Source organism: Streptomyces sp. KM273126, assembly GCF_004337435.2.
Lineage (GTDB): Bacteria > Actinomycetota > Actinomycetes > Streptomycetales > Streptomycetaceae > Streptomyces > Streptomyces acidicola.
In genome coordinates this window covers 5,282,580-5,397,922 of the sequence record NZ_SJXB02000001.1, presented here as the reverse complement: position 1 = coordinate 5,397,922, position 115,343 = coordinate 5,282,580, and the positions used below count along the sequence as shown (strand labels likewise).

The 115,343-nt window shown below is 70.6% G+C and carries 94 protein-coding genes, 1 tRNA gene and 3 pseudogenes (2 of these 98 cut by a window edge); 44 read left to right on the top strand and 54 right to left on the bottom strand.

All coding sequences use genetic code 11. The features are described from left to right. Together E0500_RS23050 and E0500_RS23045 are read left to right on the top strand one after the other, a co-directional pair. On the top strand, nucleotides 1-892 hold the 3' portion of the coding sequence (locus E0500_RS23050; RefSeq protein WP_220140580.1) for a cytochrome P450. 200 nt of this gene lie to the left of the window's left edge; the window shows 892 of its 1,092 coding nt (coding positions 201-1,092); its start codon lies off the left edge, out of view; it ends in the stop codon at nucleotides 890-892. Nucleotides 893-1,114: 222 nt separating this feature from the next. Next, a complete protein-coding gene (locus E0500_RS23045; protein ID WP_309505123.1) occupies nucleotides 1,115-1,783 on the top strand; it encodes an SDR family oxidoreductase in 669 nt (222 codons plus the stop codon). 25 nt (nucleotides 1,784-1,808) lie between these two features. Here E0500_RS23045 and E0500_RS23040 read toward each other — a convergent pair whose 3' ends face one another. Beyond that, nucleotides 1,809-2,438: a TetR/AcrR family transcriptional regulator gene (locus tag E0500_RS23040; RefSeq protein WP_131568015.1), complete on the bottom strand. Its 630-nt coding sequence runs from the start codon at nucleotides 2,436-2,438 to the stop codon at nucleotides 1,809-1,811. Nucleotides 2,439-2,596: 158 nt separating this feature from the next. Here E0500_RS23040 and E0500_RS45470 point away from each other — a divergent pair. Both E0500_RS45470 and E0500_RS23030 read left to right on the top strand, forming a co-directional pair. After that, nucleotides 2,597-3,450 (top strand): annotated as a pseudogene (locus tag E0500_RS45470) (cytochrome P450). 41 nt (nucleotides 3,451-3,491) lie between these two features. After that, nucleotides 3,492-3,686 (top strand): ferredoxin, encoded by a 195-nt coding sequence (locus E0500_RS23030; protein ID WP_131568013.1) that lies wholly within the window; start codon nucleotides 3,492-3,494, stop codon nucleotides 3,684-3,686. A 338-nt stretch (nucleotides 3,687-4,024) separates the two neighbouring features. On the opposite strand, the gene E0500_RS23025 is transcribed toward E0500_RS23030, so the two are convergent. From E0500_RS23025 to E0500_RS23015, 3 genes are all read right to left on the bottom strand, one after another. Next, on the bottom strand, nucleotides 4,025-4,348 hold the full coding sequence (locus tag E0500_RS23025; RefSeq protein ID WP_131568011.1) for a MoaF-related domain-containing protein: 324 nt from the start codon (nucleotides 4,346-4,348) through the stop codon (nucleotides 4,025-4,027). Nucleotides 4,349-4,403: 55 nt separating this feature from the next. After that, nucleotides 4,404-5,165, bottom strand: a complete 762-nt coding sequence (locus E0500_RS23020) for a nuclear transport factor 2 family protein (protein ID WP_131568009.1) — start codon at nucleotides 5,163-5,165, stop codon at nucleotides 4,404-4,406. 150 nt (nucleotides 5,166-5,315) lie between these two features. Further along, a complete protein-coding gene (locus E0500_RS23015; RefSeq protein WP_309505121.1) occupies nucleotides 5,316-5,849 on the bottom strand; it encodes a zinc-binding dehydrogenase in 534 nt (177 codons plus the stop codon). Here E0500_RS23015 and E0500_RS23010 point away from each other — a divergent pair. Next, nucleotides 5,829-6,827, top strand: coding sequence for an AraC family transcriptional regulator (locus E0500_RS23010; protein ID WP_181587103.1), 999 nt, complete (start codon nucleotides 5,829-5,831; stop codon nucleotides 6,825-6,827). The genes E0500_RS23015 and E0500_RS23010 overlap by 21 nt on opposite strands. Beyond that, nucleotides 6,788-7,279, top strand: a complete 492-nt coding sequence (locus E0500_RS23005; protein WP_131568005.1) for a nuclear transport factor 2 family protein — start codon at nucleotides 6,788-6,790, stop codon at nucleotides 7,277-7,279. The genes E0500_RS23010 and E0500_RS23005 overlap by 40 nt, the downstream gene beginning before the upstream one ends. A gap of 78 nt (nucleotides 7,280-7,357) precedes the next feature. Here E0500_RS23005 and E0500_RS23000 read toward each other — a convergent pair whose 3' ends face one another. From E0500_RS23000 to E0500_RS22980, 5 genes are all read right to left on the bottom strand, one after another. Further along, nucleotides 7,358-7,537, bottom strand: coding sequence for a hypothetical protein (locus tag E0500_RS23000; RefSeq protein ID WP_131568003.1), 180 nt, complete (start codon nucleotides 7,535-7,537; stop codon nucleotides 7,358-7,360). Then, nucleotides 7,534-8,157 (bottom strand): TetR/AcrR family transcriptional regulator, encoded by a 624-nt coding sequence (locus E0500_RS22995; RefSeq protein WP_165935127.1) that lies wholly within the window; start codon nucleotides 8,155-8,157, stop codon nucleotides 7,534-7,536. Before E0500_RS22995 ends, E0500_RS23000 begins: the two co-directional genes overlap by 4 nt. A gap of 22 nt (nucleotides 8,158-8,179) precedes the next feature. Further along, on the bottom strand, nucleotides 8,180-9,160 hold the full coding sequence (locus E0500_RS22990; protein WP_131568001.1) for a zinc-binding dehydrogenase: 981 nt from the start codon (nucleotides 9,158-9,160) through the stop codon (nucleotides 8,180-8,182). A 66-nt stretch (nucleotides 9,161-9,226) separates the two neighbouring features. Further along, a complete protein-coding gene (locus tag E0500_RS22985) occupies nucleotides 9,227-10,261 on the bottom strand; it encodes a zinc-binding dehydrogenase (protein ID WP_131567999.1) in 1,035 nt (344 codons plus the stop codon). A gap of 60 nt (nucleotides 10,262-10,321) precedes the next feature. After that, the gene (locus E0500_RS22980; RefSeq protein ID WP_165935126.1) at nucleotides 10,322-10,936 is read right to left on the bottom strand and encodes a TetR family transcriptional regulator; all 615 of its coding nucleotides are present in this window, start codon (nucleotides 10,934-10,936) and stop codon (nucleotides 10,322-10,324) included. Between the two features lie 851 nt (nucleotides 10,937-11,787). Between E0500_RS22980 and E0500_RS44040 the strand changes: the two genes are divergently transcribed. After that, a complete protein-coding gene (locus tag E0500_RS44040) occupies nucleotides 11,788-12,843 on the top strand; it encodes a hypothetical protein (RefSeq protein WP_258572899.1) in 1,056 nt (351 codons plus the stop codon). A 159-nt stretch (nucleotides 12,844-13,002) separates the two neighbouring features. On the opposite strand, the gene E0500_RS22970 is transcribed toward E0500_RS44040, so the two are convergent. The 5 genes from E0500_RS22970 to sucC all read right to left on the bottom strand — a co-directional run bounded on the left by E0500_RS22970 (nucleotide 13,003) and on the right by sucC (nucleotide 17,725). Continuing rightward, nucleotides 13,003-13,458, bottom strand: a complete 456-nt coding sequence (locus E0500_RS22970; protein ID WP_220140579.1) for a recombinase family protein — start codon at nucleotides 13,456-13,458, stop codon at nucleotides 13,003-13,005. A 57-nt stretch (nucleotides 13,459-13,515) separates the two neighbouring features. Then, nucleotides 13,516-13,600 (bottom strand) — tRNA-Leu (locus E0500_RS22965). 193 nt (nucleotides 13,601-13,793) lie between these two features. Next, nucleotides 13,794-15,335: an aldehyde dehydrogenase family protein gene (locus tag E0500_RS22960; RefSeq protein ID WP_131567994.1), complete on the bottom strand. Its 1,542-nt coding sequence runs from the start codon at nucleotides 15,333-15,335 to the stop codon at nucleotides 13,794-13,796. Between the two features lie 345 nt (nucleotides 15,336-15,680). After that, entirely contained in the window at nucleotides 15,681-16,583 is a 903-nt protein-coding gene (gene sucD / locus E0500_RS22955) for a succinate--CoA ligase subunit alpha (RefSeq protein ID WP_131567992.1), read from the bottom strand. Between the two features lie 11 nt (nucleotides 16,584-16,594). Continuing rightward, nucleotides 16,595-17,725: an ADP-forming succinate--CoA ligase subunit beta gene (gene sucC, locus E0500_RS22950; RefSeq protein ID WP_131567990.1), complete on the bottom strand. Its 1,131-nt coding sequence runs from the start codon at nucleotides 17,723-17,725 to the stop codon at nucleotides 16,595-16,597. 224 nt (nucleotides 17,726-17,949) lie between these two features. On the opposite strand from sucC, the gene E0500_RS22945 reads away from it, so the two are divergent. From E0500_RS22945 to E0500_RS22925, 5 genes are all read left to right on the top strand, one after another. Then, nucleotides 17,950-19,650 (top strand): thiamine pyrophosphate-binding protein, encoded by a 1,701-nt coding sequence (locus E0500_RS22945; RefSeq protein ID WP_131567988.1) that lies wholly within the window; start codon nucleotides 17,950-17,952, stop codon nucleotides 19,648-19,650. A 10-nt stretch (nucleotides 19,651-19,660) separates the two neighbouring features. After that, nucleotides 19,661-20,896 (top strand): formyl-CoA transferase, encoded by a 1,236-nt coding sequence (frc, locus tag E0500_RS22940; RefSeq protein ID WP_181587102.1) that lies wholly within the window; start codon nucleotides 19,661-19,663, stop codon nucleotides 20,894-20,896. A 4-nt stretch (nucleotides 20,897-20,900) separates the two neighbouring features. Continuing rightward, nucleotides 20,901-23,033, top strand: a complete 2,133-nt coding sequence (locus E0500_RS22935; RefSeq protein ID WP_131571969.1) for an acetate--CoA ligase family protein — start codon at nucleotides 20,901-20,903, stop codon at nucleotides 23,031-23,033. A gap of 174 nt (nucleotides 23,034-23,207) precedes the next feature. Further along, nucleotides 23,208-24,596 (top strand): OFA family MFS transporter, encoded by a 1,389-nt coding sequence (locus tag E0500_RS22930; RefSeq protein WP_131571968.1) that lies wholly within the window; start codon nucleotides 23,208-23,210, stop codon nucleotides 24,594-24,596. A 36-nt stretch (nucleotides 24,597-24,632) separates the two neighbouring features. Further along, nucleotides 24,633-26,024, top strand: a complete 1,392-nt coding sequence (locus E0500_RS22925; protein ID WP_131571967.1) for an OFA family MFS transporter — start codon at nucleotides 24,633-24,635, stop codon at nucleotides 26,022-26,024. A gap of 132 nt (nucleotides 26,025-26,156) precedes the next feature. Here E0500_RS22925 and E0500_RS22920 read toward each other — a convergent pair whose 3' ends face one another. The 20 genes from E0500_RS22920 to E0500_RS22825 all read right to left on the bottom strand — a co-directional run bounded on the left by E0500_RS22920 (nucleotide 26,157) and on the right by E0500_RS22825 (nucleotide 51,590). Continuing rightward, nucleotides 26,157-27,227, bottom strand: coding sequence for a sugar phosphate isomerase/epimerase (locus E0500_RS22920; RefSeq protein WP_181587101.1), 1,071 nt, complete (start codon nucleotides 27,225-27,227; stop codon nucleotides 26,157-26,159). Nucleotides 27,228-27,342: 115 nt separating this feature from the next. Further along, on the bottom strand, nucleotides 27,343-28,737 hold the full coding sequence (locus E0500_RS22915; RefSeq protein WP_131570260.1) for a nucleotide pyrophosphatase/phosphodiesterase family protein: 1,395 nt from the start codon (nucleotides 28,735-28,737) through the stop codon (nucleotides 27,343-27,345). Next, nucleotides 28,734-29,939, bottom strand: a complete 1,206-nt coding sequence (gene eboE / locus E0500_RS22910; protein ID WP_131570258.1) for a metabolite traffic protein EboE — start codon at nucleotides 29,937-29,939, stop codon at nucleotides 28,734-28,736. Before eboE ends, E0500_RS22915 begins: the two co-directional genes overlap by 4 nt. 3 nt (nucleotides 29,940-29,942) lie before the next feature. Further along, nucleotides 29,943-30,791, bottom strand: coding sequence for a TatD family hydrolase (locus E0500_RS22905; RefSeq protein ID WP_131570256.1), 849 nt, complete (start codon nucleotides 30,789-30,791; stop codon nucleotides 29,943-29,945). Further along, nucleotides 30,791-31,564 carry an EboA domain-containing protein gene (locus E0500_RS22900; RefSeq protein ID WP_181587100.1) on the bottom strand — a complete coding sequence of 258 codons (774 nt, stop codon included), beginning with the start codon at nucleotides 31,562-31,564 and terminating at the stop codon, nucleotides 30,791-30,793. The genes E0500_RS22905 and E0500_RS22900 overlap by 1 nt, the downstream gene beginning before the upstream one ends. Beyond that, nucleotides 31,561-32,481 (bottom strand): sugar phosphate isomerase/epimerase, encoded by a 921-nt coding sequence (locus E0500_RS22895; protein WP_131570254.1) that lies wholly within the window; start codon nucleotides 32,479-32,481, stop codon nucleotides 31,561-31,563. Before E0500_RS22895 ends, E0500_RS22900 begins: the two co-directional genes overlap by 4 nt. After that, on the bottom strand, nucleotides 32,478-33,593 hold the full coding sequence (locus E0500_RS22890; RefSeq protein ID WP_181587099.1) for an SCO3242 family prenyltransferase: 1,116 nt from the start codon (nucleotides 33,591-33,593) through the stop codon (nucleotides 32,478-32,480). The genes E0500_RS22895 and E0500_RS22890 overlap by 4 nt, the downstream gene beginning before the upstream one ends. A gap of 35 nt (nucleotides 33,594-33,628) precedes the next feature. Further along, on the bottom strand, nucleotides 33,629-34,804 hold the full coding sequence (locus E0500_RS22885; RefSeq protein WP_131570250.1) for an inositol-3-phosphate synthase: 1,176 nt from the start codon (nucleotides 34,802-34,804) through the stop codon (nucleotides 33,629-33,631). A gap of 92 nt (nucleotides 34,805-34,896) precedes the next feature. Then, nucleotides 34,897-36,300, bottom strand: coding sequence for a ThuA domain-containing protein (locus E0500_RS22880; RefSeq protein WP_131570248.1), 1,404 nt, complete (start codon nucleotides 36,298-36,300; stop codon nucleotides 34,897-34,899). A gap of 10 nt (nucleotides 36,301-36,310) precedes the next feature. Continuing rightward, nucleotides 36,311-38,857: a PQQ-dependent sugar dehydrogenase gene (locus tag E0500_RS22875; RefSeq protein ID WP_131570246.1), complete on the bottom strand. Its 2,547-nt coding sequence runs from the start codon at nucleotides 38,855-38,857 to the stop codon at nucleotides 36,311-36,313. Nucleotides 38,858-39,002: 145 nt separating this feature from the next. Further along, on the bottom strand, nucleotides 39,003-40,007 hold the full coding sequence (locus E0500_RS22870) for a sugar phosphate isomerase/epimerase (RefSeq protein ID WP_181587098.1): 1,005 nt from the start codon (nucleotides 40,005-40,007) through the stop codon (nucleotides 39,003-39,005). A 14-nt stretch (nucleotides 40,008-40,021) separates the two neighbouring features. Further along, entirely contained in the window at nucleotides 40,022-41,314 is a 1,293-nt protein-coding gene (locus E0500_RS22865) for a Gfo/Idh/MocA family protein (RefSeq protein WP_131572315.1), read from the bottom strand. An 88-nt stretch (nucleotides 41,315-41,402) separates the two neighbouring features. Further along, nucleotides 41,403-42,440 (bottom strand): substrate-binding domain-containing protein, encoded by a 1,038-nt coding sequence (locus E0500_RS22860; RefSeq protein WP_181587097.1) that lies wholly within the window; start codon nucleotides 42,438-42,440, stop codon nucleotides 41,403-41,405. Between the two features lie 20 nt (nucleotides 42,441-42,460). Continuing rightward, nucleotides 42,461-43,483: an ABC transporter permease gene (locus E0500_RS22855; protein WP_131570634.1), complete on the bottom strand. Its 1,023-nt coding sequence runs from the start codon at nucleotides 43,481-43,483 to the stop codon at nucleotides 42,461-42,463. Next, nucleotides 43,480-45,042 carry a sugar ABC transporter ATP-binding protein gene (locus tag E0500_RS22850; protein ID WP_131570635.1) on the bottom strand — a complete coding sequence of 521 codons (1,563 nt, stop codon included), beginning with the start codon at nucleotides 45,040-45,042 and terminating at the stop codon, nucleotides 43,480-43,482. The genes E0500_RS22855 and E0500_RS22850 overlap by 4 nt, the downstream gene beginning before the upstream one ends. A gap of 160 nt (nucleotides 45,043-45,202) precedes the next feature. Further along, on the bottom strand, nucleotides 45,203-46,384 hold the full coding sequence (locus tag E0500_RS22845; RefSeq protein WP_131570637.1) for an ROK family transcriptional regulator: 1,182 nt from the start codon (nucleotides 46,382-46,384) through the stop codon (nucleotides 45,203-45,205). Between the two features lie 447 nt (nucleotides 46,385-46,831). Continuing rightward, nucleotides 46,832-47,509, bottom strand: a complete 678-nt coding sequence (locus E0500_RS22840; RefSeq protein ID WP_131570639.1) for a GntR family transcriptional regulator — start codon at nucleotides 47,507-47,509, stop codon at nucleotides 46,832-46,834. Nucleotides 47,510-47,767: 258 nt separating this feature from the next. After that, complete coding sequence (locus E0500_RS22835) at nucleotides 47,768-48,709, bottom strand: beta-ketoacyl-ACP synthase III (protein WP_131570641.1); 942 nt, start codon at nucleotides 48,707-48,709, stop codon at nucleotides 47,768-47,770. Between the two features lie 288 nt (nucleotides 48,710-48,997). Next, nucleotides 48,998-50,335: an OFA family MFS transporter gene (locus tag E0500_RS22830; RefSeq protein WP_131570643.1), complete on the bottom strand. Its 1,338-nt coding sequence runs from the start codon at nucleotides 50,333-50,335 to the stop codon at nucleotides 48,998-49,000. Between the two features lie 256 nt (nucleotides 50,336-50,591). After that, the gene (locus tag E0500_RS22825; protein ID WP_258572897.1) at nucleotides 50,592-51,590 is read right to left on the bottom strand and encodes a LacI family DNA-binding transcriptional regulator; all 999 of its coding nucleotides are present in this window, start codon (nucleotides 51,588-51,590) and stop codon (nucleotides 50,592-50,594) included. 353 nt (nucleotides 51,591-51,943) lie between these two features. Here E0500_RS22825 and E0500_RS45020 point away from each other — a divergent pair, with 353 nt between their 5' ends. The 10 genes and pseudogenes from E0500_RS45020 to fdhD all read left to right on the top strand — a co-directional run bounded on the left by E0500_RS45020 (nucleotide 51,944) and on the right by fdhD (nucleotide 60,837). Continuing rightward, nucleotides 51,944-53,164 (top strand): asparaginase, encoded by a 1,221-nt coding sequence (locus E0500_RS45020; protein ID WP_220140578.1) that lies wholly within the window; start codon nucleotides 51,944-51,946, stop codon nucleotides 53,162-53,164. Nucleotides 53,165-53,166: 2 nt separating this feature from the next. Beyond that, entirely contained in the window at nucleotides 53,167-54,054 is an 888-nt protein-coding gene (locus tag E0500_RS22815; protein WP_131571869.1) for a polysaccharide deacetylase, read from the top strand. A 293-nt stretch (nucleotides 54,055-54,347) separates the two neighbouring features. Beyond that, nucleotides 54,348-55,691: an MFS transporter gene (locus E0500_RS22810; RefSeq protein WP_131571868.1), complete on the top strand. Its 1,344-nt coding sequence runs from the start codon at nucleotides 54,348-54,350 to the stop codon at nucleotides 55,689-55,691. Further along, entirely contained in the window at nucleotides 55,684-56,457 is a 774-nt protein-coding gene (locus E0500_RS22805) for an SDR family NAD(P)-dependent oxidoreductase (RefSeq protein WP_131571867.1), read from the top strand. Before E0500_RS22810 ends, E0500_RS22805 begins: the two co-directional genes overlap by 8 nt. Before the next feature lie 133 nt (nucleotides 56,458-56,590). Then, entirely contained in the window at nucleotides 56,591-57,331 is a 741-nt protein-coding gene (locus E0500_RS22800) for an SDR family NAD(P)-dependent oxidoreductase (RefSeq protein WP_131571866.1), read from the top strand. After that, nucleotides 57,331-58,113: a hypothetical protein gene (locus tag E0500_RS22795; protein ID WP_131571865.1), complete on the top strand. Its 783-nt coding sequence runs from the start codon at nucleotides 57,331-57,333 to the stop codon at nucleotides 58,111-58,113. The genes E0500_RS22800 and E0500_RS22795 overlap by 1 nt, the downstream gene beginning before the upstream one ends. 26 nt (nucleotides 58,114-58,139) lie before the next feature. After that, nucleotides 58,140-58,302, top strand: a pseudogene (locus tag E0500_RS22790) (NADH-ubiquinone oxidoreductase-F iron-sulfur binding region domain-containing protein); the annotation flags it as partial. A 233-nt stretch (nucleotides 58,303-58,535) separates the two neighbouring features. Continuing rightward, nucleotides 58,536-59,582 (top strand): annotated as a pseudogene (locus E0500_RS22785) (IS110 family transposase); the annotation flags it as partial. Nucleotides 59,583-59,606: 24 nt separating this feature from the next. After that, nucleotides 59,607-59,939, top strand: coding sequence for a 2Fe-2S iron-sulfur cluster-binding protein (locus tag E0500_RS43125; protein ID WP_165935247.1), 333 nt, complete (start codon nucleotides 59,607-59,609; stop codon nucleotides 59,937-59,939). A 16-nt stretch (nucleotides 59,940-59,955) separates the two neighbouring features. Next, nucleotides 59,956-60,837 carry a formate dehydrogenase accessory sulfurtransferase FdhD gene (gene fdhD / locus E0500_RS22780; protein ID WP_181587096.1) on the top strand — a complete coding sequence of 294 codons (882 nt, stop codon included), beginning with the start codon at nucleotides 59,956-59,958 and terminating at the stop codon, nucleotides 60,835-60,837. A gap of 71 nt (nucleotides 60,838-60,908) precedes the next feature. On the opposite strand, the gene E0500_RS22775 is transcribed toward fdhD, so the two are convergent. Beyond that, nucleotides 60,909-61,466 carry an isochorismatase family protein gene (locus E0500_RS22775; RefSeq protein ID WP_131562038.1) on the bottom strand — a complete coding sequence of 186 codons (558 nt, stop codon included), beginning with the start codon at nucleotides 61,464-61,466 and terminating at the stop codon, nucleotides 60,909-60,911. Nucleotides 61,467-61,775: 309 nt separating this feature from the next. On the opposite strand from E0500_RS22775, the gene E0500_RS22770 reads away from it, so the two are divergent. Both E0500_RS22770 and E0500_RS22765 read left to right on the top strand, forming a co-directional pair. Further along, nucleotides 61,776-63,701 (top strand): sialidase family protein, encoded by a 1,926-nt coding sequence (locus tag E0500_RS22770; protein ID WP_131562040.1) that lies wholly within the window; start codon nucleotides 61,776-61,778, stop codon nucleotides 63,699-63,701. A gap of 10 nt (nucleotides 63,702-63,711) precedes the next feature. After that, nucleotides 63,712-64,959, top strand: coding sequence for a DUF5005 domain-containing protein (locus E0500_RS22765; RefSeq protein WP_131562042.1), 1,248 nt, complete (start codon nucleotides 63,712-63,714; stop codon nucleotides 64,957-64,959). Here the strand turns inward: E0500_RS22765 and E0500_RS22760 are convergent. Continuing rightward, nucleotides 64,898-65,938, bottom strand: coding sequence for a bile acid:sodium symporter family protein (locus tag E0500_RS22760; protein WP_131562044.1), 1,041 nt, complete (start codon nucleotides 65,936-65,938; stop codon nucleotides 64,898-64,900). The genes E0500_RS22765 and E0500_RS22760 overlap by 62 nt on opposite strands. A 164-nt stretch (nucleotides 65,939-66,102) precedes the next feature. On the opposite strand from E0500_RS22760, the gene E0500_RS22755 reads away from it, so the two are divergent. From E0500_RS22755 to E0500_RS22735, 5 genes are all read left to right on the top strand, one after another. Next, on the top strand, nucleotides 66,103-66,975 hold the full coding sequence (locus E0500_RS22755; protein ID WP_131562046.1) for a LysR substrate-binding domain-containing protein: 873 nt from the start codon (nucleotides 66,103-66,105) through the stop codon (nucleotides 66,973-66,975). 500 nt (nucleotides 66,976-67,475) lie between these two features. Further along, nucleotides 67,476-69,302 carry a long-chain fatty acid--CoA ligase gene (locus E0500_RS22750; RefSeq protein WP_131562048.1) on the top strand — a complete coding sequence of 609 codons (1,827 nt, stop codon included), beginning with the start codon at nucleotides 67,476-67,478 and terminating at the stop codon, nucleotides 69,300-69,302. Nucleotides 69,303-69,412: 110 nt separating this feature from the next. After that, nucleotides 69,413-70,669: an ABC transporter substrate-binding protein gene (locus E0500_RS22745; protein ID WP_131562050.1), complete on the top strand. Its 1,257-nt coding sequence runs from the start codon at nucleotides 69,413-69,415 to the stop codon at nucleotides 70,667-70,669. Nucleotides 70,670-70,690: 21 nt separating this feature from the next. Further along, nucleotides 70,691-73,423, top strand: coding sequence for an ABC transporter permease subunit (locus tag E0500_RS22740; protein WP_131562052.1), 2,733 nt, complete (start codon nucleotides 70,691-70,693; stop codon nucleotides 73,421-73,423). Beyond that, entirely contained in the window at nucleotides 73,420-74,211 is a 792-nt protein-coding gene (locus E0500_RS22735) for an ABC transporter ATP-binding protein (protein WP_131562054.1), read from the top strand. The genes E0500_RS22740 and E0500_RS22735 overlap by 4 nt, the downstream gene beginning before the upstream one ends. A gap of 8 nt (nucleotides 74,212-74,219) precedes the next feature. On the opposite strand, the gene E0500_RS22730 is transcribed toward E0500_RS22735, so the two are convergent. Next, the gene (locus E0500_RS22730) at nucleotides 74,220-75,011 is read right to left on the bottom strand and encodes a Tat pathway signal sequence domain protein (protein ID WP_131562056.1); all 792 of its coding nucleotides are present in this window, start codon (nucleotides 75,009-75,011) and stop codon (nucleotides 74,220-74,222) included. A 299-nt stretch (nucleotides 75,012-75,310) separates the two neighbouring features. On the opposite strand from E0500_RS22730, the gene E0500_RS22725 reads away from it, so the two are divergent. Next, nucleotides 75,311-76,147 (top strand): aldo/keto reductase, encoded by an 837-nt coding sequence (locus E0500_RS22725; RefSeq protein WP_131562058.1) that lies wholly within the window; start codon nucleotides 75,311-75,313, stop codon nucleotides 76,145-76,147. 83 nt (nucleotides 76,148-76,230) lie between these two features. Here E0500_RS22725 and E0500_RS22720 read toward each other — a convergent pair whose 3' ends face one another. The 3 genes from E0500_RS22720 to E0500_RS22710 form a co-directional block, all read right to left on the bottom strand. Beyond that, a complete protein-coding gene (locus E0500_RS22720) occupies nucleotides 76,231-77,136 on the bottom strand; it encodes a trans-aconitate 2-methyltransferase (RefSeq protein ID WP_131562060.1) in 906 nt (301 codons plus the stop codon). A 211-nt stretch (nucleotides 77,137-77,347) separates the two neighbouring features. Beyond that, nucleotides 77,348-79,069, bottom strand: a complete 1,722-nt coding sequence (locus tag E0500_RS22715; RefSeq protein WP_131562062.1) for a glycoside hydrolase family 6 protein — start codon at nucleotides 79,067-79,069, stop codon at nucleotides 77,348-77,350. 112 nt (nucleotides 79,070-79,181) lie between these two features. Further along, on the bottom strand, nucleotides 79,182-80,684 hold the full coding sequence (locus E0500_RS22710; protein WP_131562064.1) for a cellulase family glycosylhydrolase: 1,503 nt from the start codon (nucleotides 80,682-80,684) through the stop codon (nucleotides 79,182-79,184). Between the two features lie 256 nt (nucleotides 80,685-80,940). On the opposite strand from E0500_RS22710, the gene E0500_RS22705 reads away from it, so the two are divergent. Both E0500_RS22705 and E0500_RS22700 read left to right on the top strand, forming a co-directional pair. Then, a complete protein-coding gene (locus E0500_RS22705; RefSeq protein ID WP_131562066.1) occupies nucleotides 80,941-83,853 on the top strand; it encodes a glycoside hydrolase family 48 protein in 2,913 nt (970 codons plus the stop codon). A 147-nt stretch (nucleotides 83,854-84,000) separates the two neighbouring features. After that, a complete protein-coding gene (locus tag E0500_RS22700) occupies nucleotides 84,001-86,661 on the top strand; it encodes a cellulose binding domain-containing protein (RefSeq protein ID WP_131562068.1) in 2,661 nt (886 codons plus the stop codon). Nucleotides 86,662-86,718: 57 nt separating this feature from the next. Here the strand turns inward: E0500_RS22700 and E0500_RS22695 are convergent, their stop codons facing one another. The 4 genes from E0500_RS22695 to E0500_RS22680 form a co-directional block, all read right to left on the bottom strand. Further along, on the bottom strand, nucleotides 86,719-87,294 hold the full coding sequence (locus tag E0500_RS22695; RefSeq protein WP_131562070.1) for a DUF4352 domain-containing protein: 576 nt from the start codon (nucleotides 87,292-87,294) through the stop codon (nucleotides 86,719-86,721). Between the two features lie 142 nt (nucleotides 87,295-87,436). After that, complete coding sequence (locus tag E0500_RS22690; RefSeq protein ID WP_131562071.1) at nucleotides 87,437-89,302, bottom strand: rhamnogalacturonan lyase; 1,866 nt, start codon at nucleotides 89,300-89,302, stop codon at nucleotides 87,437-87,439. A 127-nt stretch (nucleotides 89,303-89,429) separates the two neighbouring features. Further along, a complete protein-coding gene (locus E0500_RS22685; RefSeq protein WP_131562073.1) occupies nucleotides 89,430-90,176 on the bottom strand; it encodes a class I SAM-dependent methyltransferase in 747 nt (248 codons plus the stop codon). Nucleotides 90,177-90,179: 3 nt separating this feature from the next. After that, the gene (locus tag E0500_RS22680; protein WP_131562075.1) at nucleotides 90,180-90,485 is read right to left on the bottom strand and encodes a 4a-hydroxytetrahydrobiopterin dehydratase; all 306 of its coding nucleotides are present in this window, start codon (nucleotides 90,483-90,485) and stop codon (nucleotides 90,180-90,182) included. 278 nt (nucleotides 90,486-90,763) lie between these two features. Between E0500_RS22680 and E0500_RS22675 the strand changes: the two genes are divergently transcribed. Next, nucleotides 90,764-91,627 carry a helix-turn-helix transcriptional regulator gene (locus tag E0500_RS22675; RefSeq protein WP_131562077.1) on the top strand — a complete coding sequence of 288 codons (864 nt, stop codon included), beginning with the start codon at nucleotides 90,764-90,766 and terminating at the stop codon, nucleotides 91,625-91,627. A gap of 39 nt (nucleotides 91,628-91,666) precedes the next feature. Here E0500_RS22675 and dnaK read toward each other — a convergent pair whose 3' ends face one another. The 5 genes from dnaK to E0500_RS22650 form a co-directional block, all read right to left on the bottom strand. Next, the gene (gene dnaK, locus E0500_RS22670) at nucleotides 91,667-93,550 is read right to left on the bottom strand and encodes a molecular chaperone DnaK (protein ID WP_131562079.1); all 1,884 of its coding nucleotides are present in this window, start codon (nucleotides 93,548-93,550) and stop codon (nucleotides 91,667-91,669) included. Nucleotides 93,551-93,681: 131 nt separating this feature from the next. After that, on the bottom strand, nucleotides 93,682-94,107 hold the full coding sequence (locus tag E0500_RS22665) for an OsmC family protein (protein WP_131562081.1): 426 nt from the start codon (nucleotides 94,105-94,107) through the stop codon (nucleotides 93,682-93,684). A 71-nt stretch (nucleotides 94,108-94,178) separates the two neighbouring features. After that, nucleotides 94,179-96,023: a DUF2201 family putative metallopeptidase gene (locus tag E0500_RS22660; RefSeq protein ID WP_131562083.1), complete on the bottom strand. Its 1,845-nt coding sequence runs from the start codon at nucleotides 96,021-96,023 to the stop codon at nucleotides 94,179-94,181. Between the two features lie 9 nt (nucleotides 96,024-96,032). Beyond that, the gene (locus E0500_RS22655; RefSeq protein ID WP_131562085.1) at nucleotides 96,033-97,094 is read right to left on the bottom strand and encodes an ATP-binding protein; all 1,062 of its coding nucleotides are present in this window, start codon (nucleotides 97,092-97,094) and stop codon (nucleotides 96,033-96,035) included. Between the two features lie 151 nt (nucleotides 97,095-97,245). Then, nucleotides 97,246-99,327 (bottom strand): alkaline phosphatase family protein, encoded by a 2,082-nt coding sequence (locus tag E0500_RS22650; RefSeq protein ID WP_131562099.1) that lies wholly within the window; start codon nucleotides 99,325-99,327, stop codon nucleotides 97,246-97,248. Nucleotides 99,328-99,591: 264 nt separating this feature from the next. Between E0500_RS22650 and E0500_RS45015 the strand changes: the two genes are divergently transcribed. From E0500_RS45015 to uppS, 4 genes are read left to right on the top strand one after another with little or no spacing between them, the layout of a single operon-like run. Then, nucleotides 99,592-100,290, top strand: coding sequence for a DUF6230 family protein (locus tag E0500_RS45015; RefSeq protein WP_131562087.1), 699 nt, complete (start codon nucleotides 99,592-99,594; stop codon nucleotides 100,288-100,290). Next, a complete protein-coding gene (locus E0500_RS22640) occupies nucleotides 100,281-100,730 on the top strand; it encodes a DUF6114 domain-containing protein (protein ID WP_131562089.1) in 450 nt (149 codons plus the stop codon). The genes E0500_RS45015 and E0500_RS22640 overlap by 10 nt, the downstream gene beginning before the upstream one ends. Next, a complete protein-coding gene (locus tag E0500_RS22635; RefSeq protein WP_258572895.1) occupies nucleotides 100,715-101,911 on the top strand; it encodes a squalene/phytoene synthase family protein in 1,197 nt (398 codons plus the stop codon). The genes E0500_RS22640 and E0500_RS22635 overlap by 16 nt, the downstream gene beginning before the upstream one ends. Next, a complete protein-coding gene (gene uppS / locus E0500_RS44020) occupies nucleotides 101,824-102,495 on the top strand; it encodes a polyprenyl diphosphate synthase (protein ID WP_258573431.1) in 672 nt (223 codons plus the stop codon). Before E0500_RS22635 ends, uppS begins: the two co-directional genes overlap by 88 nt. Nucleotides 102,496-102,546: 51 nt before the next feature. Here the strand turns inward: uppS and E0500_RS22630 are convergent, their stop codons facing one another. Then, nucleotides 102,547-102,981 (bottom strand): hypothetical protein, encoded by a 435-nt coding sequence (locus tag E0500_RS22630; protein ID WP_131562093.1) that lies wholly within the window; start codon nucleotides 102,979-102,981, stop codon nucleotides 102,547-102,549. A gap of 84 nt (nucleotides 102,982-103,065) precedes the next feature. Between E0500_RS22630 and E0500_RS22625 the strand changes: the two genes are divergently transcribed. Both E0500_RS22625 and E0500_RS22620 read left to right on the top strand, forming a co-directional pair. After that, a complete protein-coding gene (locus E0500_RS22625) occupies nucleotides 103,066-103,839 on the top strand; it encodes an MBL fold metallo-hydrolase (protein WP_131562101.1) in 774 nt (257 codons plus the stop codon). A gap of 49 nt (nucleotides 103,840-103,888) precedes the next feature. Further along, nucleotides 103,889-104,515 (top strand): DedA family protein, encoded by a 627-nt coding sequence (locus E0500_RS22620; RefSeq protein WP_131562095.1) that lies wholly within the window; start codon nucleotides 103,889-103,891, stop codon nucleotides 104,513-104,515. Between the two features lie 283 nt (nucleotides 104,516-104,798). Here E0500_RS22620 and E0500_RS22615 read toward each other — a convergent pair whose 3' ends face one another. The 3 genes from E0500_RS22615 to E0500_RS22605 all read right to left on the bottom strand — a co-directional run bounded on the left by E0500_RS22615 (nucleotide 104,799) and on the right by E0500_RS22605 (nucleotide 108,356). Beyond that, the gene (locus E0500_RS22615; RefSeq protein WP_131562097.1) at nucleotides 104,799-106,022 is read right to left on the bottom strand and encodes an aminotransferase class I/II-fold pyridoxal phosphate-dependent enzyme; all 1,224 of its coding nucleotides are present in this window, start codon (nucleotides 106,020-106,022) and stop codon (nucleotides 104,799-104,801) included. A 182-nt stretch (nucleotides 106,023-106,204) separates the two neighbouring features. Beyond that, on the bottom strand, nucleotides 106,205-106,804 hold the full coding sequence (locus E0500_RS22610) for a hypothetical protein (RefSeq protein ID WP_181587095.1): 600 nt from the start codon (nucleotides 106,802-106,804) through the stop codon (nucleotides 106,205-106,207). A gap of 964 nt (nucleotides 106,805-107,768) precedes the next feature. Continuing rightward, nucleotides 107,769-108,356 carry a GAF and ANTAR domain-containing protein gene (locus E0500_RS22605; RefSeq protein ID WP_309505119.1) on the bottom strand — a complete coding sequence of 196 codons (588 nt, stop codon included), beginning with the start codon at nucleotides 108,354-108,356 and terminating at the stop codon, nucleotides 107,769-107,771. A gap of 241 nt (nucleotides 108,357-108,597) precedes the next feature. Here E0500_RS22605 and E0500_RS22600 point away from each other — a divergent pair, with 241 nt between their 5' ends. Then, complete coding sequence (locus E0500_RS22600) at nucleotides 108,598-109,764, top strand: PAS domain-containing protein (protein WP_131559878.1); 1,167 nt, start codon at nucleotides 108,598-108,600, stop codon at nucleotides 109,762-109,764. Here the strand turns inward: E0500_RS22600 and E0500_RS22595 are convergent. Beyond that, complete coding sequence (locus tag E0500_RS22595; protein ID WP_131559876.1) at nucleotides 109,745-110,539, bottom strand: RNA polymerase sigma factor SigF; 795 nt, start codon at nucleotides 110,537-110,539, stop codon at nucleotides 109,745-109,747. The two genes, E0500_RS22600 and E0500_RS22595, sit on opposite strands and share 20 nt — an antisense overlap. Before the next feature lie 343 nt (nucleotides 110,540-110,882). On the opposite strand from E0500_RS22595, the gene E0500_RS22590 reads away from it, so the two are divergent. The 4 genes from E0500_RS22590 to E0500_RS22575 all read left to right on the top strand — a co-directional run. After that, nucleotides 110,883-112,679 (top strand): thiamine pyrophosphate-requiring protein, encoded by a 1,797-nt coding sequence (locus tag E0500_RS22590; RefSeq protein ID WP_131559875.1) that lies wholly within the window; start codon nucleotides 110,883-110,885, stop codon nucleotides 112,677-112,679. A gap of 87 nt (nucleotides 112,680-112,766) precedes the next feature. After that, nucleotides 112,767-114,485 carry an acyltransferase gene (locus E0500_RS22585; protein WP_181587094.1) on the top strand — a complete coding sequence of 573 codons (1,719 nt, stop codon included), beginning with the start codon at nucleotides 112,767-112,769 and terminating at the stop codon, nucleotides 114,483-114,485. Between the two features lie 108 nt (nucleotides 114,486-114,593). After that, nucleotides 114,594-114,992 (top strand): DUF2795 domain-containing protein, encoded by a 399-nt coding sequence (locus tag E0500_RS22580; RefSeq protein WP_131559873.1) that lies wholly within the window; start codon nucleotides 114,594-114,596, stop codon nucleotides 114,990-114,992. A gap of 175 nt (nucleotides 114,993-115,167) precedes the next feature. Beyond that, nucleotides 115,168-115,343: the beginning of a type 1 glutamine amidotransferase domain-containing protein gene (locus E0500_RS22575; protein WP_131559872.1), read on the top strand. 406 nt of this gene lie beyond the right edge of the window; the window shows 176 of its 582 coding nt (coding positions 1-176); its start codon is at nucleotides 115,168-115,170; its stop codon lies off the right edge, out of view.

Below are 115,343 nucleotides of genomic sequence, written 5' to 3'. Positions count from 1 at the left end.
CTTCACGGTGAAGCGCGTCGAGGCGATGCGCCACCAGGTACGCGAGCTGGTCGACCGCTTCATCGACGAGATGATCACGAAGGGCAACTCCGCCGACCTGGTGGAAGCCTTCGCCCTGCCGGTTCCCTCTCTCGTCATCTCCCTGCTGCTCGGCGTGCCCTACGAGGACCACGAGTTCTTCCAGAAGCACAGCGTCACGATCAACCTGCCGGACGTCACTCCGGAAGAGAAGTCCCAAGCCAGCGCCGCCTTGTTCGGCTTCCTGCTGGAGCTGGTGAAGCGCAAGGAGCGCGAGCCCGGCGACGACCTGATCAGCCGGCTCATCGCCGACCGTGTCAGCACCGGGGAACTCACGCGGGAGGACGTGGCGATGAACGGCATCATCCTGCTGATCGCCGGACACGAGACCACCGCCAACATGATCGGCCTGGGCGCTCTGACGCTGTTGCAGAACCCGGAGCAGGCGGCCGTCGTACGAGACAGCGACGACCCCAAGGTGGTCGCGAACGCCGTCGAGGAACTGCTGCGTTATCTGTCGATCGCCCAGGACATGATATGGCGTGCCGCCCACGAGGACCTCGTCATCGGCGGCCAGGAGGTCAAGGCCGGGGACATCCTCGCCATCAACCTGCCCTCCGCGAACCATGACGAGTCATTCCTCGACAACGCCGGTTCCCTCGACATCACCCGCAACACCCGCGGCCACCTGGCGTTCGGTTACGGCATCCACCAGTGCCTCGGCCAGAACCTGGCCCGCGTGGAGCTGACGGAGGCACTGCCCGGACTCCTGCGCAGGCTGCCGGGGCTCCGTCTGGCCGTTCCGCTCGAACAGGTCGCCTTCCGGGGCAGCATGGCCGCCTTCGGCGTCCACGAGCTGCCGGTCGCCTGGTAGCGAGCGACCACCCCACAGACCGGGGACGCCTTGAGCGGCGGCGTCCCCGCCGCGCCGCCTCGTAGGAACGGTCGGGCGGCGCGCACGTGGGCCCGGCGGCCGGTCCGCCCGCCATCCGCCGGGCCCACGGACAGCACACACCGCGCGCCTCCGCGCCGGCGGAGCCACCGGGATCGGCGCCGCCGCAGCCGAGCGGCTTGCCGAGGAGGGCACGTCCGTGGCGTGGCCGTCGGTGACCTGAACGTCGTGGGAGCGGAGGCGACCGCGGAACGCATCGCCGAAGGCGGCGGAAACGCCGTTCGGGTGGCGTCCGACCTGGCAGACGAAGACTCCGTGCACGCGCTGATCGAGCGGGCCGTGTCCGAACTCGGCGGCCTGGACGGACTGTTCAACGTCGGTGCGAATGTTCCGGACGCGGTGCCCGATCGGGACACCGACCTGCTCGGCATGGCCCCGGAGATCTGGCGTCGTACGTTCGAGGTGAACCTGCTCGGTTACACCCTGGCCTGCCGGGCGACCATCCCGCATCTGCTCGCCGCGGGGGGAGGCGCCATCGTGAACTGCTCCTCCGGCGGTGCCTGGGCCGGACTGCCGGTGCTGCCCGCGTATTCCACCTCGAAGGCCGGGGTCAACGCGCTGACCCGGCACATAGCCTCGCGTTGGGGCCAGGAAGGGAGCCGCTGCAACGCGGTGGCACCCGGACGAGTCGTGACCGAGCCCCTGCAACGCGACGGCGCCCCCGAGCCGCAACCCGGCCGGGAGATCCGCAGTACCCGTGTCGGCAGACCGGCCGACATCGCCGCGACGGTGGCTCTGCTGCTCTCCGACGACGGAGAGTGGGTCAACGGCCAGACGTGGTCGGTGTGCGGGGGCGCGAGCCTGCGGGAGTGAACCAGTCCGCCGGAGCGGTCGTTGGTCAGGCGGGCCGGGGACCCTGTCTCGGCGACTGCCAGAGCGGCTCCAGGGGTGGAAGCGGCGTCTGCTGTGCCGGGGCCAGGCCGTCGATCATCAGGGTGACATATCGCTTCCAGCCGTCGCTGTCCGCGCGCATCGTACCCAGCACGCTCAGTGCCATCACCGTGATCCGGTGCAGGTCGTCGGGGACGAGGTCCGCACGGATCCGGCCGGCCCGCTGCGCCCGCCGTGTCACGAGGATGAGCGCTTCGTAGAAGGATTCGGAGATCTCCGAGGCCAGCGAGCCCGAATTCCTCAACGCGCTGAGGATCCCTCGTTCGCGTGCCGCGAAGGACACCGCGGCCTCCAGCAAAGCCGCAAGCCCCCGCAGGTGATCCTTGTCGTGGAGCGCCGCCTCGATCGCCGGTGCCATCTCCTCGGCGACGGTCTGCTCCAGCAGCGCACGGACCAGTTCCTCCTTGTTCGGGAACCGTCGGTAGAGCGTCGCGATGCCCACACCCGCCCGACGGGCGACCTCTTCCAACGAGGCCTCGGGGCCACTCTCGGTGTAGATCTCGCGCGCGGCTCGAAGGATCTTCTCGGAGTTGCGGGCGGCGTCGGCGCGCAGTCGGCGCGGGGCATCGGAGGTCACCCGTACAGAATACCAACCGGTAGTAAACGATCCATTATCACCATGCCACTACCCCCTTAACTGATAGCATCCGATCAGTTAGTGCCTACCAAGGCTTTCAATAGCCCCAGAGCCCCAGCCCACACGGTGATTTCTTTGCCCCCACCAAGGAGTCGACCATGACGGCCATCCAGCCGACCAGTTACCCGTTCCCGACCGAGAAGCTGGATCCCAGTCCCCTGTACGCAACCTTGCGGCAGGAGCAGCCCCTGAGCCGGATCCGGCTTCCCTACGGCGAGCCCGCCTGGCTGGCCACTCGCCCCGGATCGAGCGGGTCGCCACCGAACTGGCGACACGATGCGCGCCAAGGGCGCCCCTGCCGATCTGGTCGCCGACTTCGCGCTGCCACTGCCGATCACCGTGATCTGCACCCTGCTCGGGGTGCCGTTCGGGGACCGCGCCGACTTCCGCGTCTGGGCCGACGCGTTCGTCTCCACCACGAAGTACACACCCGAGAAGGCAGCGGAGTACCGAGACAGCCTGACCGAGTAGTACAGGGCCGCCCTGATCGCCGACCACCGCGAGACCCCCCGCGACGACCTGATCGGCGACCTCGTGGCCGCGCGGGACGAGGACGACCGGCTCTCCGAGCTCCTGCGCTTCGTCCCGCTGACCACCGCTGCCACGTTCGCGCGCTATGCCCTGGAGGACATAGAGGTCGGCGGAGTGACGGTACGCGCGGGCGAGGCCGTGATTCGCCCTGCACTCGGCCAACCGCGACGACTCCGCGTTCACTTGCCCCCACCAACTCGACCTGGAACGCCGCGAGGCACAACACTTCGCGTTCGGGCACGGCGTGCACCACTGCCTGGGCTCCCCGCTTGCCCGAGTCGAGCTCCAGGTGTCCCTGCGCACCCTGCTCACCCGATTCCCGGGTCTCAGGCTCAGTGGTTCTGAGACAGACGTCGTCTGGAAGACCGGCATGCTCACCCGCGGCCCGGAGCGGATGCCCGTGGCCTGGGATCAGTCCTGACCTCCACCTCCACCTCCACCTCCACCTCCAAGGAGACAACCATGCACATCGAATTCGACGAGCCCAAGTGCGTCGCCGCCGGCCAGTGCGTCATGGCCGCCCCCGAGGTCTTCGACCAGCGGGAGGAGGACGGCATCGCCATCCTGCTCGCCGAAACCCCCGCGCCGGAGTTCCACGACGGCGTGCGCGAGGCCGCGGCGATCTGCCCGGCGGCCGCGATCCGGCTGAAGGAATAGCCACGACTGCCGGCACACCGGCCTCCCGGCCACTGCCCCGCCAGGAGGTGCTCCCCCCCGGAGCGCCTCCCACGCGGCGTGGCCGTCCGCGCACGTGTGCGTCCAGCCGCCCGGCTGTGGCCGGGCCCGCCGCCGGGCGGAAGGGCTCGTCGAGGGCGATGGCTGACCGGTAAGCGGTCAGGGGCAGTGCGGAGAGCTGTGTCTCCGTCCCGGCGAAGGCATCGGACTCGGCGCGGATCGGAATTATCAAAGGCTCCGGGTGGGGCGGGTGAACGAGGTGTGCCGATGGCCCGGCATCCGTGGGTCGGCGTGCGGATGCCGGGCCATCGGCGGGTGGATCACATCTCTTCGAGTGTGCCGACGTGCAGCTCGCCGATCCGGCCCTCGGGGGTGTCGTAGGTCCAGAAGGCGTGGACCGTGAGGGTGTTGAGGTTCGTCGCGTGGGTGACGGTCATGTCGGACTTCTCTACCCAGCCGAGCAGAAAGACGCCCGGGGCGACCTCGGCTGCGTGCAGTGCGACGTCCTCGCTCGCGCCGGTGTTGGGGCCGGTGACGGTCTCGTAGTGCAGCGTGGTGCCGTCGGGGCTGTAGGTGTTGTGGAAGACGATGCCGTTGTCGACGCTGAACTTGTACGCCTTTCCTGCGTAGGTGAGGTCGCTCATGGGCTTGTGCTCCGTCGGTCGACGCGTTCGTTGAGTCGGACGGTGTGCGGGCCGGTCAGAACAGGCCGTTGCCGTGCGGCAGTTCGGCCGGGACGGGCGCGATGACGTCCCAGTGCTCGACGATCTTTCCGGTCGCGACACGGAAGAGGTCGTAGTAGGCGACGGGCACGCCGAACTCGCCCTCGGACTGCGTCAGGACGAACTCGCCCTCGGCGATGACCTTATGAACCTTCTTGTAGACGAGGTTCTTGCCCTGCCCGGCCCACTTGGCCGCGGCTGATCCGAAGCCGTCGAGGCCGTCGGCGGCCTGGGTGTTGTGCTGGTGGTAGGTCTCGGTGGAGATGTAGTCGGTGAGCACCGAGTAGTCGGCGCCGACGAGGACCTTCTCGGCGAACTCGGACACCAGGGCACGGTTGGCGTCGGTCTTGTCGGTCTCGGTGACCGCGGCGGGGCCGTCGGTCTGGGAGCGGCCGGAGACGGTGTCCTTGACCTGCGGGGTCAGGGCGTCCCAGTGCTCGGCCAGTTTGCCGTCGGCGTCGACCCGGAAGATGTCGAACCCGACGAGCGGGTCCGGACCGAAGCCGTGGTAGGTGCCATGCAGGGCGACCAGGTCACCGTCGGCGATGACCCGGGCACCTTCGTAGCGGAAGTCCTCGCCCAAGCTGGCGACGAGTCCGCGGAGGGTCTCAGGGCCGTCGGCGGCGAGGGCGCTGTGCTGCTTGTAGTTCGCGGCCACCCAGCGGTCCACGGCGGAGGGGTCCTTGTCGCCGAACAGCTCGGCGGCGGCCTGGAGGACGGTGTTCCTTGCGTTGCTCATGACTGTCTTCCTTATTTGTGGACCTGCGCAGGATGGACCGGTGGTCGAGTGGCGATGTGTTCAAACTATGCCGGTGACGTCGTCTCCACCGGCACGAACGGCGACTAATGATTGTCAGAAAGCGACACTCTTCTTCCGTCGAGGCGCCGGTTACTGCCGAGCGTCCGGTCGGCCGCTCGTCGCCTGGATGCGCAGGACCGGCTTGAGCACGGTTCCGCTCGCGGCGTCGGCGGCCGCCTCGTTGATCTGGTCGGGCGTGTACACACGGACCATGCGGTCGAAGGGCAGGCGTCCGTGCCGGTGCAGGTCAACCAGGGAGGGGACGAAGGTGAGCAGGTCGCTGTCGCCTTCAGTGACACCGCGGATCATGCGCCCGTTGAGCAGGAAGTTGACGTCGAAGGTGCCGTCGGTGCCGGTCGGCGGGGCGCCGACCACGCCGACGGTGCCGCGCACGGCGAGTGCGTCGGAGGCCTGCCGCAGCAGGGCGGGTACGCCGCTGCTCTCCACGGCGTGGGTGACGCCCCGGCCGCCGGTGATCTCCTTCATGCGCGCGGGTATGTCTTCCTCTTTGCCGTTGATTCCGCCAAGGAGACGTTCCGTTTCCGTAGCGGCACGACCAACGTACGAAAGGTGCGTAGGGAGAGCCGGATAAACTTCCGACTGATGATGGCCAAAAACCGACACGGATGTCCGCGCGAGATCCCGGAGATCCCGTTCGCCGCGCCCGCGGGCACGCCTGCCGGGGTCGAGGTCATGTCGCTGGCGGAGCTACGGCGGCGCGTCTCCGAGCACACCCTCGCGCGGCCCCAGCGCCCCGATTTCCACCACCTGCTCACGCTCACCGCGGGTGACCTCTGGCATGTCGTCGACTTCACCAGCTACGCCCTGAGGCCGGGCTCCTGGCTGTGGGTGCGCCCGGGGCAGGTGCATCAGTGGGGCGATCTCGCCAAGGCCGAGGGCACGCTGATCCTCTTCCAGCAGGACGTGCTGGACCCGGCCACGGCGACGGCCGCCCGTGTCGATGACCCGCACGCACCGGTGGTCACCACCCCCGTCGCCGCCGACGCCGAGGCGGTCGCCATGGCCACGGAACACCTGAGCCGCGAGTTCCAGGCGCTCGGTCAGCTGCCTCTGGACATACACATGGCGACCCTGCGTCACCTCGTCGCCGTGCTCCTGCTGCGACTGGCTCATCTCACCGTCCCGGTCGGCAGCCCCGCTCTGGAGCCGAACGAGACCTACCTTCGGTTCCGTGACGCGGTCGAACGGCACTTCACCGTCACCCGGAGGGTGGAGGACTACGCCCACATGCTCGGCTATTCGGGCCGCACCCTCGCCCGGGCGACCCTGGCCAGCGCCGGGCTCAGCGCGAAGGAGTTCATCGACCGCCGGGTCGTACTGGAGGCGAAGCGTCTGCTGGCGCACGGTGACGAGACCGCGGCACAGATCTCGGACCACCTCGGGTTCGTCACGCCCTCCCAGTTCAGCAAGTACTTCATGCAACGCACGGGGCGTTCCCCGATCGACTTCCGCAAGGAGATCCGGGGACTGGCGACGAGTGAGTCGCATTTTGACCATCAGGGCACCGCTTCAGACCTCGCCGAGGCCTCTCCGAAGAGTCCGTGTCCGCAGCCGGCCTCGCTCTCGTGGCCGGCGTGGTGATCGTTCCCTCCGCGTTGGCCACGCCCGAGCACGGCACGCCGACGCGTGCGGCGAGCGATCTGTCCGCCCGGGAACTGCGCAACCAGAAGGCCGCTGTTGCGCTGCTGGACGAGGCCTTCAACCAGCACCGGCCGGGCAAGGCCGCCGAGAAATACATCAGCGCCGACACCTACATCCAGCACAACCCGAACTTCGGCAACGGCCGGGATGCCTTCGTCAGCGGCGTCACGGGCTACCTCCAGCAGTTCCCGGACGCCTCGCTGACCTTCAAGCGGACCGTGACCCAGGGCGATCTCGTGGTCGTGCAGGGCTTGGCGAAGACGTCGGCCGAGGACCGCGGCACGGTCGAGGTGGACACTTTCCGCTTCGACCAGCACGGCCGGATCGTCGAGCACTGGGACGCTCTGCAGGCGGTCGCGGAGAAGAGCGCCAACGGCAACCCGCAGGTCTGACCCGCCAGGACCACCACAACGCCTGACCTCCAAGGGGGGAGGTGCGGGCGTTCTGTCCTGTGCCTGGGGCGGGACCGATCAGAAGGGGTAGTGGGCCTGTTGGGTCGCGATCGTCACCCAGCGGGTGTTGGAGAACGCCTCGATGCCCCACCGTCCGCCGAACCGGCCGTATCCGGAGGCCCTCACGCAGCCCTCGGCTGCCATCGCCTGCAGAACAGCGCCGAGTTCGGTGTCGAAGGGGGGCGGTGTCGGTTTCACGGGGTCTCCTCACATGGTTGCTTCACGGTGAGCAGCGGCAGAACGATGTCGTCGACGAGGTGGCGGAGATACGTCTCGTCGGGCATGCGGCCGAGTGCGAATCCGCGCACGAAGAGAAGTGCGGCGGGGATCTCGTCGACCAGGCGGGCGTCGTGGCCGGGCGGCAGTTCGCCGCGTTCCTCAGCCCGGGTACAGATGGCCCGACCGGGTGATTCCTTGAACGTCGTCAACGGCCGTAGTAGTGCTGCCAGTTCGGCGTCATGGCGCATCGTGAGGGAGAGACCGGCGATCACGGCGCCCTCCTCGCCGGACGCCTGCTCGGCGAGACGGCTCACGTAGGCCACCAGGTCGCCGCGCAGTGTGCCGGTGTCGGGCACCGCAAGGCTCGTCATGCGCGCGGCGCGGACAGCGGCGGTGACCAGCTCGCCCTTGGTGGGCCAGTGACGGTAGAGCGTGGCCTTGCTCGCACGGGCGCGGGCCGCCACGGCCTCGTAGCGCAGCCCCTCGTAACCCGACTCCGCGAGCACTTCGTACGTCGCGCGCAGGATGGCTTTCTCCCGGGAGGCCCTGATCCGCTTGGTGGATCCGAGCATCCCGTGGGCCGGTGCCGGTACCGTCATGGCACTTGCCTCGTCCGGCACGTCAGGCGAAGACCTGGACCAGCTTGCCGCGCACGCGACGGCCCGACAGTTCGGTCAGCGCCGTCGGCACGTCCTCCAGGGGCAGGGTTCGGGTCACCATCGGGTCCAGCCGTCTGTCGGCGGCCATGCCGAGCAATTCGGTGAGCATCGTCGACAACTGCTCCCGGGATCGTTCGTCCCCGACCGTGTACGCGGCGCCGAGCGCGATCTCGTGGAGGGAGGGTGCCATCGAGAACTGCGGCACCACGCTCAGGTCCGGTCGTCCCGCGATCGCGGCGAGGCGGCCACCGTGCACCAGGAGACCCAGGTTGGCCGTGGCTGAGTCCGGGCCCACGGTGTCGACCACGGCGTCCACACCCCGGCCGTCGGTCAACTCCCCTACGCGGGAGGGTACGTCCTCGGTGCGGTGGTCGACGACGGCTTCCGCGCCCAGTCCCTTCACATGCGCGGTGTTGTGGGCGGACGCGGTGGCAAGCACCCGCGCTCCGGCCAGTGCGGCCAGTTGGACCGCGAAGCCGCCGACTCCCCCGGCACCACCGGTGACGAGAACGGTGTCCCCCGCGGTGACGTGCAGACGGCGCACCACCGCCTGATAGGCCGTCAGGCCGGCCGACGGCAGAGCGGCGGCGTCCGTCGGATCGATGACCGCCGGCACCGGTGCCAGGACCTTGGCGTCCGCCAGGGTGTACTCGGCGAAGCCGCCACGCTCGCGGATGTCCGCGTGGTATGCGACACGCTGCCCCGGGCGGACGTTCGTCACTCCCGGACCAAGTACGTCCACGATGCCCACGACGTCCAGTCCGAGAACGGCCGGCCAGGTCCACTCGGGGATGCCGTGGGCGGCACGCTGGTAGTCCGACGGGTTCAGTCCGCAGGCCTCGACTCTGATCCGTACCTGTCCTGGACCGGGCTCGGGGACCGGCAGGTCCGCGAGCCGCAGGGTGTCGCACGGGCCGGGCCGGTCGAGAACCAGAGCGCGCATGAAGGGTTCTGCTCCTAGGGTGTCGTCATGAGTGCGTGGTGTGCCGCTCTCCGCCGGGCACAGCGGCTACTTCCCGGGATCCACCAGGACCTTGACGTAGTCGCGTCCGCGAGCCAGTTCCGCCAGGACGTCGGTGAGGCCGTCGAGGCCGATGGTCAGGTCGTGCAGGAGGTCGGTCCGCAGGCGCCCGGATGCGATCAGGTCGATCGTGATCGGGAACTCGTGGTTGAGGTGGGCGAGCGACGTGTCGATCGTGAGTTCCTTGCTCAGCCAGGTGAGGGGCGAGACACCGAAGGAACCCGACGCGGCACCCACGATCATGATCGTCGCACCGGGCCGGCACAGCTCCGTGGCGGCAGTGAACGCCGCCTGGTTGCCGGCGCAGTCGAACACGAGGTCCGCGCCCAGCCCGTTCGTCAGGTCCCGTACGGCCGACTGGGCTTCCTCGCCCGGCACCACGGCGGCATCGGCACCGAGGGAGACCGCGAGGGCACGACGGCGTCCCAGGGGTTCCGACACGATCACCCGCCGGGCACCGGCCAGGCGCAACAACTGCACCGCGAACAGCCCGACCGGCCCTGCGCCCAGCACCACCGCCGTCTCGCCCGGTCGGGGCGGGCGGCGGCGGACCGCGTGCAGGGCGACGGTGGCGGGCTCGACCATCGCCGCCTGGTCGTCGTCGACCGTGCCGGGGATGGGAACAAGCATCTCGGCGGGGACGGTGATCCGCTCGGCGTAGGCGCCGTGGAGCGGGGTGAGCGGATGGGTTCCGAAGGCGAGTGAGGTCAGGCCCTCGCATCGCTCGTCATGGCCGGCGCGGCACATCGCGCACCGCCGACAGGCCGGAGGCGTACCCGCGATCACCCGGTCGCCCTCGCCGAGGCCCGTGACACCGTCGCCGACCGCCAGCACCGTTCCGCCCCACTCATGCCCCGAGAGGAACGGCGGATACGGCTCTCCCTCTCTGAACGCCGTGACGTCGGACCCACATACCCCGCACCTGCCGATTCCTACGACGACCGTGCCGGGCCCGGCCGTCTCCGGCAGCGGGAAGTCCTTGAACTCGACCTGTTCGCGGCCGATGATGAGCGCTGCTCTCATGCTGTACCTCCAGCAGACGGGTCAGGGAAGCCCGCGGGCCGCAGCCGGGCGTCGGACGGGTCAGTCCGCGACCACGTCACGCAGGCGAGCGCAGGTGGTGCGGTAGACCTCGACCAGGTCGGCGTCGCCCTCCGGCGCCCGGCGTGAGGCCCACTCGTCGAACGCGGCGCGCAGTGTGGCACTCACGGTCTCGGCCATCACCCGGGCCCGCAGGTCCACGGTCTCGCTGCCGGTGGCGTCCGCTAGGAGCCTCAGGAACCGTTGACATTGTTCGACCTCCCGCCGCAGTGCCGCGCTGCGCAGGGCCATGTCCCGCATGAGCAGGCCGCCGACCCGCCGCATGCGGCTGAGCACGTCGGCCGGGATGGTGCTCAGATCGCCCAGGACTCCGACGATGACGTCCTCGATGTCGCGAAGGGTCAAGGACCCGGCTTTGGCACTGCCCAGACGAGCGACGAGAGCGGACTCGAAGGCCCGGTTCGGCCCCAGCGCCGCGTCCTCCTTCGTCGCGAAGTACCGGAAGAAGGTGCTCTGCGAGACGCCGGCCGCCGCCGCGATCTCCAGCACGGTCGTGCGCTCGTACCCCTGCCTCTCGAACAAGTCGAGGGCGGCGTCTTCGATGTCGGCCCTGGTTGCGAGCCGACGGCGTTCTCGGAGATCCGGCTTGCCAGTCACATTCATGACGGTAGCACGTGTCTAATTGACAGCGAACTTCAAGATGACAGTAACTCTCATCTCATCACCGTTTAGAGACATGGAAGCCGGACGGCCGGATTCGACCGGCTGCAGGACGATGAGCGCGCCGTGCACACGTCGGCCGTCACAGGAGACGACGCACACGACAGAAGACGCCTGGCACCAGGGCGCGGCCGCTGCGGCCGAAACTCGCACCCCTCGCCGAGCGGGTGAGCAGTCCTATGGGCATCCGGCGGCCGGTTCCCCTCTGGACTCCTCAGGCGCTTTCAGCCGAGACCGTGAACCGGGCCTCGTTGGCGGACAGTCCACGCGCGCCGGCCCGCGGCATGAAGTGCGGGTACGTCCGAAGTGTGAACACCGGATCGAAAGTGCCCCTCTTTCGATGCCCTCACCGCGGTCCTCGCCAAAGCTGAGACCGATGGCCACAACCCGAAGCAGCTCCTCCAGCAGGCCGCAGATCAGCGCGCCCTGGACGGCGCCCGCCGCCCCGCACGGGTACTGGCCTGGCGCGTGCAGCGCCTCAGCGCAAACTCGGCACCAAGCGCACGGGCCCGCGCAGCACACGCCCGCAGCACAGCACAGCACGCCGAGGCTCAGGGACACACTGGAGCGAGCGTCCCGACCTCGCAGCCGCCACGAGCGCGGCGGCGCTGATCGCGACCCTGTACGGCCTCTTCGCGTTGTCGCCGAGCACCTCTTGACAAGCTCTCACAGGGCGGGGCGTGAGTTGATGTCCATTCGGGTTGAGGCATCGGGGAGGCCTCGGAGGGCATAGGGACTCGTAATGACCGTTGGCCCGGGATGGGTGCGAATTCCGGAGGGGGAGAGGGTTGACCAAGGGGGATTTCGGCGGGCTCATCGTCGCAGCTTGGACACTGTCGATCTTGTTGCTGGTGACGACTGCGACGTCCCAGAGACACAGTAACCGGACGCTGCTGGAGCGCTTGTGGTGGAAGTGGGCAACCGGCCAGGCGAGAGAACGCCGTGCCGATCTTGAACGGATGATTGATATGAGTGACCACGCCACGCGCCCAGATCCACCCACGCTGGACTACTTACAGCGAGACGACGTTCTATTTCTGGCATCACAGAGAGTTTTCCTCGCGAAGCTGCGCGTACCGGCCGCAACGTCTGTCCCCGCGGGGGTCGTCCTTGCAGTCGCCGTAGCCAGCGGCAAGTCGCATGAATGGCAGGAAGCTTTCATCGTGGGTGTGCTGCTTTGGCCCATCGTGTTCACGATGGCGATTATGCAGCTTGTGGCCAATCAAGGCATGCAGCGGTGGACAACCGAGATCGTGACGGCCAGGGCCCGTGGAGCGTACGAAGCTCTGCTCAAGCCGCTTGCTGTGGCTGGGTGCGAGCCACTGCGGGAGTTCCCGTTTCGTGCCCCGCATGTTTCGGCTGTTCGGGCTTTGGAAGGTTTCGCCATCGCTTTGGAGCAGTACGCCTTACAGCGTGCCCTGCCAGATGGCCGTACTCCCATGCCGCAGGTCGTAGCTCACTACTCATCAGCCGCGGCCTTCGTCCGCGAACTTCGCGACGGCGTCGAACTCGACCGGCCCGATGAAGGGAAACGAGCTCTGCTCGAAATGGAGCGAATACTCAAGATCCTTACCGACGGTCGGATGCGGGACTTCGCCCCGGACCATGCCGCTTCTGAGCATCTTTTGGAACGCCGCCAACAACGGCAAGCTCGGCGGCGGCAAGCACTACGCCTGGCGGCGTTCACTGTCTGTGCCGCCGGGACCGGAGTCGTCTTCGCATTGGCGTCGCCAGCTCTGGGCATCGCCATCGTTACGGCCGTCGCTGCTGTCGTTGCTGCCTCATGGGACAGAAGCCTTCAGACCTCAACGACCCCGGATAGTATTCGACCTACGGGCGGCTAATCCCCTGCTTCAGAGGCCGCGCTATCTGGACCTACAAGATCCATTGTCAGGGTGTCCACTCCCAAGGATCAGCCTCAACCGCGTCGCTGCTTCGGAGGCAGCAAGGCCCCCAGCGAGCCCCCGTAATGCGTGGCCACCGAGCCTGCCTCCACCAGGTCCTCAGCCGACAGGACGACAAATCAACCATGCGACATCTCTATAAGGGACGTGCCCCCAGGGGATGGCGTCGCGTGTGAGCTGGGCGGCGACGGCGTTGTCGCTAATGCCGTCGACGTACATGGTGAATATCCGTTGCACGATAGGCGCGGCGACGGGGTCGGGCTGGAGTTTGTGGATGCGCTGGCCGGTGGCGGCTTTCGAAGAATCAAGGACTGCGAGCGGCGCCTTGCCCGCTACCAAGCAGCCCTCGAAGCCGGAGCCGACCCAGCCGTCGTCACCCAGTGGATCAACAACGCGCAGCAAGACAAGGAAGCGGCGCAGAAGAAGCTCGACGCACAACAGATCCCAAGGATGACTGAAAGCCTTGAAAATATTGCACAGCGTATCCATACGGCCGACGCCGACAAGAAAGGCCCACTCTACGAAGCCCCAGGCCTCACAATCAGTTACAAACACGCCACGAGGACCACGACCGTAAGGTCGAGGCCCTCGTCACCGTATCGTCAATGGTTGTGTCCGAGGGGGGACTTGAACCCCCACGCCCGATAAAGGGCACTAGCACCTCAAGCTAGCGCGTCTGCCATTCCGCCACCCGGACCAGGTGTCTGCCGCCTTGCCGGGGCTCTTCCCCGGGGCGACACGGACAACAATACCAAGGTTTCGGAGTGGCTCTCACCTGCATATAGGGGCCAGAGGTGGCGGTTGGCGGCGGCCGGACGTGCGGCTTTCACGCCTGGTGCACGCCCGGTCACGTTTCGCCTGATGTCACGGCAACCGTTGCCGTGTTCCCGTCAGGGCATGAGGTGATATTCCGGGAAGTTCCCTGGTAGCCGCTCCCCTGCCGGCCCCTGGGTCACCGCGCGCACGAGCAGCTCTCCGCCCACGAACGCGCCGCGCCAGGACGCGCCGAAGCCACCGAACAGCTCGTCACGGTCACCGCGGGAACGGGGCTTGCCGTGGCCGACCTTGAAGGCGCGTATCTGTGGGGCAAGACGGTCGAACGTCGTCTGGTCGTCCGTGGACAGCGTGGCGACCAGGGCGCCGTTCGACGCGTTCATGGCTGCGAGCAGCTCGGCCTCCGTGTCGACCAGGACGATCGTGTCGACCGGGCCGAATGGCTCCGCGTGGTGCAGGGGCGAGGACGGCGGCGGATTGAGGAGCGTGACCGGCTGGACGTACGCCGCCGTGTCCTGGCCGGGCAGGAAGCGGGCATCGGTCAGACTGCCGCGGTGGAGTGGGATCGCGCCGCGGTCCACCGCCTCCGTGACCTGGTCGGTCAGCTCCTTTGCCTTGGCCGCGTTGATGACGGGCCCGAAGTCCAGCGCCGGGTACCGGCCCTCGGGGTGCTCCACCGCCAGCGGATGGCCGACTCTCAGCGTCCGGACCGCGGGGAGGTAGGCCGCCAGGAACTCGTCGAACAGCGTGCGCTGGACGACGAAGCGCGGGTATGCGGTGCAGCGCTGCTTCCCGTAGTCGAAGAGTTTGGGGATGACGGCCGAGAGCGCTTCCCAGTCCGTGTAGTTCCAGATGCCCCAGGTGTTCAGTCCCTCCTGTTCGAGTACATGTCGTTTGCCGAGGTCGGCGACAGCCGTGGCTACGGCGGCGCCCGTGTCGCGGCCCCCGACGAAGGAGACGCAGCCGATCTCGGGTGCCCGCACCAGTGCCTCGGACAGCTCGCCTCCGCTGCCGCTGACGAGGGTGACGGGGATCCCTTCGCGTGCGGCGAGCGCGCCGGCCAGGGTGAGGCAGGCGACACCGCCGTCGGTCGGGGTCTTGGCGATGACCGCGTTGCCGGCCAGTGCCTGTACCAGCATTGCGTGAACGAGCACGCTCATCGGGTAGTTCCAGCTCGCGATGTTGGACACCGGGGCGTCCAGCGGCGCGCGGTCCTCGACCATGGGCTCGATGCCGTCGACGTACCAGCGCACGCCGTCGATGGCCCGGTCCACGTCGGCCTGTGCGAGGCGCCAGGGTTTGCCGATCTCCCACACGAGGAGCAGGGCGAGCAGTTCGCGGTGCTGGGTGAGGGCGTCGAGGGTGGCGGCGACGCGGGCGCGGCGTTCGTCGAGGGGGACGTGACGCCAGGCGCGGTGCTGGTCGAGTGAGGCGCGCACCGCCTGGTGGGCGGTGGCGGCGTCGATGCGGGGAGGGCCCGCGATGGGGCTGCCGTCGACGGGACTGGTGGCCGGGAGCGCCCGGCCGTCCGGCTGCCAGGCGGCGCCCCAGAGGTTGAGGACACGGTCGTCCCGGAAGGCCTCGGGGGCGACGGCGAGGCAGCGCTGCCAGGCGTCCGACCAGGAGGTTCCGGATTTCAGGGTGAGGGTGGTTGCCATTCGATTACTCCGCTCTCGGTGCACAGTCGAGAAGGAAAGGGCCCGAGGGGCCTTCCTTGGAGGGGCGGTGGCGGAAGAGGGGCGGGCAGAGTCGGGCATGGCTCGCCTCCCGTACCGGGAGCGCCTGACTGTCTGCCGGCGGGTACGGAGGCGTCGTACGGAAGAAGGCGGCGAGACTGCGTGGTGCCGCATGGTCACCGCGCTTCAACCGGGAGGGACGCTACGGTCCTTTTACTTGCGGTCCGTTCAGTTGCGGTCGATTCAGTCGGTTCGGTTCCGTTGAGGTCGTTCAGTTGGGGTCGTTCAGTTGGGGTCGTTCAGTTGGGGTCGTTCAGTTGGGGTCGTTCAGTTGGGGTCGGATCCCGCACGCTCGGTGTCCAGCCGGGCCAGCACCAGTCGCGCCGTCTCGGTCGGTGTGCCGCCCACCTGGACCCCGGCCGCCTCCAGTGCCTCCTTCTTCGCCTGAGCCGTGCCCGACGAGCCGGAGACGATCGCGCCCGCATGCCCCATCGTCCTGCCCTCGGGCGCCGTGAAGCCGGCGATGTAGCCGACGACGGGCTTGGTGACGTGGTCGCGGATGTACGCGGCGGCCCGCTCCTCGGCGTCGCCGCCGATCTCCCCGATCATCACGATGAGTTCGGTGTCCGGGTCGTCCTCGAAGGCGGCCAGGCAGTCGATGTGGGTGGTGCCGACGACCGGGTCGCCGCCGATGCCGACGCAGGTGGAGAAGCCGATGTCGCGGAGTTCGTACATCAGTTGGTAGGTCAGCGTGCCCGACTTGGACACCAGGCCGATGCGGCCGGGCTTGGTGATGTCGGCGGGGATGATGCCCGCGTTGGACTGGCCGGGCGTGATCAGCCCTGGGCAGTTGGGCCCGATGATGCGTGTGCTCTTCGACTGTGCGTAGGCGGTGAAGGCGACCGAGTCGTGGACCGGGATGCCCTCGGTGATGACGACGGCGAGGCCGATGCCGGCGTCGGCGGCCTCGACCACGGCGGCCTTGGCGAACGCGGGCGGTACGAAGACGACGGTCACGTCCGCGCCGGTCTCCTCGATGCCCTCGTAAACGGAGCCGAAGACGGGGACGGCGCGGTCGTCGAAGTCGACGGTGCGGCCCGCCTTGCGGGGGTTGACGCCGCCGACGACGTCCGTGCCGGCCGCGAGCATGCGGCGCGTGTGCTTCATGCCTTCGCCGCCGGTCATGCCCTGGACGAGGACCTTGCTCTCCTTGGTGAGGTAGATGGCCATGTCCGGTCTCCTTAGGCTGCGTTGGCGATGTCGGCGGCCCGTCGTGCGGCGCCGTCCATGGTGGTGGCCTGCTGGACCAGGGGGTGGGCGTGCCCGTCGAGGATGGCGCGGCCGCGGGCGGCGTTGTTGCCGTCGAGGCGCACGACCAGCGGTTTGGTCAGCTGGACGGTCTCCAGGGCCTGCACGATGCCGTCGGCGACCGCGTCGCAGGCGGTGATGCCGCCGAAGACGTTGACGAACACGGACTTCACGGCCGGGTCGGAGAGGATGACGGAGAGGCCGTCGGCCATGATCTGGGCGCTCGCTCCACCGCCGATGTCGAGGAAGTTGGCGGGTCGGGCACCGCAGCCGGCGACCACGTCGAGGGTCGACATGACGAGGCCCGCGCCGTTGCCGATGATGCCGACCTCGCCGTCCAACTTCACGTAGTTGAGGCCCTTGGCTGCGGCCGCGGCCTCCAGGGGATCGTCGTGCGCGGCGGCCTCATCGCCCCAACGGGCCTGCCGGAAGTGCGCGTTGTCGTCGAGGGTGACCTTGCCGTCGAGGGCGAGGATCTGCCCCTGCGCGGTACGGACGAGGGGGTTCACCTCGACGAGTACGGCGTCCTCACGGACGAGGACATCCCAGAGCCGCACGAGGACGTCGACGGCCTGCGGTGGCAGTCCGGCGGCCTCGGCGATGTGCGCGGCCTTCGCCGCTGTCACGCCCTCGGCCGAGTCGACGGGGATGCGCGCGACCGCCTCCGGCCTGGTCGCGGCCACCTCCTCGATCTCCACGCCGCCCTCGGCCGAGGCGATGGCCAGGAAGTGGCCGGCCGCGCGGTCGAGAACGTAGCTGACGTAGAACTCGCGCTCGATGTCGACAGGCTGGGCCAGCATCACCTTGCCGACCGTGTGGCCCTTGATGTCCATACCGAGGATCTGGCGGGCCGTCAGTTCGGTGGCGGCGGGGTCGGCTGCGAGCTTCACTCCGCCCGCCTTGCCACGGCCTCCCGTCTTCACCTGGGCCTTGACCACGACGCGTCCGCCGAGCCTGCGGGCGATCTCCCGCGCCTCCTTGGGCGAGTCGGTGACCTCCGCCCGTGGCACCAAGATGCCGTATTCCTCGAAGAGTTCCCTTGCCTGGTGTTCGAACAGGTCCATTCCGGCTCCTGACCACTGAGTCATCTGGGAGGGCCAACCACCAAGCCCTCGTAAAGTGCCGCACGCCCCCTGGACACCACCCACCGGATGCGGGATAACAAGCTTCATACAGTATTCGTCGACTGTATGCAATCTATCGCGACAGGATCCACGAGCACCATGTGAATGGCGTGTGAGCTGCGCAAACACGCGCCCGATCCCCTACGGAGGGACAGGACTTCGCTATGCCCGACGACAACGGCCAGAACCTCATCTCCGGTGGGCACCTGGTCGCCAAGGCACTCAAAGCGGAGGGTGTGGAGGTCATCTACACCTTGTGCGGCGGCCACATCATCGACATCTACGACGGCTGCGTCGACGAAGGCATAGAGGTCGTCGACGTACGCCACGAGCAGGTCGCCGCCCACGCCGCCGACGGCTACGCACGCATCACCGGCAAGCCCGGCTGTGCCGTCGTCACCGCGGGCCCCGGGACGACCGACGCCGTGACCGGTGTCGCCAACGCCTTCCGCGCGGAGTCGCCGATGCTGCTGATCGGCGGCCAGGGAGCCCTCACCCAGCACAAGATGGGGTCCCTGCAGGACCTCCCGCACGTCGACATGATGACCCCGATCACCAAGTTCGCGGCGACCGTGCCGGACACGGCGCGCGCGGCGGACATGGTGTCGATGGCCTTCCGCGAGTGCTACCACGGCGCGCCCGGCCCCTCCTTCCTGGAGATCCCGCGCGACGTACTGGACGCCAAGGTGCCCGCGGAGAAGGCGCGTGTGCCGAAGGCCGGTGCCTACCGCGCCTCCACCCGCTCGGCCGGCGACCCCGAGGCCATCGAGAAGCTCGCCGACCTGCTCGTGCACGCCGAGAAGCCCGCCATCCTGCTGGGCAGCCAGGTGTGGACGACCCGTGGCACCGAGGAGGCCATCGACCTCGTACGGACCCTCAACATCCCCGCGTACATGAACGGCGCCGGCCGCGGCACCCTCCCGCCCGGGGACCCGCACCACTTCCAGCTCTCCCGCCGGTACGCCTTCTCGAACGCCGACGTCATCGTCATCGTCGGCACGCCCTTCGACTTCCGCATGGGCTACGGCAAGCGGCTCTCGCAGGACGCGACCGTCGTACAGATCGACCTCGACTACCGGACCGTCGGCAAGAACCGCGACATCGACCTCGGGATCGTGGGCGACGCCGGACTGGTCCTGAAGTCGGTGACCGAGGCCGTCTCCGGGCACGCTCTCAATGGATACAGCAACGGGGGCGCGTCGAAGCGCAAGGAGTGGCTCGACGAGCTGCGCGCCGCCGAGCAGACGGCCATCGAGAAGCGGCTGCCCAGCCTCAAGTCGGAGGCCTCACCCATCCACCCGTACCGGCTGGTCAGTGAGATCAACGACTTCCTCACCGAGGACTCCATCTACATCGGCGACGGCGGCGACATCGTCACCTTCTCCGGTCAGGTCGTGCAGCCCAAGTCGCCCGGCCACTGGATGGACCCGGGCCCCCTGGGCACCCTCGGCGTCGGCGTCCCCTTCGTGCTCGCGGCCAAGCAGGCGCGGCCCGACAAGGAAGTGGTCGCCCTCTTCGGTGACGGCGCCTTCTCCCTCACCGGCTGGGACTTCGAGACCCTCGTCCGCTACAACCTCCCCTTCGTCGGCATCGTCGGCAACAACTCCTCCATGAACCAGATCCGCTACGGCCAGAAGGCCAAGTACGGCGAGGAGCGCGAGCGGGTCGGCAACACCCTCGGTGACGTCCAGTACGACAAGTTCGCGCAGATTCTGGGCGGTTACGGCGAGGAGGTCCGTGACCCCGCCGACATCGGCCCCGCGCTCCGCCGCGCCCGCGAGTCCGGTAAGCCGTCGCTGATCAACGTCTGGGTCGACCCGGACGCGTACGCCCCCGGAACCATGAACCAGACGATGTACAAGTGAGGTGCCCCCGATGACAGGAACCAAGGCCCTCGAAGGCATCCGCGTCCTGGACATGACGCATGTCCAGTCCGGGCCGTCCGCGACCCAGCTGCTCGCGTGGCTCGGCGCGGACGTCGTGAAGCTGGAAGCGCCGACCGGTGACATCACGCGCAAGCAGCTGCGTGACCTCCCGGACGTCGACTCCCTCTACTTCACGATGCTCAACTGCAACAAGCGGAGCATCACCCTCAACACCAAGACCGAGCGCGGCAAAGAACTTCTCACCGAGCTGATCCGGCGTTCCGACGTCATGGTCGAGAACTTCGGACCGGGCGCGGTCGACCGCATGGGGTTCACCTGGGACCGCATCCAGGAGATCAATCCGCGGATCGTCTATGCCTCCATCAAGGGGTTCGGCGACGGCCCGTACACCAACTTCAAGGCGTACGAGGTCGTCGCGCAGGCCATGGGCGGGTCGATGTCGACCACCGGGTTCGAGGACGGGCCGCCGCTGGCGACGGGGGCCCAGATCGGAGACTCGGGCACGGGCATCCACGCCGTGGCGGGGATTCTCGCGGCGCTGTTCCAGCGGGAGAACACCGGGCGCGGTCAGCGGGTCAATGTGGCCATGCAGCACGCCGTGCTCAACCTCTGCCGGGTGAAGCTGCGCGATCAGCAGCGCCTGGCCCATGGCCCGCTCGCTGAATATCCCAACGAGGACTTCGGCACGGAAGTTCCCCGCTCGGGAAACGCCTCCGGTGGCGGCCAGCCCGGCTGGGCGGTCAAGTGCGCGCCGGGCGGCCCGAACGACTACGTGTACGTCATCGTGCAGCCCGTCGGCTGGAAGCCGGTCAGCGAGCTCATCGGCCGGCCCGAGCTGGCCGACGACCCCGAGTGGTCGACCCCCGAGGCCCGGCTGCCGAAGCTGAACAAGATGTTCCAACTGATCGAGGAGTGGTCGTCCACGCTCCCCAAGTGGGAGGTGCTGGAGAAGCTCAACGCCCACAACATCCCGTGCGGGCCGATCCTGTCCACCAAGGAGATCATCGAGGACCCGTCACTGGCCGACAACGAGATGGTCGTCAAGGTGCCGCACCCCGAGCGGGGCGAGTTCGTGACCGTGGGCAGTCCGCTGAAGCTCTCCGACTCCCCCGTGGACGTGACCAGTTCGCCGCTGCTCGGCGAGCACAACGAAGAGGTCTTCGTCGGCGAGCTCGGCCTCGGCGACGAGGAGCTGCGCATGCTCAAGTCGAACGGAGTGATCTGAATTGATGGCCGAAGACCGGGTGCTGAGGGTGCGTACGCTCCTCGACGCCGTACGGGCCGAGGGCCGCAGCGCACTCACCGCGCCCGAGGGCAAGGTGATCGCCGACGCGTACGGGATCGCCGTTCCGGGTGAGGAGCTGGCGAGGGACGTCGACGAGGCGGTGGCGTACGCAGCGCGCTTCGGCGGGCCGGTCGTCATGAAGATCGTCTCGCCCGACATCCTGCACAAGACCGACGCGGGCGGCGTGATCGTCGGGGTGGAGGGTTCCGCCGACGTGCGGGCCGCCTTCCACAAGATCGTCGAGAACGCACGGGCGTACGACCCGCAGGCGCGCATCGAGGGCGTGCAGGTCCAGGAACTGCTGCCCCAGGGGCAGGAGGTCATCGTCGGGGCGGTCACCGATCCGACGTTCGGGAAGGTCGTGGCCTTCGGACTCGGCGGGGTGCTGGTCGAGGTCCTCAAGGACGTGACCTTCCGGCTGGCTCCCGTGTCCACCGACGAGGCCCTGTCGATGCTGGACTCGATCCGCTCGGCGGAGATCCTGCACGGGGTGCGCGGCAGCGCGGCCGTGGACCGGTGGGCGATCGCCGAACAGATCCGCCGGGTCTCCGAACTCGTCGCGGACTTCCCGGAGATCGCCGAGGTGGACCTCAACCCGGTGATCGCCACTCCGGAGGGCGCGGTCGCTGCGGACATCCGCGTGATCCTCGCGGACTCGGTGCCGACGCCACGGCGCACCTACACGCGCGAGGAGATCCTCATCTCCATGCGTCGCCTTATGCAGCCCTCCTCGGTCGCCGTGATCGGCGCCTCCAACGAGCAGGGCAAGATCGGCAACTCGGTGATGCGCAACCTCATCGACGGCGGCTTCTCCGGGGAGATCCATCCGGTGAACCCCAAGGCCGATGACATTCTGGGCCGCAAGGCGTACAAGAGTGTCACGGATGTTCCCGGTGAGGTGGATGTGGCGGTCTTCGCGATCCCCGCCAAGTTCGTGGCCTCGGCCCTGGAGGAGGTGGGACGCAAGAAGATCCCCAACGCCGTACTGATCCCCTCCGGGTTCGCGGAGACCGGCGAGCACGAGTTGCAGGCCGAGATCGTGGCGATCGCCGAGCGGCACGGCACCCGGCTGCTCGGACCGAACATCTACGGCTACTACTCGACCTGGCAGGACCTGTGCGCCACGTTCTGCACCCCGTACGACGTCAAGGGCGGTGTCGCGCTGACCTCGCAGTCCGGTGGCATCGGAATGGCCATCCTGGGCTTCGCGCGCACCACGAAGACGGGCGTGTCGGCGATCGTCGGGCTCGGCAACAAGTCCGACCTGGACGAGGACGACCTGCTCACCTGGTTCGGTGAGGACCCGAACACCCAGTGCATCGCCATGCACCTGGAGGACCTCAAGGACGGGCGCGCCTTCGTCGAGGCGGCGCGGGCCACCGTGCCGAAGAAGCCGGTCGTGGTCCTGAAGGCTGGCCGTACGGCGGCCGGAGCGAAGGCGGCGGGCTCGCACACGGGCGCGCTGGCCGGCGACGACGCCGTGTACGACGACATCCTGAAGCAGGCCGGTGTCATCCGGGCGCCCGGGCTGAACGAAATGCTGGAGTACGCGCGCGCGTTGCCGGTGCTTCCGGCGCCGCAGGGCGACAACGTCGTGATCATCACGGGCGCCGGCGGCAGCGGCGTCCTGCTGTCCGACGCGGTCACCGACAACGGGCTCTCCCTGATGGAGATCCCGCCGGACCTGGACGAGTCCTTCAGGAAGTTCATCCCGCCCTTCGGGGCCGCGGGCAACCCCGTGGACATCACCGGGGGCGAGCCGCCGTCGACGTATGAGGCGACGATCCGGCTGGGGCTTGAGGACCCGCGCATCCACGCGCTCGTCCTCGGCTACTGGCACACCATCGTGACCCCTCCCATGGTCTTCGCCGAGCTCACCGCGCGCGTGGTGGCCGAATTCCGCGAGCGCGGCATCAGCAAGCCCGTGGTGGCGTCACTCGCGGGCGACGTGGAGGTCGAGGAGGCGTGCCAGTACCTCTTCGAGCGAGGGGTCGTGGCGTACCCGTACACGACCGAGAAGCCGGTGGCCGTGCTCGGCGCGAAGTACCGGTGGGCGCGGGCGGCGGGCCTGCTGTGATCGGCAGGGGCCGCCGAGGGCCGATATCAGGAGTGTCGGGAGGCGGTAAATGAGGTGAGTTAGCGCGGGGCGGCCGACGGTGCGCGTCGGCCGCCCCAGGACCCAAGCGCACACGAAAGGCATTGGACAGGGGGCGCTGGCCAGAACTTTCGACGCAAGGGGTGCTTTCGCGATATGACAACCACCGACCTGACGACGTCCGTCCCTTACAGGGAGGTGACGGACCGCAACGGCCGCCTGTACCGCATCGGTGAGACCGACCGGGACATCATGGGGCGACCACGCTGGACCATGGTGCTCTTCCCCTGGATGGGAATGCTGGGCATCAGTTCCTCGGAGTACGCGTTCACCTCCGCCGAGGAGACCCTGAGCGAGGCCCACCTGTGGAACAGTGGGCACATCTTCTGGCTGATGGGCGTCTGGGTGTTCTTCCAGGCCGCCGTCGCCTTCCCGGCGGGGCAGTTGCGCGAGAGCGGCAAGCTGCCGGCACGGTACGCGATGATGCTCGGCGCGTTCGGCACCATCTGCGGCTATGTGTCGCTGGCGTACGCGCCGAACGTGCTCGTCGCGTACATCGGCTTCGGCATGTTCAGCGGCATCGGCGCCGGCCTCGTCTACGCGACCTGCGTGAACATGGTCGGCAAGTGGTATCCGGAGCGCAAGGGCGGCAAAACCGGCATGGTCAACGGCGGCTTCGCCTACGGCTCGGTGCCCTTCGTGTTCCTGTTCACCTCGTACATGGACCTCAGCAACTACCAGGGCGTCCTGGTGATGGTGGGGCTCATCTGCTGCGCCGTCGTGGCCTTCGCGGGGTGGTTCTTCAAGGACCCGCCGAAGAACTGGTGGCCGCCGCACGTCGACCCGCTGAAGCAGACCGACGACCCGAAGATCCGGCGGGCCCTGGAGAAGAACCCTCCGGCGGTGAAGCAGTACACCCCGAGGGAGGCAGCCCGCACACCCGTCCTGTGGATGATGTGGTTCTGTCTGCTGTGCACGGCCGGAATCAACATCTTCGGTATCGCCTTCCAGGTGCCGTTCGGCAAGGACATGGGCTTCGCGGGCGGAATCGTGGCCACGGCGATGTCCCTGAAGGCCATCGTCAACGGCACGGGACGCGGTGTGATCGGCTGGATCTCCGACCGCTTCGGTCGGCGCAACACTCTGATCATCGTGTGCGTCGTGCTGGGCACCGCCCAGTTCGGTGTGCTCGTCTCCGGCCAGATGGGCAGTATGCCGTTCTTCCTGTTCTGCTCCATGGTGTCCGGGTTCGGCGGCGGCGCGATCTTCCCGCTGTTCGCGGCCATGACGGCGGACTACTTCGGTGAGAACAACAACGCCTCCAACTACGGCATGGTCTACAGCTCGAAGCTCATCTCCGGTCTCGTGGGCTCCGGCATGGGCGCGGTCGTGGTGAGCGCCTGGGACTACGAGGGCGCGTTCGTGCTGGCCGGCTCCATCGGTCTCGCATCGGCCGTCCTCGCGCTGTTCCTGAAGTCACCGGACAGGCCGCGTACCCGGGGCATCGCGCCCAACCCGCAGCCTCTGGGTGAGGAGATGGCCTGACATGACCGTTGGTCAGACAGGGCAGGGGGACCGGACATGACGGCCGAGCCCCTCGCCCGAGGTACGACCGACAGTACGCAGTACCGCGAAATCACCGACCTCAGGGGGCGCGTCTACCGAGTTGGAGAATCGGACCGGCAGATCCTCGGGCTGCCGAGGTGGACGATGGTGGCCCTGCCGTGGGCGGCCATGCTCGCCATCAGCGTCTTCGAGTACGCCTTCGGGGCCGCCGAGGACACCCTCTCCCGGGCCCACCACTGGTCCTCGACCAACACCTTCTGGGTGCTGAGCGTGTGGATCTTCTTCCAGGCGGGGGTCTCCTTCCCCGCCGGAAAGCTCCGTGAGAAGGGCATCCTCAGCAGTCGGGCCGCGATGGTCACGGGATCGTTCTGCTCGCTGATCGGTTTTGTGAGCCTGAGTCACGCGCCGAACGTCGGGACGGCCCTGCTGGGCTTCGGTGTTCTGGGCGGGCTCGGTTCCGGACTGATCTACTCGACCTGCGTGAACATGGTCGGCAAGTGGTATCCGGAGCGCAGGGGCGGCAAGACAGGGCTGGTGAACGGCGCGTTCGCGTATGGGGCCGTGCCATTCATTTTCCTGTTCTCGTATGGCTTCAACACATCCAACTACCGTACGGTGCTGGACCTCGTCGGGTTCTACGTGCTGGCGGTCACCCTGGTGTCGGGGCTGTTCTTCAAGGACCCGCCGAAGAACTGGTGGCCGGAGCAGGTGGACCCGCTGAACCGGGCGGGTGACGCCAAGTCGTCCGCCGCACTGGCCAAGAACCCGCCTGCCTCGCGCCAGTACACGCCGGGCGAGGCGCTGCGGACCGGCGTCGTCCCGCTCATGTGGTTCTGCATGCTGTGCTGTGCGGGCGTGTCCATCTTCGGTATCTCCTTTCAGGTGCCGTTCGCCAAGGAAATGGGTTTCGGTCCGCTGGTCGCTGCGTCCTCCATGGGCGTGATGTCCGTCATCAACGGCACGGGCCGGGGCGTCGTCGGCTGGCTGTCCGACCGGCTCGGCCGGCGCACGACGCTCACGTACGTCTGTCTCGTCCTCGCGGTGGCCCAGTTCGGGGTGCTGTGGGCGGGCGAGATCCGCAACGAACCGCTCTTCCTGGGTTTCGCGTTCCTCTCCGGCTTCGGCGGAGGCGCGTTCTACCCCTTGTTCGCCGCACTCGTCCCCGACTACTTCGGCGAGAACAACAACGCCTCCAACTACGGCATGGTCTACAGCGCCAAGCTCGTCAGCGGTCTCTTCGGCGGCGGCCTGGGCGCCGTGGTCATCGGCGCGTGGGGCTTTGTGGGCGCGTACACGACGGCCGGGGTGGTGTCCCTGGTCGCCGCCGGTCTCTCCCTGCTGCTGCGACAGCCGGGCGGTCCCACGAAGGGAGGGGTGTTCCGGCGGACCGCGGACGCGACCACCTGACGCTCCAGGCATGAAGCGGCCGTCCAGTGGCCCCATACCACTGGACGGCCGCTTCGTGTGTGCCGGGTACACCTGCCGTGCCGGATGACTCCCTGCCGTGCCGGGTGACCCTCTGTTATGCCGGTGGTGCCGTCAGCAGTTCTCCCTCAGCGAGTGCAGGTGCGCGCTGGAGCGGCGGGCGAAGGAGAGCGAGTCGGTGGGGTTGTCGTGCTCGGCCTGCCAGTGGTGGGCGAGGCGGTGCCCCTGGAGGCGGGTGACCGCCGAGATGAATCGCTGGTAGTCGATGTCGCCGTCGCCGACGTCGACCATGCGGTAGCCGTAGGGGTTGGACGGGTCGCTCTCGCCGTCCTTGACGTGGAAGAGCGGGTAGCGGTCCGGCTGCTTGAGGACGTAGTCGATGGGCTCGAAGGGAGCGGCGGTGCCGTCGGGCCGCTTGGAGAAACGGAACTGGGCGACATAGGCCCAGTAGATGTCCATCTCCAAGTAGACCAGGTCGGGGTCGGTCTCGGCGAGCAGCACGTCGTAGAGGCGGACCTTGGGGTTGTCGGTGGCGAAGGAGAACTCTTCGGAGTGGTTGTGCTGGTAGAACTTCATGCCCCGTGCCCTGGCCGCCGCTCCGTAGGTGTTGAACTCCTCGGCGGCGCGCTTCCACGCGTCGACGGTCGAGCCGTAGCGGAACGGGCCGGAAGCGGTACCGATGTGCTTCAGGCCGAGGGCCTGGGCGTCGTCGAGGACCTTGTCCAGATTCTGCGCGAACGTGTACGCGTTGGGGTCGCTGGAGTAGTAGCCGACGTGGCTGCCGATCGGGTTCAGGCCGTGGTTGCGGGCCAGGCGCTTGAGCTGGGCGAGCGTGATGGGACCCGCGGAGCCCTGCGTGTAGCCGGCGAACTCGACCTCGTCGTACCCGTACTTCTCCAGTTCGGCGAAGACAGGCGCGAAACCGAGCGTGGAGACCTTGTCCCGCAGGCTGTACAGCTGGATGCCGAGCCGCCCGGGCGGCAGGACGGGACGGCCCCGGCCCGCGGCCCCGGCCGTGACAGAAGTGGCGGCCGAGGCGGGAGACGCGGCCGTACCCAGGAGAGCGGCGGCCGTGGCGCCCGCGGCCACGCCGAGCATGCCTCTTCGGCTCAGGCGGTGGGAAAGTTCGGGATCGTGGTCCTTGCTGGTGGCAGCCGTGCTGCTGGAGCGGATCAAGCGGCTCATGCCTGGAACTCCTCGGTGTTGTGGGGCGTTGTCAGTGGTGAGTGCTTCACTTGTGATCAGTCGGAAGAGACCGGTCGGGTGGGACCGCGGGCCATGGCGTGCCCGTCGGCGCCGATCAGTCGAGACCGGCGAGGTGGAGCAGCAGTGGTTTCACATCGGTGGCCGCGAGGCGGCCGTCGACAGCGCGGGGGGTGGAGCAGATGATGAGCGGACCGTCGTCGTCGCTCAGGGGAAGGCGGCCGTGGCTGCCGCGAATAGGTGACGGGTCCAGGGGCACGACCGCCATGCGGTAGCGCATGCCGAGTTTCTTGCGGGCGAGTGCCGTGGCCGCCTTGAGTTTTACGTAGGGGTCGAGCGGATCCATGAACAACTCGACCGGGTCGTAGCCGGGTTTGCGGTGGATCTCGACGAGCTGTGCGAAGTCGGGCGCGCGGGCGTCGTCGAGCCAGTAGTAGTACGTGAACCAGGCGTCCGGCTCCGCGACGGCGACGAGTTCGCCGGAGCGCGGGTGGTCCAGGTGGTGGGTCTTCTTGCCCTCGTCGTCGAGGAGTTGCTCGATGCCGGGCAGGTCGGCGAGTGCTGCCCTGGTCGCCTCCAGGTCCTCGGGGCGGCGTACGTAGACGTGGGCGATCTGGTGGTCGGCGACCGCGAAGGCACGGGAGGCCATCGGGTCGAGGTACTCCATGCCGTCCTGCGTGTGCACTTCGAGGAGGCCGGCACGGCGCAGTGCGCGGTTGATGTCGACGGGACGGCTCACACGGGTGATGCCGTACTCGGACAGCGCGACGACGGTACGGCCCTCCGCGCGGGCGTCGTCGAGGAGAGGGGCGAGCGCGGTGTCCAGGTCGGTGGCCGCTTTCAGGGAGCGCGGGTCGTCGGGGCCGTAGCGCTGCAGGTCGTAGTCGAGATGAGGGAGGTAGCAGAGAGTCAGATCCGGGTGCCGGGTGCGGATGATGTGGCGGGTCGCGTCGATGATCCAGCGGCTGGAGTCGAGACCGGCGCCGGGCCCCCAGAAGTGGAAAAGCGGGAACGTGCCGAGTTTCGCCGTGAGTTCGTCGTGCAGGGCCGGGGGCCGGGTGTAGCAGTCGGGTTCCTTGCGGCCGTCGGAGTAGTAGATCGGACGGGGGGTGACAGTGATGTCGGTGTCCGCGCCCATGGCGTACCACCAGCAGATATTGGCGACCGTGTAGCCGGGGTGGGCGCGGCGGGCGGCGTCCCACAGCTTGTCCCCGGCGACGAGGCCGTTGTGCTGGCGCCAGAGAAGGACGTCGCCGAGCTCGCGGAAGTACCAGCCATTGCCGACGATGCCGTGCTCGGCGGGGAACGTGCCGGTCAGGAACGTGGACTGGGCGGCGCAGGTGACGGCGGGCAGGACGGTGCCGAGGTGGGCACGGGAGCCGGACTGGCCGAGGGTCTTGAGGTGGGGCATGTGGTCGAGGAGCCGCGGGGTGAGGCCGACGACGTCCAGGACGAGGAGAGGAGTGGGCCCCGCTTCGGGGTGAGGGGTCACGGCAGCTCCTTGAGGCCGAGGTCCGTCAACAGGTCACGGGCGAGGGCGAGTTCGGCGGCGATGCCCTCGGCGAGCTGAGCGCGGCCGCGAGGGCGCAGCTCGGGTGGAAGGGCCTGCCAGGTGTAGGTCTCCACCTCCAGATGCCGGGTGAGTGGATGGGCGCCGCCCACGAGGCGGGTCAGGGCGGTGCGGAGTTCGGGGAGGGTGGAGGTGAGGGGCGCGGCGGGAGCCGCGTGCAGCGGGACGTGGAAGTGGGCACGCCACGGCGAGGCGTCGGGCAGGGCGTCGCCCGTGAGGGCCTCACCCAGGTCGTCGGTGCCGCGCAGTCCCGCGGAGATGGGGGTCCCTCCCGCTCGAACGGAGTTGAGAGCGGGGGAGGTGCGGGTCTGGTGCAGGAAGCGGGGCTCGTCGAAGGCGGCGAGTGCCTCACGGACGTCGGGGAGATGGGGGTGTTCGGCGTGCAGGGCGGCTGACAGCTGGGACTTCACGATGGGGACGTGGGCGCGGGTGAGGGCGTCCATCGCGGTGTGCGGATCTTCGAAGGAGGTGGCGAGGTGGCAGGTGTCGACGCAGATACCGATGCGATCGTGTCCGATCGCGGTGAGCGGGCCGATGGCGTCGGCGGTGGTCTCGACGGTGCATCCGGGTTCGGGTTCCAGGCCGACGCGGATGGAACGGCCGGTCAGCTCGTACAGGGCGTCAAGGCGTTCGGCGAGGGTGGTCAGTGCTTCGTGGGCGCGGGCGGCACGGTCGTCGTCATACGCGGTGTGCCAGGCCAGCGGCAGGGTCGAGATGGTGCCCTCGATGGCGTCGTCGGGGAGGAGCCCCGCGAGGACGCGGGCCAGGGCCGTGGTGTGGTCGAGGCGTTCCGGGTCGGCCCAGTCCGGCTTGTAGACGCGGTACTTGACCTCTTCGGCGCCGAATCCCTCATAGGGGAAGCCGTTGAGGGTGACAACCTCAAGGCCGCGGCGGTCGAGTTCGGTGCGCAGCCCGCGCAGGGCGGACGGGTCGGTGACGAGGGCGTGGGCGGCATCCTTCGCGAGCCACAGCCCGATGCCGAGGCGGTCGCGGCCGAGCCTGCGGCGCACGGGTTCGCAGTGGTCGCGGAGCTGGGCGAGAACGCCGTCGAGGGTCTCGGCGGGGTGGACGTTGGTGCAGTAGGCGAGGTGGACGGTGGAGCCGTCGGGGTGGCGGAAGCGCATCGCTCACTCACCGCCGCGCAGGACGGAGTTGCCTTCGTGGGTGGCGGCCGTGCCCGCGACGTCGAGGTCGAGGCGTCCGCTGAGCCCGTAGAAGGCGACAGGGTTGCGCCACAGCACGCGGTCGACGTCGTCGTCGCCGAAGCCGCTCGCGAGCATGGCATCACCGACCCTGCGCGTCTTGAGGGGATCGCTTCGCCCCCAGTCCGCGGCCGAGTTCACGAGCACCTTGTCAGGGCCGTACTCCTTGAGGATCGCGACCATCCGGTCCTCGTCCATCTTGGTGTCGGGATAGACGGAGAAGCCGAGCCAGCAGCCGCTGTCCTTGGCCTCCTTGACGGTGGTCTCGTTGAGGTGGTCGACCAGCACCCGGTCCACGGCCAGCGAGGACTCGCGGACGACGTCGAGGGTGCGGCGCAGGCCGACGAGCTTGTCGCGGTGCGGGGTGTGGACGAGGGCCGGCAGTTCGTGGTCGGCGGCGAGCTGGAGCTGGGTCGCGAAGGCGGTGTCCTCGGCGGGGGTCATCGAGTCGTAGCCGATCTCACCGACGGCCACGACGTGGTCCTTGACGAGATAGCGGGGCAGTTCGTCGAGGACCGGAACGCACCGGGGGTCGTTCGCCTCCTTGGGGTTGAGGGCGAGGGTGCAGTGGTGGGCGATGCCGTACTGGGCGGCACGAAAGGGTTCCCAGCCGAGGAGGGAGTCGAAGTAGTCGAGGAAGGTGACGGGAGAGGTGCGGGGCTGACCGAGCCAGAAGGAGGGTTCGACCACGGCGCGGACGCCCGCGGCGTACATGGCCTCGTAGTCGTCGGTGGTCCGTGACGTCATGTGGATGTGCGGGTCGAAGATGCGCATCAGGACTCCTTGCCGGACGGGGTGCCGGGGTGGGGGGACGGCTCCGGAGCGGTGGGCACGTCGGTCGCGGGCCCGGACGCTCGCCCGGACGCGGGCTCGGGCCCGGGCGGGTGCTCACCCCCGGACGCCGGCTCGGTCAGGGCCAGGACTCGGTAGAGGTCCTCGGGTACGGGACGGCCCGCGGCGCTGCGTTCGTCCGCGTAGTCGCTGAGCATGCGGGCGAGTTCGGCGTCGGCGCGGGCTCTGTGGGCCAGGTCTGCCACCTCGTCGACGGGGACGCCGGTGAACAGGCACTTCAGGACGCCGTGCCGCCAGTTGTGGGCGTCAAGGTGCCGGGCGGCGTACGGGCCGAGCGCGGCGGCGACCAGGCGGGTGTCGTTGGTGCGCAGGGCGTCCTCCACGATCGGCACGGCGTCCGGGCCGGGCACGAGGTGGGGCAGGGCGTACAGGACGGCACGGCGTTCGGCGGCGGTGCCCTGCCGGTAGACGCGGGTGAGGGTGTCCGCGTCGGCACGGGCCGCGCGGAGGATGAGGATGCGTACGGCGTCGGCGTGCTCGGGACCGCACCGTCGGCCCGCCTCGGCGAGGCGCAACTCCCAGACGGAGATGGGCCCGTGGAGCCCCGGCCGGGCGGCAGCCTCGTCGAGGGCCCGGTCGAACCAGGCTCGGGCGGCGGTGTCGAGGTGGCTGCTGACGCAGGTGCGCAGCTCGTCGAACGGGGCGAGGGCGAGGGTGCTGCCCGCCGCGGGGGCGCCCGGGATGCGGTCGTTCACGGGGTTCTCCCTTCGGGGGCGGCGGTGGACTCGCCCGGCAGGGGTACGGAGGGCAGAGCGGCGTGGCGGAGGAAAGGGAGGGACTGCTGGGCGAAGTGAGGGCCCGCGTGGGAGTGGCGGGGCAGTTCGACGACGGTCAGGCCCTGGTAGCCGGTGGCGGCGAGGGCTTCGAGTACGGGAGGGAAGTCGATCTCGCCGTCGCCGAAAGGGAGGTGGTCGTGGACGCCGCGGCGCATGTCCTCGATCTGGATGTGGCGCAGCCAGGGGGCGGCGGCACGGACGCAGTCGGCCGGTGGCAGAGGTTCCAGGCACTGGCAGTGGCCGATGTCGAGCGTGAGCCCCAGCGCGTCCGGGCTGCCCAGTACTTCACGCAGGTGGTGGAAGTCGGCGAGGGTGGCGAGGAGGTGGCCGGGTTCGGGTTCCACCGCGAGGGGAACCCCGGCTTCGGTGGCGGCGTCCAGGACGGGGGTGAGCGCCTCTGACAGAAGTTTCCAGGCGGTGGCCGTGTCCGTGCCTGCCGGGGTGATGCCGCTGAAGCAGTGCACGGCGTGGGCGCCGAGGTCGGCGGCGACCCGCACCGCGCGGAGGAGCAGGTCGACACGCCGGGCGCGGTCGTCGGGGTCCGCGTCCAGGAGGGAAGGGCCGTGTTTGCGGCGGGGGTCGAGGACATAGCGGGCGCCGGTCTCCACGGTGACGCTCAGCCCGAGCGCCGCCAGCCTGCGGGCGACCCGCGCGGTGCGGGCGGTGAGGTCCGGGGCGAGCGGGTCGAGGTGCATATGGTCGAGCGTCAGACCGACGCCGTCGTAGCCGAGGTCGGCGAGCAGGGCGAGGGCGTCGTCGAGGCGGAGGTCGGCGAGACCGTTGGTGCCGTAGCCGAAGCGGAGGGGACGGCTCATGTGCTGGTCGGAGGCGGTCATGTGACGCTCACCTTCCTCGCGAAGCTGCGTGCGGCCGGGGCGAGGGCGGCGGTCAACAGGGCCACACCTGAGGCGCCCGCGCGGGCCGTGAGGGCGGCCTGGAGGGGGATGAGGGCGCGGATGCCGGAGCCGACGGCGCGTTGGGTGAGCGGGGGTGACGGGTTCAGGGTGGCGTGGAAGAGGGGGCGGGCGGTGGTCGCTGCGTAGGTAATAGTGAGAGCGGTGTGCAGGGCCGCCGTCGGGCTGGGCAGGGTGGCGGAGCCGGGCAGGTTGGTCGGGACGGGCAGGTTGGTCAAGTTGAGGCGGGCGGAGCCTGCCGCGTCGGCTGTCCGGCCCGGCTTCAGACCCGGGCCCGGAACAGAGGCTTCGGCCGAAGGACTGGGGCCTGCGGTGCGACGCCCTGTCGTGTGTCCACGGGTCAGTCGCCAGGCCAGTATCCCCGTCGTTGCCAGGCCTGCCAGTGGGGCCAGGGCGGAGCCGCCCTGTGTCTCGTGGCGGGACACCGTGGTCACCGCGAACGTGTGGGCGCCGAGGGCCAGGGCGGAGGGGAGGGCGGCGCGGGTGGTACCGGTGGTGGCGGCTGCGCCCAGGAGGACGTCGAGTGTGCGGGCAGCGCCCATCGCCAGGGGGCCGGCCGGGGTGCGTTTCAAGGTGAGGTCGTATGACCAGACGGTGGCCGCCAGGGGGACGGCGACGGTGAGGGCGGGGCGGCCGGCGCGGGCGGCCAGGGCCAGGCCGGCGGCGGTGAGCGCGCCCGCCGCGGCGAGTGCCGAAGCGGGGCGCACGCGGCCTGAGGGCAGGGGGCGGTGCGGGCGTTCGACGGCGTCCTCGGCGTGGTCGGCCCAGTCGTTCAGGGCCATGCCCGCCTCGTACAGGCAGAGGGAGGAGCCGATGGCGAGCAGGGTGCGGGCGTTCGGGAGGGCGGCCCCCGCGGCGGCCGCGCCCGCGAGGGCATCGCCGGGGACGGTGAACAGGGCGGGCAGGCGCAGCAGTTCCGCCCAGGCCCGCGCCTTCACCTTCACCTTCGTGTTCACCTTCGTGTTCAGCTTCGGCTTCACCTTCGTGTTCAGCTTCGGCTTCGTCTTTGCCTCTGTCGTGGGCCCGGTCCTCATACCGCTCCTCGGTCCGGTCCCCGTCCTGGTCCTCGTCATCGCGTGTCCCCCTCCCCTCGGAGCTCCCGCAACCGCCCCGCGAAGTCCGCCAGGGCCGCGTACTGCTCTCCCAGGGCCGACGGGCCGTCGCCCACGGGGTCCTTGAAGTAGAAGCCGAGGTCGGTGAGAGGGCCCGTCAGGCCTGCTTCGTGGGCCCGGGAGGTGAGGCGGGCCAGGTCGAGGACCAGCGGGGCGGCCAGCGTCGAGTCGCAGCCCTGCCAGGTGGTCTGGAGGATCATGCGGGTGCCGAGGAAGCCGTCGAAGGCGATGTGGTCCCACGCGGTCTTCCAGTCGCCGAGGGCGGGGACGTCGTCGATGTGGGTCTCGCCCTCCGGTGCCCGGCCCAGGGTGTCCGCCAGCACGCGTTCCTTGCCGGCGTTCTTCGCCGCGGCGGCGGCCGGGTCGGCGAGGGCGGCGCCGTCTCCGCCGCCGAGGAGGTTCGTACCGGACCAGGCGCGGACCGTCAGGGCGCGCTGGGCGAACATCGGGCCCAGGACCGAGCGCAGCAGCGTCTGGCCGGTCTTGCCGTCCCGGCCCGCGTACGGCAGGCCGGAGGCGGCGGCGAGCGAGGCGAGTGCCGGGTGGTGCAGACCCGTCGAAGGGGTGAAGTTGACGTACGGGCAGCCCGCGCGCAGGGCGGCCGCCGCGTACAGCGAGCTCGGGGGGAGGGCGGAGCCGGTGGTCGCGGGTTCCGTGGAGGCCACGTTCACCACGACGGCCCGGGCGAGTTCGTGACGTCGTACGAAGTCACGGATGTCCGTGGAGAAGGCGTCTATCAGGTCGGCCGGCTCACGGGTGTCGCCCGGCAGCGGGCCGCCGGGGCGTATCTCGCGGTCGGCCGTGGTCAGTTCGGAGGAGATCGCCGAGGGCAGGCCGTGCGGCAGGACGCCTCCCGCGGCCAGGGCCTCCGCGCGTTTCGGCAGCGGGCAGTCCACGGTGTCGTGGCCGCCGAAGACCAGTGACGACAGGGCAGGCAGGCCGGTGCCGGCGAAGAGCGGGGTCTCGGTGACCATGCCCGTCGGGGCGTTCAGGCCCGCTGTCACGGCCGCGCACCCCGCGACGACGGTGGTGGCGACGGAACCACGCGCTCCGATCAGCCAGACCCCCACCCGGGGCTCCGAACGAGACACGGAAGGGGACACAGACGGGGACACGGACGGGGACACAGTCATGAGCGGCCTCCTGGTCGTACGCGCACCTCGGCGAAAACTCGGGTGAGGGAGAGACGGCGGGCGGGAGTCCGGCGTCCCCCGCCCGCCGCCGTTCAGTCGCCCGGTGACGGAGCCGCGGAGGCCGCGGTCCGTGCGGGCAGTTCCTTGATCCGGATGTCGCGGAAGGACACCCGGTCCTCGGCACCGTGGTTCTGGATGCCGACATGACCGTCCCGCAGGCTCCGGACCGGATCAGTGTTGGTGAAATCGTTGATCTTCACGCCGTTGAGCCAGATGCGGAGCCGTTCGCCCTCGACGCGGATCTCGTACGTGTTCCACTCCCCCGGCGGGTTCAGCGCACGGTCGCGCTTCTTGATGTCGGCGGACCGGAAGCTGTACACCGAGCCGGTGGTGCGCTCGGGTACGTCGGTGGCGTCGATCTGGATCTCATAGCCGTTGTTCACAGCCGACCACGGGTCGTCGGAGGCCGGGAAGCCCACGAACACACCCGAGTTGTCGTCGCCGGATGCACTGGCCATCTTCCAGTCGAGTTTCAGCGAGTACGACCCGAAGCCGGAAGCGGCGTACCAGAGCATGCCGAGGCCGCCCGACGACGTCAGCGTGCCGTCGTCGCTCAGCTCGAACGAACCCGGCCCCGCCTGCCGCCACGCCGACAGGGACTCCGTCGTGCCGTCGAACAACGACTGGTAGCCGTTCTCCGGGCGGCAGTCGGCCTGGGCCTCACCGGTCACCCACCGGATCCCGCCCAGCAGGTGCTGCCGGAAGGCGGGCTCGGCGTACGACTCCTTGGTGTGGCCGCCTCCGGTGTAGAAGGCGCGCCCGCCCTGGTACTCCTGGCACCAGGCGATGGGGTGGTCGCCGTTCATGGTGCCGCCGGTGTAGGAGGACTCGTCGAGCGAGGCGAGGACGTGGGCCCTCTCGCGCGGGTTGGAGCGGTAGTTGTACCACTCGTCCGTGCGGTTCCAGGTGGCCTCCAGCCCCGCGGTGGCGGGGTGGGCCCGGTCCTCCACGTCGACCGTGGCGGACTGGATCGCCGGGTGCGACTGGAAGTACGCCCCGGCGAGCCCGCCGTAGAAGGCCCAGTCGTACTCGGTGTCGGCGGCCGCGTGGACGCCCACGTAACCGCCGCCCCGCCGGATGTACCGTTCGAACGCGCCCTGTTGGGCCTCGTTCAGGACGTCACCCGTGGTCGACAGGAACACCACGGCGTCGTACCGGTCGAGGTTGCGCGTGGTGAACGCGCCCGCGTCCTCGGTGGCGTCGACCGCGAAGCCGTGGGCGGCGCCCAGTTCCTTCACGGCGGCGATACCCTCGGGGATCGAGTCGTGGCGGAAGCCACCGGTCTTGGAGAAGACCAGGACCCGGCTCTCCGCGCGAGCGGCAGCACCGGTGTCGGCGCCCGTCCCCGAGCCCTGCGACACCGCCGGCCCCGACACGCACCCGATCAGCAGCGCGGCACCGACCGCAGCCGTCGCCAGTCGTTTACTTGCTCTCATGGCAGCCCCCTCAGTCCGCTGAAGACGGCGAGGACGACGAGGATGCCGACGCCGTCGTGAAGGTGAAGTCGTCCACGTCGAACAGGCCGCCGCTGCCGCTCCCCTTGAAGACCAGGTAGAGCGTGGTGGTGTCACGCGGCGCCCGCGACAGGTCGGCGCTGACGTCCTGGAAGTTCTCCCAGCCGCCGGTCACCGGCACGGTCGCGGTGCCGAGCACCCGGCCGGTCGGGGAGCCCGCCCGGACCTCCAGCTTGCCGCCCGCGCCGCCGGACGCGATCCTCGCGGTGATCTTCGTGGCGTTGGACAGCACATACGGCTTGAAGGAGATCCAGTCGCCGTTCGAGATGTCGCCGACCGTCTTGCCACCGTTCGCGCCGGCCTTCGACTGGACCGTCACGCCGGAGGAGTCGTTGAAGTGCTCGGCCTGGCGATGCCTGGGCTGGAGGGCGCTCTGGTCGTGGGTGGTCAGCGGGGCCTGCCCGCCCCCGCCGAGGTCGGTGTACTCGGCGTCGAGGACCCCGAAGATGTTGGCGTCCTCGTCATGGCCGCCGTCGGCGCTGGTCTGGATGGTGCCGGAGCAGCCGTTGGCCGAGGTCAGCGGGTGGCCGTGGCTGTCGTGACCGAGGACGAAGCTGACCTTCACCTTCGAGCAGTCGATCGACGTGCCGTCCTCCGGGTCGGTCACCTTCACCTTGAACGGCACGGCGTCACCGAAGCTGAACAACTGCCCGTCCTTGGGGAGTTCCAGCGTCACCTTCGGCGCGGTGTTGCCGACCACGATCTGCACGCTCGCGCTGCCGGTGCGGCCGGCGGTGTCCTTGGCGGTGACGGTCGCCGTGTAGGTGCCGTTCTTCTTGTACGTGTACGTGGGGTTGGCCGCGGTCGAGGTGCCGCCGTCGCCGAAGTCCCAGCTGTAGGTGAGCGCGTCGCCGTCCGCGTCCGAGGTTCCGGCCGAGGAGAAGCGGACCTTCAGCGCCGCCTGTCCCGAGGTACGGTCGGCTGACGCCTGGGCGACGGGCGAGTAGCCGTCGGTGGCGTTCTCTATGCGGTACAGGGCGGAGTTCTCGTCGCCGCCGAACCAGGAGACGCCGTAGTCGAGGACGTACAGGGCGCCGTCCGGCCCGAAGGCCATGTCCATGACCTGGGTGCCGCTCCACGGGACGGGGTTGATGGACTGCACGGTTCCGTCCGCGTCCGACGTGATCCGCTTGATCCAGCGGCGACCGAACTCACCGGCGAAGAAGTCGCCGTCGTAGGCCTCCGGGAACTTCACCGGGGAGTCGAGCGAGGCGTCGTAGCGGTAGACCGGGCCGCCCATCGGGGACTCGGAGCCGCTGCCGAACTCCGGTACGGAGTCGCCGTCGTAGGGGATCCAGGCGGGCTGGACCGGGGGAAGCTCGGTCAGCCCGGTGTTGTTCGGCGAGGTGTTCTTCGGGGCGGCGCAGTCGAAGGCGGAGCCGGAGGCGCCGGTCTCGAAGTCGTAGTCGACGAAGGGTTCGTTGTCACCGATGCAGTACGGCCAGCCGAAGTTGCCGGCCTTCGTCACACGGTTGAACTCGACCTGTCCGGACGGGCCGCGCTCCGGTTTCGCCGCGCCCGCGTCGGGGCCGTAGTCGCCGACGTAGACGATGCCCGTCTCCTTGTCGACGCTGAAGCGGAACGGGTTGCGGAAGCCCATCGCGTAGATCTCGGGGCGCGTCTTGTCCGTGCCGGGCGCGAAGAGGTTGCCGTCGGGGATGGAGTACGAGCCGTCGGCGTTCACCTTGATGCGCAGGATCTTGCCGCGCAGGTCGTTGGTGTTGCCCGAGGTGCGCTGGGCGTCGAACGCCGGGTTGCGGTTCGCGCGCTCGTCGATGGGGGTGAAGCCGTCCGACTGGAACGGGTTGGTGTCGTCGCCCGTCGACAGGTAGAGGTTGCCGTCCTTGTCGAAGTCGATGTCGCCGCCGACGTGGCAGCACAGGCCGCGGGACGCCGGGATGTCGATGACCTTCGTCTCGCTGGCGGTGTCGAGGGTGCCGTCGGTCTTCAGGACGAAGCGGGAGAGCCGGTTGACGCCGTCGAAGGGTGCGAAGTCGGCGGCGGTGCCGGTCTCGGGTGCGTCGCCCGCCGGGGTGTCAAGCGGGGGCGCGTAGTAGAGGTAGATGAAGCGGTTGTCGGCGAAGCCGGGGTCGACGCCGACGCCCTGAAGGCCTTCCTCGTCGTGCGAGTACACGTCGAGCTTGCCCGCGAGCTCGGTGTTGCCGGCGGCGTCGGTGAGGCGGAGTTCGCCGTCACGCGAGGTGTGCAGGACCGAGCGGTCGGGCAGGACGGCGAGCGACATGGGCTCGCCGACCTCGGGTTCGCCCTTGGCGAGGGTGACCTGCTGGAAGTCCTCGGCCGCGGCGGCGCCCGCCGGAGCGGCGGCTCCCTGATCGGCGACGGCTGCGCCGGCCGTGGGTGCGGTGAGGGAGAGGGAGGCGCCCGCGAGCAGCAGGCCGCTCAGCAGCGCCACCGCCCCACGGAACTTCGGTCGTCTGGTGCGACTGGTGTTGTCCCTGATGTTGTCGTACGGGTGCACGAAATGCCTCCAGGAAGGGGCTGGTCGTACGGAGGTGCACGGGTGTGTGCGATACGCCGGGGTGCGCCGTCACCCCGGAGGGATCCCCGGAGGGATCGGTACTCCGGGATGCGCCGTCATCCCGGAGACACCTGCGGGGAACGTGCTAGTCGTTGCCGCCGAACGCCGCGTCGAACGAGGCCGTCGGCGGCTCGAAGTCGAACGCCTTGAGACGGGTCAGGGCTTCGGGAGCGCCCTGGAGCCGGTCCATGCCGGCGTCCTCCCACTCGACGGAGACGGGGCCCTGGTAGTCGATGGAGCGCAGCATCCGGAAGACGTCCTCCCAGGGAACGTCACCATGGCCGGCGGAGACGAAGTCCCAGCCGCGTCGCGGGTCGCCCCACGGCAGGTGGGAGCCGAGGCGGCCGTTGCGTCCGTCGAGCCGCTTGCGGGCCTCCTTGCAGTCGACGTGGTAGATCCGGTCGCGGAAGTCCCACAGGAAGCCGACCGGGTCGAGGTCCTGCCACACGAAGTGCGAGGGGTCGAAGTTCAGCCCGAACGCGGGGCGGTGGCCCACGGCTTCCAGGGCTCGGTGTGTGGTCCAGTAGTCGTAGGCGATCTCGCTGGGGTGGACCTCGTGGGCGAACCGCACGCCCTGCGCGTCGAAGACGTCGAGGATCGGGTTCCAGCGCGTCGCGAAGTCCTCGTAGCCACGCTCGATCATGGACTCGGGTGCGGGCGGGAACATGGCGACCAGGTGCCAGATCGCCGAGCCGGTGAAGCCGATGACGGTGTCGACGCCGAAGGCCGCGGCGGCCCGTGCGGTGTCGGCGATCTCGGCGGCGGCCCGCTGCCGTACGCCCTCGGCTTCGCCGTCGCCCCAGATGCGGGCGGGCAGGATCGCCCGGTGGCGTTCGTCGATGATGGCGTCGCAGACGGCCTGCCCGACCAGGTGGTTGGAGATCGCCCAGCACTTCAGGCCGTACTTGTCGAGCAACTGGTGCCGCGACGCGATGTACGACGGGTCCGCGAGCGCCTTGTCGACCTCGAAGTGATCGCCCCAGCAGGCGAGTTCGAGCCCGTCGTAACCGAAGTCGCGGGCGAGGCGGCAGACCTCTTCCAGGGGCAGATCGGCCCACTGGCCGGTGAAGAGCGTGAAGGTGCGCGGCATGCTCTGGGCCCTCCTCAGACCGCGATGGGTGTGTAGACGGAGTTCTTCTCGGCACTCTCCTCGACCGCCGCGAGCACCCGCTGGACCTGGAGCCCGTCGGCGAAGGACGGCTCCGGGCGGCGGCCCTCGGCGATGGCGTGGACGAGGTCGCGGGCCTGGTGGATGAAGCTGTGCTCGTAACCGAGACCGTGCCCCGGCGGCCACCAGGCGTCCAGGTAGGGGTGGTCGGGTTCGGTGACGAGGATGCGGCGGAAACCGGCGTGCTCTCCGGGTTCCGTGGCGTCGTGGTAGGCGAGCTCGTTGAGGCGTTCCAGATCGAAGGCCAGGGAGCCGCGCTCACCGTTGAGTTCGATGCGCAGGGCGTTCTTGCGTCCGGTGGCGTACCGGGTGGCCTCGAAGGAGGCGAGGGCGCCGGAGGTGAAGCGGCCGGTGAACAGGGCCGCGTCGTCCACGGTGACCGGCCCGGTGCCGGCGGACGACACGGCGGCCAGGCCGCTGGTGGCGCCGACGGGCAGCGGCCGTTCCCGTACGAACGTCTCGGTGAGCGCCGACACCCCGGCGAGCCGCTCCCCCGCCAGGTACTGCGCGAGGTCCACGATGTGCGCGCCCAGGTCGCCGAGCGAGCCGGAGCCGGCCGACTCCTTGCGCAGCCGCCAGGTGAGCGGGAACTCCTGGTCCACCAGCCAGTCCTGAAGGTACGTCACCCGCACGTGCCGCAGGGTGCCGATCCGGCCCTCGGCCACCATCCGCCGGGCCAGGGCGGTGGCGGGCACCCGGCGGTAGTTGAAGCCGACCATCGCCAACTGGCCGCGTTCGTAAGCCGCTTCGGCTGCCTCGGCCATCGCCTCGGCCTCCGCGACGGTGTTCGCGAGGGGCTTCTCGCACAGTACGTGCTTGCCTGCGGCGAGCGCGGCCAGGGCTATCTCGGCGTGGCTGTCTCCGGGGGTGCAGATGTCGACGACATCGACGTCGTCGCGTTCGATCAGGGCCCGCCAGTCGGTCTCGGCCGCCGCCCAGCCGTGCCGGTCGGCCGCCGAGCGTACGGCGGTCGCGTCCCGGCCGCAGATCGCGGCGAGGACCGGACGGCTCGGCAGGTCGAAGACGCGCCCCGCGGTGCGCCAGCCCTGGGAGTGGGCGGCGCCCATGAAGGCGTAGCCGACCATGCCGACGCCGAGCGAGGGCTTGGCGACGGTCGCGTCCGCGCCGTCCCCGGCCCCGGTGTCCGCCTCGGCCGTGACCGCCGCCCCGGCCGTGGCCGGCGTCGCGGCACCTGCCTCGGCTTCGTCGGGCTGTTGCGGCTGTCCCATACGGAGGTCCTCCTCGTTCGTCATGGCGCGGTGGGGGGTGTGTCCTGGTCCGCGGGTCACACCGGTCGGACCCGCGGAGCAGGGCGCATCACTTGAAGCCGGTGGACATGTACTGGTCGACGTTGTCCTTGTCGACGACCGCCGAGTAGAGCGTCAGCGAGGCCGGGATCTCGAACTCGGCGAGCCCGCCCACGCCCTTGCCCTGGCCGAGGGCGCGGGCCAGGTCGATCGCGGACGCGGCCATGGTCGGCGGGTAGAGCACGGTCGCCTTGAGGACGCCGTCGTCCTGCTTGATGGCCTGGAAGGCGGACAGGGCGCCCGCGCCGCCGACCATCAGGAAGTCATCGCGGCCGGCCTGCTCGATGGCCCGCAGCGCGCCCACGCCCTGGTCGTCGTCGTGGTTCCACAGCGCGTCGAACTTCGACTGCGCCTGGAGGAGCTGGGCCATCTTGGCCTGCCCGGACTCCACGGTGAAGTCGGCGGCCTGCCGGGCCACCTTCTTGATGTTCGGGTAGTTCTTCAGCGCGTCGTCAAAGCCCTGGGTGCGCTGCCGGGTCAGCTCCAGACTGTCGACCCCGGCGAGTTCGATGACCCGGGCGTTCGGCTTGCCCTTGAGCTTCTCGCCGATGTAGTGGCCGGCGTTGAGGCCCATGCCGTAGTTGTCGCCGCCGATCCAGCAGCGGTACGCCTGCGGGGTGTTGAAGATCCGGTCCAGGTTCACCACGGGGATGCCGGCGCGCATCGCCTTCAGCCCGACCTGGGTGAGGGCCTTGCCGTCCGCCGGCAGGATCACCAGGACGTCGACCTTCTTGTTGATGAGGGTCTCGATCTGGCCGATCTGCTGCGCGGTGTCGTTGGAGCCCTCGGTGATCTCCAGCGTGACGTCCTCGTACTTCTCCGCGCGGCTCTTGGCGTTCTCGTTGATGGCGTTGAGCCAGCCGTGGTCGGCCTGCGGCCCGGCGAAACCGATCGTGACCTCCTTGCCGGGCTTGTCGTCGGCGGCCGGCTGGTCCTTCGCCGCGGGCTCGTCGCTCGACTCGTTGCTGGTGCATGCGGTGAGGAGGGCGCCGGCCGAGACGGCGGCGGTCCCGAAGAGCAGTCCTCTGCGGCTCGTGAGGTGTGCCATGGTGTGGGGGCCCTTCCGTGTCAGGTCGTTGTGCTTGCCGTACGTCGCTGGACCAGGACCGCGGCGACGATGATCGCGCCCTTGGCGATCTGCTGGACGTCGGTCTGGAGGTTGTTCAGCGCGAAGATGTTGGTGATCGTGGTGAAGATCAGGATGCCGAGCACGGAGCCCGTGATGGTGCCCCGGCCGCCACTGAGCAGGGTGCCGCCGATGATCACGGCCGCGATGGCGTCGAGCTCGTACAGGTTGCCGTTGGTGTTCTGGCCCGAGCCGGACAGCACGATCAGCAGGAACGCCGCGATACCGCAGCACAGCCCGGACAGCAGGTACAGGTAGAGCCGCTGCCGCCGGACGTCGATACCGGCGAGGCGGGCGGCCTCCGCGTTGCCGCCGACGGCGACCGTGCGCCGGCCGAACGTCGTGCGGTTCAGCACCAGCCAGCCGATGATCGTCACGGCCGCGAAGACGAGGACGAGCGGCGGGATGCCCAGCACGTACGCGTCGCGCTCGCCGAGGCTCAGGATGCCGTCGACGGTGACGATCTGGGTCCTGCCCTCGGTGATCAGGAGCGCGAGTCCGCGGGCCGAGGCGAGCATGGCGAGCGTGGCGATGAACGGAACCACCCCGCCGTACGCGATGAGCACTCCGTTCACCAGCCCGCACCCGACACCGACGAGTACCGCGGTGAAGAGGATGCCGGCGAAGCCGTACTCCTGTGTGGCCACCGTCGTCGCCCATACGGAGGCGAGCGCGACGATCGCGCCGACGGAGAGGTCGATGCCGCCGGAGGTGATGACGAAGGTCATGCCGACGGTGACGACACCGATCACCGAGGCCTGGGTGAGGACGAGCTGGAGGTTGCGGGTGTCGAGGAACTCGTCGGGCCTGGTGATGCCGCCGACGACGATCAGCGCGGCGAGGACACCGAGGAGTGACAGAGTGCGGACGTCGGCGCGGAAGAGGAGAGTGCGCCAGGCGGGCGGTTCACTGACTGGTGTCATTTTGCCGGTTCCGCTCCGGGGCGGGGACACGGGCTGTGTCATGACGCCGGGCTCCCTTCACCGGCCACAGGGCTTCCATCACTGGCCACCGGGCTTCCTTCCATGACGAGATCGAGTACGCGGTGTTCGTCGAGTTCACGGGCGGGCGCGGTGTGGACGACGCGGCCCTCGCGGAGCACCAGGACGCGGTCGGCGAGGCCGAGCACCTCAGGAACCTCGCTGGAGACCAGCAGCACGGCCAGGCCCTCGTCGGCGAGGCGGCGGATCACCGCGTACAGCTCGGCGCGGGCGCCGACGTCGACGCCTCGGGTGGGTTCGTCCAGCAGCAGCACGCGGCAGCCGCGCAGCAGCCAGCGGGCCAGGACCGCCTTCTGCTGGTTGCCGCCGGAGAGCGTGCGCACCGGCACGGACGGGTTGTCGGGCCGCAGCGACAGCTCCCGGGTCGCGGCCCGCGCCCCCGCGCGTTCGGCGCCCCGGTCGATCCAGCCGCCGCGTGCGAAGCGGGACATGGACGACACAGAAACGTTTCGGGTGACGGACTCCAGCATCAGCAGCGCCTGGGCCTTGCGCTCCTCGGGTGCGAGTCCGAGTCCCGCGCTGACGGCGGCCCGTACGCTGCCGAGGCGCAACGGCCGCCCGTCGACGACGACCTGACCGGCGGTGGGCTTGCGGGCGCCGTAGATCGTCTCCAGGATCTCCGACCGCCCGGAGCCGACGAGGCCGGCCAGGCCCACGATCTCGCCGGGGCGGACCTCCAGGTCGAAAGGCTCGAACTCGCCGTCGCGGGCCAGCCCTCGCACCTGGAGGACCGGCGTGCCGTCCGCGGGCGGCGCGGGCGGCCGGTCCGGGAAGACGTACTCGACGTTCCGTCCCGTCATCAGCGCCACGACCTCGCGCGTCGGCGTGCTCTCCGCGGGCAGCCCGCCCGCCACGGCGCGCCCGTCCTTCAGTACGGTCACGCGGTCGCCGATGCGGCGGATCTCCTCCAGGCGGTGCGAGATGTAGACGACGGCGACCCCGTCGGCGGTCAGGTCGCCCACGATCCGGAACAGGTTGTCGACCTCGTCCGGGTCGAGCGCGGCGGACGGCTCGTCCATGACGATGAGCCGTACCTCGTGGGAGAGCGCCCGGGCCATCGAGACGATCTGCTGGTGGGCGGCGGACAGGTCACCGACGAGCCGGGCGGGATCGATCTCGGGATGACCAAGTCGCCCCAGCAGAGCGGCTGTCGACTCCTTGGCCGCCTTCCCCCGGACGACGAAGCCGGCGGCCGTGGGTTCGTGGCCGAGGTGGACGTTTTCGGCCACCGACAGGCCCTCCACCAGGTCGAGTTCCTGGTAGATGGTGGCGATGCCGAGGCGCATGGCGGCGATCGGGGACTTGAGGATGACGGGTTCGCCGCGCCAGGTGATCGTGCCGTCGTCGGGCTGGTGGGCGCCCGCGAGGACCTTGATGAGGGTGGACTTCCCGGCGCCGTTCTGGCCGAGCAGGCAGTGCACTTCGCCGGCCTGGACGTCGAGGTCGACGCCGTCCAGGGCCCGGACTCCGGGGAACGACTTGGTGATGCCGGACATGGTGAGCAGCGGTGGTTCTGGTGCCATGACGGTTCCCCTTGGCGGGCGTGCGGGCCGGTTTCAGGGCGATGCGCCTGCTGGGGCAGGCATGTTCAGGACAGGGCTGAGCAGGGCGGAGCGAGGCAGAACAGGGCTGAGTGGGGCTGAGCAGGGCGCTGAACTGGTGACCGGTACTGCTGGAGTTGGCTTACGCGGGCGAGAACAGGTGGTCGCTGATCAGCCGGGCCGCGCCGATGACTCCGGCGGCGGGTCCCAGCTCCCCGAGAACAATGGGCAGGTTGCCGGTCGCGAGAGGCAGCGACTGGCGGTAGACCTGCGTGCGGATGGCGGCGAGCAGCGTGTGGCCGAGGCCGGTGACGCCACCGCCGATCACCACCAGGCCCGGATTGAAGAAGCTGACGAGTCCGGCGATGACCTGGCCGGTGCGGTTTCCGCCCTCGCGGATCAGGTCGAGTGCGGTGGCGTCGCCGGCGGCGGCCGCGGCGGCGACGTCGGCGGCACTGAGGGAGCCGTTGGTTTCCAGTCGGTTCGCGAGTTCGGCCGAGAGTCCCTGTTGGGCGGCCTCGGTGGCATCGCGGGCGAGCGCGGCGCCGCTGAAGTAGGCCTCCAGGCAGCCCCGGTTGCCGCAGGCGCACGGTCGGCCGTCCGGTACCGCCACGATGTGCCCGATGTCGCCCGCGCTGCCCGTCGTACCGCGGTACACCTCACCGCCGACGACGATGCCGCAGCCGATACCGGTGCCGATCTTGACGCAGAGGAAGTCGCCCGCGGAGCGCGCCACGCCCGCGTGCTGCTCCCCCGTCGCCATCAGGTTCACGTCGTTGTCGACCATGACCGGGCAGCCGAGCTCCTGGCTGAGCGCCTCCCGCACCGGGAAGCCGTCCCAGCCCGGCATGATCGGCGGCGCGACCGGAATGCCCTCGGGGAAACGGACCGGCCCGGGGACGCCGATGCCGGCGCCGTCGAAGCCCTGCGCGAGCCCTGAGGCCTTCAACTTGGCAGCCATGGCCAGGACTTGCTCGAAGACGGCGACGGGGCCTTCCCGTACGTCCATGGGCTGGTTGATGTGCCCGAGGATCTCCAGCTCCGCGTTGGTGACGGCGACGTCGACGGAGGTCGCGCCGATGTCGACGCCCAGGAAGCGGAGGTTCGGGGCGAGCCGGATGTTGTGCGAGCGACGGCCGCCGCGCGAGGCGGCGAGTCCGTCGGCCACGATCAGGCCCGTCTCCAGCAGCCGCTCCACCTCGACGGCCAGCTTCGACCGCGAGAGGTCGACCTGATCACCGAGCTGAGCCCTGGAGTTGGGGCCACCGTCCCGCAACAGACGCAGCAGCCGGGCCTGGTGGGTGTTCGCGGGTCGAGCCGTCATGCGTCTCACGAGCCCCTCCCCGCCTCAACCGGCCTGTGTCCGTCGGGTTCCAGCCACATGTGTGGCTTGCTTTCGAGGGGAACGTAGCAGTGGCTGCCGCGAGTGGGAAGAACTTGCGCACGAATTGCCAACTACTTTCTCCACTCACAGGACAAAGGCGGGTCGGATGCCCAGCAGAGACGGCACTTGTCCCCTTCGGGGCCCACCCCGGAAAGTGGCTGGCTGCGGGTTCGTTGTGGCTGGTCGCGCCCACGCGGCAGAGCCGCATATGGCACAGCCCAGCGCCCCTTGAAAGCCACGGCGCACCCGGTGGTGTGATGCACTGGAAGCAGCGCCTACGACCGCACGCAACCCGCCCATGACCGCGGGCGTGCGACATGCGAGACCCAACGGCCACGGGCACCCGCACTCGGGCTCTACGACCGCGCGCGTGAGATACCCGAGGCCCTACGACCGCGGACGCGCGTGGTACGTCCTCCGCGTGTGCTCCGTGTGGGCGCGCATGACCTCGGTGGCGCGCTGCTCGTCACGGGCCGCGATCGCGGCGATCAGGTCGCGGTGCTCGATCCAGGACTGCTGTCCGCGCTGCCGGGCGACCGGCGTGTAGTACCAGCGGACGCGGCGGTCGACCTGGGCGGCGAGTTCGGCGAGGACCGTGTTGCCCGCGAGTTCCATGACCTTCGCGTGGAAGCGGGCGTTCATCGCGACCGCTCCGTCCACGTCGTCGGCCTCGACCGCGCTCTCGCCCTCGGCGCAGAGCTCCTCCAGCGCCGTGATGCCCGCCGTGCCCGCGTTCGCGGCGGCGAGCCGGGCCGCCTCGGCCTCCAACAGCGTGCGCACCGTGAGGAGTTGGTCCGCCTCCTCCTCGGTGGGCTCGTGCACGAACGCGCCCTGGGCAGGCCGCAGGTCGACCCAGCCCTCGGTGTTCAGCCGCTGCAGTGCCTCGCGCACCGGCTGCCGGGAGACCCCGAGATGGCCGGCGAGCTCACTCTCGACCAGGTGCTGGCCGGGCTGGAGGGCACGCGTCGTGATGAGTTCGAGCAGCGCCTCGTACACGCGGTCGCGCAGTGGACCGGGGCGTTGGAGCTTGGGCACCGCCCCCTGCGGCAGTCCTGTCGACAACATCGCGTCCCCCTCCAGGGCAACGGCGGCGCGGCCGCAGCCGGAAAGCCAGTATGGATTGTCTTTCGTCTACAGTCTACGGTGCACAGTAGCCAGGCCTGGGGGGAGTTGGCCTCGTCACATCGGCATCACTGAGAGATCAATCGGCGCCGTCGAAGGGGCATGGGTCCGCGCTGGAAGTGGGGCCCGCACTGGAAGTGGGACCCAGTCTGGCAGTGGGGCCCGCACGAAAGTGTGAGGCCCTCACGACCAGTGGAGTCCCTACGGGCAGCGGACGACCTGCCCCGCGTACGACAGGTTCCCGCCGAAGCCGAACAGCAGCACGGGGTCCCCGGTGGAGATCTCGCCGCGCTCGACCAGCTTGGACAGGGCCAGCGGGATGCTCGCCGCCGAGGTGTTCCCGGACTCGACGACGTCCCGTGCCACCACGGCGTTCACCGCGCCGATCTTCTCCGCGAGCGGTTCGATGATCCGCAGGTTGGCCTGGTGCAGCACGACCGCGGCGAGTTCCTCGGGAGTGAGCCCCGCACGCTCGCACGCCTTGCGGGCGATGGGCGGCAGCTGGGTGGTCGCCCAGCGGTACACGCTCTGCCCCTCCTGTGCGAACTTGGGGGGCGTTCCCTCGATGCGTACCGCGTGCCCCATCTCCGGCACCGAGCCCCAGAGCACCGGTCCGATGCCGGGCTCGCCATCGGCGGCCTCGACGACGGCCGCGCCCGCTCCGTCGCCCACGAGCACGCAGGTCGTGCGGTCGGTCCAGTCCGTGACCTCGGACATCTTGTCGGCGCCGATGACCAGGGCACGGCTCGCCGAGCCCGCGCGGACGGCGTGGTCGGCGGTGGCGAGCGCGTGGGTGAAGCCTGCGCAGACGACGTTGACGTCCAGGGCGGCCGGGGAGGGGATACCCAGACGGGCGGCGACCCGGGCGGCGGTGTTCGGGGAGCGGTCGACGGCCGTGGAGGTGGCGACCACGACGAGGTCGACGGCGCCGGGGGCGAGGCCCGCGGCGGCGAGCGCCTTGGCGCCGGCCTGCGAGGCCAGCTCGTCCACGGGCTCTTCGGGCCCGGCGATGTGACGCGTAAGGATGCCCACCCGGGACTTGATCCACTCGTCACTGGTGTCGACCATGCCCGCCAGGTCCTCGTTGGTGAGCACCTTGGCGGGCTGGTAGTGGCCGACGGCGGCGATGCGAGTGCCGTTCATGGGTGGATCCCCCTCGTAGCCTCGGGTAGCGGGATTCACCAGTCTGATCACTGACTCACGGGTAAGTGTGCACGTACAGACACAGGAAAGGGGCGGCAGGGTTGTGGGCTTCTGTCATTCCCTTGGACGCCCGAACAATCGTCCGGGTCTCTGCGGTGCACGCCCTTGTGCCGGGCGACGGCCCCTCACCCCGCGAACAGCTGCGTCGCCTTTCGTACGAGTTCGTACAGTCCGTAGCAGAGTGGCAGCCCGACCCACAGCCAGGAGGCGGCGATCAGGGCACGCCGGTCAGGCGGATTCGGGCTGCTGTCGCTGGACGGCATCGGCGGTGGCCTCCTTCGGCGCGGGGACGTGATGGCGGGCGTGGACGGGCCGGACGAGCTCGTTGGCGACGAAGCCGACGACGAGCAAGCCGATCATGATGAAGAAGGACAGGTCGTAGAGCGACGAGCCGTGCTTGCCCGCCGCCTCCTGCCGGTCGGCGATCCAGTTCACGATCAGCGGCCCGAGGACGCCGGCCGTGGACCAGGCGGTGAGCAGCCGGCCGTGGATCGCGCCGACCTGGTAGGTGCCGAACAGGTCCTTCAGGTACGCCGGGATGGTGGCGAAGCCGCCGCCGTAGAACGAGAGGATGACCAGCGCGCAGACGATGAACAGCGGCTTGGAGGAGTCTCCGAACAGGGCGATCAGCAGGTACATCAGCGCGCCCACACCCAGGTAGACACGGTAGATGTTCTTGCGCCCGATCAGGTCGGACGTGGACGACCAGCAGATACGGCCCGCCATGTTGGCCGCCGACAGCAGCGCGACGAATCCCGCGGCCGCGGTGACTGACACCGGGGTCGAGGAGTCGGCGAAGAAGTCCGTGATCATGGGGGCGGCCTTCTCCAGGATGCCGATGCCCGCGGTCACGTTCATGCAGAGCACGACCCACAGACACCAGAACTGCGGGGTGCGCAGCGCGCTGCGGGCCGAGACCTGCACCCCGTCGAAGACGCCCGGCCCGCTGTCGACCGGCTTCTCGCTCCTCGGCACGCGCACCAGCAGCACACCGAGCGACATGAAGACCGCGTACGCCAGTCCGTGGACGAGGAAGGCGAGCGCGATCCCGGAGGAGTCGGAGCCGAAGGACTCCAGCATCTGCGTGGACCAGGGCGAGGCGATGAGGGCGCCGCCGCCGAAGCCCATGATGGCGATGCCGGTGGCCATGCCGGGCCGGTCGGGGAACCACTTGATCAGCGTCGAGACGGGCGAGATGTAGCCGATGCCGAGTCCGATACCGCCGATGAAGCCGTAGCCGAGCACGATCAGCCAGTACTGCTCCACGGCGGCACCTAGGGCCGAGACCAGGAAGCCGGAGGAGAAGCAGACGAGGGCCACGGTCATCGCCCAGCGCGGCCCGTTGCGCTCCACGAGCGTGCCGCCGAACGCGGCTGACAGTCCGAGCATGACGATGCCGAGCTGGAAGGGCAGCGCGCTCTGCGTTCCGCTGAGACCGAGCGCGGACTCCAGCGGCGGCTTGAACACGCTCCAGGCGTAGGCCTGTCCGATGGAGAGATGGACCGAGAGTGCGGCCGGCGGGACGAGCCAGCGGCTCCAGCCGGGCGGTGCTACAGGGGGGCTCATGATCCCGAACGATAGGAACCGGCCAGGGAGTTGGGAAGCGGGACACGTCATCTTGTCGGCCGTATGCGGTGAACGGTATGCCAGGCGCGACGAACGGTCGATACGGCGGGATGAGCGGTCACCAGGAGGGGGTGAACGGTCGCAAGAAGGGGCCGAACGATCGTAAGGAGGGGGCGAACGATCGCGTCAGGACGTGGCGAGTTCTCGTGTCAGGACCGTGGCGAACGATCGCGTCAGGACGTGGCGAACGATCGCGTCAGTGCCGTGGCGGCCGGTCGCTGGACGCCCGTACGACGAGGGTCGGGGCGAGGCGTTCCGAGGGGGCGGGCTCGCCGGCTAGGAGGCGGGTGAGCAGGTCCAGGCCGCGGCGGCCCATCTCGTGCATGGGCGAGCGGACGCTGGTGAGCGGGATGGGCAGCTCGGCCGCGAGCGGGGTGTCGTTGAAGCCGACGACCGCGATGTCCTGACCGGGACTCAGGCCCCGGTCGCGGAGCGCGCCCATGGCTCCGATTGCCGCGAAGTCGTTGACGGCGAAGAGTGCGGTCGGCTGTGAGCCGGGGGTGTCCAGGACCCGGTCGGCGGCCTCGCGGCCACCCCGGGCGTCGAAGGCGGAGTGCACGATCCGCTCGGCGGGAACGGTCACGCCGTCCTCGGCGCAGCGTTCCAGGAAGCCTCGCGTACGGTCGATGCCCGTGCTCGCGTAGGGCTCGCCGGCGATCACGGCGAAGTCGCGGTGCCCGAGGCCCAGAAGGTGCTCGGCCACCTGCCGACCGCCCAGCGGGTCGTCGCAGGTCACCGAGGTGTGCCCGGCCACATGTCGGCTGACCAGGACGAACGGCACACCGCGGGCGGCGGTCTCGGCCAGCAGGGCGCCGTCGGCACGGGCATCGCCGAAGATCAGACCGTCGACCCGGCGGGCCAGCATCATCTCCGTCTGGGCCCGTTGTGTGTCCGGCTCGTCCTTGGTGTTGGTCACGAAGGTGGACAGACCCTGGGCGCGCGCCGCCTCCTGGATCCCCTCGTAGACGGTCGCGAGCACCAGGTCCGACAGCCGGGGCACCAACACGCCGACCAGATTGCTGCGCTGGGTCCGCAGGCTCGTGGCGTGCGGGTTGGGCTGGTAGCCGAGCTCGTCGGCGAGTTCCCTGATCCGGGCGATGGTGGCACTGGACGCGGCACGCCGTCCCTCCTCGGGCTTGGCGTGCAGGGCGCGTGACACCGTCGAGACGTGAAGCCCCAGCCGGTCGGCCAACATGCGCAGGGTTACCTGTGGACGCTGCGGGTCCATCGCTGCCCGTGTCCCTCCCGTCCTGTGCGGTGCCGCCCTGTGCGGTGCCGTTCCGTGCGGTCCCGTTCCGTCCAGGCCCGTTCCGTCCGGTGTCGGTGGCCGCAGGGGCCTGACCTGCGGTGACGAGGCTCCGGCGACTCCCTCCGGCCTGATCCCCCGGACGGCCCGCCGATGGCCGGTGCCCGGTGAGCGCGCCGCCGGGTGCGGACGGTGTTTTCCGTGATCGTAACAGTGAGGTCATTGACCGGACGCACCCATGCGTGCAAGATACCCAAACGTTTGGCCCAATCGTTTGCTCTAGTTGGCCAGGAGGTCTCCTCGTGCGCAGGGTCGTCGTCCTCTCCACCGGCGGAACCATCGCCTCCCGCCCCGACAGCCGTGGTGCCGCGCGTGCCACGGACGGTGCGGAGGCGCTGCTCGCCGGGCTGTCCGGGCTGCCCGGCCCGGCGGATGTCGCCGTGGAGGGTCGGGACGTCGCGCGGGTCGGCAGTTATCTGCTCACGCCCGGCGGCATGGCCGGCATCGTCCGTGAAGTGCACCGGGCACTGGACGATCCCGACGTGGCGGGGGTGGTCGTCACCCACGGCACCGACACCCTGGAGGAGACCGCGTTCCTCGCCGACCTGGTGCACCGGGACCCGCGTCCGGTGGTGTTCACCGGCGCCCAGCGGCACGCCGCGAACCGGGACACCGACGGTCCGCGCAACCTCGCCGACGCGGTCGCGGTCGCCGCGTCACCGCAGATGGCGGGCTGCGGAGTGCTGATCGTCTTCGACGGGCGGATCTTCGCCGCCCGCGGCGCGCGCAAGTCCCACACGCTCGCACCAGAGGCGTTCTCTGCCCCGGACTCCGGCCCGCTCGGCCGGGTGACGCAGGGGGTGCCCCGGCTCTCCGCCCGGCCGGTACGGCCGCCCGCGCTCGGCCCCTCGGCGCTGGACCTGGAGGCCACCCGCGTGGACATCGTGGCCTGCTACCCGGGCTCGGACGCCATCGCCATCGACGCGTTCGCCGCCGCGGGCGCGCGCGGCCTGGTGCTGGAGGCGACCGGCGCGGGCAACGCCAACCACGACGTGTGCGCCGCGATCGCCCGGCTAACCCGCGCCGGGATCGTGGTGGCGCTCTCCAGCCGGGTGCACGCAGGTCCTGTCGCCGCGCTGTACGGCAACGGCGGCGGCGCCGACCTGGTGCGCGCGGGGGCCGTGCCCACCGGCACGCTCCGCGCCTCCCAGGCACGCATCCTGCTCGCCGCGCTCCTCGCCACGGACCCCGATCCGATACGCGCCGCGAGCGAACTGAGCAGGCACGCCGACTTCCCCGACGCCGGCTTGCCCCAGGGCGACGTCCCCCACACCGACTCTCCACGCCCCTCCGACTCTCCCGGCTCCACCTCCCCCGCACTGATTCCCTCCGTTCCGACTCCCCCACTCCGAATCCCCCGCACCGATCCGTGCGGCCCGGACGCCGCCGCCCCGCGGCCTTCCGGTGCCGGCTTCCCCGGACGGGCCACCGTGCCCGTCCGCTCCACCGAGAGGAATGAGTGATCATGAGCAAGGCAAGCAAGGACATCCGTGTCGCCTTCGGCGTGGACGTGGACGCTGTGGCCGGGTGGCTCGGCTCCTACGGCGGCGAGGACTCGCCCTGTGACATCTCCCGCGGTCTGTTCGCGGGCGAGGTCGGCGTGGAGCGGATCCTCCGCCTGTTCGAACGCCGTGACCTGCGCACCACCTGGTTCATCCCCGGGCACTCCATCGAGACGTTCCCGGACCAGACCCGGATGGTCGTGGACGCCGGACACGAGATCGGTATCCACGGCTACTCGCACGAGAACCCCATCGCCATGACCCGCGCCCAGGAGAGCGCGGTGCTGGACCGCGGTATCGACCTGGTCGAGCAGGTCTCGGGCCGCCGCCCCACCGGCTATGTCGCCCCCTGGTGGGAGTTCTCCCCCGTCACCAACGAACTCCTGCTGGAACGCGGCATCAAGTACGACCACTCGCTGATGCACAACGACTTCAGCCCCTACTACGTGCGCGTCGGCGACCGCTGGACCAAGATCGACTACTCGCTGCCCGCCGAGCAGTGGATGAAGCCGCTGGTGCGGGGCGAGGAGACCGGTCTGGTGGAGATCCCGGCCAACTGGTACCTGGACGACCTGCCGCCCATGATGTTCGTCAAGGCCAGCGCCAACAGCCACGGCTTCGTGAACCCGCGCGACCTCGAACAGATGTGGCGCGACCAGTTCGACTGGGTCTACCGCGAGATGGACTACGGGGTCTTCACGATGACGATCCACCCCGATGTCTCCGGGCGCCCGCAGAACCTGCTGATGCTGGAACGTCTCATCGACCACATCGGCGGCCACGAGGGCGTGACCTGGTCCACCTTCGACGAGATCGCCGACGACTTCATCGCCCGCACCCCGCGCGGCTGACGGCCACCGCCGCTCCGTCCCGCCCCTTCCCGGCCGGCCGCCGCCGTCGTCATCACCGATGCCGTTGCGGTCCTTGCCGTTGCAGTCCTTGCCGTAGCCGTTGCCGTCGGCGGCTGTCCGTGTGCACCGCGCGACGTGCCTCCGTACGCCGTTCGCGCGGTCCGGACGACCCACTCCCCTCTCGCCCCCTTCCGCCGGCACGCACCCGTTCCGGACCCCGTCGGGTCCGCGTGCCCGCACCCGCTCCCGTTCTCGCCCAGACCCGAACCGCTCCCGCAGAAGGGTGCTTCCCGATGTCCGCTACAACCCCCGGCACGGCGGCCGGTCCTGTCACCGGTCCCGCCCGCTCCTTCCCCAGAGTCGGTGTCCGCGCCACCCGCAAGGCCACCGTGATCGCCTTCCTGGCCTGGCTCTTCGCCGTCTACGACTACATCCTCTTCGGCACGCTGCTGCCGGAGATGTCCACCCACTTCGGCTGGGACTCGGCCACCGCCTCGTTCGTGTCCACCCTCATATCCGTCGGTACGGCAATCGTCGCGCTCGGCGTCGGCCCCCTCGTCGACCGCATCGGGCGCCGCAAGGGCATGATCCTCACCGTCGCCGGCACCGCCCTCGCCTCCGCGGCGACCGCCGTCACCCCCGGCGCCGGATATCTGGTCGGGGTCCGTGCGCTCGGCGGCCTCGGACTGTCCGAACAGGCCGTCAACGCCACCTACCTCAACGAGATCTACGCCGTCACCGAGGACGAGAAGATCAAGAAGCGCCGCGGGTTCGTCTACAGCCTGGTGCAGGGCGGCTGGCCACTCGGCGTGCTCCTCGCCGCCGCCTTCGTCGCCGTCTTCCTTCCGCTGGTCGGCTGGCGCGGCTGTTTCCTCCTCGCCGTCTTCCCCGCCGCGGTCATCGCCCTCACTCGGCGCGGCCTCAAGGAATCCCCGCAGTTCGAACTGGAACTGAGGCTGCGCGCGCTGCGCAAGGAGGGCCGCACCGACGAGGCGGCCGCCCTCGCCCGCTCCTACGGCGTCGAGGAGCAGCCCAAGGCCCCGCTCGCGGCGATCTTCCGCGGCACCGCACTGCGCAACACCCTGGTCCTCGGACTGGCGTGGATCGTCAACTGGTTCGGCATCCAGGTCTTCAGTGTCCTGGGCACCACGGTCCTCACGGAGGGCAAGCACGTCAGCTTCACCGGGTCCCTGGTGATGCTGATCGTGATCAACGCCGTGGGATACCTCGGCTATGTCTTCCACGGCTGGATCGGCGACCGCGTCGGCCGGCGCAACGTCATCGGCTTCGGCTGGATCGCCTCCGGGATCTTCTTCACTCTGACCCTCACCGTCGCCCACGGCACCTTCGCGGTCGTCTCCCTCTACTCCCTCGGCATGTTCTTCCTGGTCGGCCCGTACGCTGCGCTGCTCTTCTACATGGGCGAGTGCTACGACACCGGCTGCCGGGCCACGGGCACCGCCTTCCTCAACGCCCTCTCCCAGCCCGGTGCCATCGTCGCCGGACTCATCGTGACCGCCCTGCTCGCCTCCGGCACCGGCTGGAACACCGCGGCGCTCCTGGTCGGCGCGATCGGCACCTCCGTGTCCGGGCTCGTCATGTTCGCCGCACGCAAGGTGGAGACCCTCCATGGCTGACCACGACCAGCGCCCCGTCGCCGTCGTCACCGGTGCCGCCAGCGGCATCGGAGCCTCCCTCGCCGTGACCTACGCACGCCACGGCATCCGTACGGTCGTCGGCAGCTACCCCGGGGACCCGCACGACCCGCGGGAGACCGTGCGGGCCGTGGAGGCCGCGGGCGGCACCTGTGTCGTCCACGAACTCGACGTGCGGTCCTCGGCCCAGACCGACGCCTTCGCACAGCGGGCCCTGGACGAGTGGGGGCGGCTGGACATCGCGGTCGCGGGTGCCGGGATCCTGCGCCGGGCGGCACTCGCCGACCTCGACGACACCGCCTGGGACGACCTGCTCCAGGTCGACCTCACCGGCGTCCTGCGCACGTTCCGCTCGGCGGCCGGGGCCATGACCGGGCCGGGCGCCCTGGTCGCCGTGTCCTCCATCGCGGGCGGGGTGTACGGCTGGGGAGAACACGCCCACTACGGTGCCGCGAAGGCGGGGGTGTTCGGGCTGGTGCGCAGCCTCGCCGTCGAACTCGCGCCGCGCGGCATCCGCGTCAACACCGTGGTCCCGGGCTATGTGGTGACCCCACAGTCCCTCGACCCGGTCAACTCCCTGGGCCCGGACGGGCTGGAGCGCGCGGGCCGGGACATCCCGCTCGGCCGCGCCGGGCGCCCCGAGGAGATCGCCGAGGTGATCCGCTTCCTCACCTCGCCCGAAGCCTCGTACCTCACCGGTCAGGAGATCGTCGTCGACGGCGGACTCACCGTGCGTATGCCGGCCTGAGTGGTGCGAGAGCCGGGACGACCGGGAACCGGGGCGATCCGGGAACCGGGCGTCCGGGGCACCGCGACCGACCGGGAAGTCGACCGTGAGAAGCACGAGAGCTGTGAGAACCGTGAGAGGGGCAGAGAAGGCCATGCAGATACTGAAGGACCGCACCGCGCTGGTGGTCGGGGCGGCGGGCGGCATCGGCGCCGCCATCGCGACGGCGTTTGTCGCGGAAGGAGCCCGAGTGGTGCTCGCCGACCACGACGGCGACCGCGCCGCTGCCACGGCCCGCTCCATCGGGGCCGTCGGCTCCGTCCGCGTGGACATCACCGAGGAGGCGTCCGTCGCCGCCGCCGTGGCCGGTGCCGAGGCCCGGCTCGGCGGCGGGATCGACATCCTGGTCAACTCCGCGGGCATCCTCACCGAGGCGCCCGTCACCGAGATGTCCCTCGCAACCTGGGCGCAGACCCTCGCGGTGGACCTCACCGGGGTGTTCCTCTGCTGCCGCGCCGTGCTGCCCGGCATGACCGCGCGCGGCTCCGGCCGCATCATCAACGTCGCGTCGCAGCTCGGCATCAAGGGCGGAACCGGTCTCGCCCACTACGCCGCGGCCAAGGCCGGGGTGATCGGCTTCACCAAGTCCCTCGCCCTGGAAGCGGCTCCGCACGGCATCCTCGTCAACGCCATCGCCCCGGGGCCGGTCGAGACGCCGATGGTGGACGGCATCACCGAGGAGTGGAAGGACGCCAAACGCGCGGAGCTGCCGCTCGGGCGCTTCGGCCGGCCCGAGGAGATCGCCCCCACGGCTGTCCTCCTCGCCTCCGATCCGGGCGGCAACCTCTACACCGGCCAGACTCTCGGCCCCAACTCCGGGGATGTGATGCCCTGATGTGCGGGGCGTGCGGCGGCACACAGGCCCTCGGTGACTGGGCCCGACCGCTCACCGCCGAGGTCACCGCACGCTCCGCCGTGGCGACGGCCGTGACCCGGATCGCGGGCCGCCGGGCGGGGCGCATCGCGGTGCGCCCCGGCGGCTGGTCGGTGCTCGGTGTCACCGGGGCACTCGCCGTCTGTGACACCCTCACCGAACTCGTCGCCCGGGCACGGGCCGACACCGGGCGGCCGGCCGGCAGCGAGGCGGCGCCCGGCCCCGACGCCGCCTCCGGCCGGCTCACCCTGCCCGGCCCCGACCACCGCCGGGGCGTCGTCGTCGCCCTGACCCCGGACCGTACGGCCGGCACGGAGGGCCCGGCCGGCGCCTCTCTGCGAACGGGGCCGACGGAAACGAGGACGGCGGTCATCACCCCGACGCCGGGAACCGCGGACACCTGGACTGTGAAAACCGAGGCCGAGGCCAGAGCGGCCCTGAAGGCACTGGCCGACGGCCCGCACGCCACGCGCCACTACCTCGCCGGGCTCACCGGCGTGACGGCCCCGTGGGGCGCCCCGGCCGTGCCCCTGTGCTCCGGGAGCGCCCCGGACTCGGCCGCCGATCTCGTCGTATGGGTGGAATGGGCGCGTCAGGAGGGCCGGTTCGACGACGCGGCACTCACGGTGCGGGTGCCCCTCTCCGCCGACGCCGGGCTGGACGTCGAGGTGCGCGCGGGATGGGTGGTCCGCGCCGTGCCATGCCATACCGTGCCGTGCCGTGCCGTGACATCGCGGCGGTGACCGGTCGTCGGTGATGCCCTCCAGCGGCGCTGCACCGGATCGCCGAGCGCACGGGGCGGCCGCGGCCGACGACATCGCCCTGCTGCGCGAGGGGGGCGCGCCATGCGGGACGCCTCGATCTGCGGTCTCGGGCCGACCGCGTGGAACGCCGTGGAATCCGCCATCGACCGTCTGGGGGCGTACGAATGACTGTGAGGATTGATCATGGCACCGCTCGGCGGCCTGACCCACCGAATGACTGACGCCTCGGCTGTCCTCTGCTGGAATCGTCGGCCGGCCGGGTGGTGCCGTCATGCACGCGGCCGGCCGGGCATCTGTGACCTCATAGGAGCCCGGCCAAGGTCCCACCACAGTCTTGTCCAGCCGCCCGACCGGCCCGTGCGATCCCTCGCGCATCGCACGGAAGGACAGCAGCACCCAGCATGGCAGATCAGATCTCCGTGGTCGGAGGCGTGGACACCCACACCGACTTCCACCAGGCCGCAGTGATCGACTCCATCGGCCGGCACCTGGCCACGGCAGCGTTCCCCACCACCCCCGACGGATACCGTCGCCTGCTGGAGTGGCTGCGTGGCCATGGCGACGTCCTCGCCGTCGGAGTCGAGGGCACCGGCGCCTACGGTTCCGAACTCGCCCGGTTCCTGCGGGCGAACGAGGTCACCGTCGTGGACGTGGACCGCCCCGACCGCAAGGCCCGGCGAGCCAACGGCAAATCCGACCCCGTCGACGCCTACGCAGCCGCGACCGCCGTCTTGTCCGGCCGCGCGAGCGGCCAGCCGAAGGCCCGCGACGGCATCGTCGAGGCCATCCGGTCCCTGCGGGTCGTCCGCCGCTCGGCCATCAAGTCCCGCACCCAGACGATCAACCAGATCCGAACGCTCATCGTCTCCGCCCCCGCCGAAGTCCGCGAACGTCTACGCGGCCTGCCCACCTACCAGTTGATTGCGCAGCTTGCCCGTTCCCGCCCCGGCACGGACCTCGCCGACCCGACGTGCGCAGTTCGAACCGCCCTGCGGCGTCTTGCCCGTCGCTACCAGCACCTCACCGAGGAGATAGCCGAGGCCGATGCCGAACTCGACCCTCTGGTCGCGCAGGCAGCCCCCGGTCTCGTCGAGCTGGTCGGTATCGGTACCGAGACGGCCGCCCAGCTCCTGATCACCGCCGGAGACAATCCCGATCGGCTGAAGTCTGAAGCCTCCTTCGCCCACCTCTGCGGAGCATCCCCGATCTCCGCCAGTTCGGGACGGACCAACCGCCACCGTCTCAACCGCGGCGGCGACCGCCAGGCCAACCACGCACTCCACACGATCGCCCTCGTGCGCATGCGCTACGACTCCCGCACACGGCTCTACGTCGCACGGCGCACAGCCGAAGGCATGTCAAAGAAGGACATCTTCCGATGCCTCAAACGATTCATCGCGCGCGAGGTCTACAAGCACCTGACCAGCACGAACAACGCACAGAACCAACTCCTACAGACCGCTAGACGATCTATAGGAGCTTCCGTGACACCGCTCGGAGTGCCGCGTCGCCTCCTGGAATTCACCATCGACGGGGAGCCGGTGCGCGCCCCCGAGGGCTCGACGATCCTCGACGCCTGCCGGGCCGCGGGCGGGCGCGGCTTCGACGCCCGGATCGCCGTCGAGCACGACGCGCCGCTCACCGACTCGGCGTGCGTGTACTGCGGAGTGGGCTGCAAACTCACCCTGCACGTGCAGGACAATGAGATCGTGAAGGTCACCTCGCCGCTCGACAACCCGGTGACCCACGGCAACCTCTGCATCAAGGGCAGCTTCGGCTACCAGCACGTACAGAACCGGGACTGATCGGGACTGAGGGGACATGGGACGAGTCACGGAACGACGCAAGGTGATCCGCATCCGGGACGGCGCGGTCTCCGCCCGCCCGGACACGCTCGTCGCCGAGGAACCCCTGGAGATCCGGCTCAACGGCAAGCCCCTCGCGATCACCATGCGCACCCCGGGCGACGACTTCGCGCTGGCGGCGGGCTTCCTGGTGAGCGAGGGGGTGCTGGGCGCGGCGGACGAACTGCAGAACATCGTGTACTGCGCGGGCGCCACGGTGGACGGTTCGAACACGTACAACATCGTGGACGTGAAGACAGCTCCCGGCGTCGTCATCCCGGACATCACGCTCGAACGGAACGTGTACACGACGTCGTCCTGCGGGCTGTGCGGAAAGGCGAGCCTGGACGCGGTCCGTACGACGACCCGCTGGCCGATCGACGACACGCACGACGCGCACGACGCGCACGGCGGTGAGGCTCCCCCGGTCCGTCTCGATCCCGCGTTGCTCGCGCAGCTCCCCGACCGGCTGCGCGCGGCCCAGCGGGTCTTCGACCGGACCGGGGGCCTGCACGCGGCGGCCCTGTTCACCGAGGACGGCGAGCTCCTCGACATACGTGAGGACGTGGGCCGCCACAACGCGGTGGACAAGCTGGTGGGGCGTGCGCTGCAGAACGGCGCGCTGCCGTTGTCCCGCGCGGTCCTGCTGGTGTCGGGCCGTGCCTCCTTCGAGCTCGTACAGAAGGCGGTGATGGCGGGCATTCCCGTGCTGGCGGCGGTGTCGGCCCCGTCGTCGCTGGCGGTCGACCTGGCCCTGGAGTCGGGCCTGACGCTCGTCGGCTTCCTTCGGGGCGCCTCCATGAACGTGTACGCGGGTGAGCACCGCATCGCCCTGCGGGCCGCGGCCCCCCAGGGCTGACCGGCTCCCCACGACACGGCGGCGGGGCCCCGGCCGGCGGGGAGCGCCCCCTGCACCGCAGGGGGCCCGCCTCACCCCTGGGTGAAGCGCACGTCTGTGAAGTGCACGTCGCGCGCCGTGACGACGGTGCCGAGCCGGGGGAAGTCCAGCCGCACCGACGCGTCGTGCTCGGCGGCCGTGAGCGCGGCCATCGCGTCCTCCACGAAGACGAGGTCGTAGCCGAGGTCGCCGGCGGCGCGCGCGGTCGACTCCACGCCGAGGTTCGTGGCGATGCCACCGAAGACGAGCGTGGTGATGCCGCGCTCGCGCAGGCGCTCGTCGAGGGCGGTGCCCTGGAAGCCGCCGATGGTCCGCTTCGCGATCTCCAGGTCGCCGTCCCGGACGAGGCCGGCGACCAGACCGCTGCCGGGTGGCTGCTCGACGGCGCCGGAGCGTTCGACGCGGATGAGCACGACGGGGGCGCCGGCGGAGCGGAAGGAGTTCGCCAGCTCTTCCGCGGCGACGAGGACGTCGGTTCCCTTGCGGGGTTCCAGGGGCAGGCCGACGATGCGGTCCATCAGGTCGACGAGCACGAGGGCCGTGCGGGACGGGTCCAGGGCGGGGTGGGATTCGGTGTCCGGTGCGGTCATGACGGAACGTTAGCCCGCGGCAGCCGTCCGTACCGGAAATCCATGTCAACAAGCCCGTGAACTGCTCGCGCTCGCCACACGACGCGCGCCTCCGTCCCCGATGCGCGTCCCCCAGGGGCGGAGCCCCTGGGGATGGGACGGGCAGGGGCGGCACCCAAGGGCGGGTGGCGGCACTGACCCTTCGTCACCGGCATGGCCCCGCACCCCTTGTGAGGCACTAGGGCGCGAAGTAGCGTCTGTGACCCTGCACGTTGGACGTGGGATGTCCGATGTCCTGTTTGTCTAGACGCATGAAGGGCGGGCCGCGCCATGCCGTCAAGTCACCGTGCACGTCTCAGATCACTCGTCACCGCCGCGCTCACCGCGGTTCTCGCCGTGGCCGCGTTACTCGTGTCGCCCGGCCCAGCCGGCGCCGAACCGACGACGGCGGCAGCCGACGCGGAGCCCGCGACCGGGCAGTTCAGCCAGCAGATCCTCTTCAAGGCCTCGCAGGACCCCGGCTACGCCTGCTTCCGGATTCCGGCCATCGTGAGGACCACGAAGGGCACGCTCCTGGCGTTCGCCGAGGGCCGCGTGCTGAACTGCGGAGACGCGGCCGACATCGACATCGTGGTCAAGCGTTCCACCGACGGGGGCCGCACCTGGGGCCCGCTCCAGGTCGTCAACGAGGGCGCGGGCGACACACACGGCAACCCCGCGCCGATCGTGGACCGCGAGACCGGCCGTATCGTCCTCGCCGAGACGTACAACACGGGCCGTACGGACAGCGCGAGCTGCCAGGTGCCCTGCGACCGCACCCCGCACCTCCAGCACAGCGACGACGACGGTCTCACCTGGTCAAAGCCGCGTGACCTGAGCCCGGAGATCCTGCCGCCGCACTGGAACTCCTGGTACGCCACCGGGCCGGTGCACGGCATCCAGCTCAGCCGCGGCAAGCACGCCGGCCGGCTAGTCTTCGGGGTCAACGCCGAGACCTGGGGCGGCACCCGCGTCACCGCCAACCACGCCGCGCTCATCGTCAGTGACGACGGCGGCGAGAACTGGCGGATCGGTGCCACGGACTCGTATCCGATCGCGGACGACGGCACGTTCCGTCAGAAGCCCTCCGAGCTGACGATCACCGAACGCCAGGACGGTTCGATCTTCGTCAGCGGGCGCGAACAGGACGGGACCGACCTCGGCCATCGCACCCAGACCGTCAGCCGCGACGGCGGCGACAGCTTCGACTCCCCCTTCCGGACCCTCCCCGACTTCTACACGCCGCAGGTGCAGGGCTCCTCGCTCCGCCTCGGAAACCGGCTGCTGATCGCCTGCCCCGGCGACCCGGACCGCCGGCGGACGATGATGGTCCGTTCCTCCTACGACGGCGGCCGCACCTGGGACAGCGTGGACCGCGGCACGGTCGTCACCACGGACTGGTCCGGTTACTCCGACATGGTGCAGATCGGCAAGGACACCGTGGGGCTGATGTACGAGGGCGGTGCCGTCGACGCCCGCGACGAGATCCGCTTCGCCCGCTTCACCGAGAACTGGCTGCAGTCGCGCCGCGGCCCGGACCCGACCACGGCCGACCGGGCGACCGGCGGCAGGCCCGCGCTCGTGCTCGGCGGGGCCCGCGCGACGGACGGCGTGTTCGGCGGCGCGATCGAGTTCGACGGCACCGACGACGCCGTACGCCTGCCGTACAGCCCGCGGCTCCCGCTCGGGACGAAGGACTTCACCGCGTCCCTGTGGTTCCGCTACTCGGCCACGACCGGTGAGCAGCCGCTGCTGTGGATGGGCGGTGTCGGGACGACGCAGCCCCAGGTGTGGCTGCGCGGCGAGCCCGCGTCGGATCGCATACAGGGCCTGATCACCGTGCGGGAGGGGTCCTCCCCGCCCAGGTCGGCGTCCGTGCGCACATCCGGTGCCTACAACGACGGCCAGTGGCACCATCTCGCGCTGCGGCGCGGCGGAGGGCAGCTCACGCTGTTCATCGACGGGACGGCGGTCGGGACGGCGGACGTACCCGGGTCGGTCAGCCGGAACTCGCCCTTCGGAGTGCACATAGGGCAGAAGCTGGACAGCCGGGCGTTCTTCAGCGGGGCGATCGACGATGTGCGCGTCTACGACCGGGCACTCGGTGACGAGGAGCTGACCGGTCTGCGGAAGCGGTCCACGGCGGGCGGTACGAGCACGACAGCCCGCGACTCGATCCTGTGGCTGCCCATGGACCGGGTGCGCGAGGACCACTAACGTCCCGCCCGTGCCCGACGACGCACGAGCACGACAGCGGACGGGGACCGGGCTGGGGCTCCTCCTGGCGCTGGTCCTCGCCGCCGTGCTGCTCACCGCCCTCCCGGACGACCGGGAGGGCGGCGGCACGTGCGCGGCCCGTACGGTCCGGACCTGGAGCGCGGACAGCACGCTCACGGGCGAGTTCGCGCGGTACGGGGACGACGGCACGCGCACCGACGACTGGACCGGCGGCGACGGCACCCACTCGGTGCGGCTGCCGGACGGGCGCGTGCTGTGGCTGTTCTCGGACACGTATCTCGGCCGGGTGCACGGGCCGCCCAACCCGGTCGGCGAGTCCGCCGCGTGGCGGGACACCTCGGCGCCGCTGGTGCGCAACTCGGCGGTGGTGATGTCGCGGGCGGGCCGGCTGCTGTCCACGCTGCCCGCCCCGGTCTTCCCGGACCCGGGCCCACAGCAGTGGCGCTGGCCGGTCGCGGCGCGCGTCGAACCGCGCTCCCCCGGCTCCTCGGAGAGGGTGGTCAGGGTCCTGCTGTGGACCCGCGCGGCGGGGCAGGCCCCGTGGATCTACGGCGTTCCCACGGCCACCGAGGTCGCCACGCTCTCGCTGCCCGGCCTCCACCTTGAGGGCATCACGACGGTTCTGGACCAGCGGTCGGTCGCCGACCCGGCCCGGCGGGTGCTCTTCGGGACGACCGCCGTCGACGCGGGCGACTGGACGTACGTCTTCGGCGGGAACGACGCGCAGGCCGTCTCCCGCCCGGTGTCGCAGGCGTACGTCGCCCGGGTGCCGCGCGGCAGGTTCGGGGAGCCCGGCGCGTGGGAGTACTGGGACGGGAGCCGGTGGGCGGTGCGCGGCCGGCCGGAGCCGGTGCTCGGGGACGGGCGGCGCAGGGGTGTGGGCAGCGCGTTCACGGTGGTCCGCGACGGCCGTACGTACGTGCTGTTCACGATGGCCGCGGGAACCCGGGGCCTGACCACGGTCACCTCGTACTGGTCCTGCTCGCCCACCGGGCCCTGGCACGGCCCCGGGAAGGGCTTCAGCCCGCCCCTGCCCGCCGGGGACGTGGCGGCGTACAACCCGCAGGCGCACGAGGCGCTCAGCGGCGCCGGCGGCAGCAGTAACGGCGGTCGGCTCGTGCTCAGCTATGACGTCAACTGGCTGACCGCGAACGCCACGTCGGCGCAGGCGAACCTCAGCCGGAACGTGTCCCTGTACCGACCGCGGTTCGTATCGCTTCGTCTGGCTCCGGGGTGAGCTCCGGCTCCACCGGGTCGTGGGAGCGGCGCTTGGCGATGACCGCGCACACCATGAGCTGCATCTGGTGGAAGAGCATCAGCGGCAGCACGGCGAGGGACGCCTGGGCGCCGAAGAGCACGCTCGCCATGGGCAGCCCGGAGGCGAGGGACTTCTTCGAGCCCGCGAACTGGATGGCGATGCGGTCCTCACGGCTGAACCGCAGCGCCTTCCCGCCGTACCAGGTGAGCGCCAGCATCACCGCGAGCAGCACGGCCTCGACGACCAGCAGGCCGCCGAGCCGGGCGGGGCTGACCTGGTGCCAGATGCCCTGCACCATGCCCTCGCTGAACGCGACGTAGACGACCAGGAGGATGGAGCCACGGTCGACGAGGCCCAGGATCTTCCGTTGCCGGATGACGAAACCGCCGATCCAGCGGCGCGCGATCTGCCCGGCGAGGAACGGCACCAGCAGTTGCAGCACGATCTCGACGAGCGAGTCCGTGGAGAACCCGCCCGCGCTGCTGCCGAGCAGGCTCGCCGCGAGGAGCGGGGTGATGACGATGCCGGCGAGGGAGGAGAAGGAGCCCGCGCAGATCGCGGCGGGCACGTTGCCGCGCGCCATCGAGGTGAACGCGATCGACGACTGGATGGTCGACGGCACCAGGGTGAGGAAGAGGAGACCGGTGTAGAGGGAGTGCGTCAGGAACACCGGTTCGAGCGCGCGGGCGGCGAGGCCGAGCAGCGGGAAGATCACGAAGGTGCAGGCGAGGACGGTGACGTGCAGCCGCCAGTGCTTCAGCCCGTTGAGCGCGTCACGGGTGGAGAGCCGGGCGCCGTAGAGGAAGAACAGGAAGGCGATCGCGGCCGTGGACGCCCCCGAGGCGACGTCGGCGGCCGTACCCCGAGCCGGAAGGAGAGCGGCGACACCCACGGTCCCCAGCAACAGCAGGATGTACGGGTCGATCGGCAGCCAACTGGGCAACTGCAGGCGTTTCACGGTGCTCCACTTGCTTGGTTCTGATCGTCTCGGGGTCATCCCAGGGGCCATCTCGGGCTTGGAACGTGCCCTCTCCATGGTCCTCCTGATCACCGCGATCGGGAATCCGGCATACCGCTCTGACTGTCATCGTTTTTCGTGATGACTCGGCTAGGCTGGCCGCCATGTACGACCCCTCCCATCTGCGCACGTTCCTCGCGGTGGCCCAGACGCTGAGCTTCACGCAGGCCGCCCGCCGGCTCGGGCTGCGCCAGTCCACGGTCAGCCAGCATGTGCGCCGGCTGGAGGACGCCACCGGGCGGCAGCTGTTCTCGCGGGACACCCACTCCGTGGAGCTGACGGAGGACGGCGAGGCGATGCTCGGTTTCGCTCGCCGGCTCCTGGACGTGCACGAGCAGGCGACGGCGTTCTTCACTGGCACCCGGCTGCGCGGACGCCTGCGCTTCGGGGCCTCCGAGGACTTCGTACTGACCCGGCTCCCGGAGATTCTGGAGCGCTATCGCAGCGACCACCCCGAGGTGGATCTGGAGCTGACGGTGGAGCTGTCGGGGACCCTGCACGAGCAACTCGCCGCGGGCAAGCTCGACCTGGTGCTGGCCAAGCGGCGGCCCCAGGACCCCCGCGGTGAACTGGTCTGGCACGACCGCCTGGTCTGGATCGGCGCGGAGCGGCTGCGTCTCGACCCCGACCGACCGGTGCCGCTCATCGTGTACCCGCCGCCGGGGATCACCCGGGCGCTGGCCCTGGAGGCGCTGGAGCGCGAGGGCCGCGCCTGGCGCATCGCGTGCACGAGCGGCAGCCTCAACGGGCTGATCGCGGCGGCCCGCGCGGGCCTCGGCGTGATGGCGCACTCGCAGGGGCTGGTGCCCCCGGGCCTGGTACGGGTGCCCGACCGGGCCGGCCTGCCCGAACTGGGCGAGGTCGACTTCGTCATCGTCCACGGGCGGCGGCACGGCGCGGAACAGGGCGCCGCGGACGCGCTCGCGGCGGCGATCCTGTCCGGCGGAGACCGGCTGCACCGGGGGCGGCGGGGCTGACCATCAGGGGCGGGCGGCCGTCACTTGCGGGCCGGCCACGGCCCCGATGACGGGGGTGTGACGGTAGCGGCGGCCGGTGCGCTGGGACAGGTGTTGGGGCGTGCCCCACGGACCACGCAGGCCGTCGTCCGGAAGCACGCACCGGCGGAGGAAGTCGCCGAGCCGCGCGACAGACCGCCGCTGGGGCCGGGAACCGAAGCGGCGTGACCCGGCCTCAGCGGCCACAACGCCGGGCACGCTCCGCGCACGGAACAGGACCTTCCGGTTCTGTGTCCGCACCGGCGCGCACCGTAACCGCACGGTACAGATTCGGTGGAGATTACGGGCTCGAAACTTACTTGACCGCGGAGAGTTCTGTCCGGACTCTCTCCATATGCGGGCATTTCCGCAGGCAACAGGGGGCCGGTGCCACCCCATTGGCACGTTCCGTCACCCCTCCCGCCCCGTCCGCACGTGGGGTAGCTTTCACGGCGCTGTGGGGAGCGCCACGAGGAGCGGGATTGCGCGAGTTCACCAACCCTCCGTTGGCGTCGGCGCCGCCGGTGGGCGGCCTGGCCGACGTCGTCTACGAGTACGCCCAGGACGACCCCCTGTACGTCGCGCTCGGCCGCAAGGACGAACGGGGGCGGTGGCGGGACGTCACCTCCGCCGGGTTCCGCGACGAGGTGCTCGCCCTCGCCAAGGGGCTCCTCTCACAGGGGATACGTTTCGGCGACCGGGTCGCCATCATGTGCCGTACGCGCTACGAGTGGACTCTCTTCGACTTCGCCCTGTGGTCCATCGGCGCCCAGGTCGTGCCGGTCTACCCCACGTCCTCCGCCGAGCAGGTCTTCTGGATGCTGCACGACGCGCAGGTGTCGGCCGTGATGGTGGAGCACGAGGACCACGCGATGACGGTCGCCACGGTCGTCGACCGGCTTCCGACGCTGCACAAGCTGTGGCAGCTCGACGTGGGCGCCGTGCAGGAGCTGTACGAGGCGGGCGCGCACCTGGACGACGACGTGGTGCACCGGCACCGGCGCGCGGTCACCCCCGAGTCCACCGCGACGATCATCTACACGTCCGGCACCACCGGCCGGCCCAAGGGCTGCGTCATCAGCCACGGGAACTTCATGTTCCAGGCGGACACCGTCATCGAGCGCTGGGAGCCCCTCTTCCACGCCAGGAAGGGAGACGCGGCAGCGACCCTGCTGTTCCTGCCGCTCGCCCATGTCTTCGGGCGCATGGTGCAGGTCGCCGGTATCCGCGGGAAGGTCAAGTTCGGCCACCAGCCGCAGCTCAACGCGGCGGCCCTGCTGCCCGACCTGGCCGCCTTCCGGCCGACGTTCTTCCTGGCCGTGCCGTACATCTTCGAGAAGGTCTTCAACGCCGCGCGCCGCAAGGCCGAGAAGGAGGGCAGGTCCGGCGCGTTCGAGAAGGCCGTCGAGATCGCCGTGAACTACGCGGACGCCATGGAGGCGAAGGCCTGGAGCACAGGACCGGGCCCCTCGGCCGGCCTGCGCGTACAGCACCAGATCTTCGACAAGCTCGTCTACTCCAAGATCCGGTCCGCGATGGGCGGACGTGTGCGGCACGCGATGTCGGGCGGCTCGGCGATGGACCGGCGGCTCGGCCTGTTCTTCGCGGGCGCGGGCGTCTCCATCTACGAGGGCTACGGCCTCACCGAGTCCACCGCGGCCGCGACCGCCAACCCGCCCGAGCGGACCCGGTACGGCACCGTCGGGCAGCCCATCCCGGGCATGACCGTGCACATCGCGGACGACGGCGAGATCTGGCTGCGCGGCGACAACGTCTTCCAGGGGTACCTCAACAACCCCAAGGCCACCGACGAGTCGCTGCACGACGGGTGGCTGGCCACCGGTGACCTCGGCTCGCTCGACCAGGACGGCTACCTCACCATCACCGGGCGCAAGAAGGAGATCCTGGTGACCTCGGGCGGCAAGAGCGTCTCGCCCGCGCTGCTGGAGGAGCGGGTACGGGACCATCCGCTGGTCGCCCAGTGCATCGTCGTCGGCAACGACCGGCCGTACATCGCGGCCCTCGTCACGCTCGACGGGGAGGCCGTGGAGCACTGGCTGCAGATGCGGGACAAACCGAAGATGACTCCGGCCCAGCTGGTACGGGACCCCGACCTGGAGACCGAGGTGCGGCGGGCCGTGGTCGCGGCCAACACGCTGGTGTCACAGGCCGAGTCGATCCGTACGTTCCGGATACTCGCCCACCAGTTCACCGAGGAGCACGGGCTGCTCACGCCGTCGCTGAAGCTGAAGCGGAAGGCGATCGAGAACGCGTATGCGGCGGAGGTCGAGGCGCTGTACCGGGCGTGAGCCCCGAGTTCAGCGATTGCTGACGGTTCATCAGTTCTCACTGCGTCACTTATTGACGATACGTCAGATCTGCCGCACGCTTTCGGTCACTCGACGCAAGGGGGCCGACCGTGTCGCGTTCGATCCGTGCCATCGCCGCCGCCGTGGCCGCGCTGATGCTCCTCACCTCCTGCAACTCGGCCGCGAACAGCGGGAGCTCCGGCAAGGCCGGCTCAGGAGCCGTACGCGGAGTGACCGACGACTCGGTCAAGGTCGGCGGAATCGTCTCGATGACCACGAGTACGGGGTACTCGAAGAAGGACACGGACCTTGGCGCGAGGGCGCGGTTCGACCGGGCCAACGCCGAGGGCGGGGTGGGTGGGCGGACCATCGACTACCTGGGCGCGGAGGACGACGGGCAGGACCCGGCGAAGAACCTCGCGGCCGCACGCAAACTCGTCCAGCAGGACCAGGTGTTCGCGGTCGCGCCCATGAGTTCCACCACCTTCTCCGGCGCCGACTTCCTGCAGCAGCAGAAGGTGCCGACCTTCGGCTGGGGCACGCTGCCCTCGTTCTGCGGGCCGAGCTACATCTACGGCTTCGGCGGCTGCATGGTCCCCACCCCCGGCGGAACCATCTCGCAGACCTGGCCGGAGGGCCTGAAGAAGGTGATGGGCGGCTCCGAGGGCAGGTCGGTCGCGATCCTCGCCAACGACAGCGACGCCGGCACGTTCGCGATACGAACCTACAAGCAGAGCTTCCTTTCGGCGGGCTACGAGGTGACGTACGCGAAACCGGCCGTCCCCGCGGGGTCCGTGCCGAGCGACTGGTCGGCCTACACGAAGGAGATCCTGCGCAGCGACGGCGGGAGGGCCCCGGACGCCGTGGTGTCGGTGATGCAGACGCCGTACAACATCGGCCTGTTCACCGCCGTGAAGCGGACCGGCTACCGGGGCGTGCTCTCCGATCCCACCGACTACGACCCGGCGCTGCTCGCCAAGGACGCGACCGAGAAGGCGCTGGACGGGGTGCACGTGCTGACGCAGTTCCAGCCGTTCGAGCAGGACAGTGCGGACATGCGGCGGTTCCGGGCGGACATTCGGAAGGCGGCCGGGAAGGACGTACAGCTCAACATGCACATGATGACCGGATACATGTCCGCCGATCTCTTCCTCGCCATCGCCGCGAAGGCGGGCAGGAACCTGACCGTGGAGTCCTTCCAGAAGGCGGCGAAGGGCTTCTCCGACACCGGCACGCTGGTCGGCGACCGGGCCGAGCCCAAGGGCCAGAAGGAGTCGTTCGGGTGCGGGGCGCTGGTCCGGCTGAAGGACGGGAAGTACGTGGTGTCGGCGCCCTTCACGTGCTACTCGCCCATCCCCTTCACCTAGCGGCCCCGGGGAGGGATGGGGATGTCCGATCTGCTGGGGTTCGTGCTGAGTGGACTAGTCTCGGGCGCGTTGTACGCGCTGCTGGCGACCGGGCTCGTGCTGTCGTACTCGGCCTCGGGGCTGTTCAACTTCGCGCACGGCGCCACCGCCTACCTGTGTGCGCTGGCCTTCTACGAGCTGCACTCCGGGTTCGGCTGGCCGGCGGTGCCGACGGCCCTGTTGCTGGTGTGCGTCGTCGCGCCGGGGCTGGGCTGGGGCCTGGACCGACTGATGTTCCGCAAGCTGGCGCGGGTCGGTGAGACGGCCCAGATCGTGGCCACCATCGGGCTGTTGGTGGCGCTGCCCGCGCTCGGGCTGTGGATCGTGGAGCTGCTTGAGGACGCGGGGGCACCGGTCAAGCCGGCCGAGAACCAGTTCGGGCTGCCCGGGGTCGGGCCGAGCCCCGCCGTGTCCTGGCAGCCCATGGACGGGGTCGGTATCGACTCCGACCAGCTGATCACCTGGGTGGTGACGGCCGTGGTGGCCATGGGGCTGTGGGTGCTGATGCGGCACACCCCGCTGGGGCTGCGGCTGCGCGCGGCCGTCGACAACCGGTCGCTGGTGGAACTGCGCGGCATGAGCGCGGACCGGCTGTCGTCGGTCGCGTGGATGGTGTCGAGCGGGCTGGCCGGGCTCGCGGGTGTGCTGGCCACTCCCCTGCTCGGCCTGTCGGCACACGACTTCACGCTGTTCCTGTTCGTGTCGGCGACGGCCGCCGTGCTGGGCCGCTTCGCCTCGGTCCCGCTCGCCTTCGCGGGCGGGCTCGGGCTCGGGGTGCTGCAGAACCTGGTCGCGGGGTACGCGTCGTTCGCCGAGCGGATCACCGGGTTCCGTACGGCCGTACCGTTCCTGATCCTCTTCGCGGGGCTGCTGGTGCTGACCCGGCGGCAGCGGACGGCGGGGACGGCGACGGTCGACGCACCTCCGGTGGACCACCTGGCGGGACGGTCGTGGGTACGGCGGTGGGGTCCCTGGACGGTGGCGGCCGTGCTGCTGGCGGTGGCGCTGTACACGGTGACCACGCCTTTCTGGAGCGGCATCATCGCCCAAGGGCTGGCGATCTCACTGGTGTTCGTGTCCTTCACGGTGGTGACGGGGCTGGGGGCGATGGTGTCGCTGGCGCAGGCGACGTTCGTGACGGCCGCGGCTCTGGTGGCGGGGCTGCTGATGAACCACGGGTGGCCATTCGCGGCGGCGGCCGCCGTGGGCACGTGCGCGGCGGCCGTGCTGGGCGCGCTCGTGGCGCTGCCCGCGCTGCGGCTGGGCGGCAGGTCGCTGGCCCTCGCGACGCTCGCACTGGCCTTCCTCGCGGATCAGGTGCTCTTCCAGATGGGTTGGCTCAGGAACGGCGACACGGGGTGGGCGATCCCCCGGCCCGTCCTCGGCCCGCTGGACCTGTCCGACGACCGGGCGATGGGCGTGGCGATGATCGTGCTCGTCACGGTGGTCGTGGCGGCACTGAGCGCGTTGCGTGACTCGCCGTCCGGGCGGGCCATGCTGGCGGTGCGGTCGGCCCCGGCGGCCGCGATGGCCTCCGGCGTCTCCGTCGTGCGCACCAAGCTCACGCTGTTCACGCTGTCCGCGGGGCTCGCGGGGTTCGGGGGCGTGATGTACGCGTCGTACAGCACGAGGATCACGGCGACCGACTTCACGGCGATGACGGGGCTCGTGTGGCTCGCGGTGGTCGTGGCCGCGGGGGTGCGGCGGCCGCAGTACGCGGTGGTGGCCGGGCTGGTGTTCGCGGTGATGCCGCACGTCATGGCGGACTATGTGACGGAGTCGGCGCATCTGCCGGTGATCCTGTTCGGGCTGGCGGGGCTCGCCCTGGCGAACGATCCGGACGGGTACTGTGCGGCGCTGCCGACACGGCTGCACCGCCGGCGGGCGGCGGCGGCAGCGCGAGGCGCCGCTCCCGAGCCGCCCGCGCTCCGGGAGGTGCCCGGCAGGGACACCGCCCTCGAACTGCGGGGTGTGCGCGCCGGATACGACGGTGCCCCCGTCCTGCACGGCGTCGACCTCGCCGTGCGCCCCGGTGAGATCCTCGCGCTGCTCGGGCCCAACGGAGCGGGGAAGTCGACCACGTGCCGGGTGGCCTCCGGGCTGCTGCCGCCGCTGTCCGGGCAGGTGTACGCGGCCGGGCGTGACGTCACGAGGGAGGGAGCCGTCGGGCGGGCGCGGGCCGGTGTGCTGCTGGCGCCCGAGGGCCGGGGCATCTTCCCGGCACTGACCATCGACGAGAACCTCGCACTCCACCTGCGGGCCAGGGGCGACCGCGACGCCGTCTACGACCGCTTCCCCGCGCTCGCCGCCCGGCGCGGGGTCGCCGCGGGGTCGCTGTCCGGCGGCGAACAGCAGCTGCTCGCGCTCGCGCCCCTCCTCCAGCGCCCGCCCACGGTCCTGATCGCGGACGAACCGTCCCTGGGCCTCGCGCCCCGCGTGGTCGACGAGGTGTTCCGTCTCCTCGTCGAACTCAAGAACGCCGGTACGGCGTTGCTGCTCGTCGAGGAGAAGGCGGTGGAGGTCCTGGAGGTCGCGGACACGGTCGCGTACCTCTCCCAGGGGAGGGTGACCTGGTGCGGGCCGCGCGCCGAGGTGGAGGCGGAGCGGTTGACGGAGGCGTACCTCGGGATCGGGGCCGGCCACCGCCCCGCGAGCGGGGGGCGTGACGCGCCCGGTGACCAGGGGCACCGGCCCCGGGAGGTGCGCCGGTCATGAGCACGGACACGAGTGCCCCGGTCCTCCGGGCCACCGGCGTGGGCGTCCGCTTCGGCGGTGTGCGCGCCCTGGACGGCGTGGACCTGGCGCTGCGCCCCGGCGAGGTGTGCGGGCTCATCGGGCCCAACGGGGCGGGAAAGACCACCCTGTTCGACGTCCTGTCCGGCATCCGCCGCCCCGACGAGGGCCGTGTGCTCCTCGACGGCTCCGACATCACCCGCCGGTCCCCCGTGTGGCGCGCCCGGCACGGCATGCGGCGCACCTTCCAACGGCAGCAGCCGTTCGGTCAGTTGACGGTGGCCGACAATCTCGTCGTGGCCCAGGAGTGGCGCGGCGGTGGCGGCGGGTTCGCCGCCGACCTGGTGGGGGCGCCGTCCCGGCGGCCCTACGAGAGAGCGCGCCGGGAACGGGCCGCCGCCGTGCTGGCCGACTGCGGGCTGGACGCGGTCGCCGGGTCGTACGCGGCGGCCCTGCCCGTCGGCCGCGCCCGCATGCTGGAGCTGGCCCGGGCGGTCGCGGACCCGCCCCGGGTGCTGCTCCTGGACGAGCCCGCCTCGGGCATGACCGACGACGAGAGCCGCGCCCTGAAGTCCGTCGTGCTCCGGCTGGCGGCCGAGGAGGGCTGTGCCGTCCTCCTCGTCGAGCACAACGTCTCCTTCGTCATGGCGCTGTGCGCCCGGGTCGTCGTCCTCGACCTGGGCCGGGTCCTGGCCGAGGGGACGCCCGCCGAGGTGCGCGCGGACGCGCGGGTGCGGGAGGCGTACCTCGGCACGGGCGCGCCGGGCTGACGCGGCGGTCAGACGAGTTGGTAGCCGCGCAGGTTGCTGAGCAGCATGTAGGTGTTCTGGAGGGAGCCGGAGGTGTCGCCCAGGGAGCGGTAGATGCCCCACTTGGGGCGGACGCGGTCGGCGAGGAAGGTGTCCACGCCGGTCTTGGACGCGTCGATGACCGTGCTCGAACCGCTCTTGAGGATCCAGCGGACCGAACCGGCCGACCCGTTGCCGACCTTGATCTGGAAGTCGACGTCCGTCCATTTGTCGTGCAGCGGGTCGAGAGGGGTACGGCCGATCAGGATGTCCTCCTCGAACAGCTTCAGCTCGATGGTCTGCGCCCCGTTCACCCGGCGCAGGGACTGCACGACGATCGGCGCGGAACCCGTACCCGGCTGCTTCATCTGCATGATGTGGGTGAAGGTGGTGGTCGCCTTCAGCGAACTCGGTATGTACATCGAGTACGTGACCCGCCAGGTCTGGCCCTCGGTCCACTTGAGGTAGTTGCTGCCGCTGCCGTTGCGCAGTCCGGTGACCTCCTGGCGCTGGCGGTCGGTCGAGGTGTCCCGGTCGACGGTGTGCATGTCGAAGCGCCAGTTGTTGCCGGTGGCGTAGATGTGCGGCGAGGCGGAGGTGTGCGAGTCGGCGCGGTCGTCCTCGATGGTCTCGAAGGCGCCGAGGCCGTCGGCGCTCGCCGACGGGGACCACTTCAGCTGCCAGGAGGCGGCGTGCGCGGTGGAGGCGGCCGGGAGGCCGACGGCTGCGGCGGCGGCACCGCCGAGGGCGGCGCCCAGGAGATTCCTTCGTGTGGTGCTCATGACTGATCACCTCGTCGTGAGTCGTGAGACGTGAGGCCTGAGACGTGAGGCCTGAGGCCTGTACGAGCGAGCAGGAATTCACATACATGACCGACGTTCACTGACGCGCCCGTCGGCGGGAGTACAGGGTGTCGGTATGACGATGCACGGTCAATGGTCCAGACCGACACGGGAGTGCTCTGTGAGTAAATTCTGGCCATTCTGTGATTCAGACGACGGGCTCACCGGTCAGGAATGCAAACGAGCCCGTGATCGTTGACGATGGAAGTACCACCCGACGACTGAAGGATCGAGAGCGCGTGAGCAGCAAGGTCCCCCCGATCACCCTGAACAACGGCGTCGAGATGCCCCAGCTGGGCTACGGCGTCTGGCAGGTGCCGGACGACGAGGCGGAGCGGGCGGTCGGCACCGCGCTGGAGGCCGGGTACCGCAGCATCGACACAGCGGCGATCTACGGCAACGAAGAGGGCACCGGCAAGGCCATCGCCGCCTCCGGCATCCCCCGCGAGGAGCTCTTCGTCACCACCAAGCTCTGGAACAGCGAGCAGGGGTACGACTCCACGCTGCGCGCCTTCGACGTGTCGCTGGAGAAGCTCGGCCTGGAGTTCGTGGACCTGTATCTGATCCACTGGCCGCTGCCGGCCAAGGGCACGTTCATCGAGACGTACAAGGCCTTCGAGAAGCTGCACGCCGACGGCCGCATCCGCGCCATCGGTGTGTCCAACTTCCTTCCCGAGCACCTGGCGCAGTTGCTCGACGCCACCTCCGTGGTCCCCGCGATCAACCAGATCGAGCTGCACCCGCACCTCCAGCAGCAGGCGGCCCGTGAGTACCACGCGGAGCGGGGCATCGCGACCGAGGCCTGGTCGCCGCTCGGTCAGGGCAAGGGCCTCCTGGAGGTCCCGGCGATCGTCGCCATCGCGCAGAAGCACGGCCGCACCCCGGCCCAGATCGTGCTGCGCTGGCACCTCCAGATCGGCAACGTCGTGATCCCCAAGTCCGTGACCCCGTCCCGGATCAAGGAGAACATCGAGGTGTTCGACTTCTCGCTCGACGCCGAGGACATGGCCGCGATCGGAGCCCTGAACGAGGACCGGCGCATCGGTCCGGACCCGGCGACGTTCAGCCTGGTCTGACGGATTCACGATGGCCTGACGGCTACACGACGCGCCCCGGAACCTGACCCACCGGTCCGGTTCCGGGGCGCTTCGCATCCCCGCTACCGGTTCCCGAACTCCGCCTCCGCCACATGAATCGTGTGCGCCGCCAGGACGAAGACGTCCGGCCGGTGATGCAGGCTCGCCTCGTCGTCGGGATCGAGGAGCCGGTCGACGGTCGCGAGGTCGGACGCGTCGAGGTGTTCTCCGAGGTTTTCTCGGTAGTGCTCGAACATGGCCACGACGAACGCGCGAGCCTCGTCGGACAGCGGAGCGGGCAGGTCGAGCAGGAAGGTACGACTGGTGGCGCCGTGCAGGCCGACGGCGGTGAGCAGGCCCGGCCAGTCCTCGGTCTCCGCGACAGCGCCGGGGAGTTCGGCCCGCATCGCGGTGAACAGCTCGGCCTCGACGGCCCCGATACGGGCCTGGAGGCCGGGCCGGCCGATGCCGATGTCGCGGGGCAGGTAGCGGGCGGGGAGGCCGCCCTCCAGCAGGGCGAGGGTGCCGCCGGGCGCCAGCCGTTCGGCGAACGCCGCGAGGGCTGCCCGCTGGTCGGCGAGGTGGTGCAGGCTCCTGCTCGCCCAGAACAGATCGACCGGGTAGTCCAGGTCACCGAGCGCGTCCGGGAGGTCGCCCTCCAGGGTGCTGAAGCGGTCGGCGACACCGAGGCGCTCGGCCCGCGCCCGTGCGCGTGCGAGGAGGGGGCCGGAACCGTCCGCGGCGACGACTCGCGCCCCCGGGAACGCTTCGGCCAGCACACACGCTACGACGCCGGGCCCGCTGCCCGCGTCGACGACGAGCCCCGGATGGGGCTGCCGCTTGCTCAGCCAGGCCGCGGCCCGCGCGTACAGGGGCGAGAACAACTCCGCCTCCGCCTCCAGCCGCGGAGCCATGGCGGACCAGTCCCGGTCCCCGTGATCGTGGTGGGAGTGACGCTCGTGGTTGTCGTGGTCGTGGTGATGTCCCATGGTGAAGACCCTCTCGTCCGGATGCGCGCCAGCGTGCGCCGACGCCCCCGTTCACGGCAATTCCTGTTGCCGCTTCGGCAAGTCCGGGCGAGAGGTCACTTCCGGCCGGGTAGCGGTCCGCCGGGGGCCGGCCCAGGAATCCTGGCCCCCGGCGGACGTCGTGCACCAGGCGCTCACATGTCCGGGGCGTGGGGTCCGGACATGTGTCGGCTCACAGCGCCGGGTACGCGTTCTTCATGAGCTCCTGGAACTGGGCCGAGAACCAGTGCCCGGACAGCGGCGAGTTCGGCAGCGCACCCGACAGGTTGTTGCCGTTGCGCGGGTTGCCCGTGTAGGTCGGGTCGCACATGCGGTCGAAGCCCTTGCCCTCGTCGTTCGGGATGGACGAGCTGGACCCGTCGGACTCACCCGGGGGCTTCATCCACACGTAGGCGTCGATCCCGGCCGCCGGGTTGGCCTGCGGACGCTCGCCGAGGCCGGCTCCGGACTGGTTGCACCAGTTGCCGATGTGGATACGGCGGTCGTAGCGCCCGCCGTTGACGTACGTGTCGACGCTGGTCGTCGCGCCCGGTCCGGTGGGCCGTGCGGTGCCGCCCCAGCCGTTGCGGGAGGTGTCGATCAGCATGCCGATGCCGGCGTTGAAGCCGACCGAGACCAGCTGGTTGCGGAAGGCCTGGGCGAAGGACTGCTCGTCGACGTAACGGTTCCAGTCGACCCACTTGGACTCACGGACCGACTTGCCGGCCACGTTGTCGTTGATGGTGTAGTTGTTCTCCTTCAGGGCGCTGTAGTTCGCCGTGTTGGTGATGAAGCCGTGCACGTCGTTCACCGTGGCGCCCTCGGCGGTCGCCGCCTCCTTGAAGATGTTGGCGGACGCGCCGAAGTTGTCGTCCCAGCCGATCCAGCCGTGGTGTCCGGCGTCGATGTAGTTGTAGACGTTGGCGACGTCGCCGAGCTTGTTCAGCGCGTATCCGACGCCCTTGACGTAGTTGCCGTTGGCCTTCATCACGTCGCACTGCGGGGTGGCCGTGGGGCGGCTGCCGGTGTTGGTGACGAGGTTGGGCAGCGAGTCGATCTCGACCGTCGTGACGATCCGCAGCGAGGCGTACTTCGGGTCGGCGAGGATCGCCGCGATCGGGTCGATGTACTGCGTCTTGTACTTGTCGATCTCCGTCGGGCCGAGTTCGCCGTTGGAGGCGAGGGCGGCGCAGTCACGTCCGGGCAGGTTGTAGATGACGAGTTGGACGACCAGCTCGTCGGAACCCTTCTGCCGCAGCGCCTCGTCGAGGTGGGCGCGCAGACCCATCCCGCCGTTCACGCCGTTGATGGCGGCGATCCGGTCGAGCCAGACGCCTGTGGGCTGGTTGGCGATCCGGCTGCCGCCGGACTCGGCGTTGGCCTTCGCCCGCCATTCGGGGTTCACGTACACCTTGGCGCCGGAGTACGGGTTGTCGACCTTGGCGTCCGGGCCGCTGGGGTCCGGCGGATCCGTGGGGCCGCTGCCGCCGTCGTCGACGTTGCAGGTCACGCCGTCGAGCGTGAAGGTGGCCGGCATCGCGTTGGTGCCGCTGTAGGAGGCGTTGAAGCCGAAGCTGACCGAACCTCCGGTCGACATCGGCCCGTTGTAGCTCTCGTTGGACGCGGTCACGGCGGTACCGCTCTGGGTGAGGTTGGCGTTCCAGCCGCTGGTGATCTTCTGGTTTCCGGCGTACGACCACTTCACGGCCCATGACGACTTGGCGGCGCCGTTGTTGGTGACCGTGACGGCGGCGGTGAAGCCGGAGTCCCACTGGTTCTGGATCTTGTAGTCGACGGTGCAGGGGACGGCCTGGGCGCCGGTGTCGTCGGGGACGGCGGCCATGGCGGTGCCGGTCGCACCGCCCACCAGCGCCAGTGCGGCGAGCAACGCCGTTCTTGTCCGGGTACGGCTCATGAGTGCGGGTTTCCTCTCCGTGGGGGTTGTACGTGCGGGTGGTCCGTGGGGGGTTGTCTCTGGGCGTGGTTGTCTGTGTGTGGGGTGTCTGTGGGGGGTGGTCCGTCGAGGGCTATCCGTTGACGGACCGCAGGTGGTCGCGCAGCCCGACGCCGAAGGACGTGGGGGTCCCGTCGTAGTCGGAGATCAGGGAGGGCCCGGAGCTGCAGTTCCAGGTGTTCCAGGTCCAGCCGAGGTACGAGAGCTCCCTGGCGTCGAACCACGCCATGACGCGGTCGATGAAGGAGTGGGCGCAGGTGTTCTCGCCGATCTCGCCGGCGACCAGCGGGACCCGGCCGGCGACGGGCGCGAGCGTGGAGTCCCAGCAGCTCTCGCTGGAGCAGGTGTTGAAGTTGTAGACGTGCCAGGCGGCGGCGAGATTGCCCGTGGGATCGTCGGGCTTGTACGTCAGCCACTGGCTCAGGTCGTTCGAGTAGGCGAGCCCGCCGGCGAGGATCACGTTCTTCGCGCCGGTGCCCCGGACGGCGTCGACGAGGTCCTGCATGCCGGCGACCTCGTAGTTGATGCCGGGGCAGGTGCCGCCGTCGCGCCAGCAGGTCCACGCCTGGCCGGCCGTGGAGGTGGCGCGGTCCGGGTAGGGCTCGTTGAACAGGTCGAAGACGACGGCCGGATCGTCCTTGAAGGTGTTCGCGACCGAGGTCCAGAAGGACGGGGTGTAACGCATGTTGGGCATCGGCTTCTGGCAGGTCGCGTGCACGTCGGAGCAGCCGGCCGAGTTGCCGGTGTACTGGCCCCAGGACCAGTGCAGTTCGACCATGGGCGTCATGCCGTGCGCCTTCACCTTGGCCACCAGGTCCTCGACGGCGCCTATGTAGTTGGCGCCGGCGTACTCGGGCTTGATGTTGGACAGCCCGAGCCAGCACTCCTCGTTGAGCGGTATGCGGACGGTGTTGGCGTTCCAGTCGGCGATCGCCTTGACCGAGGCGTCGTCGACGGGCCCGTCCCAGATGCCGTTGCCCTGGACGCAGGCGAACTCGCCGCCGGAGCGGTTGACGCCGAGCAGGCGCCGGGTCGCGCCGCTTTCGTCGACGAGCTTGTTGCCGGACACCTTGAGCACGGGAGGCCCGTCACCACTCGGCGGCGGGTCCGTCGGTCCCGGATCGGTGGGTCCCGGGTCGGTCGGGTCCGGCGAGGGCTCCGCGTCCACGTTGCACGTCGTCCCGTTGAGCCTGAACGCCGTGGGCACGGCGTCGCTCCCCGGCCCCGAGGCGATGAACCCGGCGCTGACGCTCGCTCCCGAGCCCAGCGAACCGTTCCAGCTCTCGTTGGCCGCGGTGACCGTCGTACCGGACTGGGACCACCGGGCGCTCCAGCCCTGGGTGACCTTCTGACCACCGGCGAGGTCGAAGGTCAGGCTCCAACCGCTCAGCGCCGCCTGGTTGTTGGTGATCTTCACGGCCCCTTGGAAGCCGGCGTCCCACCGGCTGGTGACCGAGTACTCCACCGTGCAGGCGGGCGCGGCACCGGACGCCGTGACCACCGGCGCCACCGCGGTGCCGACAAGGGCGACCGCGGCGGCGACGAGTAAAAGACCTGAACGCGGGGGGTGTCGCATGAGCGACTCCTTGCAGCTCTGGCGCGCCGTGACCGACGCGTCGACTGATGGAATCGCTCCCACTGGTGTTGGGCGAAGGTAGCGCCAAGTGACGGTAAAGACCAGAGGTGACGCCATCTTGCGTTCGTCGAATCTTTTCGACTCTTCGAACACCTTGACCGCTTCCACCCCCCTCCTCAATATGGGAGCGCTCCCACTGGTTCAAGGCTTGTTGCTCCTCCCCCCACTTCCCAGAGCCGCAAGGAGGAACCAGCACATGCGCACCGGACGGAGACGTCGCACGCGGCGGCTGTGGACCGCCGCCGTGGCGGCCCTCGCACTTCCCTTGACGATGCTGGGCTCGGGTTCAACTCCCGCTCAAGCAGCAGCAGTTCAGTGCAGTGTCGACTACACGACCAATGACTGGGGCTCCGGTTTCACCGCCGAGCTCACGATCACCAACCGGGGCACGGAGGCGATCTCCGGCTGGACCCTGACGTACGACTACACGGGCAACCAGAAGCTCAGCAACGGCTGGAGCGGCATCTGGTCGCAGTCCGGCACGACGGTGACGGCGAAGAACGCGTCCTTCAACGGGACGATCGCCGTCGGAGCCGCCGTCACCACGGGTGCCCAGTTCACCTACAGCGGCAGCAACGCGGCGCCGACCAGGTTCGCGATCAACGGCACGACCTGTGCCGGCGCGCACCAGCCACCGGTCACCGTGCTGACCAGCCCCGCCGCGGGCGCCGTCTACTCGCAGGGCGACGCGGTGCCGCTCGCCGCGACCGCCGCGGCGGCCGACGGCGCGACCGTCAGCAAGATCGAGTTCTACGACGACACCAAGCTGCTGGGTACGGACACGACTTCCCCCTTCACGCTGTCCGTCTCCGATTTGGCCGTGGGCAGTCATTCGCTGGTCGCGAAGGCGTACGACAGCATGGGCGCGTCGGCGGACTCCACCCCGGTCGGCATCACGGTCGCCTCGGGCCCCGCCGTGGTGGCCTCGCCTCCCCAACTGGGCGTGCAGCAAGGCAAGACGGGCACGTACGAGGTGAAACTTTCGACACAGCCCCCGGGGAACGTGACGGTCACGTCCGCCCGTACGAGCGGCAACTCGGGCCTGTCGGTGACCGGTGGCGCTTCCCTCACCTTCACTCCGCAGAACTGGAACACCGCGCAGAAGGTGACCGTCACCGCGGGCACCTCCGGCACCGGCTCGGCGACCTTCGAGTCGACGGCCACCGGACACGCGAAGGCCTCGGTGACGGTGACGCAGCTGGCCGCTTCGAAGGAGTACGACGCCCGCTTCCTGGAGATGTACGGCAAGATCACCAACCCGGCGAACGGCTACTTCTCCCCCGAGGGCATCCCGTACCACTCGGTGGAGACGCTGATCGTCGAGGCGCCGGACCAGGGCCATGAGACCACGTCGGAGGCGTACAGCTACCTGCTGTGGCTCCAGGCCATGTACGGCAAGGTGACGGGCGACTGGTCCAAGTTCAACGGCGCCTGGGAGATCATGGAGAAGTACATGATCCCCACGAAGGCGGACCAGCCGACCAACTCCTTCTACAACCCCTCGAAGCCCGCGACGTACGCGCCCGAGTACGACACCCCGAACGAGTACCCGGCGCGGCTCGACACCGGCATCCCGGTCGGCCAGGACCCGATCGCCGCCGAGCTGAAGAGCGCGTACGGCACGGACGACGTGTACGGCATGCACTGGCTCCAGGACGTCGACAACGTCTACGGCTACGGCAACTCGCCCGGCAAGTGCGAGGCGGGCCCGGCGGACACCGGACCGTCGTACATCAACACCTTCCAGCGCGGCCCGCAGGAGTCGGTGTGGGAGACCGTCCCGCAGCCCACCTGCGACGCCTTCAAGTACGGCGGGAAGAACGGGTACCTGGACCTGTTCACCGGCGACGCGTCGTACGCCAAGCAGTGGAAGTTCACCAACGCCCCCGACGCCGACGCGCGGGCCGTACAGGCCGCGTACTGGGCCGACAAGTGGGCCAAGGAGCAGGGCAAGGGCGGTGACGTCTCCTCAGTCGTGGGCAAGGCCGCGAAGATGGGCGACTACCTGCGCTACGCCATGTACGACAAGTACTTCAAGAAGATCGGCAACTGCGTGGGGGCTTCGTCCTGCCCAGCGGGCACCGGCAAGGACTCCTCGCACTACCTGCTGTCCTGGTACTACGCGTGGGGCGGTGCCACCGACGCCTCGGCGGGCTGGGCATGGCGCATCGGCTCCAGCTTCGCCCACGGCGGCTACCAGAACCCGCTCGCCGCGTACGCGCTGAGCAACTACGCGCCCCTGAAGCCCAAGTCGACGACCGGTCAGGCGGACTGGGCCAAGTCCCTCGACCGGCAGGTCGAGTTCTACCGCTGGCTCCAGTCGAACGAGGGCGCCATCGCGGGCGGTGCCACCAACAGCTGGGCCGGGCGGTACGCCACCCCGCCGACCGGCAAACCGACCTTCTACGGCATGTACTACGACGAGAAGCCCGTGTACCACGACCCGCCGTCCAACCAGTGGTTCGGCTTCCAGGCGTGGTCCATGGAGCGGGTCGCGGAGTACTACCAGCAGACGGGGAACGCCAGCGCGAAGGCGATCCTCGACAAGTGGGTCGACTGGGCGCTGTCCAAGACCACGGTCAACCCCGACGGCACCTACCGCATCCCCTCGACGCTCCAGTGGTCGGGCGCCCCCGACACCTGGAACGCCACGAACCCGGGTGCGAACGCCGGACTGCACGTCACCGTCGCCGACTACACCGACGACGTGGGCGTGGCGGCCGCGTACGCCAAGACGCTGACGTACTACGCTGACCGCTCCGGTGACACCGAGGCGGCGGCGACGGCGAAGGCACTGCTGGACGGCATGTGGAACAACCACCAGGACGCACTCGGCATCGCCGTCCCGGAGACCCGCGCCGACTACAACCGCTTCGACGACGGTCTGTACATCCCGAGCGGCTGGACCGGCACCATGCCGAACGGCGACACGATCAACTCGTCGTCGACCTTCGACTCGATCCGCTCGTTCTACGAGGACGACCCGGCCTGGTCGAAGATCGAGGCATACCTGGCGGGCGGAGCCGCGCCCTCCTTCACGTACCACCGGTTCTGGGCCCAGGCCGACATCGCCCTGGCCATGGGCTCGTACGCGGAGCTCCTCGAATAAGTCCCCGCTAAGGCTCTGCGTACCCGGGCCCTGACATCCACGAGTCGTCAGGGCCCCAGGCCGGGCGGCCCCGTCCCCATCGGGTCCGCCCGGCCGTGCGTGCCTTTCCTCCCGTCCATTCCCCCCACCTTCACGGAGAGGACAACCGTGCGAAGAACCCGCATCCTCACGGCCGTACTCGCCCTGTCGGCCGGCCTGCTCGCGGGCAGCCCGCCCGCGCTGGCCGCGAGCACCGAGAAGGTGTCGGTCGCCGCCGACACCTACACCTGGAAGAACGCCCGCATCGACGGCGGCGGCTTCGTCCCCGGCATCGTCTTCAACCGCAAGGAGAAGAACCTCGCGTACGCCCGCACGGACATCGGCGGCGCCTACCGCTGGGCGGAGTCCTCGAAGACGTGGACCCCCCTGCTCGACTCGATCGGCTGGGACAACTGGGGCCACACGGGTGTCGTCAGCCTCGCCTCCGACACGGTCGACCCGAACAAGGTGTACGCGGCCGTCGGCACGTACACCAACAGCTGGGACCCGAAGAACGGTGCCGTGCTCAGGTCCGCCGACCGGGGCGCGACCTGGCAGAAGGCCGACCTGCCGTTCAAGCTGGGCGGCAACATGCCCGGCCGCGGCATGGGCGAGCGTCTCGCGGTCGACCCGAACAGGAACAGCGTGCTGTACCTGGGCGCGCCCAGCGGCAAGGGCCTGTGGCGGTCGACGGACTCGGGGGCGACCTGGTCCCAGGTGACGAACTTCCCGAACGCCGGCAACTACGTGCAGGACCCGTCCGACACGAGCGGCTACGCGTCCGACAACCAGGGCATCGTCTGGGTCACCTTCGACGAGTCGACAGGCTCGTCCGGCAACGCCACGAAGACGGTCTACGTCGGGGTCGCCGACAAGGACAACGCGGTGTACCGCTCGACGGACGCGGGCGCCACCTGGTCCCGCCTGCCGGGCCAGCCGACCGGCTATCTGGCCCACAAGGGCGTCCTCGACGCGACGAACGGCTACCTGTACCTGGCCTACAGCGACAAGGGCGGCCCGTACGACGGTGGCAAGGGGCAGCTGTGGCGGTACGCGACGGCGACCGGCACCTGGACGAACATCAGCCCGGTAGCGGAGGCCGACACGTACTACGGCTTCGCCGGCCTGACCGTCGACCGCCAGAAACCGGGCACCGTGATGGCCACGGCCTACAGCTCCTGGTGGCCGGACACCCAGATCTTCCGCTCCACGGACAGCGGCGGCACCTGGACCAGGGCGTGGGACTACACGTCGTACCCCAACCGGTCGAACCGCTTCACGATGGACGTCTCGTCCTCGCCCTGGCTGACCTGGGGCGCGAACCCGTCACCGCCCGAGCAGACCCCGAAGCTGGGCTGGATGACGGAGGCGCTGGAGATCGACCCGTTCAACTCCGACCGGATGATGTACGGGACGGGCGCGACGATCTACGGCACCGAGAACCTGACGCGGTGGGACGGCGGCACCCAGTTCACCATCAAGCCCATGGTGCAGGGCCTGGAGGAGACGGCGGTCAACGACCTGGCCTCTCCCCCGTCGGGCGCCCCGCTGCTCAGCGCGCTCGGCGACATCGGCGGCTTCCGCCACACGGACCTCACGAAGGTCCCCCCGATGATGCACACGTCCCCGAACTTCACGACCACGACCAGCCTGGACTACGCCGAGTCGAACCCCAGCACGGTCGTCCGGGTGGGCAATCTCGACTCGGGTCCGCACATCGCGTTCTCGACGGACAACGGCGCCAACTGGTTCGCGGGCACGGACCCGTCGGGCGTGAGCGAGGGCGGTACGGTCGCCGCGGCCGCGGACGGCAGCCGGTTCGTGTGGAGCCCGACGGGGACGGGCGTGCAGTACACGACGGGGTTCGGGAACTCGTGGTCGGCGTCGAGCGGGATTCCGGCGGGCGCGATCGTCGAGTCCGACCGGGTCGACCCGAAGACCTTCTACGGCTTCAAGTCGGGCAAGTTCTACGTCAGCACGGACGGCGGCGCGACCTTCGCCGCGTCGAACGCCACGGGCCTGCCGAGCGGCGACAGCGTCCGCTTCAAGGCGCTGCCCGGTACGAAGGGCGACATCTGGCTGGCGGGCGGCGCGGCCGACGGGGCGTACGGCCTGTGGCACTCGACGGACGGCGGCGCCACCTTCACCAAGCTCTCGGGCGTCGAGCAGGCCGACACCATCGGCTTCGGCAAGGCGGCGCCCGGCGCCGCCTACCAGACGCTCTACACCAGCGCGAAGATCGGCGGCGTCCGCGGCATCTTCCGCTCCACCGACAAGGGCGCGACCTGGACACGCATCAACGACGACGCCCACCAGTGGGGCTGGACGGGTGCCGCAATCACGGGTGACCCGCGCGTCTACGGGCGGGTGTACGTGTCGACGAACGGGCGTGGCGTCGTCTACGGCGACACGTCCGGCACAGGCGGGGGCGAAACGGACCCCGGGCCGGACCCGGAACCGGAACCGACAGGTGCCTGCGCGGTTACCTACAAGATCACCAACGAGTGGTCGGGCGGTTTCCAGGCGGACGTCCAGCTCACCAACACGGGCACGAGCGCGTGGTCCGGGTGGTCGCTGAACTGGTCCTTCCCGGGCGGCCAGACCGTCTCGCAGCTGTGGAACGCCGACCACACGCAGTCGGGCGCGTCGGTCACGGTGAAGAACGTGAACTGGAACGCGGCCGTGGCCGCGGGCTCGTCCGTCGGCTTCGGCTTCACGGGGAGTTGGTCGGGCTCGAACACGAAACCGACCGTCTTCAAGCTCGGTGATCAGACCTGCACGGTGAACTGAGCACGGTGAACTGAGCACGGTGGGCGCGTGCCGGACCGCGGCACGCGCCCTCGGCTCCTACTTCACCGACCACTGCCCCGTCTGGTCCGAGAAGCCGGAGTTCATCGCGAACTGCAGGCTCACGATCTTCGAGTCCTTCGGCACCTGGAACACGATCCAGCCCAGGGCCTTCTCGCCCTTCGGCAGACTCAGGTCCGACGCCATCGCCGGGCCCGCGGCGATGTCCCCGAACCACGCGTCGAACCGCTGCCCGTCGCTGTCGGCGGCCTTCGCGCCGTTGCCGGGGCTGTCCGCGTAGACCTTGCTGCCGGTGTTCACCAGCTCGAACTGAGCGGCGGCCCAGCGTTTGCCGTCCGGGGGGACGTTGATCTCGTCCGCGCCCTTCGCGGTGGGCAGCCACTTCTTCAGCGTGACGTCGAGCTGCTGGCCGTCGGTTCCCTTCAGGGCGAGGGTGTCACCGACCCCGGCCGTCCTGTCCGCCGTGCGCGTGGCTCCGGCCTTCTCGTCGGCGGCCGTCCGGGTGTCGGCCTTCGGCTTGGTGGTGACGGTGTCCTCGCCGGTACCGCAAGCGGTGAGGGCGAGCAGGCCGGCGGCGGCGAGCCCGACGACGGTGGTGTGGATGCGGGTGCGCATGGTCCCCTCAGAGGTCGATGAGGCAGGGGACGTTATCACCGAACTGTCGGATTTGCCGGAACAAGAGGCGCGACAGCGACACGATCACGAAGGTCGCGGCTGCGTGCACGCCACACGCAGCCGCTTCAGGTGTTTCAGCAGGTCATGGCGTGTAGACCGTCGGGCGGGGTGCTGCCGGCATGCCGTTGCCGATGAAGAAGCCGGTGTGCGGGGGCTGGTTGTAGGCGGTGTTCTGCCAGGCCAGGCCCGTGCGGTACATCGTGTCGTGCAGCAGGGTCGTGATCTTCGTGCTCGTCTCGATCGGTGTGGAGTAGATCCGCAGCGCCGAGTTGTCGCTGGTGCGCCAGACGACCTCCTCACGCCAGTCGCCGAGGATGTCGCCGGACAGGGCGGGGGTGGACTTGGTGCCGTTGTTGGAGGAGACGCCGGAGCCGGTCAGCAGGCGGGTGTCGGAGGACGTGCCGTACTTGTCGATCCGGGTGCCGTCGAGCAGTTCTCGCACCGTGTCGCCGTCCCACCAGGACAGGAAGTTGACGGAGGACGGCTCGCGGCCCTTGGTGGCGCCGGCCTCGTCGCGGATGCTGCTGTCGGAGGCGGACCACATCTCGGGGCCGTCGTTGCCGGCGTAGATGTCCCCGGCGACGCCGCGGCCGTTGTCACAGCAGGCGTCGAGCTTCCAGCGGACCGCGCCGTTCGCCGGGTTGATGTAGAGCGCGGCGGGCTGGGACGTGGACTCCGAGACCTTGTAGTACTCCAGGCCCGATGTCGAGGGGTCGAGGTCGCCGAGGTGCTGGGCGTCGCCGTGTCCGGTCTTCGTGGTCCACAGGCCGTAGCCGTTGTCATCGACGGCCATGGCGCCGTACACGATCTCGTCCTTGCCGTCGTTGTCGACGTCCCCCACGGACAGGCTGTGCGAGCCCTGGCCGTCGAAGCCCTTGCCGCTGTTGGTGGAGGAGTTGGTGTCGAAGGTCCAGCGGCGCGTGAAGGACCCGTTCCGCCAGTCCCAGGCCGCGATCACCGTACGGGTGTAGTACCCGCGGGCCATGATGAGGGAGGGGCGGGCGCCGTCCAGGTAGGCCGTGCCCGCGAGGAAGCGGTCCACGCGGTTGCCGTACGAGTCGCCCCAGGACGAGACCGTGCCGCGGGCCGGGACGTAGTCGACGCTCGCCATCGCCTTGCCGGTCTGGCCGTTGAACATGGTCAGGTACTCGGGGCCGGTCAGGACATAGCCGCTGGAGTTGCGGTAGTCGGCCGAGGAGCTGCCGATCACCGCGCCGGTGCCGTCCTTCGAGCCGTCCGCGGTCTTCATGGCGACCTCGGCCCTGCCATCACCGTCGTAGTCGTACACCTGGAACTGGGTGTAGTGGGCGCCTGAGCGGATGTTGCGGCCCAGGTCGATGCGCCACAGACGGGTGCCGTCGAGTGTGATGCCGTCGATGATCGTGTTGCCGGTGTAGCCGGACTGGGAGTTGTCCTTGGCGTTGGTGGGCTGCCACTTGAGGACGAAGTCGAGGGCGCCGTCCCCGTCGAGGTCACCGACGGAGGCGTCGTTGGCCTCGTAGGTGTACGCGACGCCGTCGGGGGTGGTGCCGCCCGCGGGCGCGCTGATCGGTACGTCCTTGTAGCCGGTGCGGAACTGGACCGCGTGCACCGAGTCGCCCTGCTCCGCGCCGTTCACGATCGCGCGGACCGTGTAGTCGGCCTGGGCGGGGGCACCGGAGTGGAAGTAGTTGGTGGAGCCGGTGATCGGGGTCGAGTTCACCTTCGTGCCGGCGCGGTAGACGTTGAAGGACACGTTGTCGGGGTCGGTGCCGAGCCAGCGCCAGCTGACCAGGTTGCCGCTGTCGGTGTGCACGCTGGCCACGCCGCGGTCGAGTGCCTCGACCTGCCGGGCGGCGGCGGCCTCGGCCGGGCCGGCGGTGAACGTGGTGAGTCCGGCGGCGGCGAGGACGACGGCCGCCAGCATGGCCGGGACCCTGCGTCTGCGATGCCTGTGCGGGTGCTGCACGGTGGATACCTCCGGTGAGGACAGACGGGTGTCTGTTTCCTCAGTTGCCGCTGGTGCGGGGCAAGTTGCCGGGGTGGGGCGAGACCGCACTCGCCGCCAAGGCCGCCCCCCATTCAGGGCGTGAAGTTCACACGTCCGGCTTCCTGAAGGCGCGCAGGGAGAACTCCGGGTCCGGGCGGGGGCGGTCCTGGTCGGGCAGGGCCGCGAGCTGTGCGGCGTAGTGGTCGGCGCGCGGGTCGCCGGGCGGCAGCGTGACGAACCAGCCGCGCCGCAGGTCGGCCAGGGCGCGCCGAGGGCTGCGGCCCTGCCCACGGCCCGGGAAGCACGCCTGTCCGGCGGGGCGCAGACCGTGCCCGGCTGCGTGCTCCCCGACGGCCGCCCCGGCGTCCAGGGCCGGGGTGCGCGGGCGCGTGGCAAGCACGGCGTCGATGTCGCTGCCCACGTTGTGGGAATGGGCCTTGTCGACGGTGGTGACGTACACACCGCCGGGGCTCAGCACGCGCGCACACTCGCCGACGACGGTCCGGACCTCGTCCGGGCTGTTGACGAGGTGCAGCAGCCACACGCTCGTGACGGCGTCGAACGCGCCGTCTGGGAAAGGCAGTTGACGGCTGTCCGCGAGGACGACGGCGCCCGGCAGCCGGTCGGCGGCCCGGCGTGCCATCCCGTACGTCAGGTCGACGCCCGTCACCCGCAGTCCGGCCCGCGCCGCCGAGAACCGCCGGGTCACGATGCCGGTGCCGCAGGCGACGTCGAGCAGGCTGCGCGCGCCGTCCGGCACGAGGCTCAGCACGGCCTCCGCGGCCGCCTGGGCGCGGGGCTCGCCGCCGCGCAGCACGTCGTACCGCTCGGCCTCCTTGTCGTAGTCCAGCACGGTTCAGCTCGCACCGTGGCCCGGGGCGAGCTCCTCCACCCGGCGGGCGAGCTCGAAGTCGCGCTCGGTGACGGCGCCGCCCACGCTGTGGGTGTTCACGGTGAGAGCGACGCTCTTGTAGCCGAGGGTGAGGTCGGAGTGGTGGTCGAGTTCGTCCTGGACCTGGGCGATGTGCACGACCATCGCGGTCGCCGCGAAGTGCGAGCCTAGCCGGTAGGAGCGGGCGATCCGGTCACCGTCCTGCGACCAGCCCGGCAGTTCCGCCAGCCGGTCCTCGATCTCCTTCTGGGACAGGGGTTCGAGAGGCATGAGCACGCTCCTTCCACGAGGTCGGACTCCCTCTCTCAGCCTGCCACAGACCGGCCATGAAGTCCCTGGTCAGGCAGGGGCAGGCGGGGGTCGGCCGGCTGGACCCCGCGCTGCGGGCCGGGGAACGGGGTACCGAGGGCCGCCAAGTATCTTCCGTCTCAGGCCAACTGAGTTACCGTCAAAGAGCCCACGGGCCTGCCCGAGCCGTTCGACCCCATTGGTGTTCGCGTGAAACATGACACACTGCTTGCGTACTTCGGCGCGTGGGGAGGCGTGGCGTGAGTGAGCGGCGGGCCGCGCCCACCGTGGGTCAAGTGGTGCTCGGGCGGCGGTTGCAGGAGTTGCGGGAGGCCGCCGGGCTGAAGCGGGAAGAGGCCGCGCGGGTCCTCAGGGTGGCCCCGGCGACGGTGCGGCGCATGGAGATGGCCGAGGTCGCGCTCAAGATTCCTTACGTACAGGTGCTGCTGACCACGTACGGCGTGGCGGAGAGGGACGTCGCCGCGTTCGTCGCGCTCGCCGAGGACGCCAACCAGCCCGGCTGGTGGCAGCGGTACCACGACGTGCTGCCCGACTGGTTCAGCCTGTACGTCAGCCTGGAGGGCGCGGCCCAGGTGATCCGGCAGTACGAGCCGCACTACGTGCCCGGCATGCTCCAGACCGAGGAGTACGCGCGCGCCGTCCTGGAGGCCGGCACGGTCGGACACAGAGGGCCGGAGTCGATCGAACGGCATGTGTCCCTGCGCATGGCCCGGCAGAAGCTCCTGACCCGCGCCGACCCGCCCCGTCTGTGGGTCATCATGGACGAGACGGCGCTGCGGCGCCCGGTGAGCGTCCGGCCCGAGGTGATGCGCCAGCAGTTCGACCGGCTCCTCGACGTGATGGACCGGGACCATGTCACGCTCCAGGTGGCCGAGTTCGCGGCCGGCCCGCATCCAGGGACGTACGCGCCCTTCGTTCTGTTCCGCTTCGTGGAGCCCGAGCTGCCGGACATGGTGTACACGGAGTACCTGACGGGCGCCCTGTACCTCGACTCGGAGCGCGAGGTGGTCACGCACCTGGAGGTGCTGGACCGCATGGCCGCGCACGCGACACCCGCGGACCGCACGAGGGAACTCCTGCGCGAGTACCGCGAGAAGTTCTGACTCCACGATCCGGCTCCGCGATCCGGCTCCGCAAGACGCCTAGGCGGCGCCTCCCTTTGTGTCCTTCTCGCCCTTCTCGTCCTTCTCATCGTCGACGATCTCCGCGTCCACCACGCCTTCCTCGTCGGGCGGGCGCTGTTCCGAGGCCGGGCCGCCGGAGGCGGACGCCGCCTCGTACATGGCCTGCCCCATCTTCTGGCTGACCGACGCGAGCTTCTCGACTCCCGCGCGGAGCGCTGAGGTCTCGGCGCCTTCCCCGTTCCGCTCCAGCAGACGCTTCACCTCGGCGACCTCCGTCTCGACCTCGGCCTTGGTGGCGGCGGGCACGCGTTCCTCGTTGTCGCGGAGGAACTTCTCGGTCTGGTAGACGAGTTGCTCGGCCTGGTTGCGGGTCTCGGCGGCCTCACGGCGCCTGCGGTCCTCCTCCGCGTACTGCTCGGCGTCCCGCATCATGCGGTCGATGTCGTCCTTGGGGAGGGCCGAGCCGCCCGTGACCGTCATCTTCTGTTCGCGCCCGGTGGCGAGGTCCTTCGCCGAGACGTGCATGATCCCGTTGGCGTCGATGTCGAACGCCACCTCGATCTGCGGCACCCCGCGCGGCGCGGGCGGCAGACCGGTCAGGTCGAAGACACCCAGCTTCTTGTTGTAAGCGGCGATCTCGCGCTCGCCCTGGTACACCTGGATGCCGACCGAGGGCTGGTTGTCCGTGGCCGTCGTGAAGATCTCCGAACGCCGCGTGGGAATCGTCGTGTTGCGTTCGATGAGCTTGGTCATGATGCCGCCCTTGGTCTCGATACCGAGGGACAGCGGGGTGACGTCGAGGAGGAGGACGTCCTTGACGTCACCGCGGATGACGCCCGCCTGGAGCGCCGCGCCGACGGCCACGACCTCGTCCGGGTTCACGCCCTTGTGCGGGTCCTTGCCGGTGAGTTCCCTCACCAGGTCGGTGACGGCGGGCATCCGGGTGGAGCCGCCGACGAGGATCACGTGGTCGATGGCGGAGAGCTTCACGCCCGCGTCCTTGACCGCCTGGTGGAAGGGGGTACGGCAGCGGTCGAGGAGATCGGCGGTGAGCTCCTGGAACTGGGCGCGCGTCAGCTTCTCGTCCAGGTGGAGCGGGCCCTCGGCGGAGGCGGTGATGTACGGGAGGTTGACGGTCGTCTCGGTGGAGCTGGACAGCTCGATCTTGGCCTTCTCGGCGCCCTCGCGCAGCCGCTGGAGCGCCATCTTGTCCTTGCCCAGGTCGACGCCGTACGCCCCCTTGAACCGCTTGACGAGATACTCCACGATCCGCTGGTCCCAGTCGTCGCCGCCGAGGTGGGTGTCGCCGTTGGTGGCCTTGACCTCGATGACGCCGTCACCGATCTCCAGCAGCGAGACGTCGAAGGTGCCGCCGCCGAGGTCGAAGACGAGGACGGTCTGCTCCTCACCGCGGTCGAGCCCGTAGGCGAGGGCGGCGGCCGTGGGCTCGTTGATGATCCGCAGGACCTTGAGCCCCGCGATCTCCCCCGCCTCCTTGGTGGCCTGGCGCTGGGCGTCGTCGAAGTAGGCGGGCACGGTGACCACCGCGTCGGTGACGTCCTCGCCGAGGTAGGACTCGGCGTCCCGCTTCAGCTTCTGCAGGACGCGCGCGGACAGCTCCTGGGCGCGGTAGCGGTTGCCGTCGATGTCGCCCTCCGCGGGGAAACGCCAGTTCGCGTCGCCCATGTGGCGCTTGACGGAGCGGGCGGTGCGTTCCACGTTCGTCACGGCCTGCCGCTTGGCGACCTCTCCGACGAGGACCTCACCGTTCTTGGCGAAGGCGACGACGGACGGTGTGGTCCGGGCGCCCTCCGCGTTGGCGACCACGGTCGGCTCGCCGCCCTCCAGGACGGCCACCACCGAGTTCGTCGTACCGAGATCGATTCCGACCGCACGTGCCATCGCCGTCCCCTTCCGCCAGGGCGCTTCCTACTCCAGCAAAAAACTTGAGTGGAGTAATGTCAATGCCGCATGTCCGGAAACGACGATGCCGCGCCCGTACGGCGGGCGCGGCATCCGGCGAGGTACGGGGGTCAGGCGAGCTTCGCCGACAGCGTGATCGTGGTGCCCGTGAGCGCCTGGCTGACCGGGCAGTTGGCCTTGGCGTTCTCCGCGGCGGCGACGAAGGCGTCGTTGTCGATGCCCGGGACCGAGCCCTCGACGGTGAGGTGGATACCCGTGATGCCCTCACCCGGCTGGAAGGTCACGTCGGCCGAGGTGACGAGCTTGGTGGGCGGCGTACCGGCGCCGGCCAGGCCGTGCGACAGCGCCATGGAGAAGCAGCTGGAGTGGGCGGCGGCGATCAGCTCCTCGGGGCTGGTCTTCCCGTTCGCCTGCTCGGCGCGCGACGGCCACGACACCGGCTGCTCGCCGATGCCGGAGGAGTCGAAGGTCACGACTCCGTTGCCCTCAAGCAGGTTGCCTTCCCACACGGTGTGTGCGGAGCGCGTGGTTGCCACGGTTCTTCCTTTCGCGAGCGGTCCCGAGGGGGTACCCGGGGATCCTGGGCCCCATCCGATCACACTCTGCCTCACCGCACCCTGAAGACCGGCCCACGGGGGGTGAACGGCAGGCGAGCACCTTGTGGGATCAGGTACGCGTGCTCGCGGCGCACCCGCAGGACGTCGCACCAGCCGTCCGTGATGACGAGGACCGGCGCGCCCGGCGGGAAGTCGTCCGCGCGGTGCAGCAGGTCGATACCGGGCTGGAGGACCGTGCCTCCGCGCCCCCGCACCCGGACACGCCCCGCGATCTCCGTGACCGGCAGATAGCCGGCGTCGTGCGGGGCCGCGTCGCAGAACACGACGCGGGCGGCCGGTACGTCGCGGGCCTCGGCGTACGAGGCGATCGCGCCCAGCGCCTTGCCGAGCAGGACGCGGTCCATCGAGCCGGAGGTGTCGAGGACGACGCCGAAGGTGCACCGGGCGACCTCCTCGGGCGGGAAGTAGCGGCCCGCACGCGGGATGTCGGGCGTGGAGGACTGGCGGCGCGAGGGACGCGCGTACGTCCGTACCGGCTCCGGACGGGGGACGAACTCGTCGAACCAGCGAGCCAGTTGGGCGTCCCAGGGCAGCGGCGGGTGGCTGAGCGCGCGGATCTCCTCGACGAGACCGGCGGGCAGGAAGCCACGTTCCTGGTGCTGGTGCAGGTCGAGGCCCCGGGCGAGTCCCCGGCGGTAGAACTCGTCCAGATCGACGTATTCGCGCGGGCTGCCGAGCGGGCCGCCGAGGATGTCGCCCACGCCCTTGCCGCGCGGGGTGGACAGCCGGCGCATCCGACGCATGTCCTTGGCGATCCGGTCGTAGACCTCCTCGGCCGACAGGCCGGCCGGCTGCGGGTCGTGCAGCAGCCCGTCCGGCATCGTGCCGACCTGCATCTCGCACAGCCAGCCGTTGATGACGTAGTCGGCGGCGATGTTGAACAGGAACGGGTCGCGGGTCCCGCAGCGGTCGCCGTGGCGCAGGGCGGCGTGCAGCATCTCGTGGGCGAGGACGAAGCGCCACTCCTCGTCCTCGAACTCACGCAGCGGGTTGAGGTAGATCTCCCCCGCCTCCGCGTTCACCGCGGCGATGGAGATGCCGTGGGCGCGGGCGAGTTCGGCGTCGGCGACGATCGTGATGCCGGCCGCGATGCCGCCGAGCAGCGGATAGGAGGAGATGAACCACTCCAAGGCCCACTCCCAGGGCCGCTTGCGCGTGGGCCCTCCCGACATCGAGTCCCGGCGGCCGCCCGCCATGTCCATCGCCGTGGACATCGTGCGGGTGAGCGCGTACGCGAAGGCGAGCTGCCAGTCCGCGGGCTGCCCGCCCCATCTGTCCGAGGGCACGAGGAGCTGGTCGGGCTCTCCGCCCGCCGTACCGCAGTGCGCGTACGCGGCCGGGATGCCGCTCCGGCGCCAGCGGGCGGCCAGCTGCTCCTCGTCGCCGTCGGGATAGGTGGCGGGCAGGTCCTCGGGGGTGCGGCCGACCGGAAAACTCAGCAGGAACCGGTTGACGACGGCACAGCGCGCGGCGAGGTCGAAGCGGTCGGGCTGGGCGCGCTCGCCCTTCGCCGCCGGAAGGTGCCCGAAGCCGAGGTGGATGACGGCGTGGGCGATCGCCCAGGCCCAGTCGTCCGGCTCGGCACGGCGGGTGGGGTGGGCGTGCAGGATTCCGTTCGAGTCGACGCGGACGAGGCCGTCACGCGGGGCGTACCCGCATGTCTCCTGAGCCTGGTCGGTCTGCGGGTCCCGGCAGGTCTGCTTGCCCCGGCACAGCTTCGCCTCCAGAGCGGCGATCGCCGGGTTGGCCCAGGCGAGCCGCACCCCGTCCGCGAACGCCTCCGTGGCGGGGTCCGGCTTCGCCGACTCACCGGCCTTCTTACGGGTACGGCTCACCGGCACCCCTCACCGTCGCGCCTCGACCAGCCGCGGCATGTCCCGGGCCGCCTCCACCAGGAACCAGGCGGGCAGCACCGGGTTGCCGTCGGCGTCCGAGGCGATGACGCTCTGGGCGACCTCGACGGAGATCTCGGCGAGCTGGACGAGCAGGGACTTGGCGCGGTACGCGGTCTGGCGGCCGTTCGCCGAGAGGTGCTCCTTGCTCGCGGGGAGCTCCTTGATGAGGCGGCCGCGGAAGGACTCGGCGAGGTAGTACAGCAGGTCGCGGTCCTGGGGGCGGCTGGGCCAGCGGGCCTCGCCCTTGAGGACGGCCTCGATGCCGTACTGGCTGCGCACGATCTTGACGTAGCCGCAGAAGGCGACGGCGTGCGCGGGCGTCAGCGTGCCGTGGGCCAGGACCTTCAGGGTCTCCTCGTCGAGCGCGCGGCCGAAGGAGTGCAGCGCGTCGGAGAGCATGTGCCAGGAACGGGGCGTGGAGAACGGCTCCTCGGTCTTCGGCGGCTTGGACCACAGGTGGTCGGGGCGGTCGGTGAGGTGGTCGAGGACCCAGGGGTGGATGCCGTTCGCCGCCGCCCACCCCAGCCAGTCCTTCGCCGACGCCTCCAGATGGACGTGGGCGAGACGGTTGACCAGCGCGGAGGCGATCGGGCGGGCCAGGGCGTTGTCCGTCGCGCGGTTGCCTGCGCCGATCACGATCGAGCCCTTCGGCAGCTCGTAGGTGCCGATGCGGCGGTCCAGGATGAGGGAGTAGAACGCCTTCTGCACGTCCGGCGTCGCCGCGTTCAGCTCGTCCAGGAACAGGCAGTACGGCTCGTCGCGGGCGATCGCCTCCGGCGGGCAGAACACGGAGCGCCCGTCGCGGATCTGGGGCACGCCGATGAGGTCCTCGGGAGCGAGCTGGGTGCCGAGCAGGCTCACGCACTCCAGGCCCAGCGACTCGGCGAACTCCCTTACGAGGGAGGACTTTCCGATGCCGGGGGCGCCCCAGATGAAGACCGGCCGCACCGTGGCGAGACCGAGGAGTAGTTCCGGAATACGGGAGGGTGTGACGGTGACGGCTGCCTGCAAAGCAGCGGCCCCTCTCTGCGCCTGAGCCGGCGTCGCTCTCGCGGATGTGGTTGCTCGCCATTGAGGTTCTCAATTGATGGTTGCGGTCGTCACTCGCTTTTTTTCGGGAGCCGGTCGGGAACCGTCGGGAGGCAGCCGGAAACCTGACTGTTCAGGCGGCCCGTCGCTTGGGCTCCGCCTCCAGCGGGATCTGGGGGCCGCTGCACTCGCGCAGCCAGCGGCGCAGCACACGGTGGACGTGCTCGGCGCCGACGAGTTCCTCCGCGTCCCCGACCGGAGCGGAGAACGTGACGGGCGACAGCAGAAACGGCCTGGCCTGGGCCCCGCCGAGTCCGCCGTGCGAGCCGATCTGCTCCTCGAACGCGAGGACCTCGCCGCCGTCCGGGTCGTACCAGGAGTTGACCATGAGGTCGGCGACGTGCGGGAAGTCGTGCGTGCGCCGTACGGCGGCGGCGGCGCCGGGCCCGAAGTCGGCGAGCGGACCCGGGTGTTCGTCGGTGAGCTCGGCCACCGGGATCTCAGCGCCGTGCGCACCGAGCACGACACCGTCGTGCTCCTCGCTCCTGACCAGGACGAACCCTATGCCGGGGTGGTTGGCGAGCGTGGACAGGAGCGCGGGGTACCGCCGGTCGATCTCCTCCTTGCTCATCCGGTGGGGCACGTCGGGGAACGACACCAGTCCGAGGTTGCCGGAGGCCAGCACGATCGGCTCGGAGCGGCGCGACGGCCGGTGCTGCTCGCCGCCCTCCTCGACCGGCCTGCGCAGCGCGGCCCGCACCGACGCCCGCGCCTCGGCCCCGCTGTGGGTGCGCTGCGCCCTGCGCGGCACGGGCAGTCCGCAGCCGGCCCGGACGAGGTTGCCGAGGGAGAGGCCGTAGCGGGCGAGGAAGGTCTCCCCGGGGCTCTGCCCGTGATCGGACAGGACGACGATGCGGTACGCGCGCGGAGCGTGCTCGGCGACCTTCGCGATCAGGGCGAGGGAGCGGTCGAGCCGTTCGAGCACCTGCTCGGCGTCCCGGCTGCCGGGGCCGGAGTGGTGGGCGACCTCGTCGTACGCCACCAGGTCCGCGTAGATCGCGGCGCGGCCCGCGAGCATGTCGCCGATCACCGCGGCGACGACGACGTCACGCTCGACGACGGTCGCGAAGGCACGGATGAAGGGGTAGAGACCGCCACGCTTGACCCGGGGACGCTGCTTGCGCATCCGGGCGCGCGTGGACTGCCCGGTCTCGCGGAAGACGTCCGCGACGAAGGACATGGCGGTGCGCACGGCGTTGGCGGGGTCGGAGAAGTAGGCGAAGTATCCGGCCCGGGACCGGTTGTCCTTCCCCCTGCGCGCCGCGATGGACAGGACGAGGGCGAGCTGGTCGGCGCCGCCGCTGAAGAGGTTGCCGCGGCTGGCGCCGTCGAGGGTGAGGAGGCCGGTGTCGCCGGTGCGCCCGACGGCTCGGCGCTGGAGCTCGGCCGCGCTGGACGGCCGGTTGCAGACCATGACCTCACGGCTTTCCTTCTCGTACCACCGGAAGGCCGGGATGTCGTGGTTGGTGCCGTGCAGGATGCCGAGCTGGCTGGCGCCGGTCTGGCTGGACCAGTCGGTGCGCCAGGGGGTGAGACGGTGGGTGGCGGGCCGGCCGGGTCCGTGGCCGAGCCACTGGGCCACGGTTGGCATCAGGCCCTTGTCGACGGCGGCCTGAAGCATCTCGTGCCCGACGCCGTCGAACTGGACGAACACGGTGCCGGGGCCGACCGGTCCCGGGTGGTCGTGGGCGTGTCTGCGGCGCCGGTCGGAGAGACGGTACAGCCGGCGTCGGTACGCGTCGTCGTCCCGTACGGCGAGTGCGGCGCCCGTGGCGGAGGCGACGGCGGACATGACGGCGGCCACGACCACGGCTGTCTCCGGGGCGACATCACCGCGCCCGGACGGGTTGAGCCGCAGGGCGAGCAGCAGCAGCGACCCGTTCAGGAAGAACACGAGCAGCCCGAGAACGAGGGCGGGTACGAGGAGCAGCAGCCGGACCAGCAGCGGCCACACCAGGGAGGACAACAGACCGAAGGCCCCGGCGCCGAACGCCGCGGTCACGGCGATCGTGGTGGCGCTGTCACCGTTGTCGGACTGCAACTGGAAGTCGGGCAACGCCCCGGCGAGCACGAGCATCGTCACGGTGGACACGGCCCACACCGCGATACTCCGCCACACCCCGCTCAGTACGCGTCGCCAACGCCCACCGCCCACAGCCACCTCACGTCCCGGCCCGCCCACCGCGCGGGCCTCGTTCCAGCCTGTCACAACGGGCGGACATCGTTGTTCGACATCGGGTGTAAAAACCCGGAGCGGCTGTGCGCCGGCGCACGCACGGCGGAAGAACGTACAAGGCGGAAGAACGGAAGAACGAACAAGAGGCACGGCAGGTCACTTGCCGCCGGCCAAAGCGATCCCTTCGGGGCCGGATGGCGGGTGCGCCGTGTCGCGATGCGGGCCCGCCCGTTGCAACACGACGTGGATCATACGAAGGGCATCCCGAAAGACATCCCGACGAACGCCCCGACGAACGCCCCGAAGGACGCCCCGGCGGACACACCGGAGGACGCCCCGGAGGGCGCTCCCAAAGGCCTGCCGTCGACAGGGCGAGCGGGGCGGCGCTGGGGCCGGTTCTGGTTGCTGATGGCTCCGGCGGCGGCCTCGGTGGTGGCCTTGACGGCGGCCGTGGCGCAGGGCGCCGTGGCGGCGTCGGTGGCCGCTTCGGGAGAGGCGTTCAAGGTCTCGGGCGACCGGATGGAGGGCAGCGGTTTCACAGCCGTCCCGGGCGTCAACTCCGAGCCGGGCGGCGGCAGGCACCCCGTGGTGACGGTGACCGCCCGCGAGGCGGAGCTGGAGAACCTGTGCGTGAGCGTGCTCGTCCCCACCCCCGTGGGCGAGATGACGGTCCGCGTGCGCGCCGGCACCACGGAACCGGTCAGGGCCACCGGGCTGTCGGTCGACGCCGACCACGTGCGGGGCCGCGTCAACCTCACCGACGTGACAGCCCAGGCCCTCGGCGGGCCCTCGGGGGGACAGGGTCCGGGCGGGTTCCTGGCGAGCACGGCACGCGTGGTGGTGCGCGAACCGAAGTTCAGCGGCTGGCGCGGCACCGCGGGGTCCTTCGAGCTGCGGGATCTGAGCCTGCGTCTGGTGCCGGGAGCAGCGGAATGCTTCTGACCAGGCTCCCGGTCCGGCGCGCAGGGTGGTCGGGCGCGGCCGTCCGGTGCGGGACCCGTCCGCTCGGCGCCGCCGTCCTCGTCACCGCGGCCGGTGGCTGGCTGATCGTGCTGCCGTTCCTCGGCACCCCCGTCGCCCTGCTCCAGCCGGGCGTCGCGGGCTCGGCCGGACTCGGGGTGAGCCTGCCCCTGCTGCTGAGCGGCGTCGCCCTGATGCGTTTCCCGGCGCTGCACGCCCTGGTCGGCCTCTTGGCCACCGTTCTGTCGGTGCTCGCCCTGCTCACCTGCAACCTCGGCGGGCTCTTCCTCGGCACCGCGCTGGGCGTCCTCGGCGGCTGCCTCGCGTTCGCCTGGACACCACCCGCTCCGCCGGCACCGCAATCCGCCCCAGTAGAAACCCCAGTAGAAAAAGGAAGCGACAAGGCATGCCGGACCGCCTGACCTCCAGCAGCAACGAGCGCGCGCTGCGCGCCGCCTACCGTCACTGCCGGCGCGCCGTGCGCAGACGTAACCCGGTCGAGTACGCCGTCATGCAGCTCACGCCGCCTGCGCTGCGCCCCGCCTGGTGGGCCATGTGGGCCGCCTTCGCCGCCGCCGACGACATCGCTGACGACCCCGGCGCCGACCGGGCCGAACGCGCCGCCCGGCTGCACGCCTGGACGACCTGGCTCGACAGCGACCTCGCAGGCGGCCGCAGCGACGACCCCGTACGGCACGCCCTGGTCGACACCGTCCGCCGCTGGGACCTCGATCTCGGCACGCTGCACCGCTCGTTCACGACCCTCGCCGCGGACACCGGCGGCCGGGAGTTCGCCACCTGGGCGCAGTGGAGCTCATGGGTCCGCGGCACCAACCACAGCTGGGCCGTCGAGGGTCTGCACCTGCTCGCCCACGCGGGCGTCCACATCCCGCTGTGGCTGGACCGCACCGAGAGCTACCGGCGTTACCTCGACGGCCTGTACCTCACCGACACGCTCGCCGACCTCGGCGACGACCTGTCCCGCGGCGAACTCCTCCTGCCCGCGGACGCCCTGGCCTCCTTTCCCGGCGCCGAGGACGACCTCCGTGCGGGCCGGTACACCCCGGCGGTCCGCGACCTCGTCTCCCATCTGACCGGCCGGGCACGCCACTGGCTGCACCAGCCGGAGCTCCTGGGCGGGCTGCCGCCGGGTCCGGCCGTCGTCTTCGACGCCGCCACCAGGCTCTTCCTGGCTCGGCTGGACGCCGTCGACGCAGCCGGCGGCAAGCTGCTGCACCAGCCGACCGTCCCTTCCCGCGTCACCCGCTGGCGTCTCCTGGCGCCCGCACGCGCGCAGACCGCTCTCGCCCGGCGTCTGCTCTCGTGCCCCGTCGACCACCGCACTCCCCCGCCCCCGGCAGAGTCGCGCGGCACCGTCGTCGTGGAGTCCGGTCCGGTCACATCACCACCGCCCCACCCCAGCGGCGCACGCCCCCGTCCCTCGCCCCGGGCGAACTGCCCCGCCACGTCGCGGTCATCATGGACGGCAACGGCCGCTGGGCGACCCAGCGCGGCCTGCCGCGCAGTGACGGCCACCGCGAGGGGTCCACGGCCGTCCGCGAAGTCTTCCGCGGGGCCCTGGAGCTCGGCCTTCCGTACCTGACGCTGTACTCCTTCTCCACCGAGAACTGGAAGCGGTCGACGGACGAGGTCTCCGAGCTGTTCGCACTCTGCCGGGAGGAACTGCGCACCCACAGGTTCGCGCAGTACGGGGTACGCGCGCGCTGGGCGGGCAGCCCCGAGGGCCTGCCCGAGGACCTCGTCGACGAACTCCTGCGCGTCCAGCACGAGACCCGCCACCAGACGCGCCTCACCCTCACCCTCTGTCTCAACTACGGCGGCCGCGCCGAACTCACCCGCGCCGCCCGCGCCCTGGCCCACCGGGCCGCCACCGGCCAGATCGACCCCGCCCGCATCCACGAGGCCGACCTCGCCGCGCAGTTGTCGCTGCCGGACCTGCCCGACGTCGACCTGTTGTGGCGCACGGGCGGCGAGCACCGCGTCTCCAACTTCCTGCCGTGGCACGCCGCCTACGCCGAACTCCACTTCACCGACGCGCTCTGGCCCGACACCGACCGCCGCGACCTGTGGCAGGCCGTCACCGCCTACACCCGCCGACAGCGCCGCTACGGCAGCGCTCCGCGAGTGCCCGAGCAGCCCCGGTCCTCCGCACCCGCACCGGTGTGACAGGACTGCTCCACGCCCGTCTGTGCGGGCCGCACGGGACCCGCACAGGTGTCAGCGGCCGTCGTAGCCCGCCGTCGGCATGGACAGGCGGCGGTGCACCCGGGCCTTCATCTGGGCGTCGTACAGGGGCTCGGCGCGGCCGACCGTCTCGACCCGCACGCCCCGGCGCGCGCACTCCGCGGTGAACTCGTCGACGTCGGTCAGGGCCCGCTCCAGGACCCGGCGACTGGGGGCGACGAAGAGGTCGACGAGACCGGCCTCGACGTCGGACCACAGGGCGCAGTGGTCGGGGCGCAGTCCGCGTACGAGGAGTTCACGCGTGATCACGTACCCGCGCTCGGCAGCCCAGCGGGCGCACATGGCGTGCTGGCTGCGGGAGTCCACCAGGAAGGGGTCGGCTTCCAGTTCCTCCAACGGCGTCAGGCCGGCGATGGCCGCGACCCGCACGACCGGCGGCCGGCCGAAGGCACGCCTCACGTCTCCCATGGAGTCCCCCTCACCTCCGGGTTCGCCGCAGACCCTACTCCTGCCCGTAGGCTCGGGGGGAGTCGCGCGAGGGAGGCAATGGAAGTGCCGGTGGAGATCACCTGGTGGGGCCATGCCACCTGCACGGTCGAGGACTCGGGTACGCGGGTGCTCACGGATCCGCTGTTCGCGCGCCGGCTCGCGCACCTGCGCAGACGCCGGGGCGCGCCGCCCCCGGCCGAGGCCGCGGTGGCGGATGTGGCGCTGGTGTCGCACCTGCACGCCGACCATCTGCACGTGCCCTCGCTCGCGCGGCTCGCGCCGGGTACCCGGCTGCTGGTGCCGAGGGGCGCGCCGCGCCAGGTGCCGGGGCTGCGCAGGCTCGACCATCTCCGGCTCACCGAGGTGGCGCCCGGCGACGAGACCCGCGTCGGCGACCTGGTCCTCCGCACGGTGACGGCGCGGCACGACGGGCGGCGGCTGCCGCTCGGCCCGCACCGGTCGCCTGCCGTGGGCTTCGTGATCGAGGGGGCCGCGCGGACGTACTTCGCCGGGGACACCGGGCTGTTCGAGTCGATGGCGCAGGAGGTCGGCCCGGTCGACGTGGCGCTGCTGCCGGTCGGCGGCTGGGGACCGTTCCTCGGTCCGGGGCATCTCGACGCGGGGCGCGCGGCACAGGCGCTCGCGCGGCTCATGCCGCGCAGTGCGGTGCCCGTGCACTACGGCACGTACTGGCCGATCGGTCTGGACGCCGTGCGCCCCCATGAATTCCACTCCCCCGGCGACGAGTTCGTCCGCCTCGCCGCCGCCCACGCCCCCGAGGTGACCGTGCACCGCCTGGGACACGGAGAGCGCGTCCGGCCGGAGGCGGCACGGTGAGGCGTGGCCGTCCCATCGCGGTACGGTCGGTGGCTCCGGAGGTCCGCCCATGATGCTTCTGGCCGCGGCGGGCTCGACCGTGCCCACCGAGTCCACACAGCAGGCGATCGGTTACCCGACGCTGTTCGTGCTGGTGTTGCTCGGGGCGCTGGTGCCGGTGGTGCCGACGGGAGCTCTGGTGAGTTCGGCCGCGGTGGTGGCCTTCCACCAGACGGCGCCGTTCGCGCTGCTGCTGGTGTTCGTGACGGCGTCGTGCGCCGCGTTCCTCGGGGACGTCGCGCTGTACTGGCTGGGCCGGCGCGGGATGCGGTCCAGGAACGGTTCGCGCTGGCTGGAGGCGATCCGCCGACGCGCGCCCGAGGACCGGCTCGCCCAGGCCCAGGAGAAACTCGACGACCACGGCGTGACCGTCCTGGTCCTGTCCCGGCTCGTGCCGGCGGGCCGCATCCCGGTCATGCTGGCCTGCCTGCTGGCCGAGCTGCCGCTGCGCCGCTTCGCCCGCGGCGACCTCCCGGCCTGCCTGGCCTGGGCCGTCACGTACCAGCTCATCGGCATCCTCGGCGGTTCCCTCTTCGCCGAGCCGTGGCAGGGCGTGGTGGCGGCGGTCGCGCTGACGCTGCTGATCAGCACCGCGCCGAGCGTGTGGCGCAGGATGCGCCGGGCCGCCTCCCACTGAGCCGGTGATGTGCGTGATCTCCCTGCCCGGTAAGGGAGTTCACGTCGGCCCGGTCCTTCCCGTACCGGGCAACGGAGTTCGGTAGTCCGGTCGAGTACGCGTGCGGCCGGTCGACGTCATCCGCCTGTGACGTGGGCGCCGCCCCGTCGGCGTCCCGCACGGTCCCGCTCGCGCCCGCGCCCGCGCCCGCGCCCGCGCCCGCGCCCGCGATCACGGTCGTGGTCGTGGTCGTGGTCGACTCGGGCTACTGCGTCATCGCGGAGGCTCCCGTCGCTGAGCGTCGTCACCGAGACCGGAGACCGTCGAGGGCCGATCCGAACGAGGTCAACGCGCGAACCACGTGCGGCAATTCCAGGGGCTCGGGGGACGCGAGGGACGCGGCCCGCTCCTCGGCCGTGGCACCGAGCAGCGCACTCGTCGACAGTCGGACGCGCAGCGCCTCAAGATCGTCCCCGAAGCGGTGTCCGCCGGGTGCGGGCATACCGAGGCGGGTGGTGAGGAAGTCCTCCAGTTCCTGTGCGTCCCCGACACCGTGCGTGGTGAGCGCGGACCGCAGCGGGCCGAGGTCCGCGTACAGGTGCCGGCCGGCCCGGGGCGGCAGCGCGAGCGCTCCGGCGCTGGTGACGGCGTGGTGCGCGGCGGCGGCCACGCGCGCGTGCAGGCGTACGGCGGCGGTGAGGCGGGCGGTGACCTCGGCGGGCTCACCCAGCGCGTACGCGGCGGCCGCGGCGACCGGCGTGGCGATCCGGGCGCCGAGCGCGGTGAGCACGTCGAGTACGTGGGCGCGCAGTCCGATGCCGGCGTCGGTGTCCGGGAATCGGGCGATGGCGGCGGGCCAGCCGAGCGGCAGGAAGGGGCCGCCGAGGTCGGTGACCACCGTGACCCGGTCGGGCAGCATCTCGGCGGGGCTGAGCAGCACGGTGTCGTGCGGCTCGTGCACGGTGTCGCGCCAGGACTCGTCGCTGACCAGGTACAGGCCCTCGGCCTCGGCGGCCTCGACGGTTTCGTGCACCAGCTCGGGCGGGGCGACGGTGGCGGTGGGGTCGTCGGCGACGCACAGGACGAGCAGGCGCGGATCACCTCCCTCGTCGCGGATCCTGCGGAGGGTCTCCAGCAGGGCGTACGGGTCCGGGATGCCCCCGCACTCGGCCGGAGTCGCCACGTGGAAGGCGGATCTTCCCAGAGCCCGGGTCTCGGGCGCCCACCAGGCGGCGCACGGCCGTGGGACCAGGACGTCGCCGCCGAACACGGCGGTCAGCGCGAGCAGCAGTGCGGGGGCGCCGGGGGCGGCGGCCACCATCTCCCGCACGGTGGGCAGTCCCCGCCGCGCCCAGTAACCGCAGGCGGCGTCGAGGAGGGCGGGGCCGCCGCCGGTGGGTTCGGCGCCGGGGCGGTCCGCGGCGGCGGTGAGGCGGGCCGCGAGGCCGGGCAGGACGGGGAGCCCCTGGTCGGGGAGGGGCGGGCCGTAGCGGACGGGTCCGTGTCCCTCCGGTTCCGTCCGCCGCATCGGTGCCTCCGCGCAGTCAGTGGAGTGGTGCCTGGTCCGGGTCCGGGTCCTCCTGGTCCTGGTCCTCCTGGTCCGCGGGATGCCTGTCCGTCCCGTCCTGTGCTGTGCGTTGCCTCGGCTCCCCGGGTACCCCTGGTCCCGCGCCACCATGGGTGTCCGGGCGCGTTGCGCCGGTCGCGGACTCAACGGTGCTTGGAGGTTCCCCGGCGGAGCAGGATGCGCTGGACGGCGGCGCCGATCGCGCCCGCGATGAGGAGGCCGCCGGCGATCATGGCCGGGACGGAGTCGGTGAAGGCGCCACCTTCGCCCGCGTGCACCCCGTGCCGCATCCCGTCCGGGTCGGAGGAGGGCGCCTGGCTGTTGTCGCCCTGTGGCTCCTTACCGTGCTGGTCACTGCCGAGCGCCGCGGTGAAGGTCGCACTCCACTGCTTGCCCTGCCCGCCGGGAGCCGCTGGGCACTTACCGTCGACGCTCCACTCGGACGACTTGCCCGCCCCGCCCGCGCCACCCGCGAAGTTCCCGGCGGCGGCGATCCGGGCGGTGCCGCGGTAGACGAGCCCGGAGGAGGCGTTGGGGCCCGCGGCGGGGGCGGGGGCTGTCGCGGGAGCGGGGGCGGTTGCGGAGGCGGTCGCGGGGGCGGGGACGCGGGCTGCGGCCGGAGTGAGCCCGAGGGCAGAGACGCGGGCTGCCTCCGGAATGAGCCCGAGGGCAGAGACGCGGGCTGCGGCTGCTTGAGGGCCTGCCGCGGGGACGCGGGACGCGGTGGCGCGGGAGCCCGCCACAGGGACCGGGGCTGCCGCGCGCCCGAAACCCGCACTCGGGATGCGAACCGCCGCAGGAGCCACGACTGCCCCGGGGTCCGAGACCGATGCGTACCGGGGTAGCGCCGCGGGGCTGGGAACCGCCGCGGAGCTGGGGGCCGTCGTGGGGTCGAGGCTCGCCCCTGGACCCTGGACTCTCCCGGAACCGGGACCCGCCGGGTCCAGCCCCGCGCCGGAATCGGGGACTGTTCCGGGAACGTCCGCTGGGGGAGGCCGGTGACCCGGCGCAGGGCCACCCCCCGTGGTGGGATCACTCCCTGCGGTGGGATCTTGCTCTGCTGCCGGATCGTTGCCCAAAGCGGGGTCACGGCCCGTTCCGGGATCGTTGCCCGAAGCCGGATCACGACCTACGCCAGGTTCGCGACCCGCGCCGGTTTCGCGACCTGCCCCCGGCTCGCGACCCGAGCCGGGATCTGCTCCGCCGGACACTCGCTGCAGTTTGACGGTGCCCTGCTCGAAGGCCTGGGAGCCGGCGTCGATGGTGTCGGGCGAGGCACCGCCGGTCGGGTCGCAGGTGACGGAGACCGTGACCGTTTCGCCGGGGGCGACCGTGCGCGGGCCGACCTCCGCCGTGGGTTCCCCGGCCGCGACCGGGGCGGCGGCGCCCAGGACGGTGCCGACCAGGGTGGCGGCGGACAGGACACAGGCTCTGCGGCGCATGGGCGGGGCTCCTTCGGCCGGCGGCGACGGGCTACGGGGCACGACCGCCGCACCCCGCCCGTCCATCACAGCCCGACGACCGCCGAACCGCTCGCGGCCGGGCACCATTAGCGGGACGCCGGACCGCCGAGCGGGTGACCGGAGCACTGAGGGGGCGACCGGAGCGCCGAGGGGCAGTACGACCCGCCGCCGCGAGCACCACGGGCACACTCCCCAAACCTCAAACGTCAAACCCCAAACCCCGGACCCCGAACCCCGGACCCCACTAGTTCGTCAGTGAAACCAGTTCCTTCTCCAAGCCCCGCCCGCGCCTGTCCACCACGGCCCCCGCCACATCCGTGAGCTTGCGGTTGGTGCCCTGGGAGATGCGGCGCAGCACTCCGAACGCGACCTCGGCGTCACAGCCCAGGACGTGCATGACGATGCCGCACGCCTGGTCCACGACGGGCCGGGAACGCAGTGCGGCACCCAGCTGGCCGAGCTCGGTGAGCGCGGCGCGGTACGAGCGGTCGCGTACGAGACAGGTCGCAGCGAGATCGCCGAGCGCACGCGCCGGACCGCGCGAGGCGTCCTCCAGGACGCCGGGCCGGAAGCTGTAGAGGCTGAGGGTCACGGTCAGCCCCGAGCGCCGGAACGGGATGGTGACGCTGGACCGTACGCCCGAGTCGAGCGCCACGGCCCGGTACTCGGGCCAGCGCTCGTCGCGCAGCAGGTCCGCCGAGTCGACGGGCTCGCCGCGTTCCAGGGCCGCGGGGATGGGCCCGTCGCCGGAGCGGAGCTGGACCGAGACCAGCCCGGCGAGGTCGGGGTGGGTGACCGCGGCGGGCCGATCCGTGCCGCCTTCGGACACCATGCTGCTCGCGCCGCAGCACTCACTGGTGCAGCGAGCGGCCTGTTCGACGAGCTCGGACAGCCTCCTTCCCGGAAGGGCGGATTCGGGTGACTCCGCTCGCACGTGACCGAGGGGTTCGCTTGCCCGCATTCCTCACGCCTCCTCTCTCTCCGCGCCTTCCCGCTCACCTGCGGGAAAAACCGTGTTCACGCGTCCCGTTGACGTCATCCCCCGCGAGGGCCGGACACGCTACGTTCGACGCATGACGCAGACGGACGAATTCGGTGAGGAGCTCGCGGATTTCGTGCGCCGCGTCGCGGAGCTCAAGGCAGCCCGGTCGGTGCCGAACGACGAACTGCCGACGGTGCTCGACGCCGCGATCTTCGAACTCAACCATGTGGCCGACCAGTTGTGGCCGTGGTACGAGCGGCTTGCCACGTCCGGCCCGCCGGCCGGTGCCTCCGCGGACCGCCAGGAGCTCCAGTTGCTGAAGACGGTCTTCCAACGGCTGCCACTGCCGGTCGCGTTGGTGGACCGCGAGACCGTGGTGCGCCGGCTGAACTTCGCCGCGACCTCCTTCACCGGGGTGCGGGCGGGCTACGCCACCGGTCGGCCGCTGGCCGGATTCCTCGCCCACGCGGACCGGGCGGCATTCCGCACCCAGGCCGCGGCGGTGGCGCGCGGCGAGGGCGACCGCAGTCTCACCGTCCACCTCCAGCAGCGCCCCGCGGTGCCGGTGCGCGCGACGCTGAGCGCGCTGCGGCCCGGCAACGAGCCACGCACCGGTGTCCTCGTCGTGCTGCAGCCCGCGGACACCCGCGTCCCGGCCACCGGCAGTCCCGTACGTCCGCTGCCGAACCTCTCCGAGACGACCCGGCACGCGACGCTGATGGAGCTGCTGGACCTGATGACCACGGCCCTGATCGCCGCACCCGCCGAACAGGTCCTCGACCGGGCGGCGCGGGTGTTGCACGGGCGGTTCGCGGACTGGGTGGTGGCCGACTCGGGGGTGGCCGACTCGGGGGCCGCCAGGCTCTCCCGTACGACGGTCCTCGGCCCGTCGGACGACGAGGCGGCGACCGTGGCCGCGCAGGACCCCGCCACCTGCCTCCTCGTGGTCGAGGCGGCACGCGGCGGCGCCACGTCGCTTCAGGTGCGCCCCGAGGACCCGGGTGCCTTCGGCCATGACGCCTCGGGCGCCCCCGTGCTCGTCCGGGCCAACGTCACCTCACTTCTGTGCCTGCCGCTGACCGTCCCGGACGGCCCGGTCCGTGGTGTCCTCACCCTGTTCCGCACGGGCGCCCGCCTGGCCTTCTCGATGGCGGAGGCGCAGGCGATGGACATGATGGCCCGGCACATCGCGCTGGCCATGAGCGCGCCCCGACAGGGGGGCACGAGGCGGTCACCGCTCACGCGGCCTCCCGCATGACCTGCTCCCTCAACCGGGTGCAGCACCGGCTGATCAGCCGGGACACGTGCATCTGGGAGATCCCCATCTGCTCGGCGATACGGCTCTGGGTCATGTCGTCGAAGAACCGCATGTACAGAATGGCCCGCTCCCGCTCCGGCAGGGCCCGCAGTCGGGGCTTGACCGCCTCTCGGTCGACCACGGTGTCGAGCGCCGGATCCGGCGACCCGAGCGCGTCGCTCAGCGAGTAGCCGTCCTCGGCTCCGGGCAGCTCCGCGTCCAGGGAGAGCGCGGTGAAGCTCTCCAGAGCCTCCAGTCCGACCCGGACGTCCTCCTCACTCATGCGGGCGTGCTCGGCGATCTCGGCGACGGTGGGCCGGCGGCCGGAGATGGTCTGTGACAGGTCCTGGCTGGCGAACCGCACACGGTTGCGCAGGTCCTGGACGCGACGCGGCACGTGCAGGGTCCACATGTGGTCGCGGAAGTGGCGCTTGATCTCACCGGTGACGGTGGGGACGGCATAGCTCTCGAAGGCGTTGCCGCGCTCGGGGTCGTACCGGTCGACGGCCTTGACCAGGCCGAGGGCCGCGACCTGACGCAGGTCCTCGTAGCTCTCGCCGCGGCTGCGGAACCGTCCCGCGAGCCGTTCGGCCATGGGCAGCCACGCCTCGACGATCTCCTCACGGAGCGTGGCGCGCTGCTGACCCGGGGGGAGCGTGGTGAGCTTGCGGAACGCCTCGGCGGTGTCCGGGGCGTCGTCGTGGGGGTGGCGCTTCGCGTTTGCCTGAGTTCGCATGGGCGTCGCAACTCCCTTGAAGGTGCTGGGGCCTGGCGTCACCGTGGGAGCGCACCCGTGCCGGACGGGGCACACCCGTGGCGAGGGTTCACCGCTCCCACGGACGTGCCTCCTGTCCGAAGCACTGTGAGTCCGCCTGCCCGGGAGTCCGCGCGGCAAACACCCGGCCATTACCTGGCAGACGCCCCGGTACCCGGCGGACGCCCTGGTACCCGGCGGACGCCCTGGTACCCGGCGGACGCCCTGGTACCCGGCAGACGCCCGGACGGGCGCCAGGTTTTCCGCAGGGCGCCGTGGTGACTCGGGAGATGCCGTTTCCACGCTCTTCCCACCGGGAGGTCCCATGAGCACCAAGGTCGCCGACCACGTCCTGCAGAGGCTGCGCGAGTGGGGTGTGACGGTTGTCTTCAGCTATCCCGGCGACGGCATCAACGGCCTGCTCGCCGCATGGGGGCGGGCCGAGAACCAGCCGAGGTTCGTGCAGTCGCGGCACGAGGAGATGGCCGCGTTCGAGGCGGTCGGTTACGCGAAGTTCAGCGGCCGTCTCGGAGTGTGCGCGGCCACGTCGGGGCCGGGCGCGATCCACCTGCTCAACGGCCTGTACGACGCCAAGCTGGACCACGTGCCGGTGCTGGCGATCGTGGGCCAGACGGATCGTACGGCGATGGGTGGCTCGTACCAGCAGGAGGTGGACCTGCACACGCTGTTCAAGGACGTCGCCTCGGACTTCGTGGAGACGGTGACGGTGCCGGAACAGCTGCCGAACGTGCTGGACCGGGCGATCCGCACGGCATACGCGCGCCGCGCCCCGACCGCCGTGATCATCCCCGGTGATGTGCAGGAGCTCGACTACGCGGCCCCCACCCACGACTTCAAGATGGTCCCCTCCAGCCTGGACCGCAGCGCCTGGACCGCGGTCCCCTCCCAGGAGTCGCTGGAGCGGGCCGCCGAGATCCTCAACTCCGGTGACAGGGTGGCCGTTCTGATCGGCCAGGGCGCCCGCGGGGCGCGCGCCGAGGTGGAGCGGATCGCCGGGCTGCTGGGCGCGGGCGTCGCGAAGGCGCTGCTCGGCAAGGACGCGCTGAGCGACGAACTGCCGTACGTGACGGGCGCGATCGGCCTGCTGGGCACCCGCCCCTCGTACGAGCTGATGCGCGACTGCGACACGCTGCTGACCATCGGCTCGTCGTTCCCGTACACCCAGTACCTGCCGGAGTTCGGCAAGGCACGGGCGGTACAGATCGACATCGACCCGCACATGGTGGGCATGCGCTACCCGTACGAGGTGAACCTGGTCGGCGACGCGCGGGCGACCTTGCAGCGCCTGATCCCGATGCTGGACAAGGAACGCGACCGCGAGTGGTACGACACGGTGTGCGCGAACGTCGCCCGCTGGCGCGAGGTGATGGGGCGGCGCGCGGAACTGTCGGCCGATCCGATCAACCCGGAGCAGGTGGCCCACGTACTGGACCCGCTGCTGCCCGGCAACGCGATCATCACCTCGGACTCCGGTTCGGCGGCGAACTGGTACGCGCGGCACCTCACGATGCGGGACAGCATGCGAGGGTCCCTGTCGGGCACGCTGGCCACGATGGGCTGCGGGGTGCCGTACGCGATCGGCGCGAAGTTCGCGCATCCGGACCGTCCGGTGATCGCGCTGGTCGGGGACGGCGCGATGCAGATGAACGGCATGGCGGAGCTGATCACGGCGGCCAAGTACCAGGACCGCTGGGAGGACCCGCGGCTGGTGGTGGGCATCCTGAACAACCACGACCTGAACCAGGTGACGTGGGAGATGCGGGCGATGCAGGGCTCGCCGTCCTTCCTGCCCTCACAGGAGATCCCGGACGTCCAGTACGCCGCCTTCGCCCGCTCCCTGGGCCTGACCGGCATCCGTGTGGAGAAGCCCGGGGACGTCGAGTCCGGCTGGCGGGCGGGCCTGGACGCGGACGGCCCCGCGGTGATCGAGTTCCTGACGGACCCGGCAGTCCCACCGGTCCCGCCCCACGCGACCTGGGAGCAGATGGAGTCCACGGCGGCGGCGGTACTCAAGGGCGACGCGGACCGGGGCGCCATGGTGCGGCAGGGCCTCAAGGCGAAGGTGCAGGAGTTCCTGCCGGGGCGCGAGAAGAAGCGCTAGCTCCACCCACCCCCCTCCCGGCCAACGGTGGAGCGTCGCGCAGAAAGCTCTTTCTGGCAGGGTGTTCCTGGGCCTAGCGTGCGGCCCATGGATGATCTGGAACTGGTTGATCCGGGGCAGGAACCGTCCGCCGGGCATCTCGACCACTGCCCCTGGCTGTTCGCCGAGGAGGCTTCCGCCGAGCAGCGGGCCGCGCAGTGGGAGCGGCAGCGGTCGCTCGGCGGGGACTGCGAGATCGGCGAGCGGTGTTACGTGGCCGGGTCCGCGGCGGTGTTCCCGGACCGGCTGCGGCTCGGCGACGACTCGTACATCGCCGCGCACGCCTATGTCACCGGGGACGTGACCACGGGCACCGACTGCACGCTGAACCCGTTCACGGTCGTCCGGGGCAAGGTCACTCTGGGCAACGGGGTGCGGATCGGTGCGCACACCTCGCTGCTGGGCTTCAACCACTCCATGGCACCCGACCGGCCCGTGTTCCGGCAGCCGCACACCAGCGAGGGCATCACCGTCGGGGACGACGTGTGGATCGGCTCGCACGTGGTCGTCGTGGACGGAGTGACCATCGGGGACCACTGTGTGATCGGTGCCGGGGCGGTGGTCACGAAGGACCTGCCGGCGTGGACGGTGGCGGCGGGGAACCCGGCCCGGCCCCTGCGCGACCGCCGGAACACGAGCGGCCGGGGTGAGGTGGGTGCCCGGCCGTCCCGTGGGGCGGCGGGTGCGGGCGACGCCCTGGCGCGGTTCGCCGACACGGCGCGTGCCCAGGCCGCCGGTCTCCTGGCCCGCTGCTGGGACGGCGAGCGGTACGTCGACCGGCCCGGCGCGGCGCCCACCGTACGGGCGCACTGCGACGCGGTGGAGATCGCGGACCTGCTGCTGGGCTCGGCACCGGTGGAGTTGACCGCCGAGGAGCATGTCGCGCGGCTGGGCGGGCTACAGGACGCCGGCACCGGGCTGGTTCCGGAGTTCGGCGAGCCGGTGCCGGTGCCGGAGGCCGACGGCTTTGTCGGCAAGGGGCCCTCGCTGTACCACGTGCTGTCCGTCGGGTACGCCCTCGATCTGCTGGGCGCCTCGTTCCCTCATCCGGTGCGCGGCGTACGGGAGATGACCGCCCGGCAGCTCGTCGCGCGGCTGGAGGGGCTGCCCTGGCGGGACGGGGCGTGGGGTGCCGGGGCGTGGATCGACGCGTGGGCTACGGCGACGCACTGGAACCTGCGGCGTGCCGAGGGTGACGGTGGGGAGCCGGGCGCGCTGGAGGCGCTGTTCGGCTGGCTGCTGACCCGGGCCGACCCGTGGACGGGGATGTGGGGCAGTCCCTCGCCCGAGGCCGGGCGTCTCCAGGTGGTGAACGGCTACTACCGCCTGACCCGCGGGTCCTTCGCCCAGTTCGGGGTGCCGGTGCCGCACCCGGAGCGGGTCGTGGACGCGGTCCTGGACCACGCCCGCGACCCGCGTCACTTCGGGGCGGGCCGGGAGAACGCCTGCAACGTTCTGGACGTCGCCCATCCGCTGTGGCTGTGCGGCCGGCAGCTCGGGGCGCTCGCCGGGGACGGCGGTTACCGTTCGCCCGAGATCCGTGCCTGGGCCGAACACCAACTCGCCGCCGCGCTCCCTCGCCGGCAGGACGGCCAGGGTTTCGGCTTCGGTCCCGGCACCAGCGGTCCGGGCCCGGAACCGGGCCTCCAGGGCACCGAGATGTGGCTGGCGATCATCTGGCTCCTCGCCGATCTCGTGGGCCGCTCCGACGCCCTGGGCTACCGGCCGCGTGGCGTCCACCGCCCGGAGCCGACCCGCCGGACGTGACGGGTGGCGGTGGCGGTGGCGGTGGCGGACGCGCAAACCCGTCGGGCCCCGTGTCGACGTCCCGTCAGCGGGTACGCGGTCGCCACCCCCGAGGATCTGGAGGGAGTCATGCAGCGAGGCAGCGACCGGCTGAGCGTCCACCGCGACGACGAGATGAAGCACGAACTGAAGGGTCTGCTCCGCTCCGGCCACCCCACCCGCACGGAGGAGTGGCACGACCCGGAGCCGACCGCCGACGACGACCCGGAGGTCGCGGGCGGTCCCGTGACGCCGACCCGAGCACCGGCCCGCATCGAGACACTGCGCTTCGAGCTGGGCCGCATCCTGGGCCGTACCTCGTTCCCGGCCCGCCCCCGCGAGCTGATGGGCATCCTGCGCGACAAGCACGCGCCGGACACCCTCGTCGAGTCCCTGGAACGGCTGCCGAGGAACGCGCGGTACGGCACGGCGCACGAACTCGCGGAAGCGGTCGTACGGGTCGAGGAACGCGGCCGGGAGAGGCGCTGAGGAGTGCGCGGAGCCGGCACACGACCGGGCGCACAGGCACGCGCAGGCACGCACTGACACGCATAGGCACCCCTGTCAGGGGTACTGCGGGCGTCGGCACGTTGACCTACGCGCTCGTGGCCAGCGGTCGGCGGGTCATCGGCGTACCGACCGACCGGAAAGGACGTTGAACACGATGCGTATCGCATTCCTGACCGCACCCGCGGGCGTCGAGCAGATCGAGCTCACCGTTCCCTGGCGGGCCGTGACCGGCGCCGGACACAAGCCCGTGCTCGTCTCGACGAGGCCCGGTGATGTGCGGGCCTTCCACCATCTCGACAAGGCGGACAGGTTCCCCGTGGACGAGGTCGT

What these genes read in the sequence shown, in the direction of transcription:
- E0500_RS22615 (WP_131562097.1), bottom strand. Translation starts at nt 106,022, where the DNA reads ATGCGGCGGACGGAACCGGAGGGACACGGACCCGTCCGCTACGGCCCG.
- E0500_RS22925 (WP_131571967.1), top strand. Translation starts at nt 24,633, where the DNA reads ATGACGGCCGAGCCCCTCGCCCGAGGTACGACCGACAGTACGCAGTAC.
- E0500_RS22595 (WP_131559876.1), bottom strand. Translation starts at nt 110,539, where the DNA reads ATGCGAACTCAGGCAAACGCGAAGCGCCACCCCCACGACGACGCCCCG.
- E0500_RS22715 (WP_131562062.1), bottom strand. Translation starts at nt 79,069, where the DNA reads ATGAGCCGTACCCGGACAAGAACGGCGTTGCTCGCCGCACTGGCGCTG.
- frc (WP_181587102.1), top strand. Translation starts at nt 19,661, where the DNA reads ATGACAGGAACCAAGGCCCTCGAAGGCATCCGCGTCCTGGACATGACG.
- E0500_RS22730 (WP_131562056.1), bottom strand. Translation starts at nt 75,011, where the DNA reads ATGAGCACCACACGAAGGAATCTCCTGGGCGCCGCCCTCGGCGGTGCC.
- E0500_RS22600 (WP_131559878.1), top strand. Translation starts at nt 108,598, where the DNA reads ATGACGCAGACGGACGAATTCGGTGAGGAGCTCGCGGATTTCGTGCGC.
- E0500_RS22870 (WP_181587098.1), bottom strand. Translation starts at nt 40,007, where the DNA reads ATGCCGCGCACCTTCACGCTCTTCACCGGCCAGTGGGCCGATCTGCCC.
- E0500_RS22815 (WP_131571869.1), top strand. Translation starts at nt 53,167, where the DNA reads ATGAGCAAGGCAAGCAAGGACATCCGTGTCGCCTTCGGCGTGGACGTG.
- E0500_RS22580 (WP_131559873.1), top strand. Translation starts at nt 114,594, where the DNA reads ATGCAGCGAGGCAGCGACCGGCTGAGCGTCCACCGCGACGACGAGATG.
- E0500_RS22735 (WP_131562054.1), top strand. Translation starts at nt 73,420, where the DNA reads ATGAGCACGGACACGAGTGCCCCGGTCCTCCGGGCCACCGGCGTGGGC.
- E0500_RS22830 (WP_131570643.1), bottom strand. Translation starts at nt 50,335, where the DNA reads ATGAGCCCCCCTGTAGCACCGCCCGGCTGGAGCCGCTGGCTCGTCCCG.
- E0500_RS22770 (WP_131562040.1), top strand. Translation starts at nt 61,776, where the DNA reads ATGCCGTCAAGTCACCGTGCACGTCTCAGATCACTCGTCACCGCCGCG.
- eboE (WP_131570258.1), bottom strand. Translation starts at nt 29,939, where the DNA reads ATGCGCTTCCGCCACCCCGACGGCTCCACCGTCCACCTCGCCTACTGC.
- E0500_RS22605 (WP_309505119.1), bottom strand. Translation starts at nt 108,356, where the DNA reads ATGGTGTCCGAAGGCGGCACGGATCGGCCCGCCGCGGTCACCCACCCC.
- E0500_RS22720 (WP_131562060.1), bottom strand. Translation starts at nt 77,136, where the DNA reads ATGGGACATCACCACGACCACGACAACCACGAGCGTCACTCCCACCAC.
- E0500_RS22895 (WP_131570254.1), bottom strand. Translation starts at nt 32,481, where the DNA reads ATGACCGCCTCCGACCAGCACATGAGCCGTCCCCTCCGCTTCGGCTAC.
- E0500_RS22585 (WP_181587094.1), top strand. Translation starts at nt 112,767, where the DNA reads ATGGATGATCTGGAACTGGTTGATCCGGGGCAGGAACCGTCCGCCGGG.
- E0500_RS22705 (WP_131562066.1), top strand. Translation starts at nt 80,941, where the DNA reads ATGCGCACCGGACGGAGACGTCGCACGCGGCGGCTGTGGACCGCCGCC.
- E0500_RS22865 (WP_131572315.1), bottom strand. Translation starts at nt 41,314, where the DNA reads ATGGGACAGCCGCAACAGCCCGACGAAGCCGAGGCAGGTGCCGCGACG.
- E0500_RS22985 (WP_131567999.1), bottom strand. Translation starts at nt 10,261, where the DNA reads ATGAGAGCAGCGCTCATCATCGGCCGCGAACAGGTCGAGTTCAAGGAC.
- E0500_RS22620 (WP_131562095.1), top strand. Translation starts at nt 103,889, where the DNA reads ATGATGCTTCTGGCCGCGGCGGGCTCGACCGTGCCCACCGAGTCCACA.
- dnaK (WP_131562079.1), bottom strand. Translation starts at nt 93,550, where the DNA reads ATGGCACGTGCGGTCGGAATCGATCTCGGTACGACGAACTCGGTGGTG.
- E0500_RS22855 (WP_131570634.1), bottom strand. Translation starts at nt 43,483, where the DNA reads ATGACACAGCCCGTGTCCCCGCCCCGGAGCGGAACCGGCAAAATGACA.
- E0500_RS22930 (WP_131571968.1), top strand. Translation starts at nt 23,208, where the DNA reads ATGACAACCACCGACCTGACGACGTCCGTCCCTTACAGGGAGGTGACG.
- E0500_RS22810 (WP_131571868.1), top strand. Translation starts at nt 54,348, where the DNA reads ATGTCCGCTACAACCCCCGGCACGGCGGCCGGTCCTGTCACCGGTCCC.
- E0500_RS22890 (WP_181587099.1), bottom strand. Translation starts at nt 33,593, where the DNA reads ATGAGGACCGGGCCCACGACAGAGGCAAAGACGAAGCCGAAGCTGAAC.
- E0500_RS23030 (WP_131568013.1), top strand. Translation starts at nt 3,492, where the DNA reads ATGCACATCGAATTCGACGAGCCCAAGTGCGTCGCCGCCGGCCAGTGC.
- E0500_RS22905 (WP_131570256.1), bottom strand. Translation starts at nt 30,791, where the DNA reads ATGCGCATCTTCGACCCGCACATCCACATGACGTCACGGACCACCGAC.
- E0500_RS22635 (WP_258572895.1), top strand. Translation starts at nt 100,715, where the DNA reads ATGCCGGACCGCCTGACCTCCAGCAGCAACGAGCGCGCGCTGCGCGCC.
- E0500_RS23010 (WP_181587103.1), top strand. Translation starts at nt 5,829, where the DNA reads ATGATGGCCAAAAACCGACACGGATGTCCGCGCGAGATCCCGGAGATC.
- E0500_RS22885 (WP_131570250.1), bottom strand. Translation starts at nt 34,804, where the DNA reads ATGACTGTGTCCCCGTCCGTGTCCCCGTCTGTGTCCCCTTCCGTGTCT.
- E0500_RS22680 (WP_131562075.1), bottom strand. Translation starts at nt 90,485, where the DNA reads ATGCCTCTCGAACCCCTGTCCCAGAAGGAGATCGAGGACCGGCTGGCG.
- E0500_RS22990 (WP_131568001.1), bottom strand. Translation starts at nt 9,160, where the DNA reads ATGCGCGCTCTGGTTCTCGACCGGCCCGGCCCGTGCGACACCCTGCGG.
- E0500_RS23020 (WP_131568009.1), bottom strand. Translation starts at nt 5,165, where the DNA reads ATGAGCAACGCAAGGAACACCGTCCTCCAGGCCGCCGCCGAGCTGTTC.
- E0500_RS22755 (WP_131562046.1), top strand. Translation starts at nt 66,103, where the DNA reads ATGTACGACCCCTCCCATCTGCGCACGTTCCTCGCGGTGGCCCAGACG.
- E0500_RS22960 (WP_131567994.1), bottom strand. Translation starts at nt 15,335, where the DNA reads ATGGCAACCACCCTCACCCTGAAATCCGGAACCTCCTGGTCGGACGCC.
- E0500_RS22945 (WP_131567988.1), top strand. Translation starts at nt 17,950, where the DNA reads ATGCCCGACGACAACGGCCAGAACCTCATCTCCGGTGGGCACCTGGTC.
- E0500_RS22995 (WP_165935127.1), bottom strand. Translation starts at nt 8,157, where the DNA reads ATGACGGTACCGGCACCGGCCCACGGGATGCTCGGATCCACCAAGCGG.
- E0500_RS22740 (WP_131562052.1), top strand. Translation starts at nt 70,691, where the DNA reads ATGTCCGATCTGCTGGGGTTCGTGCTGAGTGGACTAGTCTCGGGCGCG.
- E0500_RS23025 (WP_131568011.1), bottom strand. Translation starts at nt 4,348, where the DNA reads ATGAGCGACCTCACCTACGCAGGAAAGGCGTACAAGTTCAGCGTCGAC.
- E0500_RS22695 (WP_131562070.1), bottom strand. Translation starts at nt 87,294, where the DNA reads ATGCGCACCCGCATCCACACCACCGTCGTCGGGCTCGCCGCCGCCGGC.
- E0500_RS22860 (WP_181587097.1), bottom strand. Translation starts at nt 42,440, where the DNA reads ATGGCACACCTCACGAGCCGCAGAGGACTGCTCTTCGGGACCGCCGCC.
- E0500_RS22630 (WP_131562093.1), bottom strand. Translation starts at nt 102,981, where the DNA reads ATGGGAGACGTGAGGCGTGCCTTCGGCCGGCCGCCGGTCGTGCGGGTC.
- fdhD (WP_181587096.1), top strand. Translation starts at nt 59,956, where the DNA reads ATGGGACGAGTCACGGAACGACGCAAGGTGATCCGCATCCGGGACGGC.
- E0500_RS22775 (WP_131562038.1), bottom strand. Translation starts at nt 61,466, where the DNA reads ATGACCGCACCGGACACCGAATCCCACCCCGCCCTGGACCCGTCCCGC.
- E0500_RS22850 (WP_131570635.1), bottom strand. Translation starts at nt 45,042, where the DNA reads ATGGCACCAGAACCACCGCTGCTCACCATGTCCGGCATCACCAAGTCG.
- E0500_RS22880 (WP_131570248.1), bottom strand. Translation starts at nt 36,300, where the DNA reads ATGAGAGCAAGTAAACGACTGGCGACGGCTGCGGTCGGTGCCGCGCTG.
- E0500_RS22710 (WP_131562064.1), bottom strand. Translation starts at nt 80,684, where the DNA reads ATGCGACACCCCCCGCGTTCAGGTCTTTTACTCGTCGCCGCCGCGGTC.
- E0500_RS22920 (WP_181587101.1), bottom strand. Translation starts at nt 27,227, where the DNA reads ATGAGCCGCTTGATCCGCTCCAGCAGCACGGCTGCCACCAGCAAGGAC.
- E0500_RS22840 (WP_131570639.1), bottom strand. Translation starts at nt 47,509, where the DNA reads ATGTTGTCGACAGGACTGCCGCAGGGGGCGGTGCCCAAGCTCCAACGC.
- E0500_RS22935 (WP_131571969.1), top strand. Translation starts at nt 20,901, where the DNA reads ATGGCCGAAGACCGGGTGCTGAGGGTGCGTACGCTCCTCGACGCCGTA.
- E0500_RS22825 (WP_258572897.1), bottom strand. Translation starts at nt 51,590, where the DNA reads ATGTTGGCCGACCGGCTGGGGCTTCACGTCTCGACGGTGTCACGCGCC.
- E0500_RS22590 (WP_131559875.1), top strand. Translation starts at nt 110,883, where the DNA reads ATGAGCACCAAGGTCGCCGACCACGTCCTGCAGAGGCTGCGCGAGTGG.
- sucC (WP_131567990.1), bottom strand. Translation starts at nt 17,725, where the DNA reads ATGGACCTGTTCGAACACCAGGCAAGGGAACTCTTCGAGGAATACGGC.
- E0500_RS22835 (WP_131570641.1), bottom strand. Translation starts at nt 48,709, where the DNA reads ATGAACGGCACTCGCATCGCCGCCGTCGGCCACTACCAGCCCGCCAAG.
- E0500_RS22805 (WP_131571867.1), top strand. Translation starts at nt 55,684, where the DNA reads ATGGCTGACCACGACCAGCGCCCCGTCGCCGTCGTCACCGGTGCCGCC.
- E0500_RS22845 (WP_131570637.1), bottom strand. Translation starts at nt 46,384, where the DNA reads ATGACGGCTCGACCCGCGAACACCCACCAGGCCCGGCTGCTGCGTCTG.
- E0500_RS22800 (WP_131571866.1), top strand. Translation starts at nt 56,591, where the DNA reads ATGCAGATACTGAAGGACCGCACCGCGCTGGTGGTCGGGGCGGCGGGC.
- sucD (WP_131567992.1), bottom strand. Translation starts at nt 16,583, where the DNA reads ATGGCCATCTACCTCACCAAGGAGAGCAAGGTCCTCGTCCAGGGCATG.
- E0500_RS22795 (WP_131571865.1), top strand. Translation starts at nt 57,331, where the DNA reads ATGTGCGGGGCGTGCGGCGGCACACAGGCCCTCGGTGACTGGGCCCGA.
- E0500_RS22640 (WP_131562089.1), top strand. Translation starts at nt 100,281, where the DNA reads ATGCTTCTGACCAGGCTCCCGGTCCGGCGCGCAGGGTGGTCGGGCGCG.